The sequence below is a fragment of the Micromonospora sp. SCSIO 07396 genome (assembly GCF_053667945.1).
This window is the reverse complement of the sequence record NZ_CM132210.1, coordinates 6,555,677-6,669,988: the sequence shown is the minus strand read 5'-3', so window position 1 is coordinate 6,669,988 and position 114,312 is coordinate 6,555,677. Positions and strand designations below refer to the sequence as shown.

The window sequence follows — 114,312 nt, the reverse complement described above, 5'->3', positions numbered from 1 at the left end:
ACCACCCAACGTGGTCGCGGTACCGGTGGTCGAGATCAACCGAAAGTGGCTCGGACGCTGGGCGACTGCGGTCGCGAACGGCGGCGCCTGGGAACCGGTGGCCGTCGCCTATCTGGGCGGGGGCAGCAGAAACCGCCCCATTGAACCGTTGGCGGAGAATTCGCCACGGCGCCGGGTCGTTGATTTCCGCGCCGCCGCCTCCCCGGAGGCGTACCAGCTTGCCCGATGCCTTGCGACCACGACGCCTGCCTTGCCGGTGATGGGGTTGGTCCAGCGCGCAGTGTTCGGACAGACCGTACCGGCCCATATCGCCGAAGTGGTGCTCAGCGGACTACTACGCGCCGTGAAAGGACCGGCCGGCCGTTACGAATTCGTCGACGGCGTCCGGGAGCTGCTGCTCAACGCCGCCACCAGGTCGGAGGCCGCGACAACAATGAGCGTACTCGCCCGGGTCTCTTCCGCCATCGAACGTGACGTGGGGCTGGCCGCCCGCAGGTTTCGTGCGCTGGTCAGCGATGATCGGGCCGACACGGCCCAGGCTGCGAGCGGGCAACCGTTCGCCCTCATCAACCCGCAAGCGCTTCGCCGTCTCCTGCCCCAGCCGGCCGCACCACCCAGAACGCCGCCCCAGCTCGCAGCCAGTGATGTGCCCTCCCTACTGCAGCGGAAGGTCGCCGCCAAGGGCTCAGCGCAGCATACCCAAGACATCGAGCTGGAGATCTTCGCGCAGACCTCGACCTACTACGAGCTGCGGCTGTCCGTCGACGGCCAGCCGCCCCGCACCCGCAGCTTGGACCGGGCCGCGGTCGATGAGCTGATCGCGCTGGTACGGAGTGATTACAGTTCCGACGTCACCGCCCAGCGGGTGTACGGCGCGGCCCGGCTGGCCGAGCTGGGAAGCCGGCTAGCGGAGTTCCTCGACGGCGATGAGCGGTGGCTGACCCCGATCCTGGCCGGTCGCACCGGGGCGGTGCTGCGGATCACCGCCGAACAGCGACTGCGGCACCTGCCGTGGGAGTTGCTGGCCCGGCAGGGGGCGTTCTTGACGGTGGCCGGGCGGGCACCGCTGTTGCCGGTCCGGACGGTCGGCACCCACGCGGCGTTGACCGGCCCGGTCGCGCCGGGCAACCGGCCGTTGCGGGTGCTGTTCATGGCAGCTTCGCCCGAGGGTGTGGAGCCGGTGCTCAACTTCGAGGCCGAGGAGGCGGCGATCCTGGCCGCGACGCGACGTACCGGCACCGATCTGGTGGTGGAGGAGAGCGGCAGTCTGGAGGGGCTGCGGTTCCTCAGCCGTGACTACGGGCCCGGTTACTTTGACGTGCTGCATCTGAGCGGTCACGCCACCACCGCCGGCGGGCAGCCGGTCTTCCTCCTGGAGGACGAGTACGGCGCACCCACCCGGGCGACGGTCGACCAGCTCGCCGAGGCGATGCAGGGCCACTGGCCGAGGCTGGTGTTCGTCTCCGGTTGCCTGACCGCTGACGCCCCGGAGGGCGGGGTGTTCCCGTCGATGAGTGAGAGCCTGGTCGCCGCCGGTGCCCCTGCGGTGCTGGGCTGGGCGCTGCCGGTCGGGGACGTCTCCGCCACCGACTTCGCCGCCGCCCTCTACCGGGCCCTGGCCGACGGCGGGCCGTTGGACCGGGCCGTCGTCGAGGCCCGCCGCCACCTGTTCCACGACAAGAAGAGCAGCTACTGGCATCTGCTGCGGGTCTACGCCGACCGGTCCCCGCTGGCACCCCTGGTCACCCCGTTACACACCAAAGGTCGTAGGCGGTTGCAGGTGCGCGCCGCCGACCAGCAGTTCCTGGACCCGCAGACCCAACTGTCCCGGGTCGCGGCCCGCGCCGAGTTCGTCGGCCGGCGGCGGGTCATCCAGCGCTGCCTGCGTGCCCTGCGGCAACCCGCCGACACCCCCGGCGCGACGCAGGGCCTGCTGCTGGCCGGCATGGGCGGGCTCGGCAAGAGCAGCCTCGCCTCCCGGCTCCTGGAACGCATGCCCACCCACCAGCGCGCCGTCTGGTACGGCCGGGTCGACGCCATCAAGTTCCGCGAACTGATAGACAAGGTCCGCTTCGACGATGTCGACCAGAGGACCGAGGCCGCCAAACTCCTCGACAACGAGCAGCTCCCGCTTCCGATTCGGCTGCGGTACCTGCTCGACGTCGACGGGCCGCTCGGCGGGACGCCCTGCCTGTTCGTGTTCGACGACTTCAATACCGGCAACCTCGACACCCGCGACGACGGCAGCCGGGTCCTCGCCCCGGCGATGGCCGAGATCCTGCCCGCCCTGCTCGCCGCCATCCGCGACACCGGCAGCCCGAGCCGCGTCATCATCACCAGCCGCTACCGCTTCCCCACCCCGCCCGGCACCACCCTCACCGTCGAGGCACTGGACACCCTCACCCCCGTCGAACAGAGGAAGATCGCCAACCTGACCAACCTGCGCCCCGAATCCAGGATTGACCCCACCATCCGCAGCCGGGCGATCGAGGCGGCGGCCGGCAACCCCCGCCTGCTCGACTGGCTCAACCGGATCGTCAACGACGCCACCCTCGATGTCGACGGCCTGCTCGCCGCCATCGAGGGCGAAGCCGACAGGTTCCGCCGCGAGACGGTCCTGGCCGACAACCTGCTCGACTCCCAACCCCTCGAACTGCGCCGCATGCTCGCCCGGATCAACGTCGTCGAACTACCCGTACCCGCCGCCACCGTCCACGCCCTGCACCCGCACCCCGACGCCGCCCGGCACCTCCAGCGGGCCGTCGAACTCGGCCTCCTCGAAGAGGGCACCGACCCCGAGACCCGCGAGCCCCGCTACTACGTCTCCAACATCCTGCACCCCCTCGTCCGCCCCCTGCTCACCGACGACGACTACACCCAGGCATGCGCCGACGCCGCCCAGTCCCTCTACCAACTCTGGATCCTCAACCCCACCGGACAAAGGCTCCTTGCCCGATGGGTTGAGGTGCACCGGCTCGCTGTCGCCGGCCAGCAGGCAGAGATCGCGCGGGACATCGGTGGCCGGACATGCCGATTCTGGCTACGTACGTCGCGGTTCGCCACAGTCGAGGCTATGGCCACCGCGACCCTGACCCTCGGCCCGGACGCCGATGCCCTCTATCAGCGGGGTCTGGCCCGGTCGTCGACCGGTCGGCCCTGGCCGGCGCTGGAGGACTACCAACAGGCCCTGACCATGTACCAACAGGCCGGCGACCAGGGCAACGAAGCCGCCACCCTGACCAACATCGGCCGCGTGTACGACGGGCTGGGGGATCGGCAGCGGGCCCTCGACCACTACCACCAAGCCCTGCCCATCCGGCGGGAGGTCGGCGACCGGGCCGGCGAAGCGGCCACCCTCAACAACATCGGCCGCGTGTACGACGGTTTGGGGGATCGGCAGCGGGCCCTCGACCACTACCACCAAGCCTTGCCCATCCGGCGGGAGGTCGGCGACCGGGCCGGCGAAGCGGCCACCCTGACCAACATCGGCCGCGTGTACGACGGTTTGGGGGATCGGCAGCGGGCCCTCGACCACTACCACCAGGCCCTACCCATCCGGCGGGAGGTCGGCGACCGGGCCGGCGAAGCGGCCACCCTCAACAACATCGGCCGCGTGTACGACGGTTTGGGGGATCGGCAGCGGGCCCTCGACCACTACCACCAGGCCCTACCCATCCGGCGGGAGGTCGGCGACCGGGCCGGCGAAGCGGCCACCCTCAACAACATCGGCCGCGTGTACGACGGGCTGGGGGATCGGCAGCGGGCCCTCGACCACTACCACCAGGCCCTACCCATCCGGCGGGAGGTCGGCGACCGGGCCGGCGAAGCGGCCACCCTGACCAACATCGGCCGCGTGTACGACGGGCTGGGGGATCGGCAGCGGGCCCTCGACCACTACCACCAGGCCCTACCCATCCAGCGGGAGGTCGGCGACCGGGCCGGCGAAGCGGCCACCCTGACCAACATCGGCCGCGTGTACGACGGGCTGGGGGATCGGCAGCGGGCCCTCGACCACTACCACCAAGCCCTACCCATCCAGCGGGAGGTCGGCGACCGGGCCGGCGAAGCGGCCACCCTGACCAACATCGGCCGCGTGTACGACGGGCTGGGGGATCGGCAGCGGGCCCTCGACCACTACCACCAAGCCCTACCCATCCAGCGGGAGGTCGGCGACCGGGCCGGCGAAGCGGCCACCCTGACCAACATCGGCCGCGTGTACCACAGCCTGGGGGATCGACAGCGGGCCCTCGACCACTACCACCAAGCCCTACCCATCCAACGAGATGTCGGCGACCGGGCCGGCGAAGCCGTCACCCGGTACAACATCGCGATGGTCCACCGGGCGAACGGTGACCTCGACCAGGCGATCCGGGAACTCGAACACGTCGTCGACCTCGACCGACAGGTCGGTCACCCCGACCTTGAGGCCGACACCGCCCTCCTCGAAAAGGTACGCCAAGAACAAGCAAGGTCTCGAAACGCCACCTAACCATCGTCTTCCGGTTAGCCCAGGGCCCGTCAAACGACGACTTTGTCTCACATTCGGTGGCGAACGAAGGTAGTCGATATCGATCAAGATCATGTGTGCAAGATCGATGATCTTACGAAGACGGTAGACAAAGGCGTCGAGCCGCATCTCAGGTTCGTTGTGGTGCGGTCCTTCCCTTCTTGGATGTGTACACCCTCAATGCTGTACGAAGCGGGCAGAGTCCAGCACCAGCTGACCGGCCCGAATCAAGATCGCCGGAGCCTGTCTCTGGCGGTGCCGCTGCCCCACCATGCTGGTCGCGTTCGCACGGCTTCACCATGCTCCGCCGCCACGCCCGCCTCATCGCCGTTGTCGCGGCCGGCCCGGTCAACTGCGCCAGCGCCGACGGCCGGCTGCTCGGCGTCGTTCCTGAAACGGTCCCTCATCGCCGGCTCGACCGTCGGCCTGGTCCTGTCCTTGACCAAGGCGTGGTGCTACGCCCCGACCCCAGGACGGCGCGATGTCACGATCGCGGACGCCACTGCCTGCGGGCGGCCGCACTGCGCCGCCGGGCCGCGGCCTCGAGAGTTGCGGCACGGGGGTGGCATCCTGTGGATCGTGAGGCCCAAATGCTCCCTGTACGTGGACGTCGGTTACCTGCTCAGCGCCGCAGCGGTCCGGGTGACGGGGACGTCGCTGCGGAACGGGATTCAGGTCGACTACGAGTCACTGATCGACGCGCTCGTCCAGCAGGCCGAGGCACTGTCGGAGCTACCGATGTTGCGCGTGCACTGGTACGACTCCGCGAGAGACGGTGTACCCGACGGCTCGCAGCAGTTCATCGGTGAACTGCCCAACGTCAAGCTGCGGCTCGGCCGGTTCGGCGTCGACGGCCAGCAGAAGGGCGTCGACCTGCGCATCGGGCTCGACCTGGTGATGCACGCGCGCAACGCGGTTGCGGACGTCTTCGTCCTCGTCTCGGGAGACGATGACCTGACCGAGGCCGTGGAGGAGGCCCAGGTGCACGGGGTGCAGGTCATCCTGCTCGCCGTCCCCAACGGGCAGGACCGGCCCCATGGCATCAGCCGGCATCTGATCCGGGCGGCCGACGGGCTCAAGATCATATTTCCGGACGCCATCGACACCGCCGTGACGAAGGCGGAGATACCCTCGGCGGTGCCGTCACCGATGGCGGTGCCGCCGGGCGGGCACCCGCGCGCCAAGGCCCCGTTGACGGGCTTCACCGCGCAGGAAGGCTCACGAGCACCCCGCCTGTCGTCCGTGCCCGCGTCCAGCGGGGCCCTCGACATCAGGACGGACACGACGAATCACGAGGATCCCTCTGACCTTGCCGAACAGATCAGCTCGGTCGTCACCAACGTCCTGACGACCTTCCGCAGTTCCGCCACGCCGGAGGCCCTGGCGGAACTCACCGCCGGGAAACCATCGATCCCCCGCGACATCGACAAAGCCTTACTAACCGACCTGTCTGAACGGCTCGGTGAAGTCGATCTGAGTGAAGCCGCGCGACACCAGCTTCGGGCACGGTTCTGGGAGCAGTATGACCAGGCCTAACTTGATCTTTAACCTCATCGTCGGGGTCGAGGCTTGGCTGTTGTCGTGTTCTTTTGATGTGTTAGTGCTGGGTGGGGCCGTGACGATGTGGACGTCGTGGCCTGTGGTGGGTCGTTGGTTGCGTTGTCCGGCAGGGCGTCCGGGCCTGGTCGGGTGGATTTCGGTACTGCTGCGGGGCCAGGCGGTCTTCGTGCGTAGGTGCCGAAAGTCTCTGCGGACCCGGCTGGGCCGAGTCGGTATCAGGTTGTCCAGGTAGGGACTACGTCTCGGTGCCGCCTCGTTGGTCGAACCGCAGTTGTGGCACGTCGTACAGGTCAGGGTTCGGTAGGCGGCTCATCGTCGGGGAGTTGATCTCGATAATGAGCATCTCGGTCAGGAACTGGACCGTGGCGTCCAACAGGTGGCTGGTGTGGGCCGTTGCGCTGTGTTCTTTCAGTCCGACCGTGATGTGGATGTGGGGTGTGATCGTCTGGGTGGTCTCGTCCCAGGCGATGGTGCCGCCGCCGAGTGCCTCGACGTTGGTCAGGTCGACGTGGGACCAGACCGGGGCGTCGGGGTTGTCGAGCCGCTGGCAGGTGCCGACGATCTTCGCGGTGCTGAGGCCGGCGATGAAGACGGGGATGTAGCCCTGCTTGATGCCATGCGTTCGGCAGGTGTCGGCGAGGGCGGTGAAGAAGTCGTCGCCGTGGTCGAAGACGACGCCGATCATGCGGCCTGGGGCGAGTTCGTGACTACGCATTCGTGGTGCTCCTCTCCGAATGGCCATTGCTGTCGAGGGCGATGGGCCAGGGCCACGCGGTGAAGTCGGTGAGCCCGCCTGCGGTGGTTACCGCTGTCGCGATGTCCTGGGGCTTCGCTTCGGCGTTGATGAGGGCGCGGAGCAGGATGCGGGCTTTGTAGGGGTGTAGCCAGCCGGCGGGGATGAGGCCGCGTGCGATGAGGTCCTGCTCGGAGCCCGGGAAACCATAGGTGCGGGTGAGGGTCGGCCCGGCGGGGGTGCGGGAGGCGAGGACGACGGGGATTTGTTCCGCGAGGGTGGTGAGGGTGTCGACGAGGGATTCGGAAACGTGGCCGACGCCGAATCCGGCGACGACGAGGCCGTCGATGTGGATGCCGACGGCGCCGAGGAGGGCGGGGTCGTCATCGAAGGTGACCGTGTGCAGGCCGACGGTCGCCTGTCGGGCGGGGTTCGGCACGGGCACGGGCAGCCGGTGGGGCACCCGGTTCAGCATCCGCACGGCGTTCTCCAGGATGTAGCCGAGGGGTCCGGTGTCCGGTGAGCGGAAGGTGGCTGCGCTGGTGGAGTGGGTCTTGGTGACCCAGCGGGCGGCGTGGATCTCGTCGGCGAGGACGACGAGGCAGCCCTGACCTCGCACGTGCGGGGAGGTGGCGGTGTGGATGGCCGCGAGGATGTTAGCGGGCCCGTCGGCGCTGGCGAGGGTGGGGTTGCGCATCGCGCCGGTGACCACGAGGGGTTCGGGCCGGTCGTGGAGCAGGTCGAGCAGGTAGGCGGTCTCCTCGATCGTGTCGGTGCCCTGGGTGACCACGACGCCGGTCGCACCTGCGGCCAGCGCATCGGCTGCGGCGGCGGAGAGTTCGGTGACGTCAGCGAAGGTCAGGGAGGCGCCGGGACGACGCCGGAACTCCACCACCTCGATGTCGATCCCGGTCGCGGCAAGTCCGGGTATGGCGTCGACGAGTTGCTGGGCGGACAGGGTGGGGCTCACCGCGTCGCCGGGGCTGCTGGTCATGGCGATAGTGCCGCCAAGGCCGAACACCACCACGCGTGGCGCAGACTTTGTCGGGTTCGAGGACACCGGGATCCTTCCCAGGCATACGGCGGTGGTGGTGACGGGAGCCTATTACGGGAGGGAGCCGACGAAGCGGCACGCCCGATCAGCCCCGTCGAGGGACAGCAGGCGGCTGCGCGGCTCGGCTATCCCGGCCAGCCCGTAGTCACCGAGTTCGGCGCACCGGCTCCGCAGTGTGGTCCAGTCGAGGTCCAGATAGTCGGCGAGGGCATGCAGCCTTGAACCGGCCGTGTCAGCGGCGACCAGGGAATGAGCTCGTGCGTACCCGATGGCGTCGTGGTACTCGGCCAGCGCGGCGCGCTGGCCGGTGACATCGACGTGCCACACGCCATCGGCGCGGATCCACGTCGCGACAATCGCGCGCTGCCGGGTGAGAACGAGGCCGGGCAGCGCGCTGTACTCGGGTTCGTCGGTGACCGCGACGTCGATGCCGAAGGACTCCATCAACGCGACCGCCAGCAGCAGGAGAACCCGCTCTGACTGCGTCGTCGCGTCCACCGCCGCCCGCGGGACGCAGAACAGCCTCGTCGCCTGCTGCGAGCTGCTGTTGAACCGTGCCGCGGTCGCGGCCAGATAGCGCAGCTTATGCCCGAACAGCAGCCAGGTGCTGGCCTCCTCACCGGTCTGCTCACGGGTCCAGAAATGGGGCACCTCGGTCAGGTCGGCCGACTGGCGGTTGATGTGGTCGGCGCAGAACGCCGAGCCGAGCCACAGCCGTGACACGTCCTCCAGGTCCTGGACGATGTCGCCGCTGACGGCGGACCTGGTCAGACGGCTGTACTCCGCTGTGGCGGCTCGCGAGGCGTCGAGGCGAGCGTCGTCGAGCAGCAGCGACTGGTCCAGATTCGCCACGGCCCACAACACCGCAGCGGTGATCTCGTCCAGTTGGTAGGCGCGAGGGATGAGCAGGCGGACACCGTCGCCGATGCCGACCATGCGCTGGGACGCCTGGCGGGAGTCCAAGACGAACACCCCCTCGCCCTTGGCCGTGGACACTCGTCCGGCGACGAGTCGACGCTGCAGCGGCCACCGCCACTGCCGGCCGGCATCGGACCTGGGAATCGTGGCGACGATCCTCCCGTCATCGACCGCCGGATAGATCTCGACCGCCACAGGGGCGCTCGGGAAGTAGCGTCCACCGGGCGCGGCGAGAGTGTGATCCGCCCTGGCGCCATGGGCAGCCTGCCCGAGCATGGACACGATCGTCGATGCGAGATCGCCGCCGGAATGTGCAGTGGGGGCGGACCGTCGGCGAACCGACACAAGGCTCGGATTGGTCTCGTTCGACTCCAAGGCCCTCACCGCAGCAGAGCCCCACCGGGCGCGTAGTGCCGCTTCGGCCCGCTCGGACTGATAGCGCTCCTGCAGCCGGCGGTAGGCGTCGTAGCCGCCGAGGAGTCCGCCGTCGGCGCCGAGGAGCATGTCGCACTGCTGCCAGAAGACCCGGTCGACCACCTGCCGGCCGGCCTCCACATTCGCCACCGTGCTGCGGGTACTGCACACCCGCTGCGCGACATCTCTCTGCAAAAGGCCGCGCCCCTTGCGCAGCTCACGGAGCTTTCCGCCGAGGGCGTGCTTCGCATCCTGAAGCTGCTGCGGATCGATCATGAGAGTGGCCTCTTCACCGTGCACTGTTCGCGTACACGACTGCTCCGTCAACAGTGGTCGGCACGACCGGGACTGACACTAGCCCGGATGGGACTATTGTGCCGCCGGGTCAACGGAGTGTCGATCGCGGTATTCAGGAAAGCCGTTCGAGCACGACGGCGCCCAAGCTCGGCGTAGGGATCACCGACTGGCCAACGCTCGACTGCTGGCAGCAGCCGAGATCTTGTCGACGGGACAAGTAGAAGCTGGTCGACGTATGTCGAACACCCTCGACACGAACCTTCGACACCGCCTGGCATGTCAGGTCGGATGAGTTCAGCACTTCGAGCGATGCCGGCCAGGTATCAGGGAGCTGTACGGCGTCCAGTGGAGTCAACTCGCCGCCCGCTTGAGCGGCCCGAACCGTGCGCTCGGCTGTCCCGGCCCGATGCGCTCGACCTGCTCGCTCCGGCAGGGACGCGACCCTGGCGGTAAGGCATCAAGGGCAGAGCCTCCAGGTGAGGAGGGTCACATCTCGAATGAATTGTTTCGCACTAGTGCGCCAAGCTGGACTGAATCCAATGGACCCCTGTCAAGTAGGAGTAATTGCCCAAGTATTTCCAATTTATCCGGTGCGGCGCGACGCACTCTTTGTGCGACTCGCTGCGAGAGGTGGGGGCGAGAGTAGGTGGCATGGTGCACATGATGCTTAATCTGGCTCTCTTGGCTGATCCATAGCCGATGAACGACGTGTTTCGCTCAAGGTGGTCTAGGGCCAGCTCCTCGTAACCCACCTGAATGGTTGTCGTTGTGGTAAAGACAGCCATCCAAGGAGGATCTGTGAGCCGGCTCGCCGGATACCCGAACCACCCTCTGGTTCAGATTCAAGCAGTACTCGTAACGATCTATTATCGCGGGTTTAGGGGTTGGAAGGGTGAAATGGGACGGGGAGTTGTTTGCCCATGCGGCCAACATTCCCGTCAAGTACACCAAGACCCAATTAGGCCTCAGCGCTATGCAGATCAGCTACTGAGCTGGGCTGAATCCCGGCCGTGCCAACTCGGTATCATTAGGGGGCTGACGCAGAAATGGAGGGCAGAATCGTCTTACGAGTCATTCCGCGAAGGCGAGACGGGTGGCGACTTTCCGCAAGCGAACTGCACGACGAGGCGGCGCAATTTATGGACGAGATGCTCGCCGTCGAGGATCCGCCTAGATTCTCGGACCTCGCAACCTCCAGTGATGCTCAGCAGGGCACGATCGAGGTCGAGGCCTTCTTTGAAGCTGAGAAGGAAGGACCTGCAGTCGACTGGCTCGTAGACGCATTCGCTGCCGCCTCAAGCTCTATTGGTCGCCAGCGTGCAGACAACCAGCCAAGTATCGAATACCGTAAGCAGCTTTTGTATGTCGAGTATCTGCAGGGCGAGGGTTGACCGCCAGCTTTGCGTCTTTTTCGTTTCGCGACGGGAGGGCTTAGGTTCGCCACAATATGAGCTGGACAGAACCTCCCATCGCGACATCAAGGAAGTAAATCTTCAAACGGTGGCGCGGGCTGAAACCATGACCGGATGCGAGGAAGCCACCCGGCTTGGGCCACGGTTGGCTGACTTCGTGGCCGCAAGACTGTGACCTCGGATGTCGTGTCGGGAGGTGCGCACCAAACGGGTCGGGTTCTCACGTGCGGGGCCGTGGGCGTACGTACGGAGTGAAGACGGCTTCCGGGGCGGCGATGCAGATCGTGCGCTCCCAACGACCGGGATCGCGGATATCGAGCACAACGGGTCCGCGCACACGGACGCGGAGTTGTTGAAGGCGGTGGCGTGGCAGCGGATGGCCGCAGTGCCGGACGGTGAAGCGGCGGTGCAACTGTCCCTGCGGGTGCCCAGCATCCATGATTGGGAGCCAGCCCGAACTCGAACCGCCCATTCTGTACCGTCCCCACACCCAACGTCGATGCCTCAGCACCCCCTACCGCCACGACCCACGGCCACGTCACTGGCAAGCTGAGGCGGTAACAGCTCTATCCACTGCTCAGGTGCCAGCATTCCGTACTGGGGCTGGCCTACGGTTAGGCCCGTTACAAGGAATGACTCGCCGGACGGCTTCTCGCGTCGTCCGCATCCGGGAGCCGTCCAGTCTCGGTGGGTCATTCACGGATGACGGCTTCGGCGGCCTCCAGTGCGACGGCGAGTTCGGCCAACAAGGGTGCGGCTATACGGCCGGTGCCCAGGCCGCAGGCGGTGACCTGGTCGGTGAGTTGTTCGGCTTGTCGTTGGGTGAGGATGGCGTGGCATCCGGGGTGAGCGAGGACGTCGCGGGCGGCGTATCCATCGTCGCTGGCTCGTTCGATGAGGTCGGCGGCGATGGGTTGTGCGGCTGGCTGCGCGAAGCCGCCGAGCGCGTCGATGAGGCACATTCCGAGGCGGGTGTGGAACACGACGAGGCCTGGCGCTGTGGTGTCCAGCGTCTGGTAAGCGGCCACGGCGTGTTGTCGAGTGGTGCTCGCGGTGGGCGCTGGCTGGCACAGCGGGGTCAGGACTGCGGTGACGGCGTGTTCCCATGGTTCGCCTGGTGCGGTGTCGCGTAGGAGTTCCAGGGCGCGAGTGTGTTTGCCGGTGGTGGCGTGGGAGATGACGGCGATCTGCCGGCCGTCGAGCATGCGTCGACCGATGCCGTTGTGGTGGTGGAGCCGGCGGTAGGCGTCGTCCCATCGGCCGGCCGTGGCGAGAGCGTGTGCGCCGCTGGACAGCAGGACTGTCCAGAGCCACTGGCGGAGTTCGCGGTGTGCGGTGGGGTCTGGGGCGAGGCGTGCGGCGGGGATGAGGATGCCGTCGATGGTCGTGTCGGTGTGGGACGCGATGGCGCGGTGGAGGGTTTCGAGGAGTTTCCACGCTCCGGTGCCGTCGCTGGCGCGGGTGCGTAGCCGGGCGAGGTTGATGATGGGTTCGAGGCTGTGACTTGCTGTTCGGAAGTCGGGGGCGGGGTGGGCCAGCGCGGTGTGGGCGAGGCGTGTCGACCATTGGTGGGCCAGGTCGGGTCGTCCGCAGTCTGATGCGAGCAGCGCGGCGAGGTTGATCACGGCGGTCGCGGTGGCGGGGTCGTGGTCGCGGGTGGCGGCGGCAGCGCGGCGGGTCAGGTCGGCGACCCGTTTGGGCAGTGGGGTGCAGGCGGGTCGGGGCCGGGCGACGAGGGGGAATCTGCGGGCTTGTGCCCCGGTCGGGTCCATCAGTTAGCGGTTTCCTCCCTGGCTGTGGTGACCGTCGTCCCGTGGTGGTCGGTGGCTGGTGGGGTGGTGGGGTATGGGCCGAAGATGGCGGTGGCGGCGTTGGTGGCTAGGGCAGCCTGGGTGGTCGCGGGCAGGCCGATCCGGTTCATCGCGAAGATGACGTGGTGGGCGAGAACGTCGCGCAGCCCGCGGTGGAGGTCGCCGGTGCCGGCGAGGTGGGCCAGGTCGCGGCCGGCGGTGGTGAACGCGGCGGCCCAGATCGCCCCTGTCAGGTGTGGCCAGGCCGGGTGGGTGAGGCTGCTCGCGTCGGTGCTCATGAGCCGGCGCAGCGCTGCCTGGAGAGCCGGGGTCTTGTCTGGGCTGGGTGTGTCGGGTGGGGGGCGGTGGTGGGCGACCTTGGACCAGACGTCGCCTTGTTCGTACCAGTCGAGGCCGGCCGCGCGCAGCAGGGTGCTGGCGAGCAGGATCGAGATCTCACGGCGGCGACGGCTGGTGGTTTCTGTTGCGGTGGTGGCGAGGTAGCCGAGGAGGTGTCGGCTGTCGGCGTGCCACAGTCTGTGGGCGACCGCCATCGCGTGGTCACCGCCGAAGGCTTGGGTCTCGGGTTCGTAGACGACCTCGACCGCGCGGGTGATGTGCCCTTCCCGGATGAGGGCGTCGAGGCGGCTGAAGAGGTGCTTCCGCGCTGTGGTGGTCGCGTTGGTGGGGAGGTAGCGCAGCCGCCACTGGGGTGTCTTGCGGATGAAGAACCAGCCAGTGATGTGTCTGTCGGCTTCCGCTTGCATGAGCATGGGGGCGAGGTGGGTGACAGCGGTGTGCTCGGCTCGGTCCGGATCGGGCAGCTCGACGGTGATCTGAAGCCACGGCGACGGCATCATTGCGTTCCTTGAAGGGCCGGTGTGCGGGTCGGATGGTGTCAGGCGAGCAGGAGGACCGTGTCCCACCTGGACATGGGTGGGGTTCCGGTGCCGACGGCGTGCAGCGCGAGTGCGGCGCCGGTAGCGCCGTCCATGAGTTCCGGGTCGGTCGTCGGCTCGCCCAGTAGCTGGGCGGCGAGGTGGCTAGCCAGATTGGGTAGTTCAGCGGCCAGCGCGGGGCTGCGGGCGTCGATCGCCATGCGGAATGCGGCGTGGAGCAGGCCGGCTTTGCCATGGCATAGGCCGATCTCGGGGAGGAGGTCGGTTCGGTTCGGTTCGCGCAGCGCGGCCAGGATCCCGCGCTCGGCGACTGCCTGCCGGCGGGGATCGTCGAGAGCGACGCCGGCCAACTGTTGGGCCCGTGCGGTGCCGGCGATGCCGTAGCACCAGGAGGGCCGGGGATGGTGCGACGGTGCGGGGCGGCCGGTGTGGTCGAGGATGAGGTAGCCGGGCCACCAGGGGCCAAGATGGTCGTCTTGGCGCCACTGGTCGGTCCAGGAGCAGAGGTGGGCGAGAGCGTCGCGCAGGCCGGTGGTGGTCAGGTCTCGAAGGACGGCGAGGGCCAGTAGCGCGATGACGGCGTTGATGCCGTGGGCGACTCCCAGGTTCCCGTGCCCGTGCGGGTGGTCGGGGTCGGGTTCGCCGGACAGGCCGACCCGCATCCACCACGGTGGCAGTCCGGTGGTGTCGTGTTGGCCGGGTAGAGGGTGGGTGAGGCGGACCAGGTAGGCGAGCACGTCGCGGGTGACGGGGTGGCCGGGGTGGCGGTGCAGGTGGTAGACGCCGAGGCCGGTCAGGCCGTGGATCAGGTCGAACTCGCGCATCGGCAGCGGATCGCCTCGGTCGATGCGGGCATGAGCGGCGGCCAAGCGCGCTCGGGTGAGGGCGAGGACGGTGTCGTCGAGTGCGGCCAGCGCACGCCGGTAGCGGGATGCGCCGGTGGCGTGCAGGGCGAGGCCGAGTGCGGGTGCGCCGTGGAACAGGTTGGCGTTGCCTCCGGTACTTATCGGCTGGGAGGTGGCGAGTTTCAGCCAGGCGTGGGCGGCAACGTCGTCGCCGTGGCCGGTGCGGGCTCGTTCGATGTGCAGCAGGGCGATACCGACCGCGCCGCCCGCGAGGGACTGGGGCCTCGCCCGCCCCGCGAATGCGAGTGGGACGGCTTGTGGATCGGCCAATGCCTCGGCGATGGATGTTGACGCCGCGAGCGCGTGCGGGTGCGTAGGGCTCATGGTTCGTTCCGGGGTCGGGCGGTCCAGCTCAGCGCGGCGGCGCGGGCCAGGTGCAGGCAGGCCCGTTCGCTGTCCGGGTCGGGGCCGATCATGCGGGTGTGGTGTAGGTGCAGCAGGTCAGGCAGCACCCTGTCTGCGGCGGTCCCGGCACCGTGCATGGTGGCACGGTAGGTGGTCAACGCCTCGCGGCGCCGCTGCCAGGCAGCCCGCAGTTCGGTGCCGTCACCGAGTACGTCCAGGCCGGTCTGGTCGGGGTTGGCGAGCGTGATCGTGCGCTGGTACACGTCGCGGAGTGGGGCGGATCGCTGCGGGCGGGTGTGGTCGATCAGCCACCGCATGCCGGCGGTGGTGTCACCGATCAGGGCGGTCGTGAGGTGCAGCAGGCTCGCTGCGGTCACCGCACGAACATCGGATGCCCGTCCACGGTCGATGGCAGCCAACTGGGTGACGGCGGCTGCGGAGTCGGCGGCGAAGACCCCGGCGGCGGTGCCGGCGGTGGGACCGCCGAAGCGGCCGGTCTCCGGGTAGTCCGTGTCGATCTGCACGCGGGCGATCAGGCCGACGCGGCGCAGCCCGGCCGTCCACTCGGCGAGCGTGGCGAGGTTCGCGGAACCGGTCAACCTCAGCCGCAGGTGTGGATCCGGGTCTCCGTAGCGCAGAAACCACCACCATGTCTGTGGGTCGAGCTGGCGAAGCAGGGACGGAAGGTGGCGGGTGAGGATTCGTGTCTGCCGGTCGGGATGGCCGTACAGCTTGACGAAGAGGTGTTCACCGACGCCGGGGAGATGCCCGTGCTCGCGGACGTCGACCACGGGTGCGGTGGCGAGCGTATGTGGTGGTGGCGCCGGATCGACTGTGACGGCCAAGGGGACGACGATCTCGTGTGCGCGTCCGCCCATCCAGCCGGCCGTGTCAGACGGGGACGCGGCGCGCAATACGGCGGTCGGGGTACGGCGCAGGTGGTCGCGCAGCAGGGCCTGATGCGCCGGCTCGGCGAGATCCAGCCGGATGCGCTGGTCGCTGTCGCCGAGGTACACCTCCGGCGGGCAGCCGGTGGTGTCACGCCAGGATGCCAGTGCCCGGCTCCACTCCCACCAGCTCGCCGCGGGGGCGGGCAGGGCATTGGCTGGTAGGAGCCAGCGTGCCGGTGACAGGATGGTCCGCTGGTAGCGCAGGGCGGGCAGGAACGGCAGACCGCTCGCAGCGCCCCAGTCGAAGCCGTCACACGGTGCCGTGAAGGCAGTGGGGGCCTCGGTGAGGAACCGCACGATCGGCAGGGTGTAGTGCACCTGTTCGACCGCGTTGAGCACGATCGGCTCCACCACGCGCCGTCGGGAGACCGACACCAGGTAGATCCGGTCGGCGTCAGCGGTGACCGCGATATCGTCCAGCGCGATCCGGTCGGGCGCGTTGTCGTGGTATTCCCCAAGCGAGACCTGGTGCGGCATCACGTGGGGGGCGCGGGCCACGTCTTCGGTGACCGTGTAGAGGGCCGCCGCCGACACCTGGACTCGCAACCCGCCACGGGTCGCCTGCGGTAGCGCCGCGTACTCGCCGGTCATTCGCTTCCGGTCCGCAGGGTCGAGCAGGTCGAGAAACCGGCCGGTGACGGTGCCGGCGTTGCGGGACACGCCGACCACCTCCAGCTGAAACTCGCCCCGGTCGAGATCCCGGGCGGTACGGGCATGCACGGTCACGGTCAGCTCGGTGCTCGGCTGGACAGACACGACGGGTGCGCCGCCGGTGAGGTCGGCGATGGCGACGTCATCGAGCACGACCTCATGCTCGCGTCGCAGCGCCGCGTCCTGGGCGAGGGCCATCAGCTTCCGGTCCCGCGCGGTCAGGGCCGGCGGCGGCGCGGGGGAAGCGCCGCGGTAACCGGCGGGGTAACCCAGGCCGAGATCAGCGTCCACCGCGTCCCGAACCGGCACGACCGCTTGGGGTCCGTAACGCTCGAGGAAACGGCGGTGCCACGCCACCCACCCCCCACTACCGGCAGCGGCGAGACGCACCAACGCGCCGGCTGCGCTCGCCACCTCTACCGCTACCACCTCGGGAACACGCACGTCGGCGTCCAGCCGCAGGTCCATCGCGACCGGCGGCTCGTCGGCGGGGTGCAGACCCGTCATCGTCTCGGCCAGCCGCGCACCAGGCGTCGCGGTGTCCGACACGGCCCATTCGGAGAGGGTGCGCAGCACGGCGAGCGTCGCACGCGCCTGGGCGAGCGCGCTGTCGCCGGGGGTGCCGGCGTCGGCGTCGGCCACCGCCTGCTGAAGGCCGGCGGTGACGGCGGACAGCGGGTCGGTGCAGGTGGTTGGCGGCCGTAGCGCGGTCAGCAAGAACCGTTGCGACACCATCCGCGCGAGCAGCGAATGCACCACCCCGACGGGGGCGCCGTGGTCGGCGGCAAGCGCGACGGCCAGATCCCCCAGTCGAATCGGGTCCGCCGCCCCCGTCAGCGCCGCGAGCACCGGGCCCGTGGCGCGCACGTGCACCTGGGTGGGCCGTTCCCCGGGTTTCTGGTGGGTGCGGTGCTCGAGCACGATCTGCCCGTCGCGGCACGTCAGGAGGTTGTTGGCGCGGACCATCAGGTGCGGCCGAAGCACCGGATCGGCCTCCAGCCCGTCGACCAGTCCCGAAAGCCACGCCGCCCGTACCCGTGGCACCGCCCGGTGCCCGTCACCGAACCGGACGGCGGCGGTGGGGGCCAGACCCGCGGCGGCGACCCCGGCGAACAAGCCGTAGGGCGTCGCCCGCCCACGCATCCGCAACAGGTAACGCAGGACCGACATCACCACCCGCCGAGCCTCGCCCTCCCCGACCCGGCCGTCGCACACCGCGCGGACACGGTCGGCGAGCACGGGACTGGCCAGCTCCACCGCCTCCGCGAACCGCGGCGCCGCGAACACCTGCCCCAACCACCACCGCCACGACGCTGCGTCCTGCGCGCCGGTCAGGTCCGGCCACCAGCCGACCAGCCGGTCGGGAGGGCAGGGAGTCGCGCGCACCACCAGCGCGTCCAGGTGCCGGTACACACGTCCTCCCCTGCGAACGTGAGGCGCCCGGCCGCGCGGCGAACGCCACGCGACCAGGCACCCCGGATCTGCGTCTTACTTCGGGCAGCTGGTGCAGGCGGACTGGCAGGTCTTGCCGCACCCGTCGTTCGTCATGTAGATCAGCTTGTCGACGCCCTCGCCGGACTCGACGAAGCTGATGTCCAGCTCCCAGTCGTCCGGCCCGAACTCGTCCTTCTTCCCGTCCACCGCCACCGGCGACACGGACGGAGCGGTCCGCTCCTCGGTCATGATCGACACGACAGCCTCCTTCGAGGGGTTTGTGCTCCACCCGGCGTCCCGGCCGGGACGCCGGTAGCTGTCAACGCCAGGACACCGCGACGACGCCGTGGCGCTTCGGCACGTACCAGCCGTCCGGCACGCCCGCGCTGGTAGGCAGGTACTCGATCCGGGCGGCCCCGCGACGGCGGAAGTCCGCCGCCCAGCGGCGCAACAGCCCCACATACCGGTCAGCGACCGCCTCGGCCTGCGGGCCGTAGGCGTAGACACCGCTCTCCCACCCGCCGAGGTCCTCGTTCTCCCGTTTCGTGCGGTAGGCGAGACTGCCGCCCTCGACCACGACGGCCGTGCCGTAGGTCACCGCAGGGGTGAACACGCCCTGGTCCACCAGCTGCTGGCTCGCGTACAGGAAGGGCACGTGGGGTGCGCTGGTCACCACGAACAGCTCCAGCTCGTCGGGCATGTCGAACGCCGCCCCGGACCACCGCTCGATCCTCGGCGAGTGCACCGCCTTACGCAGCGCCGGCACGTCGAAGCCCGGATCCGGCCCGTCGATGCGCAGCGTCGCATCACCGTGGATCGGCACCAGCGTCTCGGAGTACGTGCCCTCGCCCTGCATCGGCACGAACCCTCCGAGGCAGTAGCTGTGACTGACCAGACGCCCTCTGGCCAGGTCGAAGGCGACGCAGCGGGACAGGCCGGCGAACCGCAACGGCACCACGATCCGGCCGTGCTCGGATAGCTGGGCGATCCAGGCCGGAGGGATGTCCCACGCGCCGACCGTGACGATGATCCGGTCGTACGGCGCCTGCTCCGGCACACCGTGTTCGGCGTCGGCGTGCACGACCCGCACCCGGTCCTCGTAGCCGGCGGCCTGCAGGCAGGCGCGGGCTCGCGCGACGATCTCCGGGTCGATGTCCACGGACGTCACCGCCCCCTGCGGGCCGACCAGCTCCGCGATCAGCGCCGCGTTGTACCCACCCGAGCCGATCTCCAGAACCCGCATCCCCGGCTCGATCTCGGCCTGCTCCAACATCACCGCCTGGATGTGCGCCGCAGACACCGAGCTGAGCGCCTTGCCGTCCGGACCGGTCTTCGTCACCAGCGGGGTGTTCGAGTCGTACACCATGTCCAGCGGCTCTCCTGGGGCGAACAGGTGGCGCGGCACGGCCGAGAACGCCGCAGCCACCGCCTGTGACCTGATCGTGTCCTCTCCCAACTCCGCCACCATCGCCGCCCGCAGCGCCACGGGATCCCGCACAACGCTCCCACTTGCGGTAGTCATGTCATCACTTCCTGGTTGTGTGGTTCGTTGCCGTCGCCGGCCGAAGCCGAATCAACCCTGCAGGCAGCTTCGCGAGAGGTTGCGGAGCGCGCAGCCGTCGCGCCGGCCACAGGGCGCGCGCTTCGCCGCCCCGAATACCGGTCCGGCATCCGTGATGCCAGGAACCAGTAGACGCGCCCGACCGCGTGTCGAACACCCTCGACACGAACCTTCGACGCGCGACCCGGCGGTCCCACCCCAGACGAGCAAACGGGAACTCATCGCACCCGCAGGCTCCGAACCCCGGTACTCCGACAGCTCAGTCCGACATGGAGGCCGGGCAGGGCGAAACGCGCCGCACTGTCGGCGCACATGGTGGATGTCCCGCGACCCGACCGCGCGGTGCGCTCCACCCATGAGCCGACACCACCGAGGCCGGGCATGATTGAAGGCTCCTACCGTCGCCGTTAAGGCGCCATGAACGCCCAGCGAACCGCTGATACGCGATGCGGCACCATCAGCCCGGGCACCGAGGGCAGGCAGTTGTGACTACGAAGCCCACCGTCGCCGCGCTGACGATCATCTCCACCGCTGCTGGTGAGGTGGTGTTCGTCCAGCAGCAGCGCGGCCCGTACGCAGGATGGCTGCTGCTGCCCGGCGGCAAGATCGAGTTCGGAGAGTCGGCGCAGGACGCGGCCCGCCGGGAGACGGTGGAGGAAGCCGGCTTCGAGGCGGGCGAGCTGACACTGACCGGGGTGTACGAGATTCGCGCCGAGAATGGTTCCTACCACTTCGTGATGTTCGCCTTCCATGCCGGCACCGCGGCCCAGGTGACGGCCGGCGGGCATCACGTGGACGGCGTGCTCCAGGCGGCGGTCGACGACGTGCAGCCGCATCCGACGGTGATGCAGATCCTCAACGACGCGGGTGTCGCCCGCTACCCCGCACGGGACATCGAGACAGGACTGCAACGGGACGGGATCCTGATGCACGGGCATCTGACCACAGCTACGGGCACGCCGACCTGACGGGCCCTGGCCCGACCGCCGCCCCCACTGACAGGTGTGAGACGGCCGGTCCGGGTGGACGGGATGAGCCGATGCCGGGCGGAACGGGAGGGCGTCCGATTGGGTCATCGCCTGGGCGTAACCCCCGATCCCCTGCCAGGCCCTCGCCGAGGGCGATACCTTGAGGCATATGAGCGACCAGGGCCTACAGGACACCGGAGTGGTGAAGACCTGGCACCTCGACGAAGGTTGGGGGAGTGTCGTTCTCGACCACGTCGACCTGACCGTATGGGTGCACTTCTCGCACATTGTCGCCGGACCGAACGAGTACCGCAGCCTCGAAGCGGGCCAGCGGGTGCGATGCCGCTACGAGGTTCCGGGCCAGGACGGCTACCCCGCCCGGGCGGTCGACGTCACCATCCTGTAGCACGGCCCTCAGGTGCCCGCGCAGCAACATGAGCGAACGCCGATGCCGCAGACGCCGGGCCTCGCTGCATCGAACGCGCCTCGATTCTTGCCCAGAGGTCGTTCAGTGCTGTGCAGGGTCTCGGAGCACAGCGAGGGCGCTCGCGAACGAGGCGGTCAGGCTGTCCAGGACCGCCTTCCCCTTACTCGCGGTGGCAAGGGATGGTGCGCCGATGACCCCGGTGTCGGTGTAGCCACGCATCCCGACAACGAGGAGGTCCGGACGCTCGTCGCGGTGACCGGCAGCCCACACGCCCACTCGGGCTACCCATGCCCGGCCCGAGGCGGCCCGGACCTGGTTCAGCGTTGCCTGATCGCACACTCCTCCGGTGGCGGAGGCATGGGATACCGCAGTTCGGCGCAGTACCGCAGCGAGCGGACGGGCGCCAGCCGCCATTCGTACCGGGCCGCCTTGTAGCCCACGGCGGTGGTGCGCCCACAGCACCGGAAGGGAGCGGAGCCGTTGCGTAGCAGGTGTTCCCTAACCGCCCCATCGATCTCTATCCGCACTTTGAGTTGGTAGTCGACCACTCCGTGTGGGAACGTCTCGCCGGTGTCGTACGAGGTCTTGAGTGGGACCGACAGTTCGATCGTCTGTCCGGCTGTGAGGACGTGAGGCCGGTCGAGGGCCTCGTCCTCGTTGCGTCGCGTGGCGGTGGGGGCCGGGGTATCGTCGCGGCAGGCCAACTCCGCGAACGGGCCGTCCTGCTCGGTGAGTTGCACCTTGGCGATAGGCACCACCGTCGCCGATACCCCGCTCACGTCGACGTTGCGCCGCGCGTGCATCGACAGGGTGTGAATGGGCTCGAAGCCTGTAGGAATGCCGCCGTTCTGCACGGCCCACTCCGCGAATCGGCGACAGTCTCTGATCTGCGGCGGCGGTCCCACCGCGGCCCGATCCCGGGAGATCAGGAAGGTCAATTCGGTGCCGTGCCTGGTGCCGGTGATCCGGGCGGACAGGTCGATGTCCGGGCCGGAGTCGACCGCGCCGGAGGGGATGACCGGGTGGGAGGGGACGACCGGACTCGATGGCAGGGGTGGCTCCGCTTCGCGTTCTCCGCTGTCCCGGGTCCCGAGCAGCCGGACCCCGCCGAAGGCCAACAACGCGGGCAGGATGAGGATGACGACGAGCAGGGCGGTCTGCCGGCAGCCGGTGCTCAAAATTTCCCGTCGGGTGGTCCGGCGCCGTCCGGAGTCCAGCCGTTGACGATGTGCACGTAGTACCGATCCTGATAGCGGGAGGCCAAGCCACTGCTGCGGAACGGCCGGCCATGGTCGTCGACCACTTGGACGCGTTTTTCGCCGTTCAGGTCGAGATCCAGTTCGATTATCCATTCGCAGTACGACCGGTCGGTATACGCCTGAACATCGATGGTCAGCGGTTCACCCGGCGCGAGGGTCAGCGCGCGGCGGTCCACGTAGGCCACTCCGAGCGTTTGGTCTTTTTCACTGATGACACGGGCGATGCTGTCCTGCTCGTCCAGGTTGAACCCGATCTCCAGTGGTGGTCCGTCGCCCTGGCTTCCCCGGTAGAGAAAGGTGCCAGACATCGGCGCGGAGCGCTTGAGCACTCGAGCGCGGATCTGCTTGACGAACACTGGACCGGTCCACTGGCCGACTGCGGAGATCCGGATCCGGGTGAGCAGTCGGGAGCGTCCACCCGCGTCACTCGGCCTCCCGGAGACGACCTCCGGGAAATCTTCCGGACCCTCGCGTTCGGGTGACCGCGGCACGGTGAGGAGTTCCTGCCGCTGGTCGATGGTCAGCGGCGCGGGCAGGACCCAGGCCGCCGGCTCGCTGGAGCGGCTGTAGTAGTAGGCGTTGACCGAGATCGGCGGCTTCCGCTGAGCGTCGGTCCGTTTGGCCTGCTCGACCGCGCGGTCGTCACGTACGGCCTGCTCTGAGGAGGTGATCCGGTTGGCGACTGCGCCGATTACCGTTCCGATGACCGCGCTGGCCGCCGCCCCACCTGCCGCCAGCAGCAGCTTCCGGCGTGTGGACCGGTCAGCCGCAGCATCCGGCTGACCGTCCGACGGCGGCTGCGGCGCGGCCGGCTGCTCCGTCTGCTGCCGCGCGGCCGGTGACTCCGTCTGGGGAACCGTCGGCTGATGCGGTACCGCCTGCTGCGGCTGCTGTGGCTCCGCCGGCCTGCGCTGGCCCTTCACCCGTTTGGGTCTGCGTGGTGGCACGCCTCTCCCCTCCACACGGCGACCGGACCGACACGTTACGCCATTGTGGACCGAGCCCGCGCGGCGGCGCGCCCGTCAGCGGGGCACACTGCCGAACGCGCTGGAGAGGAAGGCGCGGGAGCCGGCGATAGCATCCTCGATGATCTGGGCGTTGACGGGCTGCTGGAGACAGCTGTCGCTGTTAACAGAATCCCGCAGAGCACCTTGCTGTCGTCCAGGGGCTTCCGCCCGGGGTAGCGGTACCGGCGAGGCTGGCGGGGTGGCAGCAACGGTTCGACCTCGGCCCACAGGTCGTCCGAGACGATCCACGGCGGCTGCGCACCCCTCCTCACGTTCAGACAGAACGATCAACTAAGAAAATGGACCGTTCGTCATAATGTGGGAGCAGTGAAGCGTCAGGGTGCTTCGGACTTGAGGGGGCGGACGAGTGCGTTGAGGTGGGGGGCGTCCGTGGCGGGTTGTACGTCGCCGAGTTGCTGCCAGCCCCATCGGTGGTAGATCTGTCGGGCTGGGGCGGTGGGCTCGGCTAGAAGGATGGCGTAGCGTTCCGGCCGTTGGTCCAAGAGGTTGTCGAGTAGGGTGCGGCCGAGTCCATGGCCGCGCCAATCGGGGTGGACGACGAGTTCGATGACGGCGAACTTGGTCCCAGCGACTACCTCGGCGGGGGGTTGCGGTGTGCTGGTGCCACCCCACCACTTGCCCTCGCCGAACGGCAGACCGAAGGCGAAGCCCACCAGGACATGGCCCGTGTGGGCGGTGACGAGGGTGAATCCTGGCGTCTGCTTCTGGCGATCGGTGCGTTGCTGGAACCGGTCCCGGGTGAACAGGGGGCTGCCGTTGTAGGGCGGTTCGGCGTACACCGTCTCGTAGAGGTCGCTCATCTCGGCGATGAACCGGTCGACGTCAGCACCCTCCCAGCGGTGTAGCCGGATGCCGTCGTGTCCGGTCACCGGGGCACCGGTCCGCAGGCGGTGATCAGCTCGCGGAGGTCCGTGACCGCCGGTCGACGCTGTTCGCTGTGGGGTACCGCGTCCAGCGCCGCGCGTGCGAGGTGGACAACGAGGGTGGTTCGCCGGGATTCGGGTAGGGCAGTGATGGCCTGTCGTGCGTGGTTGGCGCCGTCGTCGAGGTGGCCGTCTCGGATCAGGCACATCGCGGAATGCAGGTGCACCTGCGCGCGGGCGGCTGGCGCCCAATCGGGTGTCGACGACAGCGCCTGTTCCTGCGCCCGCTGCGCGTCTAGGGAACGACCGAGGTGGCTGTGGACGTAGCTGGCGGTGTGCCACAGCCGCCGCTGCGGCCAGTGATAGATGTTCCCGGTGTCGGCGGTCACTTTGTCAGGCAGCTTGTCGAACACGTCGGTGAGCAGATCGATATAGCCTTGGGCGCCCGCTGCGTCACCGGCCAGGGCGCTGGCCTGGGCGCAAGCGCCGAGTGCTTCGGCCGTGCCCGGGTAAGCACGCCCACCGCTGATCGCCACCGCCTCACCGGCCCGATCCATCGCCGCCCGCGTCGAGCGGTGCTGGTACAGGGCGTGGACGGCGTCCTGGCTACGCACCCACACCCGCACAGCCGGGTCACCAGAGGCGTCGGCGGCCGCCCGGCTGGTACGCCACCACCTGCGCGCGGTCTGGAACTGACCCGTCTTGACCAGAGACATCGCCATGATCGCCGCCAGTCGCGCGCCCGCCCGCGACAGGTCCGCGCGGCGGCTATCCCGGCTTGCTTCGATCGTCTGCTGAAGATCCGCCAGGTCGGCGGCCAGATGGAGCATCAGCGACACCGGCGTCATGCTGTAGTAGCCGCGCCCGTACTCCTCGGCGACCTCTTCCCATTCCGCGACGTCGACATCAGCCGGCTCCTGCCCCGGCGCTTGTGACGCTAGCCCGGCGCGGATCGAATCCAGAGCCGGCCCCGCCACCCCTGCGGACAGAGCGATCAACGCGTGCTGCAGCACGATCCGACGTCGCATGTCGCCCTCCGTCCGCTCACCGCCCGTCGGCCCGCGAAGCTCCGCCAGCAGCGCCTCTCCATGATCCCGGAACCCCCGGGGTGAAGCCGTCTCGGCGAGAGTCGCAGGATCGAGCACCCCTGCCCATCGGGCCTGGCGGGCCGCCTCGGCCTTGTCCCGCCGGAACTGGACCTCAAGGGACCGGTAGTCGTCGTAACCGGAGATCAACTCACCGCCGGCCGCGAGCAGCGACTCACACTGCGCCCAGAAAACCCGGTCGACTACCTGACGACCGCACTCCACGTTCGCCACCGTGCTCCGCGTGCTGTGCACCCGCCGCGCCACATCATCCTGCGTCAACCCACGCGCCCGACGCCACCGCGCCAACGCACCACCCAGCGACCGTTTCACATCCCTGAGCTGCTGCGGATCCACGAGGAAAACCCCTCCAGCGACATCGAAGCATCGGCCACCACTGCCATAACCAACGGCAAACCGACACTAACTCACCGCAATACCACCGGACACCCCAGCCAAACAGACAGAGCACGCCGCGAAACCCCGCTATCCAGGAAGCCCGCAACCCACCACCCGCACAAGCGGACCGACCCGATCAACCATGATCAAACGCCTCCGGACCGGAGGGAACACCGCCGGACCGGGCCGGACGTGAGGGATGCTCGTCGCACGAGCACCCACCGAGCACCCAACCGACCACAAGGGACAGAAAAGCAAAGGGGCCTGACCGCCATTTCGGCAGGTCAGACCCCTCATGATCTTGTGCGCCCGAAGGGACTCGAACCCCTAACCTTCTGATCCGTAGTCAGATGCTCTATCCATTGAGCTACGGGCGCCCGGTGCTCGACCAGTCTACACAACCGGTTTTGCGCGGAGACTCCGGGATTCGAACCCGGGAGGGGCTTTAAGACCCCAACCGCATTAGCAGTGCGGCGCCATAGACCAGACTAGGCGAAGTCTCCTCGGTGACCCTGCGGACCACCGCGGACGAGGATACAGGCCCGCCCCCACCCGGGGCAAAGCGACTATCCCCACGGGCGGCAACCCCTGGTGGGGGCCGCGCCGGGGGCACCGCCAGCCCGCCCGGCGTGGAGTATTCCCGCGTGTGCGAGGTCACGTTCGCGGCTACGCTCCTTTTCCATGCAGGAGCAGCCGCCGAGCGACCCGCCCCGCCGCCCCGCCAGCGACCGGGCGCGTCGCCGCTCGCCGGAGGCCACCTTCACACCGCCACCCGCGCCGCCCCGGCAGCAGCAGCCCTCCGCCGAAGACTCGACGACCCGACCGAAACGCACCCGACCGACGAAGGCGGCACCGGCCGTGCTGTTCCAACCGCCTGCTGCCGAGTCGCCCGTACCACCACCGGCGGCTCCCGCCCGACCGCGCCGTGCGGCAGCGGAACCGACCGGCGCGGCGGACGACCCGCCGACGGCACCGACGCCGCCCCTCGCGGACGATGCAGCGGCACCCGACGCCGCCACCGCGACACCCGACGCCGCCGGCGCACCGGCACGCCCCACGACACCGGCCGTGCGACGCACCGCCCGCACCCGCACGGGCGGCGCGGCCGCCGGCAGCGCCATCGAAGCACCCCGGGGGCAACTGCCAGCGGATGAGGCCGCCGGCCCCGCCACCGCGAGCACACCCCCGGAACCAGCCACACCGGCAGAGCCGGGCGCAGAAGCGACAGAACCGGGCACACCGCCACGGAAACGGGCCGCGCGGAAGGCGACGCCGGCGGAGGCCACCCCGGCCACCACCGGCCGGCCCGCACCCCGCACGAGGGCGACCCCACCGAAGAAGGCGGCACCGCAACCCGCTTCCGAACCGACCACGGAACCCACCCCGCCCGCGAGGCGACGGGTGACCGCCCGGCAGCGTCCGCCCGCCGGGCCGGACCCCGTCGGCACCCCGACCACCGCCACCGGCGCCTCCGCCGTGCCGGCGACGGCGACGGCGACGGCGGACCCTGGCGGCGCGGCGACGGGGCGTCTGGAACTGGCGGTGATCCGGTCCCGGCTGCTGGCCCATCCGGGGTTCGCGCCGGAGTTGCTGGCCCTGGCGACAGTCGAGGGGATCGGACCGCAGGCCCGGGAGTGGGTGCGCGGGCTGCGCGCGGCGTACCCGGATGCCGACCCGGACGGGCTGGCCCGGCTGGCCACCCGGCGGTTCGTCAGGTGGGCCGGGGTGGGTGGGGCGACGGCGGCGGTGGCCGGGCTGTTCGCGCCGCTGGCCGAACTGGCGGCGGTGCTCTGGACGCAGTCGGCGCTGGTGCTGCACGTGGCGGCGGCGTACGGCCGGGACCCGGCCGACCCGGAGCGGGCGGTGGAGTTGCTGGTGCTGACCCGGGTGCACCCGGACGCGGACAGTGCCCGTGCCGCACTGGACGCGGCGCGGGCGGCGGACGGGCCCGGCGACGGGCCATGGCCGCGTGCGGCGGAGGCCGCGTGGCGGTTGGCGGCGCCGTTGGCCGCGCAGGCCGGCGGCTGGGCCGCGCTCCGGCTGGCGGCCCGGCTGCTGCCGGGGGCGGCGGTGCTGGCGACGGCGGCGGGTGACGCGGCGGCGACCGACCTGCTGGCCGCCCGCGCGGTGGCGAGCTACCGGCCCGCCCGGAGCGGCGGCTAGGCCGCCCGCCGAGCGGCGGCGAGCAGCAACGCAGCGGCGAGCAGCAACGCAGCGGCGGTCAGAGCCAGTCGAACCAGTCCTTCGGCAGTAGCGAGTAGCCGACGAAGGCGACCACGTCGAGCAGGGTGTGCGCCACGATCAGCGGCATCACCCGCCGGGTGCGCAGGTAGAACAGGCTGAACACCACGCCCATCACGGCGTTGCCGACGAACGCGCCGAAGCCCTGGTAGAGGTGGTAGGAGCCGCGCAGCAGCGCGCTGGTCGCGATGACCGCGCCGAGCCGCCACTGGAGTTGGCGCAGCCGGGTGACCAGGTAGCCGACCACGATCACCTCTTCCAGCACGGCGTTCTGCACGGCGGCGAGGACCAGCACCGGCACCGCCCACCACAACGGGGGCAGGCCGGCAGGGACCAGGGTGGCGTTGACGCCGAGCTGCGCCGCCGCCCAGAACAGGGCCAGGCCGGGCAGGCCGATCAGCGCGGCGAGCCCGGCGCCCCGGGCCAGGTCGGACCCGGGCCGTCGCAGGTCCACCCCGAGGGTCCGCGCCGGGTCGCCGGGGTCGCGCGCCAGCAGGTGTACGGCGAGCAGCACCGGCAGCAGCGCGAAGACGATGCCGAGCAGCTGGTACGTCAGGTCGAGCCAGGGGCGGGCGGACTGTGAGGTGTTGAGCGAGGCGGTCTGCTTCGACAGCGGCCCGTCGGCGGTCAGTTTCGCGGTCAGCGACACCACGGCGTAGACGGCCGACTGCCCGAGTGACAGCCCGAGGACCAGCAGGGTCTCGGTGCCGAGGACCCGCCTGGACGCCGGGCGGGTGTGCTGCTCAACGGTCACCGCACCACTCTGCCCGACGGGGTGGCCCGATCGCACCGGCCGGTGGGCCCAGATGAGCCGATCGCACATTCTGTGCGACCGGTGTATACGCTCCGTGGACATTCTATCGGGGCCCGATCCGCCGTCAGGAGGAGGACCGCCCCCCGTGGACAACTTCGCTCGGCTGCTGAAGGAGAGTTGGACCCTGGTCGAGGAGGACCGGGACCGGCTGAGCGGTCGCTTCTACGCCCGACTGTTCCTGCTCGATCCGGAGCTGCGCCGGCTGTTCCCGGCGGAGATGACCGGTCAGGGCGACCGGATCCTGGACGCGATCGTCACCGCCAGCCAGGTGATGGACGACCCGGAGAGCTTCGACGAGTACCTGCGCTCGTTGGGTCGGGACCACCGTAAGTACCACGTCGACGCCGCGCACTACGCGACGATGGGGGTGGCGCTGCTCGACGCGCTGCGTACCACCGCCGGTGACGGCTGGAACCTGGAGTACGACCAGGCGTGGCGGGACGCGTACGCGGCGATCACGGCGACGATGCTGGCCGGGGCGGAGTCGGACGAGAACCCGCCGTACTGGCACGCGGAGGTGCTCACCCACGAGCGGTACGGCAGCGACACCGCCGTGCTGACCGTCCGCGCCCTGCAGCACCCGCTGGTCTGGAAGGCCGGCCAGTACGTCAGCGTCGAGGTGCCCCGGCACCTGCCCCGGGTGTGGCGGACGTACTCGGTGGCGAACGCACCGAACGACGACAACGTGTTGGAGTTCCACGTCCGTACGCCGGTCGGCGCGGGCTGGGTCTCGGGGGCGTTGGTGCGCCGCACCAAGCCGGGTGACCTGCTGCGGGTGGCCGCCCCGATGGGGTCGATGACGGTGGACCGGGATTCCGGGCGGGACATCCTCTGCGTGGCCGGCGGGGTGGGCCTGGCGCCGGTGAAGGCGATGGTGGAGGAGTTGGCGGGCTGGAACCGGGCCCGCTGGGTGCACGTCTTCTACGGTGCCCGGCACGCCGACGAGTTGTACGGCCTGGCCGGTCTGGACGAGCTGGTCGCCGCGCACCCGTGGCTGTCGGTGACCCCGTCGTGCAGTGACGACCCGGACTTCGACGGTGAGCAGGGGGACGTCCCTGACGTGGTGGCCCGGTACGGCCCGTGGACGTCGCACGACTGTTACGTCTCCGGTTCCGCCGCGATGGTCCGGGCGACGTTGCGGGCGCTCGCCGAGGACGACGTCCCGCCGCAGCACATCCGGTACGACACGTTCGGCAACCTGTAGAGCTTTACTCCCCCCGCACCGGGGCGCGTGCCCCCGCCCCCTGGGGCACGCGCCCCGGTCCCCTCCGTGCCCGCCCGGACCGCGTCCGGGGCAGGGTTCAGACGTTGCTCTCGCGGTACTCCTCGACCGGGACCAGCGGCATGCCGGGGGCCATCCGGTCGGTCCAGGAGCGGCCGTCGAGGTGGTCGATCTCGTGGGCGACCAACCGGGCCATCCCGTACGCGAACGAGGTGATCATCCGGCTGCCGTCCGCGCGGGCGTGTTCGACGTCGATGCGTAGCGGGCGGGGCACCAGGCCACGGTGGTCGGCGGCGGCGAGGCAGCCTTCGTACTGTTCGACGGTTTCCGGGCTCTCGCCGACCACCCGGGGGTTGACCAGGACGACCGGTGGGGCGGACCGGTCGGCGGGGCGGACCACGGCGACCGCGACGTCCAGGCCGAGCTGCGGTGCGGCGAGGCCGGTGCCGGCGCTGAGCGGGTGCACCTCCTCGGCCCGGGTCAGCACGTCGGTGAGCCGGTCGGCCACCTCGCGGGCGGCGGCGGCCTCCCGGGGCAGGTGCAGCGGGCGGGCGGGTCGGCCGGGCGGGGTGGCGTCGGGGGGCAGCACGCCGAGGGCGCGCATCCGGTCGGCCGGGCGGGCCGGCACGGGGGGCGACTCGACGGCTTCCTGCCGGAACCGCCACTGGAGGCGGAACCGGGTGTTGAGCGGCGGGTCGTCGGTGGACCAGTCGAAGACGATCCGGTCGCCCCGGTCGTGGCGGCGGACCGGGGTGCGCAGCGGTCCCTCGTCGGCGGAGAGCGAGGTCTCCACCCCCCACACCCGGGGGTCGAGGGCCGCCGGGAGGTCCAGCCGTACGGCCAGGTGCCGGGTGGGCAGGCGGACGGCCCGCTGGAACCAGGGGCCCCACTTGACCCGGCCGACCCGGTAGGCGTACTCGACCTCGGCACGTTCGCCGGGGTGCAGCGGGAACCGCCCGTCGGCGTTCTCGAACAGCAGCCAGATCTCCTTGTACGCGTCCCGGTCGTGACGGACCCGCCAGTGCATCGGTTCGCGGGCGCCGTCGTCGTGGTGGACGGCCCGGAAGCGCAGCTCGGCGAAGGTGAGCGGGTGTTCGCGGTGGTGCCGGTTGGAGCGTCCGGGGTCGTCGGGCCACCTGTCGACGGCGACCCGGACGAGATACCGGGTGACCGGTTCGGTGCCGGCGTTGTGCAGCCGACGGCGGATCACGCACCGGTAGGTGCCGTCGACCAGGGTGAGGGTGGCGGTCTCCCGTTCGACGACGAGCCCGGTGCCCGGGGGGAGCCAGCGGCCGGGGGGTGCGGGTTCGCGGGGGCCGGGGGTGGCCCGGGTCTGGCGGAGCTGGTCGTACTCGCGGAACCGCTGCCAGATGACGCCGCCGGCGTCGAGGACGGCTTCGGCGCGGCGGGCGAAGTCCTCGGTGGGCCGGTGTCGTCGCCCCTCGACGTGACTCACGTACGACGGGTCGAAGCCCATCATCGTGGCGAGCTGTTTCTTGGTCAGCCCTCGCCCCGTCCGGTGCCGGGCGAGTTCCGCCGCGAACGAATCGGCGGCCCGCTCCAGGGGAGAGGTCGTCATCAGCTTCCTCACGCAGCGCAGCCGGGATGACAAGTCTTCACGTTCTTCCCGTCGCCCTGTAGCGAACTGGCACGTTGCCGACATATGCCTTGACATCGCCCGCGTTTTCCCCGCGTTCGGCCGGGTAGTAGCCGAACCGGGCCGATCCGCACCGACGGGACGGACATGGTGATCCCGGCCTCCCGATCCGCCTCCGCAGAGTCTTCCCTCGAAGCCCCGAGCATGGTTAGGCTAGCCTTATTAACCGCCACCACCCGTGGCGGGCCGAGCGGGACGGGAGGGGTACGGATGACGGCGGTGTTGCCCGGCCAGGATCTCGCCGGCCGACTCGCCCCGGTCACCGCCACCCTGCGCGCCATGTTCGGCACCGACGTGCTGCCCGGCCTCGCGCCCGGCCTGGTGGTCACCGACGAGATCGGCTGGAGCCCGGCCACCACACTCGTCGACGGCACCCGGATGCCCGAGTTCCTGCGCGCCGCCGCCCGCCGCTGGGGTGGCACCCCGCACGCCTGCGCCGCGCTGGCCTGGAAGTCCTACAGCTACTGGACGGCGCTGCCGGTGGTGCTCGGCTGGGCCTCGGCCCGCCGGGTGCCGCTGCTCGACCCGGCCGACGTGCTGATCCACTTCGAGGACCACCGGCAACTGCTCACCATGGGCCTGCACCGCTCGACGACCGTCGCGGTGCTGCCCGGTGACCCGCTCGCCCTCACCGGCCAGCCCGGCGTCCGGGTCGCCGCCGACGAGGCCGAACTGCTCGGCCTCCTGCGCGCCTCGCTGCTCGACGCCCACCTCGCCCCGATGGTCACCGCGATCCAGGCGGAGGTACGGGTGGGTGCGCGTACCCTGCTCGGCTCGGTGGCCTCGGGGATCGCGCACGGCATCCTGCGCGCGAGCGACGCCCTGCCCGGCCCGTCGGTGACCACCATCGACACCCTGCTCGGCACCCTCGGCCTGGCCGACCTGGTCGAGCTGGTGCCCGGCCGGGGCGGTGAGCCGACCGTGCAGCGGCGCACCTGCTGCCTGGCGTTCACCCTGCCCAGCCCGAAGGTCTGCCAGGGCTGCTGCGTCCGCACGGCCTGACCCGGGCTCACCCGGTGAGCGGCCGGACGTCCCACCGCCACACCCCGCCGGTCCGGACGGGGGTGATGCCGGTCAGCGCGGTCATCGCCCGGCGCAACGCGTCGGCGTGCCGGTGCGGGCCGAGGATCACCACGCCGGCCCGCCAGTAGCGCAGGTCGGTCACGGCGGACCGCCGGTCGGCGGCGGTGATCGGCCCGACGGTGCCGGTCCGCGCGATTTCGGCGAAGAAGTTGCTGGTCCGCCGGTAGGGGGCGGTGAACAGGGCGACGTCCGGTTCGGGCGACCACGGCCGGGTGTCGGGGGCCAGGAAGTAGCCCCGGGCCAGCGGCATCTCCAGCCCGGTCCGGGCCGACCAGCGCAACGGATCGGCGTAGGTGTTGTCGGGCAGCGGCAGGGTCACCACGCTGCGCCCTCCCGCCACGTACGGCCGCCACCCGCCGCCGGTGACGAACTGCGGCACCGGGTCGAGCCGGGTCGCCGGCAGCGGGGTCGGCAGCAGCGGCAGCAGGGCCATCAGCAGGACGGTCGTCGTGGCGAAGCGGATCTGTTGCCGGGCCCCCTGGTGCCGGCGGGCGAGATCCCGGGCCCGCTGGGCACCGAGGGCCAGCAGCACCCCGACGATCGGGGTGATCGCCAGCGACCAGCGGGTGGGCACCACGGAGTGCAGCAGCGGCAGGTCCTCCAGCAGCGCCCAGGGGGCGGGTACGCCGGTGTCGCGCCCGTTGAGCTGCACCTCCCGACCCAACGACAGGACGGCGAAGAGCAGACCGAGGACGGCCAGGCCGACCACCAAGGCGCTGCGCCGCAACCACCAGACCAGGGCGACGGTCAGGACGGCCAGCGGCCAGCCGAAGAAGGCGTTCTCCTCGGTGGGGTTGCGGGCCAGCGGGTCGGCGGACCGGGCGTCCCCGGCCAGCGACTCCCGCGACCAGCCGACGAACGCGCCGAGGTCGGTGCGGTACCCCCGGATCAGCCGGGACAGGCCGTGGTAGGAACCCGGCCCGAAGAGCTGCACGTACAGCGGGTAGGCGAGCAGCACGACGGACAGCAGCGCGGCCACGCCGAGCCCGGCGAGGAACGGGCGGATCGCCGCGCGCAGCGGCGGCCGGCCGATGGCGAGGGCACCGACCACCACGGCCAGGCCGATCGCGGTCATCAGCAGGATCTCCAGGTTGAGGAAGGCCTGCCAGACGATCAGCAGGCCGAGCAGGAGTCCGTTGCGCAGCCACCGGCCCGGCTCGGCCAGCCGCAGGGTGCGCCAGATGATGAGCGGCACCACGAACTGGGAGACGATGTTCGGGTGGGCGTTGGCGTGCGACACCATCGCCGGGGCGTACGCGCAGAAGGCCGCGCCGAGCCACGCCGGCCCCCGGGAGCGGGTGACCACCCGGGACAGGAAGAAGTACCAGGCGGTGCCGGTGGCCGCCATTCCCAGGGTGAGAAAAACAAGAAATGACCAGTGCGGCCCGAACAGGACAGTGACCGGGGTCATCGGGATTGAGACGGATAATACCGAGGTATTCGCCATCAGGTTGACGCCGTCGGGCACGTTCATCCGGTCCGAGGCGAACGGATAGCTCCATTCCGTGACCACCCGCGCGCCGTGCGCCATCATCCACTCGAACTGCGCCTGGTCCGACCGGTTGTCGCGTACCCCGGCCGCCGGGTCACGCCAGAGCCTGGCGGTCACCCAGAACGCCAGCATCAGGTAGCTGACCACGGCCAACGCGTCCCACCGCCACCCGGCGGCCGACGGACGGGCCGGCACCGACGGCCCGGCACGCGGTGAACGGCCTGCCGGGAGCACCCGCCGCCAGCGCCGCCGGACGACCCGTCGGGCCGGCGTCGACAAGGCGTCCCCGACGTCGGATCGACCGGTCCCGCGCTCCGATTCGGGAGTAGTCATAACAATTCAGAGCGTAGTTGGCCTATGGCCGTCACGTGACATGTTTCGGGTACTGCCGTACTATGTGCCGGGTTCGCCGACCGCCGATCACGTGCCCTCCCCCGACCACATTTCGGCCCTCACAGTGCCCTGTTTCCTCCGCCCCTGCTGCGGATGATTCACTCTGTCGGTCCAGGCGCGGGTCAGTCATATCGTGAGGAATCGACGCATGGTAGAAATCCTTGGGGATCAGCGCGTCCAGGCAGAGGTGCTGGAGGGTCTGGCCACCGCGGTCAACCACCGTCGGTGGTTCGTCGAGCTGGCGGTGCCCCACCTCGGTGACGACCCCATCGAAATCGGCAGCGGCCTGGGCGACTACGCCCTGGAATGGGCCAAACACGTTCCCCGCTTCACCGCCACCGAGGCCGACCCGGACCGGCTCGTCCTGCTCAAGGAGCGGCTGGTCGACGAGCCGACCATCGAGGTCCGCGAGATGCTGCTGCCGCACCCTGGCGGCGGCGACTACAGCGCGGCCGTGTCGTACAACGTGCTGGAGCACATCGAGGACCACGTGGGCGCGCTGCGCAGCATGCGCGACCTGGTCCGGCCCGGCGGGGCGGTGATCATCATCGTGCCGGCGTTCCAGTTCGCGATGGGCCCCGCCGACATCGCCACCGGCCACGTGCGCCGCTACACCAAGAAGACCCTCGGCGACGCGATGACCGCGGCCGGGCTGCGGGTCGAGACGATGCACTACGCCAACGCGCTCGGCCTGATCGGCTACTTCATGGCCACCAAGGTCTTCCGGCTGATGCCGAAGGAGGGCCCGATGGTCAAGGTGTACGACACCCTCGTCCTGCCCGCCACCAAGGCCGCCGAGCAGCTCGTCCGGCCCCCGTTCGGTCAGTCCGTCTTCGCCGTCGCCCGGGTGCCCGGCTGAGGGCCCCGCACGCCCGCCGGTCCCGCCCACGCGGGACCGGCGGACCACCGTTCACTCCTTGATCTGGTACGTCGGCCTGATGACCGCCCGCGCCAGGGTGTGGAACGCCAGGTTGAAGCCGACGTACGCGGGGCTGGCGTCCGGCCCGACGCCGAGCGTGTCGACGTCGACCGCGTGCACGGCGAAGACGTACCGGTGCGGGCGGTCGCCCGGCGGCGGGGCCGCGCCGCCGTAGCCGGTGTCGCCGTAGTCGTTGCGGACGCTGAACGCCCCGCCCAGGTCCGCCTCCCGCACGCCGGTCGGCAGGCTGGTCGTTGAGGCGGGCACGTCGACCAGCACCCAGTGCCAGAAGCCGCTGCCGGTCGGGGCGTCCGGGTCGAAGCAGGTCACCACGAAACTCTTCGTCTCGGCCGGGAAGCCCGACCAGGCCAGGTGCGGGGAGACGTTCTCGCCACCGGTGCTGCCGTGCGCGTACCGGGCCTCCATCGGCTCGCCGTTGTGCACGTCGTCGCTGGTCAGGTCGAACGACGGAACGGTCGGCAGCAGCTCGTACGGGTCCGGGGCGATCGGTCGTTCCAGGGTCATCGGGAAGGTCCTTCCGGTGTGCGCGTTTTCCTCTGCCCCTTCTTACCCCGCCGGGCCGGCACGACGAACCGGAAGCACCACGCAGCGTCGGGCCGCCAGAATGAGGGGACGCGGCGGACGACCGGGAGGGCACATGCAGGACACCGAACGTGAGGCGGAACTGTTGGAGGCGGAGCGCCGCCTCCAGGCCGCCCAGCGGGCCGGCGACGTGGCCGCGCTCGACGCCCTGCTCGACGACCGCCTGATCGCCGTCGGGCCGGACGGTCGTACCTTCGGCAAGTCCGACGACCTGGCCGCCCACCGCAGTGGCACCTCGGTGCTCGACGAGCTGGTGGAGGAGGAGTTGGAGCTGGTCGTGGCCGGCACGACCGGGGTGACGTTCTTCCGGGGACGGGTCAGCGGCACCTTCGAGGGTGCACCGTTCGCAGCGCGGTTGCGCTACACCCGCACCTGGGCCTACGACGACGGGTACGGCTGGCGCATCCTCGCCGCCCACCTCAGCCCCGCCCCCTGACCACCCAGTTGACCCAGCTGACGAATCCGGCTTGTGGGGAGCGCGCTACCGCCCTTTGCGTCGACTTTGGGGCTAGTCTGCTTTTGTCACTTCCCCCAAAGGAGCCGCAAAGGATGTTCCACGACGTACTACCGGATCTTGAGGCCATCCTCGCGGGAGCCGCAGCGGGAAAGCGGGAGAGCAGTGTTCTCGACTTCAAGGTGGCAAAGCCCAACCTCAAGGAGGCGTGGGTTGACCTGTCCGAGGCTGCCGTGTGCTTCGCGAACGCCTCGGGCGGGACGATCGTCGTCGGGGTCGCCGATACACCCGGCGGACGGCGAGCGTTCGTCGGATGCGAACTGGACGAGCAGACGCTACGTCAGCGCATCTATCACCTGACAACCCCGGGGCTGCTCGTCGAGATTGACGTCATCCACTTCGCCGACAGCCGCCTCCTGGCAATCCGGGTGCCTGAGGGGATTGAGGTCTACTCCACCGTTCGTGGGTACACCTACCACAGAGTCAACGACGAGTGCCTGCCCATGCGCCCCGCAGAGGTCACCCGTCTTTCCGAAGAACGCCGGGGGATCGACTGGTCCGCAGCCTCCAGCACCCGTCCCCTGGATGACGTGGACCCCTTGGCGCTCAGGCAGTGCAGGCGGCTTCTTACCAATTCCGTCGATTCCCGACGCCAATCTTATGCCCGACTGTCGGACCATGATCTACTGCGCGCGCTGAAGGCGGTGGGCGACGACGGTTATCTGACCCGCACCGGCGAACTTCTCCTATGCGCAGCGGCCTCGTCGGTTCCGCCGGATGGACTGGTGTACCAACACCGGAAAACCCAGTCCGGCGAACCTGACGCGATCATGCGTCTGGGCACTCCACTCGTTCTTGCCTTCGACGAGCTCCTCCAAGCCATCCGGGCCCGCCAAGGGATCACGCCTGTCACTCTGCCGGACGGGCAGCAGCTTCAGATTGAGGACTATCCGATGACGGCGGTCCGGGAAGCCGTCGCCAATGCGCTCATTCATGGCGACTGGCGCACCCGGCTGCCGGTGTCAATCGAGCATTCGACGCAATATCTGAAGGTGACGTCTCCGGGCCCACTGGTGGCCGGTATAACAGTCGACAACATCCTGACCAAGGGCTCGCGCGCCCGCCATCCCGCACTGGCTGCCGCTTTCCGGCTCTTGGGTTTGGCGGAAGAAGTTGGCCAGGGAGTCGACCGGATGTACCGAGAGATGATCCGTTCGGGGCGCGACACGCCGCTCATCACCGACGAAAACGATCAAGTCGTCGTCCTTTTCCGAGGACAGGCACCCAACACCCGGATCACCAAGTTCCTGGCCACCCTCCCTCCGGACGAACAGGAGGACACGGACGCCCTGTTGATCGTCCTCCTACTCTGCACCAAGCGCACCATCGGTGCGAAGCAACTCGCCCCGATCATCCAACGGTCGGAGACGGAGGCCCAAGCCGCCCTGCGACGGTTGTCGAACCATCCTTCGATGCTGTTAGAGCCAACCAGGGGAACAGCGAACCGCACCCAACCGACCTACCGGTTGACGGCCGACGCCCTCTCCCGTCTCGGAAATGCCGTGGCCTATCACGGGCGAAGCAGCGACGAGGTGGACCGAAAAGTGATCGAGCACATGCGGGACTACGGCGAGATCAACAACAGGACTGTGCAGCGCTTGTTCGACGTGGACGTCTATGCCGCCCGCGACATCCTCAAGGATCTGGTCGAGCGAGATCTGCTCACCCGGACATCAGAACAGACCCGCGGCGTTGCTGTTCGTTACGGTCCGGGATCGATGTTCCCGGCGACGACCAGGCGGGGCCCTTCCCCCAGGACCAGAAGGAGTGACACGGGGCGGTGAGTCTCGGTGGCACGGAACCGGGAGCCGCCCCCCCATGACTGGTATCTGAGCTGTTCAGGGCGTTTGTGCTGTCCAGGGAGCGGAGGGTGTGGGATTCGAACCCACGAAGACATCGCTGCCTTACCGGTTTTCAAGACCAGCGCCATCGGCCACTAGGCGAACCCTCCCGAACCGCCACCCGGGGGTGTGCGGCCCGTGCCTAGTCTGCCACGAACCGCGTCCGGACGAGCCGGCCCATCGCCGTCGGGCGCAGTCCGGCGTACCGGAAGAGGGTCCTTGATCCCTGCCATGACCAGCATGACCTCACCCGGACGGTCCACTGTGGCCGAATTTCCGGCCGTCGTGGGCGAGCGGTGGACCGCCCGGGACGACGGCCGGTGGATATTGCCGGCCGGACCTGCCCACATGGCGCTTGTCGACAGACGGGCGTGGTTCCCGGCCCGGATCGGGTAAGACTGGGCCATGCACGCGATCACGATCCCGGAACCCGGTGGACCCGACGCGCTCGTCTGGGCGGAGGTGCCCGACCCGGAGCCCGGCCCGGGTGAGGTGGTAGTCGAGGTGACCGCCAGCGCGGTGAACCGGGCCGACCTGCTCCAGCGGCAGGGGCAGTATCCGCCGCCGCCGGGCGTGCCCGCGTACCCCGGGTTGGAGTGTTCGGGGGTGATCGGCGCGCTCGGCGCGGGGGTGACCGGGTGGGCGGTGGGTCAGCCGGTGTGCGCGCTGCTGGCCGGCGGCGGGTACGCCGAGCGGGTGGCCGTGCCGGCCGGGCAACTGCTGCCGGTGCCGGCCGGTGTCGACCCGGTCGACGCCGCCGCGCTGCCCGAGGTGGCCTGCACGGTCTGGTCGAACCTGGTCCGGGTGGCCCACCTGGGCAGGGGCGAGACGCTGCTGGTGCACGGCGGCGGCAGCGGGATCGGCACGTTCGCGGTGCAGTTCGGCGCGGCGCTGGGCGCGACGGTGGTGGCGACCGCCCGGTCGACCAAGCACGACAGACTGCGGGAGTTGGGGGCCGCGCACACCGTCGACTACCGCGAGCAGGATTTCGTGGCGGAGGTCCGGCGGGTCACCGACGGGCGGGGTGCGGACGTCATCCTCGACATCATGGGCGCGTCCTATCTTGGCCGGAACGTGGCGGCGCTGGCCGACGGCGGCCGGCTGGTGGTGATCGGCATGCAGGGCGGCCGGAAGGCGGAGCTGGACCTGGGCGCACTGCTGGCGAAGCGGGCGTCGGTGACGGCGACCGCGCTGCGGTCCCGCCCGCTGGCCGACAAGGCGGAGATCGTGCGGGGTGTGCGGGAGCAGGTGTGGCCGCTGGTGGAGGCGGGCGCCATCCGGCCGATCGTGGACCGGCGGCTGCCGATGCGCGACGCCGCGCAGGCGCACCGGCTGGTCGAGTCGAGCGACCACGTGGGCAAGGTGCTGCTCACCACCGGGTGACGGCTCCGGCCGGGGCACGGGGTGCCCCGGTGAGCCTGCCGGACGACCAGGCGTCGGCAAGGGCGCAGGCCCCGGGGCCACTCAGGCCGGCGGGCGCGGGCCGTCGCGGCGGGGCAGCACCAGGCGGGCGCCGGGGCCCTCGCCGGCCAGCGTGTCACCCGGGTTGTAGAGGGTGCAGCGCTGCAACGACAGGCAGCCGCAGCCGATGCAGCCGTCCAGGTCGTCGCGGAGCTTGCCGAGCAGCTTGATCCGTTCGTCCAGCCGTTCCCGCCAGGTGCGGGACAGGGCGGCCCAGTCGTCGGGGCTGGGGGCGCGGGACGAGGGCAGCGAGTCCAGCGCCGCGCGGATCTCGTCGAGTGAGATGCCGACCTGCTGGGAGATCCGGATGAACGCCACCCGGCGCAGCTCGGTGCGGGCGTAGCGACGCTGGTTGCCGCCGGTGCGTTCGGCGTGGATCAGCCCGAGGCGTTCGTAGTAGCGCAGCGCCGACTGGGCCACCCCGCTACGCGCGGAGAGCTGACCGATGGTGAGCGATTCGTGCATCACTGCCCTTGAGTTGAAGTTAACTTCAAGTTGCACGCTAGCCACATGACCGCACCGACCGCAACCCACCTGCCGGGCCACGCCCTGCCCGCCCCCGTCGTCGCGCCGCTGGAACGCCTCCGCGCCGGACGCCACTACGACGCCAACGTGTACTCCACCGTCGACGTGCACTGGGTGCTCTACGACCGGGTGCTGCGGGTCACCCCGGCCACCGTCGACGACCCGGACCGGGACCGCTTCCTGCTCTCCAAGGGGCACGCCGTGGCCGGCTACTACGCCGTGCTCGCCGCCAAGGGGTTCATCCCCCTCGACTGGCTCGACGACGCGGGCGGACCCGACAGCCGCCTCGGCGGCCACCCCGACCGCACCCTGGTCCCCGGCGTCGAGATCGGCTCCGGCTCGCTCGGCCACGGCCTCGGACTGGGCGTGGGCACCGCGCTCGGCCTGCGCGCCCAGGGCCGCACCACCCCCCGGGTGTACGTCCTGCTCGGCGACGCCGAACTCGACGAGGGCTCCAACCACGAGGCGATCGCGTACGCCGGGGCGACCGGCCTGGCCGGGCTCACCGCGATCGTGGTCGACAACGCGTCGGCCAGTCACGGCTGGCCGGGTGGGGTGGCCAGCCGGTTCACCGTCAACGGCTGGACCGCCGCCACCGTCGACGGGCACGACCACGACGCCCTGCACGCCGCCCTCACCGGCCACGACGGCCACCGCCCGCACGTCGTCGTCGCCGTCGACGGACCGACCCCGGGGAGCGGGAAATGACCATGCGGGACACCTTCGTCGCCAGCGCCACCGGGTTCCTCGCCGACCCCCGGACCACGATCGTGCTGGCCGACATCTCCGCCGACGCCTTCACCGAGGCGGGCCGACGGTATCCGGACCGGGTGGTCAACGTGGGCATCCGGGAACAGTTGATGATCGGGGTGGCCGGTGGGCTCGCCCTGACCGGGCAGCGCCCGATCGTGCACAGCTACGCCCCGTTCCTCGTCGAGCGGGCGTACGAGCAGATCAAGCTGGACCTCGACCACCAGGGGGTCGGCGCGGTGCTGGTCAGCATCGGCGCGTCGTACGACCGGGCGGAGGCCGGCCGGACCCACCTCGCCCCGGCCGACGTCGCCCTGATCGACACCCTCGACGGCTGGACGGTGCACGTGCCCGGCCACCCCGACGAGGTACCCGAGCTGCTGCACGACGCGGTCTGCGGGCAGCACTCGACCTACCTGCGGCTGTCCCTGCGCAGCAACGCGCGGGCGTACCCGAAGGCGGGTGGGTTGCAGGTGGTACGCGACGCCGGAGCCGGCGCGGCGCTGCTGGTGGCGGTCGGTCCGGTGCTCGACGCCGCGCTCGCGGCGGTGGCCGGCCTGCCGGTGACGGTGGCCTACACGCACCGGCCCCGGCCGTTCGACGTGACCGGGCTGCGGGCGCTGGCCGGCGGTGAGGTGGTCGTGGTGGAGCCCTACCTGGCCGGCACCTCGACGCGGGTGGTGGCCGAGGCGCTGGCCGACCGACCGCACCGGCTGCTCAGCCTCGGCGTGGGTCGGGCGGAACTGCGGCGCTACGGCACCGCCGGGGACCACGACCGGTGGCACGGCCTCGACCCGGCCGGACTACGCCGGGCGGTCGGCAGGTTCCTGACCCGGGCGGGATGACCGGGGGCGAACCGGGAGGACGGGTCAGCGGGGCGTGCGGTCGGGCCGGCGGCGGGTCCGCTCCCGGCCGAGGATCCAGATCGCCTCGACCCCGTCCTTCCAGGTGATCTTCTTGCCCTCCTCGCGCCCGCGCGCCCGGTAGCTGATCGGCACCTCGTACGGGCGGATGCGCCGGCGCAGCAACTTGCCGGTCACCTCCGCCTCCATCCCGAAGCCCCGGGACCGGACGCCCAGCGACCGGTACAGCTCGACAGGCATCAGCTTGAAACAGGTCTCCAGGTCGCCGATGTAGGAGTTGAACAGCACGTTCGCCGCCATCGTGACGCCCTTGTTGCCCATCACGTACCAGAAGCTGTAGGCGCTGTGGCTGCCGAAGGTGCGGTTGCCGTAGACCACGGTGGCCCGCCCGTCGAGCACCGGGGCGAGCAGCCGGGGGATGTCCTGCGGGTCGTACTCCAGGTCGGCGTCGAGGATGACCATGTACTCACCCTCGGCGCTGTCCACGGCCGTCTTGATCGCCGCGCCCTTGCCCGCGTTGCGGGGGTGGGTGATCACCCGCAGCCGCGAGTCGTCCGCCCGGCCGAGGATCTCCCCGGTGCCGTCCCGGCTGCCGTCGTCCACCACGACCAGCTCGATCTCGCAGGGATAATCGACCGCCAATGCCTGCTTGAGGGCATCCGCGATGCGTTCTTCCTCGTTGTAGACCGGCATGAGGATCGAGAGCTTCACGGGAATCTCCACGGTGGCGACAGTAAGTCGGGCCTAGCCTAGCCTGGCAGGTCAGCCGCGCGAGGGTCGCCACCACAGCGGCTGGTGCCCGTCATCGGACCGGCCGGCACCCGGTCACTGCGCGGAATGGTGTTTACTTCCGCCCATGTCGGCAGCCGGCTGGATGCTCGTGGCGGCCCCCGTCGCCGCGCTCGTGTCACTCACCGCCCTCCTGCGCCCCCGGGCCGCCGGGGTGGTCGCCCCGCACCGCCTCGGCCTGGTCCGGGCCGCCCTGCTGACCGGTGTCTTCGCCGTGCTGACCGTGGAGGTGCTGGGCGCCCTCGACGCGCTCACCCTGCCCGCCTTCGCCCTGGCCTGGGTGCTCTTCGTCGCGGGGGTCGCGGTGGCGGTCGGCCGGCGACGCGACCCCGCCGCGACCCCGGCCGCCGTCGCGGGCAGCCGGCGGGCGGTGCTGGTCGGCGCGGCCGTCGGCGGCCCTGCGGCGGACCGGCGGACCGGCAGCGCGACGTCCGGGCCGCAGCCGCCTGCCGATGCCGTGGCACCCCCGACCACCGTCCGGGGCGGCGTCGCGGCGTTGCTTTCCGGCTGGGCGGACCGGCTGACCCACCTCCGGCGTACGGCGACCCGGGGCGAACGGCTGCTCGCCGGCACGGTGCTCGCCGTGGTGCTGACCGAACTGGTGGTGGCGCTGCTGGCCGAGCCGAACAACTTCGACTCGCAGACGTACCACCTGCCGAAGGTGGAGCACTGGGTGGCCCAGGGCAGCCTGGAGTTCTGGCCCACCGCCATCCACCGGCAGGTGACCATCCCGCCCGGCGCGGAGTACCTGCTGCTGCATCTGCGCCTGTTCACCGGCGGGGACGCCCTGCACAACCTGGTGCAGTGGGCCGCCGGCCTCGGTTGCCTGCTCGTGGCCACCCGGATCACCGCCCAGCTCGGCGGGGGCCGGCGGGCCCAACTGCTCACCGCGTTCCTGCTAGCCACCACGCCGATGGTGGCCCTCCAGGCGACCAGCACCCAGACCGACCTGGTCGCCGCCGCCTGGGCCGCCTGCGCCGCCACCCTGGTGCTGGACGGCCTGCGCCGCCGGGCCGGGCTGACCGACGCGCTGGCGCTCGGCGCGGCCACCGGCCTGACCGCACTGACCAAGACCAGCGGGCTGATCGCCGTCGGGCCGCTGCTGCTGCTCTGGGGCCTGGCCCAGCTCCGGCTGGCCGTCCGCCCCGACGGGGTCACCGCCGACCCGGCCGGCCGGGCGCTCGGTCGGTCCAGGTCGGACCCGACGGACCGGCCGGGACCGAGCGGGGCCCGGCAGGTGGCCCGGACGGTGGGCGGCTCGCTGCTGGTGGTGCTGGTCGCGGCGACGGTGGTGGGGCCGTTCCTGGCCCGGGAGACGGCCGAGTTCGGTCACCCGCTGGGGCCGCCCCGGTTGCGGGAGTCCATCCCGATGGAACGGCACGACCCGGCCGCCGTGCTGGTCAACGCGCTGCGGATCGGGCACACCGCGTTCGACACCCCGTTGGCTCCGCTGCGTGCCGGCACCGCCGAGGCGATCATGGACGGCTCCCGGGCGGTCGGCGTCGACCCGCAGGACCGGGCCATCACGTTCGGCCGGGAGGTCTTTCCGGTGCCCTCCTGGTATCCCGACGAGGACCGGGTGGCCTTCCCGCTGGCCGGGGCGCTGGCGCTGGTCGGGGCGGTCGTCGCGCTGGCCCGCCCGCGCCGGCTCGTCCCCGGCCGGTCGGGTGCCCTGCGGGCGTACGCGGGGGTGGTGGTGGGCGCGGTGGTCCTACACACCGCGATGATCAAGTGGCAGCCGTGGGGGAACCGGCTGCTCCTGTACGCGCTGGTGCTGGCCGTACCCCTGGCGGGGCTCTGGGTCGACGCGGTGCTGCGGCGGCGGGCCGGGACGGGCCGCCGGTCGGTGGCCGCCGGGCTGGCGGTGACCGTGCTTGCCACCTCCGCGCTGGCCGGCGTGCTGGCCCTGTCCTACGGCTTCCCGCGCCGGCTGGTCGGCGCGGGTTCGGTCGTCACCACCGGCGAGTGGGACACCCGGTTCCTACGCCGCCCGCAGTGGGCCGACGAGTTCCGCTGGGCCGCCTCGGCGGTACGGGCCAGCGACGCCCGACGGATCGGCCTGGTGCAGCAGAACGACAACTGGGAGTACCCCTGGTGGTTGCTGCTGCGCGCCGACGACGGTCGGTCGCCCGACCTGGTGGCGTTGCAGTCGGTGCTGCCGGACCGGCCACCGGCCGACCCCACGTCGGTCGACGCGATCGTCTGCACCGGCCCCCGCACCCAGTGCGCCCGACTCGTTCCGGCCGGCTGGACGATCGAGTACCGCGACCACGTCGGCTACGCGTTGCCCCCGGCCCGCTGAGCCACCGGGAACACACGTCGGGGCCGGCGTGGTGGTCCACGCCGACCCCGACCGGTCCCCCACGGGTCACTTCTGCTTGATCGGCACCACGATCAGCCGGGCGACGCTGGCGTCCCCGTCCTTGGCCCCGGCCACGTTGACCTTGGTGCCCACCTTCACGTCGCTGGCCTTGACGGTGGTCCGGCGCTCGACCACCCGCAGCTGGTCGCCCAGCTTCCAGGTCAGGGTGAAGCCGTCGGTGGACTTCACCGTCGCCGAGTCCCCGTCGATCGCGGTCACCTCGCCGCGCTGCACGACGACGGTCTTCGTACCGTCCTTGGTCTGCACCACCGCTTCACCGTGCAGGCCGTTGCGGCCCAGCTGCACCCGGGCCTGCCGGCGCTGCCGCAGCTCCTTCAACCGTTCGCCACGCTTGCCCTTCTCCCCGGCCTGCGGGGACGGGGTGGCGGACGCGGCGGGCTCGGCGGGCTCGGCGAGCAGATCCAACTCGGCCGGGTCGAGGCCCCACGCGGCCAGCGCCAACCCCTCGACGCCCAGGGCGGCGGCCACGTCGACCGTGGCGGCCTTCGTACCGTCCTGCGCGACCTGGGCCGACCCGCAGCCGGCGACGCCGAACGTGAGCGCCGCGAGCAGCGAGGTGGCGGTGACGGCGATTCCCCGATAAGCCATGACTGTCCTCTCGTCCGTGATGCCACCAGCCTGGCGGAACGGGATGGGCGCGGGGTCAGGCCGATGTTCGGGTCAGGTAAGGACTTGCGGGTAGCCGGACGGTGAACGCCGCGCCCCCCTCGGCGGCGTGTCCGGCGACGATCTCCCCGCCGAGTCGGCGGACCAGCCCGGCGGCCAACGCCAGCCCCAACCCGCTGCCCACCTTGCGGAGCCCCCGGTAACGCTGGTGCAGCGCCCCGCGTTCGAAGGCCACCGCCAGGTCGTCGTCGGTGAAACCGGGTCCGCCGTCGCGGACCTCCACCAGCCCACCGGCGGTCGGCCCGGCACCGGCCGGCCGGACCGCGAGCACCACCGGCGCCCCCGGCGGTACGACCCGCAGCGCGTTCTCCAGCAGCCCGTCCACCACCTGCCGGATCCGTCCCGGATCGGTGTACGCGGGCACCGCCGTGCCCGGCGTCTCCAGCCGGAACGGCACCCCGACCGCCGCACACCGCTCCGACCAGGTGCGTTCGGCGTCGGCGGCCAGCCGGGTGAGGTCCACCGGCACCGGTTCCAGCGGGAAGTCCACCGCCTCCAGCCGGGCCAGCGCCAACAGGTCGGCGACCAGCCGGTCCAGGTGCTGCGCCTCGGCGAGCATGGTCCGGCCCGTCGCGGTCGCCTCGTCCGCGCCGATCACCCCGTCGGCGAGCGCCTCCGCCCACCCCCGGATCGCGGTCAACGGGGTCCGCAGCTCGTGCGAGACGGAGAGCAGGAACTCCCGCTGCCGGCCCTCGCTGGTGGCCAGCGCGGCGGCCAGCCCGTTCAACGCGTACGCCAGGTCGGCGACCTCGTCGGGCGGTTCGACGGGCACCCGGACGGCCCGGTCACCGGCGCGCAGCCGGGCGGCGGCGGTGGCGGCGTGCCGGATCGGCCGGGCCAGTCGACGGGCCAGCAGCAGCCCGGCCGCCGCCCCGGCGGTGAGCCCGGCCAGCAGCGGCAGCCACAGGGCGCGCAGCACCTGCCGCCACGGTCCCTGCGGGGTGGCCCGGGTCAGCACCACCCCCTCCCCGCCGGGCAGCGCCCGCCCCTCGACGAGGGTCCGTTGGCCGTTGACGAACCGTCGGCCGGAGACGTCCCGGCCGGCGGAGACCCGGTTCACCACCTGCCGGGGCAGGCCGGGGCGGTCGGCCAGCCCGCCCTGGACGACGTACACCTCGATCTGCTGGTCCTTGAGCTGGCGGATCAGCCGGTCGCCGGCCGCGTCGCGCTGGCGGCTGGGCCGCACCTTCAGCACGTCGGCGGCGAGCCGGGCCTGCGCGGCAAGCGCCTCCTGGTCGCGGCGCTCCACCCCGCGTACCGCCAGGGGAACCGCGACCAGGGCGGTGACCAGCACCGACACCAGCGCCACCGCACAGGTGACCAGCACCGCGCGGGCGGTCAGCGTGTGCAGGGACCGGCGGCGGCGCGGGGTGGTGCCCCGGCGGGGGGCGGAGGGTTCAGCCATCGGCGGCGTACCCGACGCCCCGGTGGGTGCGGATCACGCTGGCCGCGCCGAGCTTCGCCCGGACCTGGGCGACGTGCACGTCGACGGTACGGGTGCCGGCGTGCGCCGCGTACCCCCAGACCCCGGCCAGCAGTTCCTCCCGGGTGAAGACCCGGCCGGGGCGGGCCATCAGGTGGGCGAGCAGGTCGAACTCGGTGGAGGTGAGCTGGACCGGGGTGCCGGCCGCGAGCACCGTGCGCCGGGCCGGGTCGAGGGTGACCGGGCCGACGGTGCGGGGCCGGTCCGCGCCGTCGGGGGCGCCGACGGTCCGCCGTAGCACCGCCCGGACCCGGGCCACCAGTTCGCGCGGGCTGAACGGTTTGGTCACGTAGTCGTCGGCGCCCAACTCCAGGCCGACGATCCGGTCGACCTCGTCGTCGCGGGCGGTGAGGAAGATCACCGGGGTCCAGTCGCCGGACTCACGCAGCCGCCGGCAGATCTCGGTGCCGGCCAGGCCCGGCAGGGTGATGTCGAGGACGCAGGCCACCGGGCGCAGCCGGCGGGCGGCGGACAGCCCGGCCGTGCCGTCCCGTTCCAGGTGTACGCCGAACCCGTCCCGGTCCAGGTAGAGCCGGACCAGGTCGGCGATGGCCGGCTCGTCCTCCACGACGAGGACGAGCCCACGCGGCGGTGTGGCATCGACGGTCACCGGCCCATGATGACCGACAGGGGCTCGGGCGCAACGGAGGGCCGTGTTCGGGTCAGGTAAGGAACCGGTCAGCGGGGCGGCAGCGCGTGTGGTGACGCGACGGGCGGTCAGCGGGCCGGCAGCGGGCGCAGCAGCGGGGCCGGCGCGACGGTCGGTGCGTCACCGATGGTGGCGACGACCCGTTCCTCGGGTCGGCGCAGCCGGGTCCGGAACGCGTGGTGCAGCAGCGTGTCGAGCTGCCACACCTGCTTCGGGTGCTGGGTACGGATCACGAACCGTTCGCGTACCCCGTCGATCGCGGTGGCGGCCAGCTCGACGGCCTGGGCGCGCGGGTCGGGGCTCCAGGTGACGTTGCTCAGCTCCCGCAGTTCGGTGTTGAGGTGCAGGCGCAACCGGTGCAGTACCCGGGTCTGCCGGGTCACCACCAGCCGACGGTGGGTGAGCAGCAGGAGATAGTCGCCGTCGACCGGGCGGTCGGGACGGGCACACCGGGCGACCAGGATGGTGGCGTCCCCCGACCCGACGCACTGGCGGAAGACCGGCATGTGCCGGCTCACCGTCTGGACCGCCAGCCCGGTCTCGGCGGCGGCCGGGAGGAAGGTGCGCGAGAAGACGTCCATACCTGGCCAACGAGCCGTGACCCGGGGTGATGTGGGTCACTGTCGACTTTTGGAACTTCCACTCCTGCGGGTCGCACCGCCGGTGCGTCTTTCCGCGCCGACGACCCGCCCCGGGACGTCACACGGGCATCGGCGCGAACAGTTCACCAAGCCAACCCGGCACCGCGTCGGCGTACTCGGCGCGACCCGGGTCGGTGGTGGCCAGCGCCCGCCGCCAGGACAGCGCCCGGCTCACCGTGGTCACCCGGACGGCCAACCCGGCGGCCTCCCGCAGGGCCGCCCGGTCGTGCCGGTCGGTCCACGCCTCCAGGTAGGCGTCCCGCAGCCGCAGCAGCACCGGGTCCCCCTCGGGCAGCGAGTAGGTGTGCGCCACCGACCGCAGGGTCACCAGCAGGGTGCCGAACGGGTACGCCACGGAGGCGTCCCCCCAGTCGAAGAAGCGGTAACCGTCGGCGGCGAACACGTTCCCGTCGTGCAGGTCGTCGTGCTGCACGCTGGCCGGGATGCCGGTGTCGGCGAGCCGCCCGCAGTCCTCGGCGAAACGCGGCTGGTACGCCCGAAGCCGCTCGTAGGTCGCCGCGTCCAGCCCCCCGTCGTCGCTCCCGTCGCCGTCGCCGGTGGTGGCCTCCGGGCGGGCGTCGGGGTCGCCGGGTCCGGGGTCGAGGAGCAGGGCGGCGCGGTCGTCGAGCAGCCCGGCGAGCAGGGCCGGCAGGGCCGCCGGCCGGTGGTCGGGCACGCCGAGTGCGACGAGGTCGTCGGCCAGGGGAGACACCGTCCGTTGCAGGTCGGCGTAGGCGGCCAGCACGTCGGCCCACCGGGTCGGGTCGGGTTCGGCCAGGTCACGCAGGGACGGGCCGCCGTGGGGCAGCAGTGACCAGCCCCGCGCCGGGTCCACGGCCACCGGGTCGAGCACCAGGCCGGGGGCGAGCCGGGGCAGTTCGGCCAGCAGCACCGCCTCGTACGCCGTGCCGGGGTTGTTCGCCTTGAACCAGTACGGCCCGGCGTCGGTGGGCACCTGCCAGACCAGCGACCAGGGGCGCTGCCGGGCCTCGACCGGGCCGGTGACCCGCCGGCCGTGCCGGTCGAGCTGCCCGGTCACCCAGTCCAGCGCGGTGGCCCGCCACTGCGGGTCGGCCCAGCCGGGGGCCACGGAGACGATCGTCACGCCGCGCAGAGTAGGCCACCCACCCACCCCGGCACCCGCCATTTTCGGTCGGACGGAATCGCGAGGGAGCCGAGGTGGCGGCAGCGGAGCCACCCGGACACCGCCACATCGGCCCCGTTACGGGGGATCGGCGGACGGCGTCAGAGGAGTTCGAGAATGGTGGCGTTGGCCATGCCGCCGCCCTCGCACATGGTCTGCAGGCCGTACCGGAGGTCGTTGTCCCGCATGTGCTGGAGCATCGTCGTCATGATCCGGGCACCGGACGCGCCGAGCGGGTGCCCCAGCGCGATCGCCCCGCCGCGCGGGTTCAACCGCTCCGGGTCGGCCTCGGTCTCGGCGAGCCAGGCCAGCGGCACCGGGGCGAACGCCTCGTTCACCTCGTACACGCCGATCTCCTCGATGCCCAGGCCGGCGCGGCGCAGCGCCTTCGCGGTGGCCGGGATGGGGGCGGTGAGCATGGCGACCGGGTCGTCGGCGGCGACCACGGCGGTGTGCACCCGGGCCAGCGGGCGCAGGCCGTGGCGGCTGGCCCACTCGCTGGTGGTGACGGCGAGCGCGGCGGCCCCGTCGGAGATCTGCGACGCGGACCCGGCGGTCACCACCCCGTCGGCGCGGAACGGGGTCTTCAGCTCGCCGAGCGCGGCGAGCGAGGTGTCCCGACGGATGCCCTCGTCGGCGGTGAACGAACGGCCGTCACTCAACGGCACCGGGGCAAGCTCCGGGTCGAACGCCCCGGCGTCCTGCGCGGCGGCGGCCTTCTCGTGGCTGGCCAGGGCGAACTCGTCGAGCTGGCTGCGGGAGAAGCGCCACCGGGCGGCGATCAGCTCGGCGCCGACCCCCTGGTTGAACGGGAGCGGCTGGTCGTCGGCGAAGCCCTCGACCCCCCGGTAGCGGGCCCGGATGCGGTCGCTGAACGGCATGCCGTCGCCGACGCTGGACCCCATCGGCACCCGGGTCATCGACTCGACGCCACCGGCCACCACCAGGTCGGCCTGACCGGAGACCACCGTCGCGGCGGCGAAGTGCAGGGCCTGCTGGCTGGAACCGCACTGCCGGTCGAGGGTGGTGCCGGGCACCGACTCGGGCCAGCCGGCGGCGAGCACGGCGTTGCGGGCGACGTTCCACGACTGCTCGCCGACCTGGGACACGCAGCCCCAGACCACGTCGTCGACCTGGCCGGGATCGATGCCGGTGCGGTCGGCGAGGGCGCGCAGCACGTGCGCCGACAGGTCGACCGGGTGCACCTCGGCCAGGCCGCCCTTGCGTCGCCCGACCGGGGTACGCACCGCACCGACGATGACTGCGTCACTCATGACTACTCCCCGGTAACTTCGGCTGTGTCGATACTACGTCCCCGGACGCCGGTCCGCCGCCCGCGTCGCCGGGGCCGGCCTGGCGCGGCTGGCATGCTGGGACGGTGCATCCACCAACGTCTCCGGCCCGTCAGTGGCGGGTCCCCCCGACGGTCCCGGCGGTGAAGCTGGCCGGCGCGGTCGGGCTGGTCGCCCTCGGACTACTGCTCGCCGACGGCGACCCGGTCCGGCTGGCGCTGGCCGTCGCCGCCGCCGTGGGTATCACCGCCTGGGCGGTACGCGACCTGCTCGCCCCGGTCCGGCTCGCGGTCGACGCCGACGGGATCACCGTCGCGCGGGGGTACGCCGGCCGGCGGCACCTGCCGTGGGAGGCGGTGGAGGCGGTCACCGTGGACCGACGGACCCGGTTCGGGCTGACCGGCGAGACGTTGGAGATCGACGCTGGCGAGACCCTGCACCTGCTCGGCCGGGCCGACCTGGGCGCGCCCCCGGCCGAGGTGGCCGAGGCGGTCCGGGCCGCCCGTCCCTAAGGTGGCGCACGGCCCCGCCCCGGTACCGCTCAGCCGAGCAGCATCACCGTGCGGACGATCACCAGTCCGAGCAGCGCGAGCAGGATGACCCCCGCACCGACCGCCTGGAACACCGAGCGCCGCATCCGGGGGGCGTACGCCAACACGAGCGCCATCAGCGCCCCGACGATCAGCCCGCCGACGTGGCCCGGGATGGAGATGCCCGGCACGGTGAACGTGAAGATCAGGTTGATCACCAGGATCGGCAGGATCGCCGAGGTGTCCCGGCCGAGCCGGCGCATCAGCACGAAGACCGCCGCGAACAGCCCGAAGATCGCCGTCGAGGCACCCGCCGACGCGGTGTTGGGGCTGCTGAACAGGTAGGCCGCGACGTTGCCGCCGAGCCCGGCCATCAGATAGAGGCCGAGGAACCGCAGCGGCCCGAGCAGCGCCTCCAGCTCCCGCCCCAGCACCCAGAGCGCCCACATGTTGAGCAGCAGGTGCACCACGCCGTAGTGCAGGAACATCGCGGTGACCAGCCGGTACCACTCGCCGGAGGCGACCCCGTGGGCCTCGCCGAACGGCACGTACGAGGCGTAGCTGAGCACCGAACCCCACTGGGTCAGCGGGGTGCCGCCGCCGAGCAGGCCGCCGAAGCCGGAACCACCGATCAGCGAGTCCCCGCCCCGGTCACTGAGCACCGAGACGATCATCACCAGCACGTTCAGCGCGATCAGGGTGCGGGTGACCAGGCCGCGACGGCCGGCGGCACCGCCACCGAAGGCGGTACGCGCCGGCCGTACGCTGCGGCGTCCCTCGTTCACGCACTCCGGGCACTGGTGGCCGACGGGAGCGTCCCGCATGCAGTCCGGACAGATCGGCCGGTCGCAGCGGGAGCACCTGAGGTACGTCTCCCGGTCGGAGTGGCGGTAGCAGACCGGGGTGGTCGGCACCGACCCACCGGTGGCGTCGCCGGCCGGCCCGGAGCGTTCAGTCATGCGTGCAAAGGTACCTCGCAGCCGCGGTCAGGCCCCGGTGCGCTCGATCTCGACCCGCTCGATCACCACGTCCTGCAACGGCCGGTCGCTCGGGCCGGTGGGGGTGTTGGCGATCGAGTCCACCACCTTCGCCGACTGCTCGTCGGCCACCTGGCCGAAGATGGTGTGCCGGTTGTTCAGGTGCGGGGTCGCCCCGACGGTGATGAAGAACTGCGAGCCGTTGGTGCCCGGCCCGGCGTTCGCCATCGCCAGCAGGTACGGCCGGTCGAAGCGCAGTTCCGGGTGGAACTCGTCGGCGAACGTGTAACCCGGGCCACCCCGGCCGGTGCCGGTCGGGTCGCCCATCTGGATCATGAAGCCGCTGATCACCCGGTGCGAGATGGTGCCGTCGTAGTACGGCCCGTTGCCCGGCTTACCGGTGCGGGGATCGGTGTATTCCTTCTTGCCCTCGGCCAGCTCCACGAAGTTACGAACCGTCTTCGGAGCGTGATTGCCGAAGAGTTCCAGCCGGATCGGGCCAGCGTTGGTGTGCAAGGTGGCGTAGACAGCCTCGGCCACGGGTACTCCTCACTCGTTGGTCAGTTCCATGCGGATCCTCCCATGTGCCCCATCTGGCAGTGCGGAGGCATCCGTTGGTGGAGGATGACGAAGGAACAACTCCCAGGAGGTGGGACCGTGTTTGGAATCGGGCGGCGCAAGACCCAGGGGCAGCTGGCAAAGGTGGAGCTGCACCAGGGCATCGGTCACCTGAGGCAGGCCGCCACGCACGCGGCGAAGGGCGCCGGCGCCACGGTCGGACCGCGGGTCCAGTCGGCCCGTAGTGCCGTCGCACCGACCGCCGTCGCGGTGCGGGACCGGGCCTCCAGCGGCCTGGCGACGACGGCCGCGGCACTCGCCCCGGTGGCCCTGGCGGTGCGCCACGCCCAGGCCGAGGCCGCCGGCAAGGCGGTGGCCGGCAAGAAGGCCGCCGCAGCCAAGCAGGCCAGGGTGACCAAGAAGATCAAGGCGAAGAGCCCGAAGGCCCGCAAGCAGAAGCGGACCTCGCGCGGCATGATGGCCGGCCTGCTGGTCGCCGGCACGGTGGCCGGGGTGGCCGGCGCGATGGCCCTGCGTCGCCGCCGCGAGCAGCAGGAGTGGGCCGAGTACGACCCGACCCGCAGCATCGGCACCGCCCCCGTCCCGTCGGCCACCTCCGGTTCGGCGGCCACCGGCGTCTCCACCGGTCCGGCCGCCACCGGCGTCTCCACCGCCCCGGCCGCCGCCGGCGTCGACGCCCCCCGCGACGACGTCGACATCCTGGTGGTGGAGACCCCGTCGGCGGGCGGCACCACGCCCACCGGTTCGGCCACCCCGGCCACCGGCGTCGGCAGTTCCGCGGTGGCGTCCGGCACCCCGGCCGGCAAGCCGGTGATCCACCCCAACGACAAGGTCCCCTCGGTCGCCGAGGGCGCCACCGACGTCTCCGGCCGGCCGGCCGACGACCTCGGCAAGGCGCTCGACGCCGCTCGGAACCAGGCGCAGTCCGGCACCCGGCGCTGATCCCCCGCACCACGTCGGCGGCGCGGCGACGACCCCACAGGTCGTCCCGCGCCGCAGCCGACTTCCGGCGGGTCGCGGGCCGCGCCGCCCGCAGCCCCCGGCACGGTACGGCCCGGCACCGTCATCCAGCCTGCCCAGGGCGGCGACCCCCACAAGAACGTAAGGATTTTTCAGGGTTCCCCCCGACCGTTACGGGCCCACCCGGCGGGCGTCCGGCTCCTACAGTGCTCGTTATGTCGCCGACCACCGATCCGGAGCGTCCGGCTCCGGAGCCGAGCGGTGCCCCCTCGACGGGGCGCTCGGACCAGTCCGCCCAGCGCCCGGCCGGGCGTGAGCGGGCGCTGTCCCGGCGGCGGGTGCTCTCCGGCACCGCCGCCGCCCTGGCCGGCGCCGGGGTGGCGCTGACCGGCGAGTTCGGGTACGCGGAGGCGACCGCCGACAGCAAGCTGCCCGTCTACGGCGGGTACGCCGCCACCGTGCACGCCGACCGGCGCACCCCGCCCCGGTCGTCCCGGGTCGACGTGGTGTGGAGCGTGGACACCACCCGCCGGCTGATCGCGCTCACCTTCGACGACGGCCCGGCGCCCAACTGGACCCCACGGGTGCTGTCGATCCTCGCGCAGACCGACACCCCGGCCACCTTCTTCATGGTCGGCCGCCGGGCCCGCGAGTACGGTCGGCTGGTGGCGCACCGGCTCGACGGTCACGAGATCGGTAACCACACCTGGGCCCACCAGGATCTGGCGAAGATGACCTACGAGCAGGCGTGCACGGCGATCAGCCGGGCGCACAACGAGCTGACCCGGCTCTGGGGCCGGGAGCCCACCCTGCTCCGCCCGCCGTACGGGCACCTCGCCGGCAGCACCCTGCTCGCCGCCAACGACCTCGGCTACCAGGTGGTCCTGTGGAACCGGCAGATGCTCGAATCCCGGTTCACCCAGAATCCGGACGGCCTGGTCGACTACGTCGTCGACTCCTGTGAGCCGGGCACCATCCTGCTCGCCCACGACACCGGGCCGGTGGACCGGCTGGTCGCGATCCGGGGGTTGGCCGCGATGATCAGCGGGCTGCGGCGGCGGGGCTTCGAGTTCGTCACCGTCTCGCAGCTGATGGCGGCGGCCACCCCGGTGCCCGCCCCGGCCCACTGACCGGGGGTCGGTCAGAGCCAGCCGTTGCGGCGGAACCACCGGTAGAGCGCCAGTGAGATGGTGAGCATCAACGCGAGCACCCCCGGGTAGCCGTACGTCCATTTCAGTTCGGGCATGTTCTCGAAGTTCATGCCGTAGACACCGGCGAACGCGGTCCACACCGCCGCGATGGCCGCCCAGGCGGCGATCTTGCGCATGTCGTTGTTCTGGTCGACGGTGACCTGCGCCAGCCGGGCCTGGAGGATCGAGTTGAGCAGGTCGTCGTAGGAGTTGACCTGTTCGACGGTGCGGCTGAGGTGGTCCTGCACGTCGCGGAAGTACCGTCGTACCTCCTGCGGCACCTCGCGGTTGACCTGGGCGGTCAGCGTCAGCAGCGGCCGTTGCAGCGGGATCACCGCCCGCTTGAACTCCACCAGTTCCCGCTTCATCTGGTAGATCCGCTGGATCCGGCCGCTGCTCTGCCGGTCGAAGACGTCGGCCTCCAGCACGTCGAGGTCGTCCTCCAACTGGTCGGCCACCTCCAGGTAGAGGTCCACCACCCGGTCGGTGATCGCGTACGCCACCGCCCACGGGCCGTGCCGCAGCAGGTCCCGCTTGGCCTCCAGGTCGGCCCGGACCGGCGACAGCCGGCAGGCGTCCCCGTGCCGGACGCTGATCAGGAAGTTCGGCCCGATGAACAGCATCACCTGGCCGGTCTCCACCACCTCGGAGGTCTCGGTCAGCTCGCTGTGCTCGCAGTACCTGGCGGTACGCAGCACCAGGAAGCTGACGTCGCCGAAGCGCTCCAGCTTGGGCCGCTGCTGGGCCTTCACCGCGTCCTCGACGGCCAGTTCGTGCAGGCCGTACGTCTCGGCGATGGCGGTCATCTCGGCCAGTTCCGGTTCGTGCAGGCCGAGCCAGACGAACCCGTCGCGCTCGTCGCGGGCGGCGGCCAGCGCCTCGGCGTACTGCCACTGGCCGGGGCGGCGTTCGCCGTCGACGTAGAGGCCGCAGTCGACCACCCCGCTGCGTCCCGGGCCGGTGGGCGTGGGGGTACGGGGGGAGCCGTCGGCATTGAGGATGCGGGACATCGCGCGCACCGGGGACACCCAGGCGCGGGGGTTCAGCACCCGACCGCCGTGGAGTGTCGCCGACCGTTCCCGTGCCGCCCGGTCCGTCATGGCGTTCCCCCTCCCGGGTGTCCTGCTGCGGCTTGCAGGCTACGCCGCCGCCGTGGATGGCGGGTGTGGGCGCCGGGCGGGTCGGGCCGCATTCAGGGGGGTGAGGGGGCGACCCGACCCACCCGGCACCGTTGGGGGCGGGGGTAATGCTGCCGCGTCGCCCACCCGTCCGGCGGGAACGACCGGGTCACCGGCCGAACGTGAGTGACGCTCGCAGCATTGTGGGTCGCCGGGCCGGCCAAGGGGAGCCCTCAACCGGCCCACGTCGTGCTTTTGTCAGAAACCCGACAGATATTTCAGCCGCGTACGGCCGCCACCGCGTCCGCCAACCGGCGAACACCCTCGTCGATCCGGTCCGCCGTCACCGCGGAGAAGGCCAGCCGCAACGCGTGCCGCCCGCCGTCGACCATGAAGTCGCTGCCCTTGACCACCGCGACGCCCCGCTCGGCGGCGGCCGGGGCCAACCGGTCCACGTCCACGTCCTCGGGGAACTCCACCCAGAGGAAGTAGCCGCCGTCCGGCTCGACGAAGGTCACCTCCGGCAGGTGCCGACGCAGCGACTCGGCCAGCACCCCCGCCCGCTCACCCAGCGCCGACGACACCGTGGCGATCGACCGCTGGATGTCGCCCGAGACGCAGAACTGGTGCACGATCGACTGCGCCACCATGCCCGGCGAGATGTAGAGGCTGGTCGCCTTCTTGGCGATGTCGGCGATCAGGCTCGCCGGCCCGACCAGGTAACCGACCCGGACCCCGGGGCAGACGGTCTTGGTGAAGCTCGACGCGTGCACCACCACCCCCCGGGTGTCCATCGACAGCATCGACGGCAGCGGCTCGCCCCGGAACCGGATGTCGGCGTAGGGGTCGTCCTCGAAGATGGTGAAGCCGTACTCGGCGGCGAGGTCGAGCAGCTCACGGCGCTTGTCCAGGGAGAGGGTCACGCCGGCCGGGTTCTGGTAGTTCGGGATCACGTGGGCCAGCCGGGGGCGTACCCCGGACTCCAGCAGCTTGCGCAGCTCGGCGGTGTCCAGGCCGTCCGGCTCGATGCCCACGCCGTGGATCTCGCCGCCCATCCGTTGCAGGTTGAGCAGCGTCCGGTCGTACGTCGGACGCTCCACCACCACGGCGTCCCCGCGCCGGACCAGGTGGTCGAAGAGGAACGCGTCGGCCTGCAACGAGCCGTTGGTGACCAGCACCTGATCCGCCTCGACGCCGTGCTTCTCGGCGATCCACTTCCGCAAGGGCGGGTAACCCACGGAGGTGCCGTAGGCGGTGACCCCGGCGGGGTCGGCGTCGAAGGCACGGACGGCGGCGGCCTTGAGCCCCTCGACATCCACGATGTCCAGCGAGGGCGCGCCACGGGCGAACGAGATCAGCTGCTCGGCGGTCATGCGCACGAGCCTAGGGCCTGTCCGGGCCGCTCCGGCCGGCATACACGCCAAGTTCAACATGCGGGCACGCCGTACGGGGCGGGACGGGCCGAACCGGTCGACTCCGGTGCAGGTCGGGACGGGACCGGGCATCGGCACGGCCCGCCCCCGCTCGCTACTGTCGAAGCGTGCCCACCGAGCCCCTCCGCAACGCCGGCGCGTTGATCACGGACGATGGCGTCGAGCTGGCACCGCACCGCTTCGCCGGGCTGGTCGCCCCGGCGGTCGAGCGGGCGTTCGTGGCCGGGATGCTCGCCGGCCGCGACGGCGGCGGCGCCGAACTGAGCCAACGGTACGGCGGGCCCGCCGCCACCGGCTTCCTGGTGGAGTTCCGCACCCGGCTCGCCGCACCGGGCGGCACCGTCGACCGGGCCGGCTTCGCCGCCGTCAACCGCTACCGCGACCCCCGCCGCCTGCCAGCGGGCGCTGGACAAACAGGTCGCCCACGGCACGATCGCCCGCCGGCCGGACGGCGGGATCACCGCCACCGAACGCGGCGTCGACTTCCTCACCGAGCTGTACCAGGTGCACGCCGAGGTGACCGAGGAACTGTGGGCCGGGCACGACGACCGGGTACGCCGGCTCGTCGAGGCGTACGGGCGGGTGGTGGCGTACGCGGTGCTGCTGGCCGGGGAGCCGGACGCCGGGCCGGGGCCCGCGTTCGCGGCGGTCGCCCCGCCGTACGAGCCGGACGGCACCCCGCCGGGCGTGCTGCTGCTCAACCGGATCGGCGCGCTGCGGTACCACCGGGCCGACGCGTACGCGCAGGCGTGGACCGCCGCCGGGCACACCGCCGCCAGCGTCGGCGAGCTGCCGGACGGGCCGGAGCGGCGGGCCATCGAGTTGGAGACCGACCGTCGGGCGGCCGGCCCGTACGCCACGCTGACCGCCGACGAGCGGCTGGGCGTGCTCGCCGACCTGGCCGCCCTGCCCGGCTGAACCCCGGCCGGCCCGGGTGAACTCCCGGTTGACGGCGGCCGGCCGGTCACCCGGGGCTATCCTCCACGGTGACCTGGAGTCGTACGAGGGAGGCCCCGCATGATCGGGATGGTGCTCGCGGCCGGTGCGGGACGCCGACTGCGCCCGTACACCGACACCCTGCCCAAGGCGTTGGTGCCGGTGGACGGTGAGACCACCATCCTGGACATCGCGCTGCGCAACCTGGCCGAGGTGGGGCTCACCGAGATCGTGATCGTGGTCGGCTACGCCGCCGACGCGGTCGTGCAGCGGCAGGCGGCGCTGGAGGAGAAGTACGGCGTCACCCTCACCCTGGTGCACAACGACAGGGCCGAGGAGTGGAACAACGCCTACTCGCTGTGGCTGGCCCGGGAGCACTTCGCCCGGGGCGTGCTGCTGGTCAACGGCGACACCGTGCACCCGGTGAGCGTGGAGAAGACCCTGCTGGCCGAGCGCGGGCCGGGCATCCTGCTCGCCGTGGACACCCTCAAGGCGCTGGCCGACGAGGAGATGAAGACCACCTTCGACGCCGCCGGCCAGCTCACCCGGATCACCAAGCTGATGGACCCGGGCGAGGCGTACGGCGAGTACATCGGCGCGACGCTGATCGAGCCGCAGGTGGCCGGGGCGCTCGCCGACGCGCTGGAGGCGACCTGGCGGCGGGACCCGAACCTCTACTACGAGGACGGCTACCAGGAGTTCGCCGACCGGGGTGGCGAGGTGCGGGCCGCGCCGATCGGGGACGTCTCCTGGGTCGAGGTCGACAACCACGACGACCTGACCCGGGCGCGGGAGATCGCGTGCCGCTACTAGCCCGTACCATCCTGACCCCGCTGCACATCGATGTGCGGCGCGGTGCGGTCGCCGACCTGGCCACGATCCTCGCCGACGGGCGGATCTCCGCCGGGGGTGACGTGGCGGTGGTGGTCGGCCCCGGTCAGGGCGGGCAGATCGCCGACCTGCTGCGGCCGTCGCTGCGTTCGGCGGACGTGTTCACCGTGGCCGGCGGCACCCTCGACGCCGCCGACGAGTTGGGCGGCAAGCTCCGCGAACGCTCGTACGACGCGGTGGTCGGCATCGGCGGCGGCAAGACCATCGACGTGGCAAAGTACGCCGCCACCCGGCGCGGACTGCCAATGGTGACGATGGCGACCAGCCTCGCCAACGACGGCATCGCCTCCCCGGTGGCCAGCCTGATCACCGGCGGACTCAAGGGCTCCTACGGGGTGCACATCCCGATCGCGGTGATCGTCGACCTGGACTTCGTGGCCGCCGGCCCCGACCAGCACAACCGGGCCGGCATCGGCGACGTGGTCAGCAACATCAGCGCCCTGGCCGACTGGGAACTGGCCCGCCAGGTACGCGGCGAACCGGTCGACGGCCTGGCCGCGTCGCTGGCCCGGATGGGCGCTGAGGCGGTGCTCGCGCACACCGGCGACATGACCGACGACGCGTTCGTCACGGTGCTGGCCGAGGCGCTGATCTCCAGCGGCCTGGCGATGGCGGTCTGCGGCAGCAGCCGGCCGGCCAGCGGCGGCTGCCACGAGATCATGCACGCCGTCGACGCCCTCTTCCCCGGCACCTCGTCGCACGGCGAGCTGGCCGGGCTCGGTGCGCTGTTCTGCACGTTCCTGCGCGGCGACCAGCGGCGCTTCGTCGAGATGGCGGCCTGCCTGGGCCGGCACCGGCTGCCCCGGCACCCGGCCGACGTGGGCCTCACCGACGACCAGTTCGTCGAGGCGGTGCAGTTCGCCCCGGCCACCCGCCCCGACCGGTACACCATCCTGGAGCACCTGGCCATGTCGGTTACCGAGACGCGGGAGCGGCTGGCAGACTACGCCGGTGCACTCCGCGACCACAGTGGCTGAACCCCGTCCCACCGTCGCCGACTTCCACCGGGTCAACCGGGGCGGCGGCCTGTTCAGCGAATCGGTCAGCCAGTGGCTGGGTGCCGTCTTCGCCCTGGTCGCCCAGCGCCTCGGACTGCGCCCGACCGCGCTGACCATCACCAACCTGGTGCTCGGCCTGGCCGCCTCGGTGACCGTGGTGGCGCTCGCCGACCGGGTCGCCGCCGGCACCGTACCGGCCTGGCTGGTCGGGCTGGTCGCGCTGGTCGGCTGGCAGGTGGCGTACGCCCTGGACTGCGCCGACGGGCAGCTCGCCCGGGTGACCGGTCAGGGCAGCGCGGCCGGTGCCCGGGTCGACGTGCTCTGCGACGTGGCCGCCCAGATCGCCCTGGTCGCCGCCCTGTCGGCCACCGCCGTGGCGCAGCGCCCCTCCACGCCGACCTGGCTGGTGGCGACCTTCGCCGGCACCTGGATGGTCAACCTGGTGACCTCGGTGATGCAGTCCGGCCCCAACGCCGCCAGCATGGTCACCTCCACCTCCCTGCCGGTACGCCTGGTCAAACTGGTCCGCGACTACGGTGCGGTGATCTTCGTGGCGGGGTTGGTGCTGATGCTCGTGCCGGCGCTGGTGTTCTGGGTGGTCGTGGCGTTCACCATCGTCAACGGCGGCTTCCTGCTGGCCAGCATCGCCTTCTCGGCCCGCGCCTCGCTGTAGGGACCAGCACTCGCGCGGGCCGCGTCGGCCCCGCCCAGCTTGATCGACTCGACTGGGTCGATACAGCGGTATCAAGCGCGCCCGATACCGCTACATCGCCCCCAATGGAGTCAGGCTGGTCCCAAGTAGCCGCTGCAGGTGATCTCTGAGCATCAGAGTCTTGGCGTCCGGAGCGGAGATCCTTTGATCCACTCGGAGGAGACGTGAGAACGGCGCACCAGCACGCGACCGGCGGTGGCGACTCGCCCTGGTGCCGCTCGCCACCGTAGGGGTGGTCGCCGCCGGCCTGGTCGTGACCCAGCGGCGCCCAGGCCACCACCTGGCCCACCGCCAAGAGCACCCAGTCGATCAGCGGCACCCGCGGCTTTGGTCTGGTGCGCTACAAGGCCGGCGCCGCGACCATAAGAACGTGATCATCGGTTCGCCGGCCGCTGATGGCATCCCACTGCAAGGGCAGCTGCACGCTGGTCAACGTGTGGTGGTAGGACGTCGGCGAGGACGCTGCGACGTTCAAGGGCGGCACACAGGCAACAGCTCCGGTGCCGAACCGGTCAAGACCGGCAGCGGCCCCGACGGCACGTACTGCAAGTACACGTCGTCGAACATCGTCCACAGGTAGGGCAGGGAATCCAGTTCCGCCCACCGGTGAGGCGGGCCCGCGCACGTTCCCGAGAGGGCCTGCGCGGGCCATCGCCGTCGACGGCACGATGCCAAACCGTCGCAGGGACCAAGCCGACAGGGTCGCGCGACAGCATGTCCCTGTCGGCTTGTGATCCACACATCACAGATTTGCCTCGCGCGTCCAATCTCGATTCAGTGTCTAGCAGACACGCACACCATCGATGATGTCGTTGTATGACAAGCCGCCAAGGCCAATGTTGCTGTTCCAGTCGATCGCTTCACTCGAAAAGAGCTTGACGAAGCTGCTGCCATTCCAGTTGGAGAAGGTGCTGACGGTCCCGCTCGTCTGATTGTTGACATAGCCCGTGATCCGGTCGTTCCACTTTCCACCCGTCGGATAGTTGAACGTCGCCAGATCCCTGAACCCGCAGGTGTAGAAGCTGATGCTGTACCCGAGGAAACCTTGATCCGCAAACAGGCACAGGTACTGATAGTTACATCCGTAATGGGGTGGCTCGGCAGTTGCGCCGCGCTGGGCCGGTGTCTTGATCCAGCTTTCGGACGGAGCAGAGGGTGCAGGTCGTTGGCGGGCTGGGGCATCGAGGGCCGCCTTGACAGCAGCCTTTGACAACACTCTCTTGTTTCGCGGCTGGCTCGCCGGCATGGTGATCTCGACACCAGGAGCAATCCGAAGAGTGTCTTCACTCACCACTACCGAGCCCGGATAGAGCTCCATTAGTGACCCGAGGGCCACCGACACTTCGGAGGCGGAGGCCACGGTAGCGCCACCCGCGTGAGCGGGCACACCGTTGACGCTGATTGCAGCGGCAGCAGATGCCGCCAGCAGGACACGAACCAGTCTTCTTGATTTCGCCATTGATTCCTCTCCGTCCAGGGTAATTAGGAATTAAGGCGAGGGCATGCCAGCCCGCGGACCGCCATTTTCTGCCAGCGCAAACATTCCCCGTCGACCCTTACGCTAGCAGCGGAATTGCCGCGGATCCGCCCACAATGCTCCAACAATTAAAGACTGCTTTTACTTTTTGACATCTATCACTTAGGGTTAATCTTTACGTGAGGGCCGGGCAGGTCACGGCCCATCCACTCGAAACTCAGGTAACACTACGTCAGTGTAACGAATCGATAACGATAGTGTAGGCGGGCCGAAAAGGGCGAACGCGTTGACCCTCTGCTGCATAGACAGGGCGGCCACGGAACACAGGAGGCGGATTTGAAGCAGGTGATCAATACGGAAGGCCACGTTCACGGCACCCCGGCTACAGCGGAACGCACCGACTCCGAGGTCATCAAGGAGTCGATGCTGGACCCCAGCCACTTCGGTGTGCTATATGAGCGACATGCCAGGGTGTTGCACGGCTATGCCTATCGAAGACTCGGACGGGAGGCAGCAGAGGACGTCGTCGCGGAGACCTTCTTGAAGGCGTTCCGCGCCAGACAGACGTACGACCTCAGACACAGCGATGCTCGGCCGTGGTTCTTCGCCATAGCGATCAACGAGATCGCCCGCCACCACCGTGTGGAGAAGGCCAGGTATCGCACCCTCCTCCGCTCCATCCATCAAGATCAGGAACGTACGGAGAGTATTGCCAATCAGGTGGCTGATGCGGTATCAGCTCGGACGCTACGGAAGCCGCTGATCGAGGCGCTCACGAAGCTCTCTCGTCGCGACCGGGACGTGCTGCTCATGGTCGCGTGGGCCGGTCTGAACTACGAGGAAGTAGCCAGGGCGCTTCAGGTACCGCCCGGCACAGTTCGATCGCGGCTGCATCGCGCCCGTCAGAAGATCCGCAAGTATCTGCCCGACGACATCGCCCTGGAGCTGACGTGAAGGATCTAGAACTGATCAAGCAGCTGGGAGAGGACCTCGCCCCGGGCCAGGGTGAGCCACTTGCTCCATTTTCCCCAGCCACCCTCTGCGACCCACCTCGTAGGCGACCGTTGAAGATATGGCACGCCGGAGTCGCAACGCTTGCGGTAGCAGGAGTTACTGCGGCGCTGGCGGTCGTATGGCCGAGTCCGCCACGAATATCGCCTGGCCAGACGGCGGCCAACGGGGCCACTACCATCCTCGACAAGGCCGCCGCCGTCAGCAGCCAATCCACTCTTCTTCCCCTCCAGGCCAGCGAGTACATCTTTACCGAGACGGTCAGCAGTTACCCGAGCCAAGTTGAGCAGCCTGACGGCTCCTTCAAGGTCGTCAGAAATAGCCCGGTCGTGACCCAGATCTGGCTCCCGGTGGACCCAGCGAAGAGCGGCCAGCAACGACAGCGCCCCGAAGAGGGCGGCAGCGAGTGGGGGCCTTGGCTTCCGGTCGCCCCATGTCCGGAGGCGCAAAAGCCGGCCGTACCAGGAGGTGCAGCCGCACCCTGCACAAGGGGCGTCTTACCAATTGATTTCCCTACTGACCCCTCTGCGGTGCTGGCCTGGCTCATCGGGGATCGCCCAGGTGGTTCACCTAGCCCGGAGCCCTCGATTCCCAACCCGATCAGTGGGCAGGACGGCTTAGCGTTCGAAACAGCAAGGTCGCTTCTCATGACAGGGACTTACCTACAGCCAGAACAGCGCAGCGTAATCTTCAAGGCTCTGGCAAAGCTCCCGGGTGTCGGCACGGTAAACGACGTCCAGGATGGTTCAGGTCGGCGAGGAATCGGTATCTCCGCAGGTGGTTTCGAAGCGCTGGTATTCGACTCCACCTCATTTACTTTCCTGGGAACCACCAGCTCGGCCATAATTAAACAAGCCCCGACCACAGAGGCCGGCAAAGTCCCAGCCTGAACGGTCATCGCCGAGGCGGGCCGCGCACTCCGATGCAGGCGTGCGCGGCGAGCCGCCGACTTCGGCCACGACATCGGTGTGCCGACGATGTGACGACCGGCCCACACCGCCAGAGTGGCGAGAGCAGCATTGGCACCCCGTCGATCAACGCTCCGATGCCGAATGGCGCTCACCTTGATCCACTCGGTTTGGGACGGAGTAGGGGTATCGACCCCGCCGGGATACCGCTACTCCGGCGCACGGGTCCTCGGCCTCGACCCAGTTCAGCCAGGACGCATACGTCGGCAGGAAGACCAGGTCGACCTGGTTGGCGAAGCACCAGGCGCGGACTTGACGGTGCTTGCACGGGGAGAAGTTGTCCAGGATCAGGTAGAAGTGTTGGTCGGGCCAGCGGTGGCGCAGGGTCTTGAGGAAGCTGAGGAAATCGCACCACCGTTTGCGGTCGCGGATGCGGTAATGCAGGCGGTCCGGTAGCGAGGTCAAGGGCGGCGATCATGTGCCGTACGCCCTGGTCACGCTGGTAGGTGGCGCGTAGTCGCACCGGATGTCCGACGCCTCGCCATGCGTGGCCGGGGCGGGGTTGGAGGTTGAGTGGCCCGAACCCATCGACGCAGAGCACCCTGCCGTCGGCTGGTGGGTGGTCGTAGAGGTCGAGGATGCGGCGCATCTTCGAGGTGAAGTCGGGGTCGTTGCTGGCCTTCCACGTCTTGGGTGCAGTTGGACTACGCGGTGACCTATGACGAGGGCTCCTCCGGCGAGCTGCGCGCCACGATCATTCAGGCCGTGGGGAACCGCATCGCCTACGGGTCCGTTCGGCAGTACCGCACCTGGACCTGCACCGGGCAGACGCAGCCGCTGTCGGCGCTGATCCCGGCCAATGTCGCCGGTGTCCCGTTGCGCACCGGCGAAGCCCTGCTGTACGCCTGGATCTCCGCCTGCCCCGGCGCGAACTAATATGCCATCGCCGGACAGGTGGTGCGGATCATCCACTGACACCGCTGCCGTCACGGTCCTGGGAGCGGTCCGGATCTTGGGTCCTCCGCGCGTTCTCGGCGGAGTTGTTGGAGGACGCGGGTGTCGGCTTCGAGGTCGGGGTGGCCGACCTGCCGGTCGAGGTCGACGACGCGTTCGAGTTCGCGGATCGCCTGGTCGAGGTCACCGTCCGCCCGGTGGACCATCGCGATGTTATACCGGGTAACGGCTTCGCCGGCTCGGTCGCCGACCTCCCGCCGGATGGGCAGGGCCTGCTGGTAGTGGTCCAGGCCCCGCTGCCGATCCCCCAGGCTGTCGTACACGAGGCCGATGTTGTTGAGGGTGGTGGCTTCGCCGGCCCGGTCGCCGACCTCCCGGGTGATGGGTAGGGCCTGGTGGTAGTGGTCCAAGGCCCGCCGCCGATCCCCCAGGCTGTCGTACACGCTGCCGATGTTGTTGAGGGTGGCGGCTTCGTTGCCCCGGTGGCCGGCCTGCCGGTACATGGTCAGGGCCTGGTGGTAGTCCTCCAGCGCCGGCTGCGGCCGACCGGTCGCACGCCGGGCCCAACCCCGGTCGTAGAAGGAACCGGCGTCCGGGCCGAGGGTCAGGGTCGCGGTGGCCATGGCTTCGACGTCGGCGAACCGCGAGGTACGCAGCCACACACGGCATACCCGGTCACCGACGTCCCGGGCGATAGCGGGCTGCCACCCGGCGACTGCGAGCCGATGCACCTCGACCCAACAGGCGAGGACCTTCGGGTCAGTGGCCATCGGCGGGGGTGGGGTCGAGGACCCAGATTTGATAGAGGGACTTGGCGGCGTCGGCGCAGGCCTGGATGTGCTCCTCATCGGTGAGCAGGGGGCGGACGAGGGGGTGCAGGAGGTTGGAAACGAAGTAGCGGGGCTCGCGGCTCTCCGGGTCGGTGCCCTCTTCGAGCAGGCCGAGTTCGACGGCCCGCCGCAGGTGCCGGGCGGCGTCGGGGTGCGGGTGCAGGGCGTGGACGGTGGCGGCGGGGATCGGTAGTTCGACGACGTTGATCCTCGCGAGCATCCGGCGCAGTTCGAGGGGTTGGGAGTCAAGCAGGTTGTCGGCCAGGACGGTTTCCCGGCGGAACCGGTCGGCTTCGTTCTCGATGGCGGTGAGCAGGCCGTCGACGTCGAGGGTGGCATCGTCGACGATCCGGTCGAGCCAGTCGAGCAGGCGGGGGTTGCCGGCTGCGGCCTCGATCGCCCGGATCCGGATGGTGGGGTTGATGATGGATTCGGGGCGCAGGTTGGTCAGGTTGGCGATCTTCTTGGTCTGCTCGACCGGGGTGAGGGTTTCCAGCGCCTCGACGGCGATGGTGGTGCCAACCGGGGTGGGGAAGCGGTAGCGGCTGGTGATGATGACGCGGCTCGGGCTGCCGGTGTCGCGGATGGCGGCCAGCAGGGCGGGCAGGATCTCGGCCATCGCCGGGGCGAGGACCCGGCTGCCGTCGTCGCGGGTGTCGAGGTTGCCGGTTTCGAAGTCGTCGAACACGAACAGGCAGGGCGTGTCGCCGAGCGGCCCGTCGACGTCGAGCAGGTGCCGTAGCCGGATCGACAGGGGAACCTGCTCGTTGTCGAGCAGTGCGGCGGCCTCGATGCTCTGGTCGAGGCTGTCGAAGCGGATCTTGCTGGTCAGCTCGCGGAACTTGATGGCGTCGACCCGGCCGTACCAGACGGCACGCTGGTGGGTGGGCATGCGTTCCAGGAGCCGGGAGGCGAGGCTGCTCTTGCCGAGCCCGCCCATGCCGGCCAGCAGCAGGCCCTGCGCCGCGCCGGGGGTGTCGGCGGGTTGCCACAGAACGCGCAGGCAGCGCTGGATGACCCGCCGCCGGCCGACGAACTCGGCGCGGGACGCGACCCGGGACAGTTGGGTCTGCGGGTCCAGGAACTGCTGGTCGGCGGCGCGCACCTGCAACCGCTTACGGCCCTTGGTGTGCAGCGGGGTGACCAGGGGTGCCAGCGGGGACCGGTCGGCGTAGATCCGGAGCAGATGCCAGTAGCTGCTCTTGCGCTCGTGGAACAGGTGACGGCGGGCCGCGACGACGGCCCGGTCCAACGACCCGCCGTCGGCCAGGGCCTGGTAGAGCGCGGCGGCGAAGTCGGTGGCGGAGACGTCCCCGACCGGCAGCGCCCAGCCCAGCACCGCAGGGGCACCGGCGGCGACCAGGCTCTCACTCATCGACGGGAACACGCCGCCGTCGGGGGCGTCGGCGGTCAGGCAGCCGGACACGAACACCAGCCTCGGCCAGTGGCCCTGCATCGCCTCGGCGAGCTGGTCGGCCGTCGCCCGGGTGAGCCTGCCGTACTCGTCCTCCAGGAGGAAGAACGGCTGTCCGCCGGCGGTGGTGGCGTGTCCGCTCAGGTGCAGCACGTCGAAGTGGCCGGGCCCGTAGTCACGGTTGAGGAACCGCAGCCCCTCCAGACTGCCGCTCTCCTCGACCACCAGATCGGTGCCGGTACGTCGGGTCGCGGCCAGGATCGCCGCCTCCTCGGCCTCGAAGTTGAGCACCGGCTCCACACCCTCGGGCGAGGCCGCCATGAACAGCACCCGCAACGGCCGGTTACCCGGCGCAACCTGGCCGGTCAACGCCGCGTGGGTGCCGACCGTCCGGACCGGCAACAGCGGTGCCCGCCCGGCCACCGTCAAGAACGCCCCCTGCCGGGCCAGCAACTCCCACGGCAGGTGCCGCAGTCGCTGTTCGGCGGTGATCCGCAGCACCGCCCCGGTGCGACCGGCCAGGATCGGGGTCAGCCACCGCTCATCGCCGTCGAGGAACTCCGCTAGCCGGGTTCCCAGCTCGGCCAGCCGGGCCGCGCCGTACACCTTGTAGGCGGTGGCGTCGGTGCTGTAGTCACGGCGTACCAGGGTAAGCAGCTCGTCGACCGCGGCGCGGTCCAGACCGCGGACCCGAAGTGGCTGGCCCTCGGCGGACAGCCGCAGCTCGTAGTGATGGGAGGTCTGCTCGAAGACCTCCAGGTCGAAGGTGCTCATCTGCCCATCCCCGTCGTGGTGGTCAGTTCAGTGCGCCGGGTAGTCGACGGTGGACCTTGGGTGGCCACTGTACGTTTCCCTCACGTCCCGCAACTGCTATGTGGACCCGCCTCGGGTGACGGCTTTCCGACTCACCGGCCGTGTCCGGGCGGGTAGAACGTTCACTGCCTCTTGCCGGGTGGTGTCACGGTCCGGTGGTGACCGGGCCGGCAACAGGGAGCATCAGGAGGAGCGCTGTGGCATCGGAGAGCCGGGATCGGGAAACGCCCGTCTCCGTTGCAACGGCCACCGTTACCCGCCTGGTGGAGGTGCACCGGCTCGCGGTCGCCGGGCGGCAGCCGCAGATCGCCCGGGACGTCGGTGACCGGGTGAGTCGGGTGTGGCTGCCCACCTCGCGGTTCACCGACGTCGAGGCCCTCGCCACCGCCACCCTGACCCTGGGACCGGATGCCGGCTCCTTCTATGACCGGGGATGGGCGCGGTCGGCGACCGGTCGGCCCGGGCCGGCGCTGGAGGACTACCGGCAGGCCCTGACCATGTACCGGCAGGCCGGCCACCGGGGTAACGAAGCCGCCACCCTCAGCAAAACCGGTCACCTGTATTTCGACGTGGGGGACCGGCAGCGGGCCATCGACTACTACCACCAGGCCCTCCCCCTCCAACGGGAGGTCGGCGACCGGGCCGGCGAAGCCACCACTCTCAACAGCATCGGCGCCGTCTACAGCAGTCTGGGAGACCCGCACCGGGCCCTCAACTACTACCGCCCGGCCCTCACCATCCGGCGGGAGGTCGGCGACCGGGCCGGCGAAGCCACCACCCTCACCGACATCGGCTCCATCTACAACAACCTGGGGGACCCGCACCGGGCCATCGAGCACTACCGGCAGGCCCTACCCCTGCAACGGGAGGTCGGCGACCGGGCCAGCGAAGCCACCACCCTCAACAACATCGGCACGGCGTACGAAAGGCTGGGGGACCGGCAGCGGGCCATCGACCACTACCACCAGGCCCTCACCATCCAACGGGACGTCGGCAGCCGGGCCGGTGAGGCCGCCGTCCTCAACAACATCGGCGACGCGTACGTCAGGTCGGGAGATCTTCAACGAGCACTCGACCAGTTCCACCGGGCCCTTCGCATCATCCGGGAAGTCGGCAACCGGGCCGGCGAGGCCGCCATCCTCAACAACATCGGCGCGGCTTACCACACGCTGGGGGACCGGCAGCGGGCCCTCGACCATCACCGCCAGGCCCTCCCCATCCGGCGCGAGGTCGGCGACCGGGTCGGTGAAGCCACCACCCGGTACCACATCGCCCGGCTCCACCGGGCGGACGGCGACCTCGACCAGGCGATCCGGGAACTTGAACGCGTCGTCGACCTCGACCGGCAGATGGGTCACTCCAACCTCGAAGCCGACAGCGCTCTCCTGCGGCAGCTCCGCCAGCAACGCGCGGAAGGCCCGTAGGGGCGATGCCCTCCCGCAGCGGGCCGCACGACGGGCGTCGCGCGTCGCCCGGCTGTGGCGGTCGGGCGGGTCCGCCGGGTGACCGGGTCTCAGCCGCCGTAGAAGCTGGCCGGGTCGACGTCGGCCAGCGCAACCCAGTCCGGGTCCAGCGGCGGGGCGAGCGCGGCGGGCGACATCCGCAACTCGACGGCGAGTGCCGGCCGCTCGTCGACCAGCTGGGACAACGCATAGATCGTGGCCAGGACGTGCAGGCAGGGGCGGCGGCGACTCCGGCAGTCGCACTCGGACACCAGTTCGTCGAGCCCGACGCCGACGCTGATGCCGTGCCGGCGGAAGTCGCCGTCGAGACTGTCCGGCAGGTCGCCGGGGGCCAGCCCGCGGTTGTCCCCCAGCGCCGTGGCGATCAGGCGGGTCGCCTCGTCCCGGGTCTCGACGGGCCAGGGCGGCAGCACCAGGCGGACCCGGTTGCCGACGCCCGACACCCGTACGTCGGCCTCCAGGTGGCCGCCGTCGGCCGACAGGGTGACCGCGTGGTTGCGGGCGAGGCTGCGCGCTTTCGGCAGCAGGGCGTTGGGGCCGACGGCGGCCGTCGAGGCGACCGTACGCACCCAGGAGCGGCCCCAGGGGGTCGCGCCGAACTCGGCGGGGATCAACGGGAGCCTCCCGGGTCGAGGTCGAGCACCGCGTGCAGTTCGTCGTCGGACAGCCGGGACAGGGCCGCCTCGGCGTCGCCGGAGACGATCTCGGCGAGCCCTCGCTTGCTGTCGTGCAGCCGGGCGATGTGGTCCTCGATGGTGCCGCCGGTGACCAGGGTGTAGACGTTCAGGGTGCGCTGTTGGCCGATCCGGTGCGCCCGGTCGGTCGCCTGTTCCTCGACGGCGGGGTTCCACCAGCGGTCGTAGTGCATGACGTGGCTGGCCCGGGTGAGGTTCAGGCCGAAGCCGGCCGCCCGCAGACTGAGCAGGAGCACGGCGGGAGCGTCGTCGTCCTCCTGGAACGCCCGGACGAGTTCGTCGCGCCGGGCGGCGGGGAGGCCACCGTGCAGGAACGGGACCGGGCCCACTCCCAGGCTGTCCGTCAGGTGGTCGGCGAGCAGGCCGCCCATGGCCCGGTACTGGGTGAACACGAGCGCGCGGTCGTTGTCCTCGACGATCTCGGTGAGCATCTCGGTCGCCCGGTCGAACTTGCCGGAGCGCCCCGGCCGGGCGGGACCGTCCCGGAGGAACTGGGCGGGGTGGTTGCAGATCTGCTTGAGCGAGGTCAGCAGGGCCAAAACCCGTCCGCTGCGTTCGATGCCGACGCCCAGGCCGGCGGCGAACGCCCGGTCCACCGCCTCCCGGTAGAGCCGGGCCTGCTCGTCGGTGAGGGTGCAGATCGTCGTCGAATACTGCTTGGCTGGCAGTTCGGTCGCCACCTCGGCCTTCGTACGGCGCAGCAGGTGCGGCCGGACGATGGTGCCGAGGGCGGTGGCGGCGGTGACGGAGCGGCGCTGCTCGATCGGCGTCACGAACCGCTGCCGGAACCGGGCGCGGGTGCCCAGCAGGCCGGGGTTGGTCACGTGCAGCAGGGACCAGAGTTCGTCCAGCCGGTTCTCCACGGGCGTGCCGGTCATGGCGATCCGGGAGCGGGCGGACAGGCGGGCCGCCGCCCGGCTGGCCAACGCCTCCGGGTTCTTGATCTGCTGCGCCTCGTCGAGGACGACCACGTCCCAGTCGGTGGCCGTCAACGGTTCGTCACGGCGCAGCACCGGATAGCTGGTGATCACCACCGTTCCCGGCCGGTAGGTGTCGGGCAGCCGACGGTCCGCACCGTGGTAGCTGACCGTCGGCACGGCCGGGGCGAAGCGGGCGATCTCCCTGCGCCAGTTGCCGACCAGGGACGTCGGGCAGACCACCAGGTGCGGTTCGGGCGAGCGGCGGGTGGCGAGCAGGCAGATGGCCTGGAGGGTCTTGCCCAGGCCCATCTCGTCGGCGAGCACGCCGCCGTGCCCGAGCCCGGGTCGGGCGGCGAGCCAGGCCACCCCGTCGATCTGGTACGGCCGCAGGGTCGCCCGGATGTCGGTGCCGCGCAGGGCGTCCCGGGTGGTCACCGCCTGGCGGAACCGGGTCAGCAGGGCGGACGCGGCGGTGATGGCGGTGCCGTCGTCGTTGACCACGGCATGGGCCGCCACCGGCATCCGGGTGCCCAGCGTGGCGTAGCCCTCGGCGTCACCCGGCGACAGGCCGGCCGCGTCCCGCCAGGCCCGGACGGACTCGCCGACCGTCGCGCCCGGGTCGAGCGTACGCAGGGCCGGCAGCGCCTCGTCCAGCTCCGCGAGCTGCACCGCGACACTGGTCACGGCGATCCGGCCGGCCACCGGCAGGGCCAGCCGGCAGACGCCGGAGCGGCCTTCGGGCAGGCCGTGGGCACGGATCGCCCCGGTCAGCGGCGTGACGCCCCACCAGGCGATCGCGTTCTCGGCGGGGACGAAGGTGGCCTGGAGTGTGCCGGGCAGGTCGGTCATCGTCCAGCCCCTCGTCGGGGTCGGTCGGGGCGTCGGTTCGGCGAGCAACGGGGCAAGACCCACTCCTAGGTCGGGGAGGGTGCAATGATGAGTGCGGGACGCAACAGTTGCGCCGCGCAACGATAGGAGGAATTATGCCCCACGCGCCGGCTCCGCGATGACCACGCGGGAAACGGGTCAGGCAGACCGGGCCGGCACCGACCCGCTCGCCGAGGAGGTCGTCCGCCGGCTGCCGGACTGGATCACCCACCTGATCCAGATCAACAGCCTGGTCGCGAGCCGGATGGGCGTGGTGGTGAGCGACTTCCACTGCCTGCACGCGTTGCAGCAGCACGGCCCGACCACGGCCGGGGTGCTCGCCCGGCAGGTCGGCATCACCCCCGGATCGGCCTCCCGGATGATCGACCGGCTCGCCGACGCCGGCTGCGTCCGCCGCACACCCGACCCGAACGACCGGCGGCGCGTCCTCATCGAGCCGACCCGCGAGGGGCTCGACCGGATCGACGCCTACTACGCGGGCCTGACCGCGCGGACCTTCCAGGACCTGGCCGCCTTCGACGACGAGGAGCTACGCACGCTGCTGCGGTTCATCGAGGTCTTCCAGGTCAGCGCGGCGGCAGAGGTCGAACGGCTACGCTCCGCCACCCCCTGACCGCCCCGCGCCCACCCCCTCGGATCTGCCGGGTGATCAAGAGGTTTGCGTCAACTTTGATCTTCCCGATGACGTAAACCTCTTGATCACCGGGGTGTAGGGCGAGAGTTCCGGGCGATTTGGCGGGAAGGAGGTCGGGGGTGGTGTCGGGGGGTGGTGTCGGGGGCGCCGTTGAGTTTGGTGTCCACCTTGGTCGACTTCGTTTGGGGCAAAGTTGGGGTATCGACCGCACCGGAATACCGCTACTTCTTTCCACGGGTTTTGCGCCTGCCTGGCTGTCGGGACGAGGGCCGGGGCAGGTCACTGCCGCAGGCGCGTCCCGGGGTCGCCCGGCGAACCCGGCTCAGGTGACGGCTTTCCGACTCACTGGCCGTGCCCCGGCCACCGGGGTAAGAACGATGATGACCGTGTCACCACCCCACGCGGATGACGCCATGGTCCGCCCCTCGGCAACCGTGGCGTCGACCACCGGAGGCAGCAGGAGGAGCGGAGTGGGAGCGGGCATCGCGGACCGGGAACCGGCAGGACCACGCCCTGCCACTCCCCCGGCGACGACCACGCTCGCCCGACACGTGGAGGTGCACCGGCTCGCGGTCGCCGGTCGGCAGCCGCGGATCGCCCGGGATGTCGGTCACCGGGTGGGTCAGGTGTGGTTGGGTACCTCGCGCTTCGCCGCCGTCGAGGCTATGGCCACCGCGACCCTGACCCTCGGCCCGGACGCCAGCTCCTTCTACGACCGTGGTTGGGCGCGGTCGTCGACCGGTCGACCCCGGACGGCGCTGGAGGACTACCGGCAGGCCCTGACTATGTACCAGCAGGCCAGCGACCGGGGCAACGAAGCCGCCACCCTCCACAACATCGGCAGCGTGTACAACAACCTGGGGCATCGGCAACGGGCCCTGGACCACTACCACCAAGCCCTCCCCATCACCCGAGAGGTCGGCAACCGAGCCGGCGAAGCCACCACCCTCCACAACATCGGCCACGTGCACAACAACCTGGGGCATCGACAGCGGGCCCTGGACCACTACCACCAAGCCCTCCCCATCACCCGAGAGGTCGGCAACCGAGCCGGCGAAGCCACCACCCTCCACAACATCGGCCACGTGCACAACAACCTGGGGCATCGACAGCGGGCCCTGGACCACTACCACCAAGCCCTCCCCATCCGCCGGGAAGTCGGCGACCGAGCCGGCGAAGCCACCACCCTCCACAACATCGGCCACGTGCACAACAACCTGGGGCATCGACAGCGGGCCCTGGACCACTACCACCAAGCCCTCCCCATCCGCCGGGAAGTCGGCGACCGAGCCGGCGAAGCCACCACCCTCCACAACATCGGCCACGTGCACAACAACCTGGGGCATCGACAGCGGGCCCTGGACCACTACCACCAAGCCCTACCCATCCGCCGGGAAGTCGGCGACCGAGCCGGCGAAGCCACCACCCTCCACAACATCGGCCACGTGCACAACAACCTGGGGCATCGACAGCGGGCCCTGGACCACTACCACCAAGCCCTACCCATCCGCCGGGAAGTCGGCGACCGGGCCGGCGAAGCCGTCACCCGGTACAACATCGCGATGGTCCACCGGGCGGACGGTGACCTCGACCAGGCGATCCGCGAACTCGAACAGGTCGTCGACCTCGACCGGCAGGTCGACCACCCCGACCTCGAAGCCGACACCCGCGTCCTCGAACAACTACGCCAGGAACGCGCGAAGCGCCGGTAATCAAGAGCCTGGCTACGAAATGCTCGCTGTCGGCGAGCGCCGGGCACCAGCCAAGGGTGGCCATGACGTCGGGGGTGGGCCAGATGCGCTACGGGCTGCCCTCGATCTCGGACAGCGATGGTTCCGGTGCCTACCAGCCCACCGTCGAGCCTCAACGAGGTGAGAAAGCAGCCCGCCCCGGTTTCCCCGACGGGGGCCGGGGCCAAGTCACTGCCGCAGTCGGTATGACGGGCGGCGTCAGTTGTGCTTGAGGGAGTCGACGAAGGTACGCCAGCCCTGGGCATCGAAGGCGAGGGTGGGGCCGGACTTGTCCTTGCTGTCCCGGACGGCCACCCCGTTGCGGAGGTCGGCCACCTCGACGCACTGACCGTTGGCGTCGCTCCGGCTGCTCTTGCGCCACACCGCGCCGGTGAGGTCCGGGTTCGACATGTCAGCCTCTACTTCATCTCGCCTGCTATCCGCCAGATCGAACATCGTCTACAGGGTAGGGTCAGCGCCCTTCATCCGCCGGTAGGCCCGTTCTTCGTCACCTGCACGTAGGTCTGGCATCGCAGATCCGCCTCCTCGCCAGCATTTGCCCCTGGTGATCAAGAGGTTTGCGTCACCCGCCACCGATGATCAAGAGGTTTGCGTCAACTTTGATCTCCTAGATGACGCAAACCTCTTGATCACGGTGGAAGGTCGGGTTCGGGCACTGGGGGTTCGCGGTGGTTTAGGGGGTTTGTGTTCTTGGTCTTTGTGACCTGCGTTGGTCGACTCGGTTGGGGCGAAGTTGGGTATCGACTGCACCGGGATACCGCTACTTCGGCCCACGGGTTTGGGCCGCTTCAGATGTCGGGCGGCGGGGGTTCGTCCGCGCCTCGGGCCTTCCATGGCTGGTGGTCGGTGATCCAGGCTTCCACGTCGTGCACCAGCCAGACCGATCCGCCGGCCAACCGGTCGAAGGGCTCGGGGAAGTCGGGCCGGCTGGTGAGCTGGACGATGCGGACGCGCGACACGCCCAGTCGCTGTTGAAGCTCGGCACTGCCGTAGAGCTTCCTCCGCCAGGCCACTACCGGGCCTCGACGTGGCAGGAGAGCAGGGTGCCCCGGCCGCCGAGACGGGGGCCGGGGCGTGTCACTGCCGCAGTCGGTACGAGCGGCGGCGTCAGTTGCTCTTGAGGGAGTCGACGAAGGTGCGCCAGCCCTGGGCATCGAAGGCGAGCGTGGTGCCGGACTTGTCCTTGCTGTCCCGTACGGCCACCCCGTTGCGGAGGTTGGCCACCTCGACGCACTGGCCGTTACTCTGACTCCTGCTGCTCTTGCGCCACTTCGGCTCCACGACCGGCCTCCCTCTCTACGCCAGGCTCCTGGCTACCTCGGCGATCATCTGACGAGACTTTGTCGAGCTGAGCGCCGAGCTGTGCAGGTGTGTATAGGCCAGGGTAACTCGACGCATGTCCTCCTCACGCTCCAGATACACGTCACCGCCGAAGCTCTCGACGTAGGCGACCGGAGTATGGACGTCCTGCGGGAACTCCAGGATGGCGACCGAGCCAAGCATTCCCGGGTGGGCACCCTCGACATAGGGAAGTACCTGGATGTCGATGTTGTCGCGCTCGCTCATCTCCACCAGGTGCAGGAGTTGCTCCCGCAACACCTCCCGTCCGCCGACCTCGCGGTGGAGTGCACTTTCGTCGATGATCGTCCAGAGGTTGAGCAACGGCTCCTCGGTAAGACAGACCTGCCGCGCCATCCGCACCTGGAGTCGCTTCTCCCGTTCGGCTACCGCCTCGGTCATCCGTTGCTGATCGAAAATCGCTCGGGCGTATCGCTCGGTCTGGAGTAGGCCCGGCACGGCCGCCAACTCGAAGTTTCGTATCGCCGTCGCTGCGGACTCCAGCCCGATGTACATGCTGTACGGGTTCGGGAGTTGTCCAAACTTCGCCCACCAACCGCGCTCTTTGCCTTGACGCTGAAGATCGAGAGCGGCCTGTCGCGTCCGTTCGTCGCTGACGCCGTAGTGGGTCAGCATCACGAGCACATCGGCCCGGCTGACGCCAACATCGCCCGACTCGATCTTGTAGATCTTCGATTCCGAGCAGCCCAGCTCCGTCGCGATCTCCCTATGCGAGACGCCAACCGCCTCGCGGAGCCGATGCAGCTCCCGACCGAGTTGCCACCGTGCGATCGTCGGGCCGCTTGCCCTCGCCACGTCTACCTCCAGGATCGTGAACACAGCCAGTGTTCTCCTTTCCACCTCCGAGATCAAGAACCACGGAGCGAACTCAGAACGTCTACCAAGAATCTTCCATGGAAGTCTAGACTTCTCGAATCAACTTTGTCACTCTCAGTGCAGAAGTCCTTACACCTCGGGAGGTCCCATGGCTCGGCATGCGAAGCACCTGACGCGCTCCGGTTTGCTGGCGAAGTGCTGGCCGTTCCGACGGCGGGTGAACCCGCTGGACCGCCTCCGGCCGGCGACGAACCACGCTGAACGCGTCGCGGCGTACCGGGTGACAGGGGTGGCGCGGGTGCCCGACCTGCCGGAACGGCCGCTGCTGACCCTGGCCGGGGAATACCGGGCGGGGTGCTGGTCGTGACGGCGCGGCGCGGGCCCGACCACGACGACCGGGGCGAGCAGATCCAGGCGGCGGAACGCGAGGCGGCCCGGCAACGGATACTCGCCCAGGCCGAGGCGGAGCGGATACCGGCCGAGGAGACCACCCGGGCGGTACCGGACCGGCGGTGGCGTCGTGGACAGCAGTGAACTGCTGCCGGTCGGCCGGCGGGTGGCGTACTGGCGGGGGCGGCGGCAACTGTCGCAGCAGGTGTTCGCCGACCGGCTCGGCCGGTCGAAATCCTGGGTGGACAAGATCGAGCGGGGTGTCCGGTCGCTGGACAAGGTGTCGACGTTGCGGGACATCGCCGCCGTGCTGCGGATCGACACCGCCGTGCTGCTCGGCCGGGACGCCCGACCCGCCACGACGACCGCCCGGATCGAGGGGGTGGAGCGGATCCGGGCGGCCCTGTCGACGTACGAGATGGCGCTCGGGCGACCGGCGACCCGCCCGGCGGTGCCGGCCGGCCGGGTGGTGCGGGACGTCGGGCACGCCTGGGTGCAGTTCCAGTACGCCAGGTACCCGCAGGTGGTCGACGTGCTGCCGGGCCTGCTGACCGGTGTGCAGCGGATCTCCGCCGACGATCACGAGTCGAACCGACCGCTACTGGTGGAGGTGTACCGGCTCACCGCCTCCCTGCTGGTGAAGCTCGGCGAGGCCGACCTGGGCTGGCTGGCCGCCGACCGGGCGATGGCCACCGGGGCCGGCGATCCCCTGCTGGTGGCCGCCGCCACGGTGCAACTCTGCCACGTGTTCCGTGCCTCGGGGCGGGCCCGCGCGGCGGTGTCGGCGTCGCTCGCCGCCGCGTACCGGATCGCCCTGTCCGGCCCCGACGACGGTGGCCCCGGCGAGTTGTCGTTGTGCGGGGCGCTGCTGGTGCAGGCCGCGCTGGGGGCGGCCCGGCGGGGCGACGACCGCGCCACCACCGGCCTGCTCGACGAGGCCGCCGGGATGGCCGCGCAGGTCGGCGACGGCCACGACCACCACCGGACGGCGTTCGGGCCGACGGCGGTGGACCTCGCCCGTACCGCCGCCGCCCTCGACCTGGGCCAGGCCGGCGAGGCGGTGGCCTGGCACGAGCGGGCGACCCGGCGGGACGCCTGGCGGTGGCTGCCGCTGGAACACCGGGCGGCGCACCTGATCGACGCGGCCAACGCCGGCCGGGTGCTGGCCGACGCCGAGCGGATGGCCCCGGCCGAGGTACGCCACCGGCCCGCCGTTCGGGAGGTGCTCGCCCGGGTGGCCCGCACCCCGCAGGCCCCGGCCACGATCGTCACGCTCGCCGCCGCCCTCGGGGTGACCTGACCATGACCGCGCCGCACCTGTCGCTGGCGCAGATCCGCAACCGGCTGGTCCTCACCGCCCGCGCGCACCGCGCCGACCCCGACGGCCGCTGCCGGCTCTGCCGGGTCGCGGACTGCCGGGTGTCGACCGCCGCCCACAACGTCATCCAGGCTGCCGCCGCTGTCCGCACCGCCGAGGAGAGCGCCAAGAGACACATGTGCTGAAGAGCGATATGACTGTCCGGCATAAATATGCCAGCCAGTCATATCGCTTCGAGTAGTTATGCCCACCAGCCGCGACACGCCCGACCGCCCTTCCAGGCCACCAGGCCACCAGGCGCAGGAGCAGAGCGGCAGGCGTCTGGTGCCGGAAAGGGATCCTGTCGGGGTCACTTCCACCGAGATCCCGCCAGGTCTGCCGCTGGCGGCGACCGGTCAGTGGGGGCGGGTGAGGGAGGCGTAGATGGCGAGGTGGCGCTTCAGGACCACGTCCGGGTGGAACGTCTGCTCGTACCGCAGCCGGGCCGGGGCGGAGAGCAGCGCGGCACCGGCCCGCGCGACCGGGAGCGCGGCGGCCAACGCGGCCGGGTCCGGCGGGACCACCCAGCCGGCGGTGCCGCCGAGCAGGCCGGCCGGGACCGCCGGCGGACCGGCCGGCGGCGGGGCGTGACCGGCGACCGCCGAGGCGACAGCCGCCGGGCCGGTGCCGGCGGGCTCGTGCGGGACGTCCGCGCCGACCAGGTACGGGATGCCGCCGAGCGCGGTGCCGAGCACCGGCCGGCCACTGGCCAACGCCTCGATGATCACGGTGGGCAGCACGTCGTGCCACATCGAGGCGGCGATCACCACGGCGCTCGCCTCCACGGCGGCGCGTACCCCGGCCCGGTCGAGCTGGCCCAGGTAGACGACGTCGGCACGCTCGGCGGCGGCGGCCTCGACCAGCGGACGCAGCTCGCCGTCACCGGCCACCCGCAGCGTGCCGAGGCTGCCCACCGGGTGCCGCCGCCAGGCGTCCAACAGCAGGTCGACGCCCTTCTCCGGGGTCAGCCGGGCCAGATAGAGGAAGCCCTCGCCGAGCGGGGTGGGTGCGCCCGGGTCGGGTACCGCGTTCGGCTTGACCACGATCCGCTCGGCCGGGATGCCGTAGTCGGTCAGGTGATCGGCGATGGCCGAGGTGAGCGCGATGAACCGGTCCACCGAACGCCAGGTGCCCCGGTGCACGGCCAGGGTGGCCGCCATCAACGCGCTCTGCGCCCGCGAGTCCCGGTAGCAGCGGTGCACGATCGACGGCACCGCCAGCGCCCGGCCCTTGCAGTCCTGGCAGATGACGCCGTCGCGGAAGTAGATCCCCGACGAGCAGACCTGCCGGTAGTTGTGCACCGTCTGCACCACCGGCACGCCATGTTTGTGCGCGGTCCGCACCACCCAGGGCGAGAGCAGGGGGTACGGGTTGTGCAGGTGCAGCACGTCCGGCCGGTGCTCGGTGAGCAGCCGGGACAGCTCCTGCTGGGCACGCGGGGCGTAGATCGGTGAGATCGGCAGCAGCGCCTTGGCCGACTTCGGCATCGACGGGATCTCGTCGGAGCTGCGGATGAACGGCAGCACCTCCACCCCGGCTGCGGTGAGCTGCCCGATCTCCGAGTCGACCATCGTGTTCTCACCCGACGGCTGGGCTTCCCGGTACCGGTTGTGCGCCACCACGATTCTCACGGGAAAGAAGGCTACCGTTGGCTCGTGCCCGAACTACCGGAGGTGGAGGCGCTCGCGGGGTACCTGCGCGAGCGTGCCGTGGGGCGACGCGTCGACCGGGTCGAGGTCGCCGCGATCAGCGCCCTGAAGACGTACGACCCGGCGCCCACGGCGGTGTCGGGCCGGGCGGTGGCCGACGCCCGGCGGCACGGCAAGTTCCTCGACGTGATCTTCGATGGTGACCTGCACCTGGTGGTGCACCTGGCCCGCGCCGGCTGGCTGCACTACCGGGAGGCGTTCCCCTCCACCACCCCGCTACGCCCCGGCAAGGGCCCGATCGCCCTACGGGTACGCCTCGACGACGGCTCCGGGTTCGACCTCACCGAGGCGGGCACCCAGAAGAAGCTCGCCGCCTACCTGGTGACCGCCCCGGCGCAGGTCCCCGGGGTCGCCAAGCTCGGGCCGGACGCGCTCGACGCCGACCTGGCCACCTTCACCGAACGGCTGCGCAGCCGACGGGGGCAGGTCAAGGGGGTGCTGACCGACCAGGCGGTGCTCGCCGGGGTCGGCAACGCGTACTCCGACGAGATCCTGCACGCGGCGAAGCTGTCCCCGTTCGCGATCACCGACCGGCTCACCGACGACCAGCTCGCCACCCTGCACGCCGCGACCCGGACGGTGCTGGGCGACGCGGTACGCCGCTCGGCCGGGCACCGGGCGGCGGAGCTGAAGGGCGAGAAGCGGTCCGGGCTGAAGGTGCACGCCCGCACCGGGCTGCCCTGCCCGGTCTGTGGCGACACCGTCCGGGAGGTCTCGTTCGCCGACTCCAGCCTCCAGTACTGCCCGACCTGCCAGACCGGGGGCAAACCGCTCGCTGACCGTCGGTTGTCCCGTCTCGTACGGTGAGTCACACCGCGCCATTGTTACGGAGAGGTATCGTCCCTGGCGCGCGGAACGTCCCCGTCCGCGCTCTACCCCGGTGGCCGTCCATCGGTATAGTGGCTCGGTCCCCGGCTTCGAAAACTGACGTGAAGTCGGCCGGTTCCCCGTTGGCGACCCCAGACGCAAAGCCCCCCGGCTCCGCGTTTGACCCGCTGCCAGCGTGGGAGACTGGAACGGTGGGCGACCCGGGCCCCTCACGGCGAGTGAGCGGCGCGAGTCATGCGGGAGGACATGGGTTGAGGTGACGACAAGCCTCCAGCGCCCGGTAACCAACACAGGCCGGAGCAAACTCGTGCGGCACGTCGACAGCTTCGAGATCCAGCCGCCGACACCGCCGTCACACAACGGGGTGCCCCGGTCGGCCTGGGCCCGCGCCCGACGTCGGGTGTCCCGCTGGCACCGCCCGTACACGGCGGCGCTGCTGCTGCTCGACTTCGCCGCCGTGGTGCTGGCCGACTGGATCGCCCAGGAGGCGTTCGGTCAGGCACGGGCCGGCTTCTACAACGCGCAGGCGGACCCGACCTGGTTCTACACGGTGGTCTTCCTGCTGGTGCCGCTCGGCTGGCTGGTGGCGCTCTGGGGCAACCGGGCCTACGACAGGCGTTACCTCGGCCTCGGGCCGGAGGAGTACAAGCGGGTCATCCGGGGTGGTGTCGCGGTCACCGCGACCGTGTCGTTCGTCGCCTTCGCCACCAAGACCGACCTCTCGCGTTACACGGTGGGTTTCGCCCTGGCCGGGGCGTTGGTGCTGGTGCTCCTCTTCCGGATCACCGCGCGGTTCGTGCTGCACCGCATCCGGGGGCGGGCCGGGCACGCCGGGCACCGGATGGTGCTGGTGGGCACCCTGCCGGAGTGCCTGGAGGTCTACACGGCGGTCACCCGCAACCCGAGCGCCGGCCTGGTGCCGGTGGCCATCCACATCACCGACGGGTACGCCGCCGCCCGGGGCATCCAGACCCCCGTCCCGGTGTACGCCGGCCGGGACGTACTGGCCCTGGTGCGGGAGGTCGGCGGGGACACCATCGCGGTCTGCGGCTCGGCCAGCGCCGAACCGGGTGAGCTGCGCCGGCTGGCCTGGCAACTGGAGGGCTCCGGCGTCGACCTGGTGGTCGCCCCGCAGCTCACCGACATCGCCGGCCCCCGGGTGCACATCCGCCCGATCGAGGGTTTGCCGCTGCTGCACGTGGAGGAGCCGACCCTGTCCGGGCCGGCGCTGCTGGCCAAGAACCTGATGGACCGGATCGCCGCCGGGCTGGGCCTGCTGCTGCTCGTCCCGGTCTTCCTCGCCATCGGGCTGGCCATCCGGCTGTCCGACCCCGGGCCGGTCTTCTTCCGCCAGCCCCGGGTGGGCCACGAGGGGCGGACCTTCCGGGTGTGGAAGTTCCGCACCATGTACGTCAACGCCGAAGAACGGCTGGCCGGCCTGGTCGACCAGAACGAGACCGACGGCATGCTGTTCAAGATGAAGCAGGACCCCCGGGTGTTCCCAGTGGGCCGCTTCCTGCGGGCCTCCTCGCTGGACGAGCTGCCCCAGCTGATCAACGTGCTGTGGGGGGAGATGTCGCTGGTGGGGCCGCGTCCGCTGCCCGCCGACGACGGCGACTTCCTCGGCGACGTGCGGCGGCGGCTGCTGGTCCGGCCGGGGATGACCGGGCTGTGGCAGGTGTCCGGCCGTTCCGACCTGTCCTGGGACGAGGCGGTCCGGCTCGACCTCTACTACGTCGACAACTGGTCGCTGGCGTACGACCTGAGCATCCTGTGGCGCACGGTCGGTGTGGTGCTGGCCCGCAAGGGCGCGTACTGAACCCCTTGGCGTGGCGGGCCGGACAGGCCAGGATCGCGGGGTGGGTGGCAACCTCTCCGCCGTGGTCGGCGTCGTCTCGCTGGTGACCGCGCTCGCCGCCGCGCTCTGGGCGGCGCTGCGGCTACGCGGTCGACGGGGCATCGCCACCGCCACCCAGCGGGCCACCTACGAGGTGCTGCACACCGCCGGGCTGGCCGCCGAGCCGCTGCGTACCGGGCTGCACCCGGCGGGCGCGGCGAAGGCCGTACGCCATCTGCGGGCCCTGGTGGGGGCGGCCGGGCTGGCGTTGACGGACGCCGACACGCTGCTCGCCCTCGACGGGCGCGGCGGACACCACGGCGGGCAACTGCTCGCGGCGGCCCGGCGGGTGGCCGAGACCGGCCGGTCGACGGTGCTGGGCGAGTCGGAGCTGCACTGCGACCGGGTGGACTGCCTGGTCCGGGGGGCGGTGGTGGCACCGCTGTCGGCCGACGGCCGGGTGGTCGGTGCGCTCGTCGCGATCGCCGACGGGCCGCCCGCGCCGGGCCTGGTGCAGGCCACCCTGGAGACCGCGCACTGGGCCGGCAACCAACTCTCGCTGGCCGAGCTGGACTCGTCCCGGGCGCGGCTGGCCCGCGCCGAGATCCGGGCGTTGCGGGCGCAGATCAGCCCGCACTTCATCTACAACGCGTTGACCGCGATCGGGTCGTTCGTGCGCACCGACCCGGAGCGGGCCCGGGAGCTGATCCTGGAGTTCGCCGAGTTCACCAGGTACTCCTTCCGGGCGCACGGGGAGTTCACCACCCTCGCCGAGGAGTTGCGTTCCATCGATCGCTACCTGACCATCGAACGGGCCCGGTTCGGTGACCGGTTGCAGGTGCGGTTGCAGGTCGCCCCGGAGGTGCTGCCGGTGACCCTGCCGTTCCTGTGCCTGCAACCGCTTGTGGAGAACGCGGTACGACACGGGTTGTCGCGCAAGCCCGGTACCGGCATGGTGAGCATCGAGGCCCGGGACGCGGGTGCCGAGTGTCACATCACTGTGGAGGACGACGGAGTGGGGATGGACCCGGCCACGCTGACCGCGGGGATCGCCGAGCTGAGCAGGGCCGGCAGCGACCCGACCGACGACCCGGGCCAGCACGTCGGCCTCTCCAACGTCGACGAGCGGCTCCGCTCGGTGTTCGGCGACGGGTTCGGCCTGGTCGTCGAGACGGGCCCCGGTTCGGGTACGAAGGTGAGCCTGCGGATCCCGAAGTTCCACCCCGGCGTACGGGCCGGCGCGTGAACGAGCGGACCGGCGCGGTGAACGCCTCCGGGTTCCTGCGGGTGCTGGCCGTCGACGACGAGCCACCGGCGCTCGATGAGTTGGCGTACCACCTGCGGGCCGATCCCCGGGTGGCCCGGCTGCACACGGCCGGGGACGCCACCGAGGCGCTGCGGGTGCTGCGGGACACCGACGTCGACGTGGTCTTCCTCGACATCCGGATGCCCGGCCTGGACGGCATGGAACTGGCCCGGGTGCTGCGCCGGTTCGCCAGGCCGCCCGCGATCGTCTTCGTCACCGCGTACGACGACGGGGCGGTCGACGCGTTCGACCTGGGGGCCACCGACTACGTCCGCAAGCCGGTACGCGCCGAACGGCTGTCCGAGTCGCTGCGCCGGGTGATGGGCTCCCGGGTGGTGCCGTCGCACCCGGCGGCGTTGGCCCGCGCCGAGGAGGACCCGACGATCCCGGTGGAGCTGGCCGGGACGACCCGGATGCTGCCCCGCTCGGCGGTGCGCTGGGTCGAGGCGCAGGGCGACTACGCCCGGCTGCACACCGCCGACGGGTCGCACCTGGTGCGGGTGTCGCTGGCCACCCTCGCCGAACGCTGGGCGGACGCGGGTTTCGTCCGCATCCACCGGTCGTACCTGGTGCAGTTGCGGCTGATCGCGGAGCTGCGCCTGGTCAACTCGGGGTACGTGGTGCTGATCGACGCCGCCGAGTTGCCGGTGAGTCGCCGGCACACCCGGGAGCTGAAGGACAAGCTGGTCCGCGCCGCCAAACAGGACTGGAACCGCTGAGCCGGGTGCGCGCTGCCGGCGCGCTGGCCGTCATGATCGTCGCAATGTCGGCGATGTTGCGGTGACCGGGTGCCCGGATGCCGCAACATCGGCCCCCTGGCGCGGGAAGGGTGAAGGGCGCCCCGGCCGAGGCCGGGACGCCCTTCGTCGTTGGTGACGGTCAGCGTGGGGAGGGGGCGCCCACGCCGGAGTCGATCACCTTGAGCCTGCCGCCGGGGGACGTGGCCCGGCCCGTGGGTGGTGCGGCCGTACCCGGGTAGACCCAGAGCGTGCCGACCACGTCGGCGACCACATGGGTGTTACCCGAGTGGTTGTAGACGTTGAAGCCCTGGGTCGGACCGAGGATGCCCAGCACCGCGTTGGAGACGGTCTGCCCGGCGGCCGGGTTGAGGTTGCTCGCCGTGGGCCGGGTCATCGCCGAGTCGGCCGGCCACACCGTGAGCACGGTGTTGCTGGTCGGGGTGACCGCGGTGACGTTCATCGCGAGCACCTGCGTGCTGGGGGTCAGCATGCTCGCCGGTGCGGTGACCTTGCCGACCGCGGTCGGCCCGAGGACGCTCGGCAGGCCCTGGCCGATCCGGCTGTCCGCGATCCGGGTCGGCGACATCGGGGTGAACCGCAGGCCGTCCGGGACGGTGCCGTCGTCGATCACACCCACCACGTCGACCACCAGGTGGGTGGTCTGCGAGGTGTAGATCGAGAACTCCGGGGCCCGCCGTCCGCCGCACTCGGTGCACTCGACCGTCTCCACGATGGCGAGGTTCGGCACCACCTTGCCGGCCGGATAGTTGACCGTGGACGCGCTCGGCACGTCACCCTGCCCGTTCCAGGCCGTCAGGTAGCCGGCCTTGCGGGGCGAGACGGCGGTGATGTTGACGACCAGCGCCTTGACGTGGGTGTTGAGGTCACCGAAGCTGAGCCAACTCCACATGATGTAGTCGGCCTTCAGGGGACCGCCCTCCTCCCGGGTGTCGTAGAGGCGGTACGGCTTGATCCACTGGTACTGGCCGCCCTGCCCCCGGCTGGAGAGCGAGTTGTTCCCCGCCCAGACGCCCGCCACGTCGACCACGACGTCCGTGGAACCGGCGTGGTTGTAGACCGACACCTTGCCGCCGGAGCCCACCTTGACGGTGACGCTGTTCGAGCCGAGCCACGACTTCGCAAAGTTGATCGAGGAGGCGGTCGGACGGCTCTGACCGGCGGGGTAGAGGGTCAGGAAGCTCCCCGCCGTCGGGCCGACGACAGTCACGTTCAGCACGACGGAGCCGACACCGCTGCTCGGCACCCCACCCCGCCCGGTGACCTGGAGGTCGACCTTCTTACCCGGGCCGATCTTGGCCTTGGCCGCGCCCAACCCGGACCGGGTGTCCATCAGCCGCTTCGGTGCCAGTGGGTAGTAGCTGCCGGTGACGCCCCGGAAGCCCTCCACGGCCAACTGCACCCGGCGGGTGCCGGAGGCGCTGTCGTCGGCGAGCAGCAGGCTCGCCTGCTGCACCCCCTCCCTGGTCGGGTTGGCCGCGACCGAGACCGTGCAGGTCTGGCCCGGAGCCAACGTCCGGCCGGTGCAGTTCGAGCCGAGCAGCGCGAACGCCTCGGGCGTCGGGCCGCCGAGGCTGGCCGCCCCGAAGGTGATCGGGGCGCTGCCGACGGCCCGGAAGGTCACCGTCCTGGCCGCGCTGGGCACCGCCAGCTCCTGGTAGTTGAAGCTCACCGGGTTGGGCTCGCCGTGCGCGACCACGTAGTCCACCGACGAGTTCCAGCGCAGCTCGCCGCTGACCGTGCCGGTGTAGTAGAGGCTGTCCCGGCAGCTGTACTCGTAGGCAGCGGCGAAGGCGTCGACCAGACCGGTGTCGCCGTCCCGCTCGACCTGCCGGACCTTGATCCACCCGGTGACGTGGCCGCAGCCGCGCCCGTCCGAGGCCAGGTCCATGGCGGCGGTGCCGCCGTCGCCCTGCCAGGTCGCCTGGTAGGTCTGACCGGCGGTCCACTGCTCGCCGGCCGGCGGCTGGATGGTGAGCCGCACGTAGGAGCCGGCCCGGTTGGTCTCGAAGGCCAGCCGGTCGTTGCTCTGTGGGACCACGGAGACGGTGGAGTTGTCACGGTCGAAGACGTCGGAGCGGTAGATCGGATAGCCGCCGGTCTGGTCACCGACGTCGACGGTGAGGACCGTGTACGGCGCGGTGGGCGCGGCCAGCGCCACCCCCGGCAGTACGGCCAGCACACAGGTCCCGGCAATGCTCATGCCGAGTAGGGCGCGAAAAATGCGCATGCATTACCCCGTGAAGAAGGAAGAGTGATTGTGGACCACACACTATGGGCGGTGATCACGAGCGGCAAGGCCATATCGATGGAAGCATTCACCGCCGGAAAACGCGGGAGCGCCCCGACCGGGTGGGTCGGGGCGCTCCGGGTGACGGCCGATGGTCAGCCGTCGTGGCGACTGTCGGTCAGCGCCGGTTCGCGGCCGGGACCGCGCTCGGCTTGGCCTTGCCGCCCTTGAGCGACGTGGCCGACTTGGCCGTGGACGCCGGCGGGTAGTAGAACGTGCCCACCACGTCGGCGACCAGGTGCGTGCTGCCGGACAGGTTGTTGACGTTGAACGCGTAGTTCGGGCCGATGACACCGAGCACGCCGTTGGAGACGACCTGGCCCGCGTACGGGTTCAGGTTGCTGGTGGCGGGCTTGCCGATGCCGTCGAAGTCGGCCGGCCAGGTGGTGATGACCGTGTTGTTGGTCGGGGTGACGGCGGTGACGTTCATCGCCAGCACCTCGGTGTCGGGCGTGACCAGCGCCTCCGGGGCGGTCACCTTGCGGGTGCCGTTGGCCGGGATGGCGCCGGAGATGCCCAGGTTGGAGCGGCTGTCCACGATCCGGGTCGGGCTCAGCGGGGCGAACCGCATGCCGTACGAGGACTCGCCGTCGTCGACCACGCCGACCAGGTCGACCAGGACGTGCGCCGACTGCGAGGTGTAGATGCTGAACTTCGGCGCACCAGCGGTGCACCAGTTGTACTGCTCGGTGCCGGTGCACGGGGTGGTCTGCACGAAGGTCAGGTTCGGCACGTTCTTGCCGGCGAGGTAGTTCACCGTCGAGGCGGCCGGGCGGGCGCCACTGCCGGACCACGCGGTGAGGAAGCCGGACTTGGCCGGCGACACCGCGGTGACGTTGAAGACGAACGACTTGACGTGCGGGTTGTAGTCGGGGCCGAAGTTGAGCGAGTATTCCAGCACCTGACCGGCCGGGGGCTTGCCCTCCGGGTCCTCCCGGCTGTCCCACATGCGCTCCGGCAGGTACCACTCGTACTGGCCGCCGGCGCGGTTGGTGAGGCTGTTGTCGCCCGCGTAGAAGCCGACCACGTCGACGATCACGTCGGTCGAGCCGCTGTTGTTGTAGACCGAGACCTTGCCACCGGAGCCGAGCTTCACGGTGACGTTGTTGGAGCCCAGCCAGCCCTTGGCGAAGTTCACCGAGGAGGCGGTGGGGCGGGACTCGCCCGTCGGGTAGGCGGTGAGGAAGCTGGCGGCGCTGGGACCGGTGACGGTCACGTTCAGCACGACCGCGCCGACGCCGCTGGCCGGTACGCCACCACGGCCGGCGACCTGGAGGTCGACCTTCTTGCCGGCGCCGATCTTGCCGACCGGGGCGCCGGTGCCGTCGCGGGTGTCCAGCAGCCGGGCCGGGGAGACCGGGTAGTAGGCGCCGGTCACGTCGTCGAGGGCCGCCGCCTTCTGCAGCGGCGCGGAGACGGGAGCCGCGGAGGCCGTACCCGGCACCACGGCGAGTGCACATGCTCCGGCGAGACCGACGCCGAGGAGAGTGCGAATTTTGCGCATAGAGACCCCGTGTTCGATGAGAAAGGGATTGGCTGCCCCAGCGTAGGGGCCTGGGTCAATGCCGGCAAGGCCGTTACAGATGATCTCCTGGTGACGTTCCGGTGAGGACGAATCAGACTTAACGCTACGGTGGTCGCCGGGTCGCCCACCGTCGTCCACAGGCCGGTCCGCCTTGTCCACAGGTTGTCCACACCCCCGGTGGACGACACTTGACATTCGGGTGGGGCCGACGAGACTGCCCGGGTGACCGCCGACCACGACCCCGAACCGCCACCGGTGGACCCGGGGCCGCCGGCCCCCCGGTCGACCGGGCGGGTACGGATCGTGCTGGCCGGTGTCTCCCGCCGGGACACCCGGGCCGCCCACACCCGCACCGAGCTGACCCAGCAGACCCGGGTCGGTGAGGCGCTGGTCCGGGGCCTGGTCCGGGCACAGCTCACCCTCGCCCTGCGGCTGAGCCTGCTGGTGCTGGTCGGGTTGGGCGGGCTGCCCTGGCTGTTCGCCATCGCGCCCCCGGTCGGCCGGGTCACCGTGCTCGGCGTCAACCTGCCCTGGCTGCTGCTCGGGGTGGTCTCGTTCCCCTTCCTCATCGTCGTCGGCTGGGCGTACGTGTGGCTCGCCGAACGCAACGAACAGGACTTCGTCGACCTCGTCCAACGACCGGAACGCTGAGATGGGCAACGGGTACGTCGTACCGGCGATCGTCGCGGTCACCCTGATCACCGTCGGCATCGGCTTCTACGGACTGCGCCTGGCCCGCACCACCTCCGACTTCCTGGTGGCGTCCCGGACGGTCAGTCCGACCTGGAACGCCGCCGCGATCGGCGGGGAGTACCTGTCGGCGGCGAGTTTCCTCGGCATCGCCGGACTCATCCTCAAGTACGGCGTCGACGTGCTCTGGTACCCGGTCGGTTTCGCCGCCGGCTACCTGGCGCTCCTGCTGTTCGTCGCCGCGCCGCTGCGCCGGTCCGGGGCGTTCACCCTGCCCGACTTCTGCGAGCTGCGGCTCGGTTCCCGCCGGCTGCGTACCCTGGCCACCGTCTTCGTCATCTTCATCGGCTGGCTCTACCTGGTGCCGCAGTTGCAGGGCGCCGGACTGACCCTGGCCACGGTCGCCGGCTCGCCGTACCCGGTGGGGGCGTTGCTGGTCGCGGCGGTGGTCACCGCCAACGTGGCGTTGGGCGGGATGCGGGCGATCACCTTCGTGCAGGCTTTTCAATACTGGCTGAAGTTGACGGCGCTCGCCGTACCCGCGATCTTCCTGGCCCTGCAGTGGCAGGCCGACGCCCGCCCGGCGGTGACCCCGCCCGACGGACCGGCGTTCCGCACCGCCACCACCGTCGTGGTCGAGCACCGCGCGGCCCTCACCTTCCCCGACGGCACCATCCGTGAGGTACGCCCTGGCGACGAGCTGAGCTTCGCCGCCGGGGACCCGGTGCCCGAGGTGTCCGGGGTCGCCAACGGGGCCACCGACTGGCTGCTGCCCAGCGCCGCCGGGGACGACGACCGGGGTCTGTTCGCCACCTACTCGCTGATCCTGGCGACCTTCCTCGGCACCATGGGACTACCGCACGTACTGGTGCGCTTCTACACCAACCCCGACGGCGCGTCGGCCCGGCGGACCACCCTGGTGGTGCTGGCCATGGTCGGCGTCTTCTATCTGCTGCCCACGCTGTACGGCGTGCTCGGCCGGATCTACACCCCGCAACTGCTGGTCAGCGGGCAGACCGACGCGGTGGTGGTGCTGCTGCCCGAAGCGGCGCTCGGCGACGGCGTCACCGGGCGGCTGCTTTCCGCCCTGGTCGCCGCCGGGGCGTTCGCCGCCTTCCTGTCCACCTCGTCCGGGCTGCTCACCAGCGTCGCCGGGGTGATCTCCACCGATGTCCTGGGGCACGGCTCGGTACGCGGCTTCCGGCTGGCCACGGTGATCGCCGGCGGGGTGCCGGCGGTGCTCGCGCTCAACGTCTCCGGGCTGGACGTCTCCCAGGTGGTCGGGCTGGCCTTCGCGGTCGCCGCGTCCAGCTTCTGCCCGCTGCTGGTGCTCGGCATCTGGTGGCGCGGGCTGACCGACCTCGGCGCGGCGGCCGGGGTGCTGGTCGGCGGGGGCGCGGCGATCGGCGCGGTGCTGGTCACCGTGCTCGGGCCGCCGCTGACCGGATGGCCGGCCACCCTCACCACCCAACCGGCCGCGTGGACGGTGCCGCTCGCCTTCACCGTGATGATCGCCGTGTCGATGGCGACCCGCCGCCGCACCCCGGTCGACGTCGGGGTCACCATGCTCCGCCTACACGCCCCCGAGTCGCTCCGTTCCTGACCGTTCGTCCCGATCGGCCCTCGTCTTCCCCGGAGCCACCCTGCGCGGTCGTCCGCCTGCGGGATGAGCCGGGATCGTCCCCTGGCGGGAGCGGCTCCTCGCCCGGTCCGGATACGGTCGGAGCATGACTGGTGAACACCCTGCGCTGGCACTTCGTGGTCTCGCCAAGCAGTTCGACGGCAAGGTGGCGGTCGCCGGGGTGGACCTGGCCGTCCCCGCCGGCTCGTTCTACGGCCTGCTCGGCCCCAACGGCGCCGGCAAGACCACCACGCTGTCGATGGCCGTCGGGCTGCTGCGGCCCGACCACGGCAACGCGTGGGTGCTCGGGCACGACGTCTGGGGCGACCCGGTCGGGGCGAAACGGCTGCTCGGCGTCATGCCCGACGGGGTGCGGCTGTTCGACCGGCTCAGCGGCGCGGAGCTGCTGGCGTACCACGGTCTGCTGCGCGGCATGGACCCGGCGGTGGTCGACCAGCGGGCGGCGGAGCTGCTCGACGTGCTGGCCCTCACCGACGCCGGCCGGACCCTGGTGGTCGACTACTCCGCCGGTATGAAGAAGAAGATCGGCCTGGCCTGTGCGTTGCTGCACGGCCCCCGGCTGCTGGTGCTCGACGAGCCGTTCGAGGCGGTCGACCCGGTGTCGGCGGCGCTGATCCGCGACATTCTGCACCGGTACGTGGTCGGCGGCGGGACCGTCGTCTTCTCCAGCCACGTGATGGAGGTCGTCGAGCGGCTCTGCTCGCACGTGGCGATCCTCGCCGAGGGCACCATCAAGCGGGTCGGCACCCTCGCCGAGGTACGCGGCGACCGGTCCCTGGAGGACGTCTTCGTCGAGGTCGTCGGCGGCCGGACGGCGACCGGTGAGGAGCTGGCGTGGCTGTCCCGGTGAGCACACCCGCCGAGCGGGTCCGCCCGGTCTCCCCGCGCCACTTCGTCCGGCTCAAGCTGCGGGTGATGGGCAACAACTTCCGGGGCCAGGGCTGGCGGATCGCCCTGTTCGTGACCGGCGTGCTGGTCGGGCTCTGGTTTGCGGCCGGCGGCTTCCTGATGTTCGCCGCGCCCGGCTTCGCCGACGAACCCCGGTACGCGGTGATGGCGGCGGCGTTCGGCGGCGGGGTGCTGGTGCTCGGCTGGCTGCTGCTGCCGCTCGTCTTCTTCGGTGTCGACGAGACCCTCGACCCGGCCCGGTTCGCCCTGCTGCCGCTGTCCCGCCGCACCCTGGTCACCGGGCTGTTCGCGGCGGCCCTGGTCAGCGTCCCGGTGTTCGCGGTGCTGGTCGCGGTCACCGGGCTGGTGGTCAGCGCCGGGCTGCTCGGCGGCCCGGTCGCCGGGGTCGTCGCCGCCGTCGGTGTGGTCGCCGGGGTGCTGCTCTGCGTCGCCGCCAGCCGCGCGGTGACCAGCGCGTTCGCCACCATGCTGCGGTCCCGCCGGGTGCGCGACCTGGCCGCCGTGCTACTCGCCGTGGTCGCCGCACTGCTCGGCCCGTTGCAGCTCGTGGTGCTGGCCGCAGTCCGCACCGCCGACTGGGACCGGCTGGTCGGGGTGGCCCGGATCGTCGGCTGGACCCCGTTCGGCGCGCCCTGGACGATCGGCCTGGACGTGGCCGAGGGCCGGGCCTGGGCGGTACCGGTCAAGCTGCTGATCACCGCGGTGACCATCGGGGTGCTGCTGCTCTGGTGGTCCCGGTCGCTGGAGTCGGCGATGGTCGGCGCGGCGAGCGCCGCCCCGGCCAAGGCCCGCCAGGCACCGACCGGCGGCGCGGTCGCCCAACTCTTCCCCCGGGCGGTCGGCTGGGCCCGCCGGGACCGGTTCGGCGCGTTGGTGGCCCGCGAGTGCCGCTACTGGTGGCGGGACGCCCGACGACGGGCCAACCTGATCACCATCGCGGTGGTCGGGATCTTCGTCCCGGTGATGGTCAACCTCGGTGGCGCCGGGTTCGCCGTCGGCGAGGAGGGTTTCGAGGCCACCGGGGACCCGTCGCCGGTGCTGCTCAGCATCTCGATGCTCTTCGTCGGCGTGCTCGCCTCGGTGACCCTGGCCAACCAGTTCGGCTTCGACGGCAGCGCCTACGCGGCCAACGTCGTGGCCGGGGTGCCGGGTCGGCTGGAGCTACGCGCCCGGATGACCGCCTTCTCCGTGTACGTGCTGCCGATGCTCGGCGTCGTCTCCCTGGTCATCAGCGGGGTGCTCGGCCGGCCGGAATGGTTCGGGGTGGCGGCGGGCGCGCTGCTCGCCGCGTACGGGGTGGGGTTGGCGATCAACGGGTTCATCTCGGTGCTCGGGGCGTACTCGCTGCCGGAGACGAGCAACCCGTTCGCGATGAACGGCGGTTCCGGGGTCGCCAAGAGCATGCTCACCCTGCTGTCCATGGTCGGCTCGGCGGCTGCCGCCGTACCGATGGTGGTGGCCGCCGGGCTGCTCGGCGACGTCTGGCTCTGGCTGGCCCTGCCGGTCGGCGCGGCGTACGGGGTGGGGGCGGCGCTGCTCGGGGCGTACCTGGCCGGGGACGTGCTGGACCGCCGGATGCCGGAGCTGCTGTCGACCGTCACCCCCCGCCGCTGATGCCCGTCGTCGAGGCGGTCACCACCGTCGCGGTCCCGCCGGAGGTGGCGTTCGCGGTGTCGCAGACCGTCGCGCCGGTGCGCTACCGGTGGGACCCGTTCGTCCGCGAGCAGCACTTCGTCGACGGGGCCACCCGCCCCGGCAAGGGGGTGCGTACCTTCACCCGGTCCCGGCACGGCCTGACGATGGTCAGCGAGTACGTCTCCTTCGCCCCACCGACGAACGTGGGGATGAAGATGGTGCGCGGCCCGTGGTTCTTCGAGATGTTCGCCGGTGGCTGGCGGTTCGCCCCGGCACCCGAGCCGGGGCACACGGTCGCCACCTGGCGGTACAGCTTCCGCTGCCGGCCGGCCTTCCTGCGGCCGGTCGCCGACCGGATCGGCGTCTGGCTGCTCACCCGGGACATCCGTCGCCGGATCGCCGGCTACGCGGCCGGCTGCGCCGACCCGCAGGTGCTGGCCGCCGCCCGCGCCACCCTGTCCGTCGAGACGGACGGCACGCCCCGGGCGACGGACCTCACCCCTCGGGGTGCTGACCCCGCCCCTCGGGATGCAGCGGTCGACGACGCGGGACCACCCTCCGGTAGCTGATCCGCCAGCCCGTCGCCGGCCGCCGCGCACCGTCCGTCCCTGCCGGGGGCTGTACCTCGACCCGACGGACCACGTCCTCGTAGACCACGGTGCCCACCGGGCCGTCGACCGGCACGCCGAGCCCCTTCGAACGGACCCGGACGGTGCCGTCGGCGTCCTCGCTGACCACGACGTTGGTCACGTGGTGGCCGAGCGGGTTGCCGTCGCCCAGGGCCCGCGCCGCCTCGGCGAACGCCGCGTACCCCCGCAGGACGCCGAACCCGTAGGCGGTCACGTCGTAGGCGAAGTCGTCGGTGAACAGCTCGGACAACCGGTCGAACGCCCCGTCGTCCATCAGGTGGCCGTGCAGCGCGACGAGTTCGTGGATCGCCAGCCGGTCATCGGCGCTCAGCGGCACGCCCGTCGTCCCTTCAGCCCGGCGGCGGTTCCCGCCGAGGTGACGAACGAACGCCAGGTGTCGGGGGTGAAGTGGAGCGTCGGGCCACAGCGGTCCTTGCTGTCCCGGACCAGCACCACCCCGGGCAGATTGTCCGCCACCTCGACACAGTTACCGGAGTCGTCGGAACGCGACGAGGTCCGCCAGCATGGCTCGTCAGAGGTCATGGGGTCACCTTCAGCTTGTTGACCAGATCGAGCGAGGCCCGCTCGGCCAGCGCCTCACCCAACAGACTCTCCCACTTGCGCAGCATCAGTCGAATCCATTCCGGATGGTCCGCGATCTGCCCCCGGGCGGTGTTGTCCAGACACAGGACCTGCTCGCTCCCAGGCAGTTCTGCCAGCACGAACCCGCCGCCCAGCGAGACGTGTGCGCCGGCATCGAGCGGCAGCACATGGAGCCGCACATGGGGCAGCTCAGCAGCCTCCAGCAGCCGTCCCAACTGCCGATCCATCACCGCCGGCCCACCGATCGACCGCCGCAGTGCGCTCTCGTCGATGACGAAGACACACTCGGGTGGGTCGTCCTGGCCCAGTACCGCCTGTCGGCTCATCCGGAGCGCGAGCAGTTCCTCCACCCGCTCGTCCCGCTGGAGCCCGCCGGCCGAGAAGACGGCTCGGGCGTAGTCCTCGGTCTGGAGCAGCCCGGGTACCAGACACGGCTCGAAGTTACGCAGCCGGACCGCTTGGACCTCGTAACTCTGCCAGGGCAGAAACCATGACGGTGCCCGCTCCCCCTCGTGGTCGGTGAGGAGGCCGGCGAGGAGGCCGCCGGTGCCGAGGGCTTCGTCGGCCGCGACGGCGAACTCCATTGTCGGCCGGCGGCGACCGGTCTCGATCGCGGCGATCAACGACGGGCTCCACTTGACCAGGCCGGCCAGGCCCTCCTGGGACACTCCGGCACCGGCCCTGGCCGCCTTCAACGCCCGGACCCACATCTCGAAGTCCATCACTCACCCATCTGGTAAGTACGCGAACGCGCTCCGTAGTAACCGCTGGCATCCTCCCCTGCCCCGGCTGCCGAGTCCAGGGTGGAGGGCACGCGGCCCGGTCGGTGGAGGGAGCGTCCCGGCGACCGGTCCTGCGCGGGTCGCCCCGGTCAACTCCGGCCGGGGCGACCCCCACCCCGCGAAGGAGGCTTCAGTGCCGCATCCGCGTCGCCGGCCCACCCGGGCGAGATCATCGACCCCGTTCGGCACCGCTTACCGCTCGCGGCACCGCACCGGCCACCGGCACTCACACTCCCCGCCCGAGGTGGCCCGGATCTTGGCGGAGAACGGCCCGCAGGGAGGCCGGAACTCTCCGAGATCCTTCCTGGCGTACCCGGGATGTCGGCACGGTGGGGGGTGGAGCAGGTGGTGAGAAGGTTCGTGCCGCACGTGGCGATGCGACCGTTGTGGCGCTGCCGGGCCTGTGGCGCGCCCTGGCCCTGCCAGCCGGCCCGGCTCACGTTGCTGGTCGAGTACCGGGGCCAGCGGACCGCCCTGCTGTTCTACCTGGGTGCGCTGATGGTGGAGGCCGGCGACCACCTCGGCCAGCTCAACGGCCACGCCCAGCCGGCCGACCTGCACGAACGCTTCCTCGGCTGGGCACGCGCCCGCTCGGCGGGGAGCTCCGATGATCGTCTACGGCTGAGCGGCACCGAACCGGCGTGTCGTGATCACCCGGGCGTAGACGATCATGAAGACGCGGCCGTCGCTCGCCCCGACCGGGCAACGCGGGACGGGGCGGGGGCCACAATGTTTCACGTGAATCCAAACCCCGGTGCCGAGATCCACCACACCGACCCGTTCGCGGTGCCGACCGGGCAACGCTCGCCGGCCCGTCGGCTGCGGGGACGGCTCGCCGCGCCGGTGACGCTCTGGACCGCTCCCGGCCCGGCCGGGCTGACCGTGTCGTCCACCCTGGTCGCCGAGGGTGAGCCGGACCGGCTGCTCGGCCTGGTCGACCCCGAGGCCGACCTGTGGCCGGCGATCGAGGAGGCCGGCCGGTTCGCGGTGGCCCCGCTCGGGCCGTCCCACCGGCAGCTCGCCGACCGGTTCGCCGGGCTCTTCCCCTCGCCGGGTGGGCTGTTCGCCACCGACGCGTGGACCGACACGCCCTACGGGCCGGTGCCCGCCGACGCCGGGAGCTGGGCCGGCTGCCGCCTGGACACCGCCCGGGAGTACGGCTGGGCCCTCCTCGTCGAGGCGACCATCGAGACGGTCGAGATCGTCACCGACACCCCGCCCCTCCTGCACCATCGGGGCCGGTACCACCAGCTTCCCTGACCCGAGCCGCCCGGGTGGAGGGGGTGGCGTCGCCATGTCGCCGACACAGCGGTGTCACGGGCGGCCGGATACCGCTGCATCGACCCCCGGGAGTGGATCACGGCCGGCCAGGGCGGGCGGGGCGGGAGCGGGCCGGAGCGGGCCGGTGAGCGGGGTGACGTAGGTCACTGGGCGCAGGTGGGGGACCGTTCGGCGCAGGGGACTGCCGGGATCGATCTGCACCTTTTCTCGCAGGCAGGCCGCTCTCTACGGTGCGCGAAACTCCCGATGCCTGTGAAGGTGGTGATCCACAGATGTCCACGGACACACCCACGCCCGCCCCGGCCGACTCGACGGCGGAGCGTTATCTGGCCGTACAACGGTCGGACGAGTTCGTCGGGTTGCGCCGCGCGCTGCGCAGCTTCGTCTTCCCGATGACCGTCGCGTTCTTCCTGTGGTACGCGCTCTACGTGATCCTCTCCGCCTACGCGCGGGACTTCATGGGCACGAAGCTGTTCGGCAGCAACATCAACGTGGCGTTGATCTTCGGTCTGCTCCAGTTCGTCTCGACGTTCCTGATCGCCTGGCTCTACTCGCGGTACGCCGACCGCAAGCTCGATCCGACCGCCGACCGCATCCGCGCCGAGATCGGGGAGGTGACCCATGAATCCGGTCCTCGCGGTTGAGGCGGGTGGCGGCACCGCCCGCAACCTGACCATCACCCTGTTCCTGGTGTTCGTGGCGGTGACCCTGGCGATCACGATCTGGGCCAGCCGGCAGACCAAGACGGCCACCGACTTCTATGCCGGCGGCCGGTCCTTCTCCGGTTTCCAGAACGGCATGGCGATCGGCGGCGACTACATGTCGGCCGCGTCGTTCCTCGGCATCGCCGGCATCATCGCCCTGTACGGCTACGACGGTTTCCTCTACTCGATCGGCTTCCTGGTCGCCTGGCTGGTGGCGTTGCTGCTGGTCGCGGAGCTGCTGCGCAACTCGGGCCGGTACACGATGGCCGACGTGCTGGCGTTCCGGATGCGCCAGCGGCCGGTGCGTACCGCCGCGGCGGTCTCCACCATCACCGTGTCGATCTTCTACCTGCTGGCCCAGATGGTCGGCGCGGGCGCCCTGGTCGCGCTGCTGCTGGGGATCAAGCCGGGCACGACCTTCCTGGGCATGGACGCCGACACCGCCAAGGTCGCCACCATCATCATGGTCGGCGCCCTGATGATCATCTACGTGACCGTGGGTGGCATGAAGGGCACCACGTACGTCCAGATCGTCAAGGCGTTCCTGCTGATGACCGGCGCGCTGGTGATGACCGTGCTGGTGCTGGCGAAGTACAACTTCAACCTGTCGGCGCTGCTCGGTGACGCCGCCGCGACGTCGGGCAAGGGCAGCGCGTTCCTCGAACCCGGGCTTCGCTACGGCGTCGAGGTTGCCGGCAACTCGACCCAGACCTTCTACAACAAGATGGACCTGCTGTCGCTGGGCATCGCCCTGGTGCTCGGCACCGCCGGCCTGCCGCACATCCTGATCCGCTTCTACACGGTGCCGACCGCCAAGGCGGCCCGCAAGAGCGTGCTCTGGGCGATCGGCATCATCGGCACCTTCTACCTGTTGACGCTGGCCCTGGGCTTCGGTGCGGCGGCGCTGGTCGGCGGCAAGGAGATCGTCGCGCAGGACAAGGCCGGCAACACCGCCGCGCCGCAGCTCGCCGAGGAGTTGGGCAGGTCCTTCCTCGGCGGCGACCTGGGCGGGGCGACCCTGTTGGCGATCATCGCGGCGGTCGCGTTCGCCACCATCCTGGCGGTGGTCGCCGGCCTGACCCTGGCCTCGTCGTCCAGCCTGGCGCACGACTTCTACGCCAACGTGATCAAGAAGGGGCAGACCTCCGAACGTCAGGAGGTCCGGGTGGCCCGGATCTCGGCCCTGGTCATCGGCGCGGTCTCGATCGCCCTGTCGATCTACGCGCAGAGCCTCAACGTGGCCTTCCTGGTGGCGTTGGCGTTCGCGGTGGCCGCCTCGGGCAACCTGCCGGCGATCCTCTACAGCCTGTTCTGGAAGCGGTTCAACACCTCGGGCGCGGTCTGGGCCATCTACGGCGGCCTGGTCTCCGCAGTGTTCCTGGTGTTCTTCTCGCCTGTCGTCTCCGGCGCACCCACCTCGATGTTCCCGGACCACGACTGGCAGTGGTTCCCGCTGTCGAACCCGGGTCTGCTGTCCATCCCGTTCGGGTTCCTCTGCGGCTGGATCGGCACGGTGATCTCCAAGGAGCACGACGAGGACAAGTACGCCGAGTTGGAGGTGCGTGCCCTCACCGGCGCGGGCGCGCACTGAACGACCGGCACCGGGCCCCCGACGCGAGCGGTCGCGTCGGGGGCCCACCCGTCGGTCACCCCGCACGCGACACCCACCGGGCGGGGACGGGCAGGCTACGGGCGCGCCGTGGCCTCGGGTCGACCGGGCCCCGGGCGGTGGGGAGAAGTAGGCTGGCCGCCATGAAGGTTGCCCAGCGGTTCGGAAACGGTCACCGCGTCCTGGTCTCCGGCGGTGCCGGGTTCGTGCCGTCGCACCTGGTGGACGCCCTGATCGCACGCGGGTGCACGGTGGTCGCGCTGGACAACTTCGTCACCGGCTCCAAGGACAATGTCGCGCACCTGGCCGAGCAGCCCCGGTTCACCCTGGTCGAGGCGGACATCTCCGACGGGCTGCCCACCCACCACCCGGCCCTGGCGCAGCGGTTCGACGCGATCCTGCACATGGCGTCCCCGGCCAGCCCGACCGACTTCGCGAAGCTGCCGGTGGAGATCCTCCGGGTCGGTTCGGTGGGCACCCTGCACCTGCTCGACCGCGCGGTCGCCGACGACGCCCGGTTCCTGATGGCCTCCACCTCCGAGGCGTACGGGGACCCGAAGGAACACCCGCAGCGGGAGACGTACTGGGGCAACGTCAACCCGATCGGGGTGCGCAGCGTCTACGACGAGGCGAAGCGCTTCTCCGAGGCGGCCACCATGGGCTACCACCGCAGCCGGGGGCTGGACGCGGCGATCGTGCGGATCTTCAACACGTACGGCCCGCGGATGCGTCCGGACGACGGCCGGGCGATCCCCACCTTCATCTCCCAGGCGTTGCGGGGCGAGCCGATCACGGTGCACGGCACGGGCGAGCAGACCCGCTCGATCTGTTTCGTCGACGATCTGGTGCGCGGCATCCTGCTGCTGCTCGACTCGACGCAGACCGGCCCGATCAACTGCGGCACCGAACACGAACTCACCATGCGGCAACTCGCTGAGATGATCGTGTCACTCTCCGGCAGCACGTCACAGGTGACCTACGTCACTCGAAGCGCGGACGATCCGGAGATGCGCCGTCCCGACCTGACCCTCGCCCGGGACCTGCTCGGATATCAGCCGGAGGTCTCGCCCGAAGAGGGCCTGCGACGCACCATCGACCATTTCCGCGACCGGCTAGGGTAGCTCCCCCGCGCCACGCGGGGCTGTCGACGGGCTTCACATTCGGCGAACGCTCGACCTGCCTACGTACGCTGAAACGCATGTCAGCGACCTCGTCAGCCGGCGCCTCGCTCCCTTACCTGCACCGCAGCGCGGGCCGGGCCTCGGTGCCCGGTGCCGACCGGGGCTCCACCGGGCCCGCCCGGCAGTCCGACGCGCAGTGGTACCCGTCGTACCAGGAGAACCAGCCCCGGTCGGGCGGACCGGGCGGCCCCGGCACACCCTCGGGGCCGGGCGGGCCGGGGAACTACGGCCGGCGCGGGCCGCGCCCGCGCTGGGGGCGGATCGCCCTGGTGGCCGGTGTGACGGTGCTGGTGGTGGCGCTGCTCGGCGGGATCGGGGCCTGGTTCTACACCCGCAACCTCAACGAGGACCTGGCCCGCACCGACCCGTTCTCGGAGATCACCGGCGGCCGGCCGGCGAAGGCGGTCGACGGGGCGCTCAACATCCTGCTCGTCGGAACGGACTCGCGGGACCCGGACGCGGCTGTCGACAAGCCGGGCGAGTGGCGGGCGGACACGCTGATCGTCATGCACATCCCGGCCGACCACCAGGAGGCCTACCTGGTCTCCATCCCGCGTGACCTGTACGTGCCGATCCCCGAGAGCGCGGGCGCGGCGTGCGACTCCGGTCAGCGTGCCAAGATCAACGCGGCGTTCGCCTTCGGTGGCCTGCCGCTGGCGGTCCGCACCGTGGAGTGCTTCACCGACGTCCGGATCGACAACGTGATGGCGATCGACTTCGGTGGCTTCAAGGAGGTCACCGACGCGCTCGGCGGGGTCGACCTGAAGGTGGACCAGAGCATCACCTCGATCCACAAGCCGTACCGGAAGTTCACCAAGGGCACCATGCACATGGACGGCGCGACGGCGCTGGACTGGATCCGCCAGCGCAAGCAGTTCCCCCAGGGCGACTTCGCCCGGATGCGCCACCAGCAGGAGTTCCTGCGGGCGCTGATGGACAAGGCGGCGAGCACGGGCACGCTGACCAACCCCAAGAAGCTGAACGCGTTCCTCCAGTCGGTGACCGACGCGGTGACCGTCGACAACGACTTCTCCCTCGGCGACATGGCGATCCAGTTCCGCAACCTGCGCGGGGAGAACCTGACGTTCCTGACCAGCCCGAACCTCGGCAGCGACACCATCAACGGCGAGTCGGTGGTGGTCTCCGACCGGGAGAAGGCGCTCGCGATGTTCAAGGCGATGTCGGCCGACACGATGGCGGACTGGGTGGCGGCCGACAAGAAGGCCGCCGCCGGCAACTGACGGGGCGGGGGCGGGCCGGCGCGGTCCGCCCCCATGTGTCAGGCAGATTTCGACGGACGTCATCAGAGGTCGTTTCCGGACCGCTTGATCATCGGACGCCAACGGCCGTCCGGTCGCATCGATTCGCCCGAACGGATGAATCATGGGGCTAAAGGTCAGGTTGTCTGGGATTTGTGCGTGTGACGACCTCGCCTTGCCGGGAAGCGGTACGTAAAGTGGTCCCGCCCCCCGATCACGCGAGCTGGAGCACGCATGCCGGTTCAGACCAGCCCCCGCCCATCGTCGCTGAGCGCCGACCCCTACCGGGCGTCGGCCGCCGTCCCGTCATCCGGCGGTCGCGGCGGTCGGCCCTCCGGTACGGCCCGCAAGCGCACCCGGCGCAAGGACCCGCTGTGGGCCCGGCTGACCGTGGTCTTCGGCGCGGTGCTGATGCTGACCAGCGGTGTCGCGATCGTCGGCAGCAAGGCGCTGATCAGTCAGGCCACCGGCAACATCGCCCAGCGCAACCTGCTCGGCGGGGCGGGCAAGACCGAGGCCGAGGGCGGCGCCAACCTGGACGGCCCGATCGACATGCTGCTGCTCGGCGTGGACGCCCGGGAGCGCTGGGCCGCCGACGACGTCCGCTCGGACAGCATCATCGTGCTGCACATCCCGGCCAGCCACGACCAGGCGTACCTGGTCTCGATCCCCCGGGACACCGAGGCGCAGATCCCGGCGTTCAAGAAGAGCGGCTTCAAGGGCGGGACCGACAAGATCAACGCGGCGTTCCAGGCCGGTGCGCGCAACGGCGGCGGCTGGGAGGGCGGCGCGCAGCTGATGGCCCAGACCATCAAGAACATGACCGGGGTCAGCTTCGACGGCGCCGCGATCATCAACTTCGGCGGCTTCAAGAACGTCATCGACACCCTCGGCACGGTGCGCATCTGCGTCAGCCACGAGGTGAAGTCGCACCACATGATGATCGTGGACGGCAAGCAGATGTGGAACGCGGACGCCAAGAAGACCGGCCGGCCGATGACCCCGGTGGTCTACAAGAAGGGCTGCCGGGAGATGAACGGCCTCCAGGCGCTCGACTACTCGCGGCAGCGCTACGGCCTGCCCAACAGCGACTACGACCGCCAGCAGAACCAGCAGCAGCTGATCAAGGCGATGGCCCGCAAGGCCACCGACAAGGGCATGCTGACCAACCCGGTCAAGGTCAACCAGCTGATCAAGGCGGCCGGCAAGGCGTTCATCCTGGACACCGGGGGCGTGCCGGTGGCCGACCTGGTGTTCACCATGCGCGGGGTGACCGCCAACGAGTTGACCATGCTGCGGACCAACGGCGGCACGTTCAACGGCAACGCCAACAACCGTGAGGCGCTCAGCCAGCAGACCCTGGACATGTTCCAGGCGATCAAGGAAGACAAGCTGGGCGAGTTCGTCTACGCCAACCCGAGCGTGCTGTCCACCCGCAAGTGACCGGCCGGTAGTCACGGCGAACCGGCCCGGGAGCCGGTCACCCGACCGTAGCCTGACGTGAGAGATATTCACGTTGCGGCCACGGGGAGGACGTCACGGCCAGGTCAGCGCGATCCGACCGGGGGCGGGGCACACCGCCGCCCGTCCGACGCCGGACACGCTGGCCACGGGTCCTGCTCGGCGTCGGCCTAACCCTGGTGCTGCTCGCCGGGCTCGCCGTGGTCGGGGTACGACTGCTCACCCACCGCTACGACCGCACGGTCAGTAAGGAACAACTGCTCGCCCCCGACGCCCGGCAGGCCCGCACCGAACTGGAAGCCGGGCTGAACTACCTGATCGTCGGCTCCGACCAACGCCCCGGCGCATCCGGGCCGGACCAGCGGTCGGACACCATCCTGATCGTGCACGTGCCACCCGACCTGCGGCAGGCGTACCTGATTTCCGTCCCCCGGGACCTGCTGGTCACCATCCCCCCGGACGGCGTCGGCTACGCCGGGGGCCAGGACAAGATCAACGCAGCGTACGAGCACGGCGGCGGAGGCGAGGGCGGCACCCGCCTGCTCTCGGCCACCCTGAACCAGCTCACCGGCATCCGCTTCGACGGGGCGGCCCTGGTCGACTTCGACGGCTTCCGACGCGTCATCGACCTGCTCGGCGGCATCCGGATGTGCGTCGACACCGAGGTCCGCTCGATCCACACCGGCGTCCTCTTCCCGGTCGGCTGCCAGCAGATGGACGGCGCACGGGCGCTGGACTACGCCCGGCAGCGCTACGACCTGCCCAACGGCGACTACGACAGGCAGCGGCACCAGCAACAGATGCTGCGGGCGATGATGGACCGCGCCGGCGAGACCCACCTGCGTACCGACCCGGTGCAACTCGATCGGGTGCTGCGGGCGGTCGGCAGCGCACTCACCGTCGACACCAACGGCGTACCCCTGGACGAACTGCTGTTCGCCCTGCGGTCGCTGCCCGCCGACGCGCTACGTGGGGTGCAGCTCCCGTCCTACCCGCAGACCATCGACGGCATCTCGTACGTGGTGCTCGACAACGGCGGCGGCGGACTCTTCGACGCCGTCCGCACCGACCGGCTGCCCGAGTGGTCACGGGCCAACCCGCGCTGGGTCAACCGGCTCTGACCGTCCCACCGTCGACAGGCCGCCACGCCGAGCGCCGACGTGCCGCCGACGGCACCGAGGATCTAGGCTTTCGACCGTGTTCGGATCCCAGGTTCCCAGTGTCCCCGTGACCGCGATCGACGACGAAACCTACCTGCTCGACGTCCGCGAGGACGACGAGTGGGCGGCGGGCCACGCGCCCGGCGCGCATCACGTACCGATGATGGAACTGCCGGCCCGGCTCGCCGAGGTGCCCACCGACCGCGACGTCGCGGTCATCTGCCGCTCCGGCGGGCGCTCCGCCCAGGTCGTCGGCTACCTGCTCGGCAACGGCTGGGAGCAGGTCCGCAACGCCGACGGCGGGATGCGGCAGTGGGCGGCCGTCGGCAGGCCGGTCGTCACCGGGGACGGGCAGCCCGGCCAGGTCATCTGAGCAGCGGAGGATGGCTGATCCACTGGTCTTCGCGCACCGGGGCGCGTCGGCCGACCTGCCCGAGCACACCCTGGCGGCCTACCTGCGGGCCCTCGACGAGGGCGCCGACGGGCTGGAGTGCGACGTCCGGCTGACCCGCGACGGGCACCTGGTCTGCGTACACGACAGGCGGTTGAACCGGACCAGCAACGGTCACGGCCTGGTCAGCGCCCGCACCCTGGCCGAGCTGGAGACCCTGGACTTCGGCTCCTGGCATCCCGGCTGCGCGCCGGACGACGGCGGCGTGGCACCTGACGACAGCCGTACCCGGCTGCTCACCCTGGACCGGCTGTTGACCGCCGTCCGCGACGCCGGCCGCCCGGTCCGGCTGCTGGTGGAGACCAAACACCCGTCCCGCTACCGGGGGGACGTCGAGCGCCGGCTGGTGACCCTGCTGCGCCGGCACGGGCTGGCCGAGCCGGGCCCGGACGATCCGGTCCAGGTCACCGTGATGTCGTTCTCCCCGCTGGCGGTCCGCCGGGTCCGCGAACTGGCCCCGGCGTTGCCGACCGTGCTGCTGCTGGAGGTGCTGCCGCGCTGGCTGCGGCTCGGCCGGTTGCCGTTCGGGGCGCGGATCGCCGGGCCGGGCATCGGCCTGGTCCGGGCCCGCCCGGGGCTGGTGCCCGCGCTGCGCGCCGCCGGCCACCCGGTGTACGTCTGGACGGTCAACGAGCCCACCGACCTGGAGCTGGTCCTCGACGCGGGGGTGGACGGGGTGATCACCGACCGGCCCGCGCACACCCTGGCCCGGCTGGGCCGGTGACGCCCGGGGCACACCGGCCCCCGGCCGACGCCGGGGGTTCGGGTCGGCACCGGCTGCCCGAGCCCGGTGACCTGCGGGGGGTGCCCGAACCGCCCGGTACGGGGCAGACTCGGGGCATGCCGGAACGCCCCGACCTCGCCGCCCTCATCACCGACCACGGCGCGGTGATCGAGATGATCAACTCTGGTGAGGCCGGACTGCCGGTGCTCACCTCGCTGCTCCGGGCGGCCCGCCCCACGCTCGGCGCGGCCTGCGTGGCCTTCGTCGAGTTCGCCCCGACCGGTGGCCGGGTGATCGCCGCCAGCGGCTGCGCCGAGTGGACCATCGGCCGTCCGCTGCCCGCCTCCGACCCGGCCACCGTCTGCCTGCTCACCGGGCCCCGGGTCCGCCAGGCCCGGCTGGACCATCTCGACGGTCCGCTCGCCGCGGAACTGGTCGGCAACGGCCTGCGCCGCATGATCGTCGCCCGCGCCGAACTCAACGGGCTCACCGTCGGCACCCTGCACGCCCTCTACACCGACGACGACGAGACCGAGGACCGCGTCCAGCACGCCACCCTCGGCTACCTCGCCTCCTGCATCGCCCACATGTACGGCGACCAGAGCGGCCTGCCGGTGCACGGCGACGGCCCGGTCGTCGCGGCGCTGGCCGACGGTCTGGCCGTGGTCGACCGGGACGGTCGGGTCCGGCTGTGGAACCCGGCCGCCACCGAGGTCACCGGGCGCAGCGCCGGGGACGCGATGAACCGGCCGCTGCCGTTCCCGCTCCCCCCGGCCGGCCAGCTGCTCGACCACCAGCTCCCGGACGGGCGGTGGCTGCGGATCACCGCCGGTGAGCTGGTCGGACCGGGCACGCTGCGGGTGATCACCTTCCGCGACATCACCGACCAGCGACGCCGGGAGTCCGACCGCGACCTCTTCGTCGCGGTGACCAGCCACGAGCTGCGTACCCCGGTCACCGTCATCAAGGGGTACGCCGACACCCTCACCGACCACTGGGAGTCGCTGACCGACCACGACCGGCGGCAGGCGGCCCGGGTGATCGGTCAACGGGCCAACGAACTCGCCCGGCTGGTCGACCGGCTGCTCACCTCGGCCACCGACGGACGCTCCGACGACGAGCCGGCCGTCCCGTTCGACCTCGGTGAGGCGCTGCGCGCGGCGGTCCTGGACCTCCCCGGCGACCTGCGTCGACGCCTGTTCCTGCACGTGCCGGCCGACCTGCCCAAGGCCCTCGGGGACCGGCGCAGCCTGACCACCGTGCTGACCGAGCTGTGCACCAACGCGGGCAAGTGGGCACCGGCGGACTCCCCGATCGAGGTGTTCGCCTCGGCCGACGGGCAGACCGTGTCGTTCCGGGTGACCGACCGGGGGGTGGGCATCCGGCCGGAACACGTCGAACGCGCCTTCGACCGGTTCTGGCAGGGCGAGTCCGGCGACCGGCGGGCCTATCCGGGTGCCGGACTCGGCCTCTATCTCGTCCGCCGGATCGTTGAACAGCAGAATGGATGGGTATCCCTACGTCCACGTGACGGTGGCGGTACCGTCGCAGAGGTGCGGCTCCCCCGCGGGTGAGCCGCCAGGTGGGCCGGACGACCCACCGCGGGCACGGGCCGAGAAGGAGCCGGAGTGTCGACGGGACGAGTCGAGCGTTCGTGGTGTGTGGTGGTCCCCCACCACCCCACCGGCGCGCGGCTGGCCCGGCACCGGCTCGCCGACGAACTGGCCGACCTGGTGCCCCCGCCGCTCCTCGCCGATCTGGTGGCCGTCCTGGCCGAACTGGTCGGCAACGCGGTCCGGCACGCCGACCCGCTGCCCGGCGGGGTGGTCCGGGTCGCCTGGCGGCTGCGTCCGACCCGGACCGGGCCGGGTGTCTCCGTCCGGGTGACCGACGGCGGCGCCGGGGCCGGCCCCCGGATGCGGGCCGCCGGCACGGACGCCGTCGACGGACGGGGCCTGCACATCGTGGCCGGCCTGGCCAGCCGCTGGGGGGTCGACCGGGACGGCCTGGGGCAGAGCGTCTGGGCCGAGTTCGACCCCGCCGACTGCCGGCCGGACCTGGTCGCCGCCGGCTGAGCGGGGCGGGTCCTTCCCCCACCGCCGCCCGTCGGGCTCTAGGCTGTCTCGCCGTGAGCAAGCGTCGAAAGAACCAGCGCGCCGAGGCCGCTCCCCGCCGGGAGAAGATCCGGGACGTCTTCGTCCCCCGTCCGTTCGAGGGGCTGGTGGACGAGCCGGAGTGGATCGCCCTGCGCGAACTCGTACCGGCCGCCTCGGCACCGCTGCGGCTCACCCCCGACCTGGTCGAGGAGCACGGCGACCGCCCGGTCACCCTGGCGACGGTGCTGCCGATGGCCGCCCCGGCGATGACCAAGCCGGACGGCCGGGTGTTCATCGGCCTCCAGCGGCACCAGCAGTCCGGCGACGTCTCCCGGGACCTGGCCGACGCGCTGCTGTGCGCGTTGCGTACCGAGCCGGGCGGGGCGGTGACGGTGCCGCCGCTGCCGGGCCCCGGCCCGCGCCTGCAGGACATCCTGGTGGACGGCCCGCTGGAGATCACGATGCACGACGGGTTCGAGTTCTGGCTCGACCCCGGCGCGGCCGACGACCCGACCGTGCAGGCGTCCCTGGAGCGGGCGAACGCGGCGATCTACCCGACCGTGAAGCTGGCCGCCGCACGGGCCGCCTACTGGTGCCAGGTGCCGGAGAAGGCGCACGTGCGCTGGGTGCTCGGCGACGACGAGGACGCCGCGCTGGACGCGCTCTCCCGGCTCTCCGCCGCCGGTGCGCTCACCCTCGGCGAGGGCACGAAGTTCGCCGGCATGTTCCGGGCGCACGGCCGGCTGGCACCCGTGTGGGACCTGCCGGAGGACGTCCCGGCCGCCAAGTGGGAGGAGCCGGTGGCCGCGTTCGCCGAGCGGTACGCCGACGCGCTGGCCGAGAAGGAGCCGTTGGACGCCGCCGGCCGCCGGGCCCGTCAGGGCCTGCTCGGCCGCCAGCTCACCCTCCGCTAGCTAGCCCCTGCCGTCTCGGCCCGCCGGGCGGGCCGGTGCGCCGGCTCCGTCGGTTCGGGCCGCCCGGGTGGGACGGTTCAGCCGGCCGCCGGGTGCAGCGGCTCGCGGACCAGCGGGCAGGACATGCAGCGGGGGCCGCCCCGGCCGGAGCCCAGCTCCGAACCGGCGATCGGGATGACCTCGATGCCGGCGCGCTCCAGCTGGGCGTTGGTCTCCACGTTGCGTTCGTAGCCGACGCAGAGCCGGGGGGCCAGGGCGAGGGTGTTGTTGCCGTCGTCCCACTGCTCGCGTTCGGCGGTCACCGGGTCCAGGCCGGTGTCGATCACCCGGAGCTGGTCGAGGTCCATCGCGTCGGCCGCCGCGCGCAGGAACGGCGCGGGGCCGTCCACCCGGGGCTCGCCGTCCGGCCCGGCGATCACCGTGTACGCCGACAGCGTGCTGGCCACGTTGGGGTACATCAGCACCGCGTCGACGTCGACCATGGTGCACACGGTGTCGAGGTGCATGGTGGCCCGTTCCTGGGCGATCGGCACCACCAGCATGGTGTGTGCCAGGCCGGCGGCGAAGACCTGCCGGGCCAGCCGTTCGGCGCCGGCCGGGGTGGTCCGCTCGCCCACCCCGACGGCGAGCACGCCGGGGGCGAGCAGCAGCACGTCGCCGCCTTCGAGGTGTTCCAGGCCGGGGTGGTAGACGGTCCGGGTGCCGACGAAGCGGGGATGGTGCCGGTAGATCGCGTCGGTCAGCGTGGTCTCCCGGCGGCGGGCCGGCATGGCGAGGCTGGTGACCCCGACCCGGTCGCCGATCCACAGTGACGAGTCGCGGGTGAAGAGCAGGTTGGGCAGCGGGTCGATGACGAAGTCGTGCCGGTCCATCATGGTCCAGACCAGACCGCCGGGGCGTTCGGCGCTGATCCGTACCTCCTCGTGGGCGAGGCCGGCGATGAGCACGTCGGCGAGCCCGGCGGGGTCGAGGTAGGCGAGGTGGTCGGCCACCCGGCGGCGCAGGGTGTCGCCGAGCCGGGGCGACGCGAGCACCTGCTCGGTGAGTTCGGCGCGGGCCTCGGCGACGGCGAGCGTCTCGGCGAGCAGGGTGGCGAGGTAGAGCACCTCCACGCCGCGTCCGCGCAGCTCGGCGGCGAAGGCGTCGTGCTCCTCCTGGGCCCGGCCGACCCATGGGATAGCGTCGAAGAGCAACGAGTCGTTGTTGCGGGGGGTGAGGCGGGCCAGTTCCGGACCCGGTCGGTGCAACAGCACCGTGCCGAGTCGACCGACCTCGCTGTCCACGTAGTGGGTCACCCCCGCAGCGTAGGGCAGTGATGAACGATGTTCAGCGGAAGAACTGCGGATGAATATGGCATTCATCCGCACTCATTCCGGCGTTCCAACTTGCCGAACCCCCACAGTGGCGACGTAGGGTAGTGAGAACATAACTTTCGAGGGACCTTTTGCCGGAGGTCGCGATGACTGTCTTTCCCGCTCGTCGAGCCGTACCCACCCGGGCACTGCCGCCCGTGGCGGTGCCGCACCCCCGTCCCGACGGGTCCGCGGCTCTCGATCCGGCCCGTCCGACCCCACTGGAGTGGGCACGTCGACGCCGGGCCGAGCGGGGCGCCCGCCGGCTGGAGGCCGCCGGGGCGCGGGCGCTCGGTCAGCTCGACCACCTGGGTCCCGCCTGGCACGTCATCGAGTGGCCGCGCACCGACGTCTCCGACGTCCTGCGCGACCACGGGCAGGACGAGCGCGCCGGGTTCCTCGCCATCGGCCCCAGCGGGCTCTTCGCGGTCAGCATCGCCGACCACGGCCGGGCCCGGGTGCTGGTCGCCGGGGACGTGGTGCAGATCAACGGCAAGCGCCCGCCGTACGTGGCCGAGGCCCGGCGGGACGCCAAGCGGGCCAGCAAGGCGCTCAGCCAGGCGGTCGGGCTGCCGATCCCGGTGACGCCGGTGCTGACCTTCGTCGGCTCCGGCGTCATCAGCGTCTACGGCCTGCCGAAGGACTGCATGATGGCGACCCACCGGGAGCTCGACCGGCTCCTCGTCGCCGGAGGCAACCGGATCAGCCCGGCCACCGCCGAGAAGCTGTCCCGGGTCGCCCAGGCCCCGCAGACCTGGCACAACGGCACGTACCGTCCCACCGGCGACTACCGGTGGTACGACGAGGGCCGAACGGCCGCTGACAAGCCGGCGGGTCGCCGGTAACGTCACCGGCGACGCCCCGCGGTGCCGGTCCCCCCGACATGCCGGTCCGCGCCGTCGCCGGCCGCCCGCCAGGGCACTTGATCCCTCCACCGGCGGCCGGTGGCTCCCGCGCGGTCGGCGACCGTCACGAAGACCGGCTAGCGTGGACAGACCGTCGGTGTACCTAGGAGGCGCGGTGGCCCACGTCGAACTCTCGCTCCCGGACGTGTTCGTGCCGCCGGCGCGGACGCCGACAGGGCCGGGGTGCGACAACGTCGGGAAGTGGTCGGCGAGCGTCTCGCACGCCGAGGAACCCTGCCTCCTGATCGACGCCGACACCCTGGTGGTCGCCATCTCCGCCGCCGGCTGTGAACTGCTCTGCCTCGGTGCCCCCGAGGACGTGGTCGGCCTGCCGCTGCTCGAAGGCGGCCTGCGGCTGCTCGACTTCACCGCCGCCCGGCACGAGCTGCCCGAGCAGGAGACCGACAAGATCCCCCCGCTGCTCGCCCTGCACTCCGGTCGGCTCGCCCGGGGTCTGCTGCGGGTGCAGCCCGCCGGCGACGCCAGCACCTACGCCACCGTCGACGCCGTCTCCACCCCGATGCTCACCGGCGGCTCGGTCACCGGTTCACTCACCTTCTTCTCCCCGATCTGACCCGGCACCGCCCGCGCCGGTCCGCCCCGCGCCGGGCGGCGGCGTCGGGCGCGAGCGTCGGGCGTCGCGCCGGCCTTCACCGGGCGGACGGTTTTTCCTACGATGGGTTCACCCCACCGGCCACACGACCTGCCCCCTCCCACGGTCCGTGACGGCCGGCCCCCGTCGCGACGCCCCGCGCCCGAATCCCCCGAGGACCGGCCCGTGCCGCCTGACCCCGCCCACCGCCGCCCCCCGTACCGGCGGCCGGTCGCCGCCCGGCTCGCCGTGGCCCTGCTCGCCGTGTCGCCGTTCACCGGCTGCGCCGCCCCGCCCGACCGGGAGCTGCCGGCCCCGGTCGCCCCACCCACGCCGGTGGTGACCCTGCCGCCGACGACGTCGCCCCCAGTGCTGCCGGTGACCCCCACCCTGCCGCCGACGTCGACGCTGCCGAGCCCCACCGTCGCGGCGGTCGCGATGGCCTGCGCCGGCCGCCCGTCGGCCGACCGGGTGATCGGCTTGCTCCGGGGCGACGTGCTGCCCCGCGACGTGTCGGTACGGGCCGTCGACGGCCCGCTGTGCGCCGACGGCTGGCAGTACACCGTGCTGTCCGTCAGCGGGCACGAGGAACTCCAGGCGGTCAGCCGGGGGGAACCGGATGCGCTGCGGCTGGTCACCGCCGGCACCGACGTCTGCTCGATCGAGGTGAAGGCCGTCGCGCCGCCCGCCATCCGGACGTTGGCCTGCGACAGCGGGACCGGGCTGCCACCGGGTGCGTAGGCTGGGCGGCATGCCCGGAACACCGCCGACCCGCTACGTCTACCTCGGCCCCGAGGGCACCTTCGCCGAGCAGGCGTTGCGCACCGTCCCGGCCGCCGAACGCGGCAGTCGTACGCCCGCCCGCAGCGTCGGCGAGGCGCTGGAGAGCGTACGGGCCGGTGAGGCGGACGCGGCGCTGGTGCCGATGGAGAACTCGATCGGCGGCGCGGTCGGGGTGACCCTGGACGAGCTGGCCGAGGGGGACCCGCTGGTGATCACCCGGGAGGTGATCCTGCCGGTGGAGTTCGTGCTCGCTGCGCGCCCCGGCACCGACCCCGCCGGAGTGCGCAGCGTGGCCGCCCATCCGCAGGCGTCCACCCAGTGCCGTAACTGGCTGCGCGCGCACCTGCCCGACGCCACGGTGATCGACGTGCTGTCCAACGGCGCGGCGGCGGCCGGCGCGGCCACCGGCGAGTACGACGCGGCGATCTGCGCCCCGATCGGGGCGGCCCGGCACCGACTGGCCCTGCTCGCCGACAAGATCGCCGACCATCCGGACGCGGTGACCCGGTTCGCCCTGCTGTCCCGCCCCGGCCCGCCCCCGCCGCCCACCGGCGACGACCTCACCTCGCTGGCCGTCTACATCGCGCACGACCGGGTGGGCGCGCTGCTGTCGGTGCTGATGGAACTGGCCGTGCGGGGGGTCAACCTGACCCGGATCGAGTCCCGTCCCACCGGCGAGGCGCTGGGCCGGTACGTCTTCTTCCTCGACTGCACCGGTCACGTCGCGGACGTCCGGCTCGGTGAGGCGTTGCAGGGGCTGCGGCGGGTCTGCGCCGAGGTGCGGTTCCTCGGGTCGTACCCCAGGCACCGGTGGGCCGACGCGGCGGGTGACCGGCCGGTCCCCGCGCCGGCCGGCCTCTCGGACACCGACTACACCGACGCGGCGACCTGGCTGGCCCGGCTGCGGGCCGGCGAACTGAGCTGACCCCACGCGGCCCGGGTCCCGGCGGCGGCACGGGTGCGGGCCGCACCGGTCCGGCCGTGCAGACGAACGTGGGGCGGTCCCGACCGGAACCGCCCCACGTCGCGGAAGGTCAGCTGAGCAGGCCGCCGAGCAGTCCCTGTTGCTGCTGCTGGCCGCCGCTGCCCTGGACCGGCGGCTCCTCCGACGGCTGGACCACGACGAAGCCCTGCCCGGCGAAGCTCATGGTGAACGCCTCACCGGTGCTGCGGCCGAGCAGGGTGCCCAGGCCGAGCTGCTCGGCCCGGTGGTAGCCGGTCTGGAGGTTGGCCGACCAGCACACCGCCGCCTGCGGGTCGACGTAGGTGGGCGCGTCGACGTTGAGCACGACCGGGGTGCCCTTGGTGGTGATGGCGATCCGGCCGTAGCCGCTGAACACGCAGTTGAACAGGCCGGACGAGGCCATCCCCGCGCCGCCGACCATCTTGATGTCGTACGACAGGGTGGAGTCGAAGGCCAGCACGCTGGACCCGTTGATCGACAGCGCGTCGCCCGGCTCCAGGTCGATGATGTGCACGTCCTTGGCCAGCTCGGCCAGGAACACGTCGCCGTGGCCGCTGAGCTTCATCAGCGGCACGCCCTCGCCGGTGAGCCGCTGCTTGATGAACTTGCCGATGCCGCCCGAGCCCAACGCCTGGAACTGCACCTGCCCCTGGTAGGCGACCATCGACCCGACCCGGGCCATCGCCTCGCCGTTGAGTTCGATCTTCAACATCTTGGAGTTCTGCAGCCGCATGCCGGGCTGGGCGGACTCCTTCTCCAGGTTCTCCGCGGAGAACAGCGCGCTGCGCATTGGGTCTTCCTCCTGATTGGGGGTGTGCTCACCACACGGTAGGCAGCCCCCGCAA

At 71.1% G+C, this 114,312-nt stretch carries 104 protein-coding genes, 3 tRNA genes and 1 pseudogene (1 of these 108 running past the window's edge); 58 read left to right on the top strand and 50 right to left on the bottom strand.

Going from position 1 to position 114,312, the window contains the following annotated elements; all coding sequences use genetic code 11:
• The 3 genes and pseudogenes from ACWCHM_RS29525 to ACWCHM_RS29515 form a co-directional block, all read left to right on the top strand.
• Positions 1-469, top strand: a pseudogene (locus ACWCHM_RS29525) (SAV_2336 N-terminal domain-related protein) (its annotated part extends 956 nt beyond the left edge of the window); the annotation flags it as partial.
• Positions 470-646: 177 nt separating this feature from the next.
• The gene (locus tag ACWCHM_RS29520; protein WP_454223210.1) at positions 647-4,489 is read left to right on the top strand and encodes a tetratricopeptide repeat protein; all 3,843 of its coding nucleotides are present in this window, start codon (positions 647-649) and stop codon (positions 4,487-4,489) included.
• 621 nt (positions 4,490-5,110) lie between these two features.
• The gene (locus tag ACWCHM_RS29515; protein ID WP_454220651.1) at positions 5,111-6,043 is read left to right on the top strand and encodes an NYN domain-containing protein; all 933 of its coding nucleotides are present in this window, start codon (positions 5,111-5,113) and stop codon (positions 6,041-6,043) included.
• 259 nt (positions 6,044-6,302) lie between these two features.
• Here the strand turns inward: ACWCHM_RS29515 and ACWCHM_RS29510 are convergent, their stop codons facing one another.
• From ACWCHM_RS29510 to ACWCHM_RS29500, 3 genes are read right to left on the bottom strand one after another with little or no spacing between them, the layout of a single operon-like run.
• Positions 6,303-6,782 (bottom strand): PPC domain-containing DNA-binding protein, encoded by a 480-nt coding sequence (locus ACWCHM_RS29510; protein WP_454220650.1) that lies wholly within the window; start codon positions 6,780-6,782, stop codon positions 6,303-6,305.
• Complete coding sequence (locus tag ACWCHM_RS29505; protein WP_454220648.1) at positions 6,775-7,860, bottom strand: asparaginase; 1,086 nt, start codon at positions 7,858-7,860, stop codon at positions 6,775-6,777. Before ACWCHM_RS29505 ends, ACWCHM_RS29510 begins: the two co-directional genes overlap by 8 nt.
• Positions 7,861-7,905: 45 nt before the next feature.
• Positions 7,906-9,462, bottom strand: coding sequence for a helix-turn-helix transcriptional regulator (locus tag ACWCHM_RS29500; protein ID WP_454220647.1), 1,557 nt, complete (start codon positions 9,460-9,462; stop codon positions 7,906-7,908).
• A gap of 1,160 nt (positions 9,463-10,622) precedes the next feature.
• Between ACWCHM_RS29500 and ACWCHM_RS29495 the strand changes: the two genes are divergently transcribed.
• On the top strand, positions 10,623-10,874 hold the full coding sequence (locus tag ACWCHM_RS29495) for a hypothetical protein (RefSeq protein ID WP_454220645.1): 252 nt from the start codon (positions 10,623-10,625) through the stop codon (positions 10,872-10,874).
• A gap of 713 nt (positions 10,875-11,587) precedes the next feature.
• On the opposite strand, the gene ACWCHM_RS29490 is transcribed toward ACWCHM_RS29495, so the two are convergent.
• The 6 genes from ACWCHM_RS29490 to fxlM form a co-directional block, all read right to left on the bottom strand.
• Positions 11,588-12,667, bottom strand: a complete 1,080-nt coding sequence (locus ACWCHM_RS29490; RefSeq protein ID WP_454220644.1) for a hypothetical protein — start codon at positions 12,665-12,667, stop codon at positions 11,588-11,590.
• On the bottom strand, positions 12,667-13,542 hold the full coding sequence (locus tag ACWCHM_RS29485; RefSeq protein WP_454220642.1) for a thiopeptide-type bacteriocin biosynthesis protein: 876 nt from the start codon (positions 13,540-13,542) through the stop codon (positions 12,667-12,669). The genes ACWCHM_RS29490 and ACWCHM_RS29485 overlap by 1 nt, the downstream gene beginning before the upstream one ends.
• Positions 13,543-13,583: 41 nt before the next feature.
• Complete coding sequence (locus tag ACWCHM_RS29480; protein WP_454220641.1) at positions 13,584-14,813, bottom strand: lanthionine synthetase C family protein; 1,230 nt, start codon at positions 14,811-14,813, stop codon at positions 13,584-13,586.
• A complete protein-coding gene (locus ACWCHM_RS29475; protein ID WP_454220639.1) occupies positions 14,810-17,848 on the bottom strand; it encodes a lantibiotic dehydratase in 3,039 nt (1,012 codons plus the stop codon). The genes ACWCHM_RS29480 and ACWCHM_RS29475 overlap by 4 nt, the downstream gene beginning before the upstream one ends.
• Before the next feature lie 75 nt (positions 17,849-17,923).
• Entirely contained in the window at positions 17,924-18,118 is a 195-nt protein-coding gene (locus ACWCHM_RS29470) for an FxLD family lanthipeptide (RefSeq protein WP_454223209.1), read from the bottom strand.
• Between the two features lie 70 nt (positions 18,119-18,188).
• Positions 18,189-19,367, bottom strand: a complete 1,179-nt coding sequence (gene fxlM, locus ACWCHM_RS29465; RefSeq protein WP_454220638.1) for a methyltransferase, FxLD system — start codon at positions 19,365-19,367, stop codon at positions 18,189-18,191.
• Positions 19,368-19,915: 548 nt separating this feature from the next.
• On the opposite strand from fxlM, the gene ACWCHM_RS29460 reads away from it, so the two are divergent.
• Complete coding sequence (locus tag ACWCHM_RS29460) at positions 19,916-20,398, top strand: NUDIX hydrolase (protein ID WP_454220636.1); 483 nt, start codon at positions 19,916-19,918, stop codon at positions 20,396-20,398.
• A 169-nt stretch (positions 20,399-20,567) separates the two neighbouring features.
• Positions 20,568-20,804, top strand: coding sequence for a cold shock domain-containing protein (locus ACWCHM_RS29455; protein ID WP_454220635.1), 237 nt, complete (start codon positions 20,568-20,570; stop codon positions 20,802-20,804).
• A gap of 338 nt (positions 20,805-21,142) precedes the next feature.
• On the opposite strand, the gene ACWCHM_RS29450 is transcribed toward ACWCHM_RS29455, so the two are convergent.
• The 6 genes from ACWCHM_RS29450 to ACWCHM_RS29425 form a co-directional block, all read right to left on the bottom strand.
• The gene (locus ACWCHM_RS29450) at positions 21,143-22,003 is read right to left on the bottom strand and encodes a hypothetical protein (RefSeq protein WP_454220634.1); all 861 of its coding nucleotides are present in this window, start codon (positions 22,001-22,003) and stop codon (positions 21,143-21,145) included.
• Positions 22,000-23,007, bottom strand: a complete 1,008-nt coding sequence (locus ACWCHM_RS29445) for a hypothetical protein (RefSeq protein ID WP_454220633.1) — start codon at positions 23,005-23,007, stop codon at positions 22,000-22,002. Before ACWCHM_RS29445 ends, ACWCHM_RS29450 begins: the two co-directional genes overlap by 4 nt.
• Before the next feature lie 419 nt (positions 23,008-23,426).
• Positions 23,427-23,981, bottom strand: coding sequence for a GNAT family N-acetyltransferase (locus ACWCHM_RS29440; RefSeq protein ID WP_454220631.1), 555 nt, complete (start codon positions 23,979-23,981; stop codon positions 23,427-23,429).
• Positions 23,978-25,417, bottom strand: a complete 1,440-nt coding sequence (locus ACWCHM_RS29435; RefSeq protein WP_454220629.1) for a helix-turn-helix domain-containing protein — start codon at positions 25,415-25,417, stop codon at positions 23,978-23,980. The genes ACWCHM_RS29440 and ACWCHM_RS29435 overlap by 4 nt, the downstream gene beginning before the upstream one ends.
• Before the next feature lie 346 nt (positions 25,418-25,763).
• A tRNA-Arg gene (locus tag ACWCHM_RS29430) sits at positions 25,764-25,836 on the bottom strand.
• A gap of 35 nt (positions 25,837-25,871) precedes the next feature.
• Positions 25,872-25,962, bottom strand: a tRNA-Ser gene (locus tag ACWCHM_RS29425).
• Positions 25,963-26,860: 898 nt separating this feature from the next.
• Here ACWCHM_RS29425 and ACWCHM_RS29420 point away from each other — a divergent pair.
• On the top strand, positions 26,861-27,622 hold the full coding sequence (locus tag ACWCHM_RS29420) for a hypothetical protein (protein ID WP_454220628.1): 762 nt from the start codon (positions 26,861-26,863) through the stop codon (positions 27,620-27,622).
• Positions 27,623-27,680: 58 nt separating this feature from the next.
• Here the strand turns inward: ACWCHM_RS29420 and ACWCHM_RS29415 are convergent, their stop codons facing one another.
• Entirely contained in the window at positions 27,681-28,454 is a 774-nt protein-coding gene (locus ACWCHM_RS29415; RefSeq protein WP_281901823.1) for a CPBP family intramembrane glutamic endopeptidase, read from the bottom strand.
• A 145-nt stretch (positions 28,455-28,599) separates the two neighbouring features.
• Here ACWCHM_RS29415 and ACWCHM_RS29410 point away from each other — a divergent pair, with 145 nt between their 5' ends.
• Positions 28,600-29,718, top strand: a complete 1,119-nt coding sequence (locus tag ACWCHM_RS29410) for a globin domain-containing protein (protein ID WP_454220626.1) — start codon at positions 28,600-28,602, stop codon at positions 29,716-29,718.
• Positions 29,719-29,815: 97 nt separating this feature from the next.
• On the opposite strand, the gene ACWCHM_RS29405 is transcribed toward ACWCHM_RS29410, so the two are convergent.
• Positions 29,816-31,315: a peptide deformylase gene (locus ACWCHM_RS29405; RefSeq protein ID WP_281901819.1), complete on the bottom strand. Its 1,500-nt coding sequence runs from the start codon at positions 31,313-31,315 to the stop codon at positions 29,816-29,818.
• A gap of 300 nt (positions 31,316-31,615) precedes the next feature.
• Between ACWCHM_RS29405 and ACWCHM_RS29400 the strand changes: the two genes are divergently transcribed.
• The gene (locus tag ACWCHM_RS29400; RefSeq protein ID WP_204958908.1) at positions 31,616-32,395 is read left to right on the top strand and encodes a hypothetical protein; all 780 of its coding nucleotides are present in this window, start codon (positions 31,616-31,618) and stop codon (positions 32,393-32,395) included.
• 7 nt (positions 32,396-32,402) lie between these two features.
• On the opposite strand, the gene ACWCHM_RS29395 is transcribed toward ACWCHM_RS29400, so the two are convergent.
• The gene (locus tag ACWCHM_RS29395; protein ID WP_454223208.1) at positions 32,403-34,100 is read right to left on the bottom strand and encodes a hypothetical protein; all 1,698 of its coding nucleotides are present in this window, start codon (positions 34,098-34,100) and stop codon (positions 32,403-32,405) included.
• A 409-nt stretch (positions 34,101-34,509) separates the two neighbouring features.
• On the opposite strand from ACWCHM_RS29395, the gene ACWCHM_RS29390 reads away from it, so the two are divergent.
• On the top strand, positions 34,510-35,220 hold the full coding sequence (locus ACWCHM_RS29390; RefSeq protein WP_204958253.1) for a class I SAM-dependent methyltransferase: 711 nt from the start codon (positions 34,510-34,512) through the stop codon (positions 35,218-35,220).
• 51 nt (positions 35,221-35,271) lie between these two features.
• Here the strand turns inward: ACWCHM_RS29390 and ACWCHM_RS29385 are convergent, their stop codons facing one another.
• Positions 35,272-35,805 carry a YbhB/YbcL family Raf kinase inhibitor-like protein gene (locus tag ACWCHM_RS29385; protein ID WP_204958254.1) on the bottom strand — a complete coding sequence of 178 codons (534 nt, stop codon included), beginning with the start codon at positions 35,803-35,805 and terminating at the stop codon, positions 35,272-35,274.
• Between the two features lie 133 nt (positions 35,806-35,938).
• Between ACWCHM_RS29385 and ACWCHM_RS29380 the strand changes: the two genes are divergently transcribed.
• Together ACWCHM_RS29380 and ACWCHM_RS29375 are read left to right on the top strand one after the other, a co-directional pair.
• On the top strand, positions 35,939-36,319 hold the full coding sequence (locus tag ACWCHM_RS29380) for a nuclear transport factor 2 family protein (RefSeq protein WP_281901816.1): 381 nt from the start codon (positions 35,939-35,941) through the stop codon (positions 36,317-36,319).
• Positions 36,320-36,432: 113 nt separating this feature from the next.
• On the top strand, positions 36,433-38,181 hold the full coding sequence (locus ACWCHM_RS29375) for an RNA-binding domain-containing protein (protein WP_454220624.1): 1,749 nt from the start codon (positions 36,433-36,435) through the stop codon (positions 38,179-38,181).
• Positions 38,182-38,261: 80 nt separating this feature from the next.
• On the opposite strand, the gene ACWCHM_RS29370 is transcribed toward ACWCHM_RS29375, so the two are convergent.
• Positions 38,262-38,348: transfer RNA gene (locus ACWCHM_RS29370), tRNA-Ser, on the bottom strand.
• A gap of 295 nt (positions 38,349-38,643) precedes the next feature.
• Between ACWCHM_RS29370 and ACWCHM_RS29365 the strand changes: the two genes are divergently transcribed.
• A complete protein-coding gene (locus tag ACWCHM_RS29365) occupies positions 38,644-39,621 on the top strand; it encodes an NAD(P)H-quinone oxidoreductase (protein ID WP_454220623.1) in 978 nt (325 codons plus the stop codon).
• 81 nt (positions 39,622-39,702) lie between these two features.
• Here ACWCHM_RS29365 and soxR read toward each other — a convergent pair whose 3' ends face one another.
• Complete coding sequence (soxR, locus tag ACWCHM_RS29360; RefSeq protein ID WP_145923118.1) at positions 39,703-40,164, bottom strand: redox-sensitive transcriptional activator SoxR; 462 nt, start codon at positions 40,162-40,164, stop codon at positions 39,703-39,705.
• Positions 40,165-40,209: 45 nt separating this feature from the next.
• On the opposite strand from soxR, the gene ACWCHM_RS29355 reads away from it, so the two are divergent.
• Positions 40,210-40,932, top strand: a complete 723-nt coding sequence (locus ACWCHM_RS29355) for a transketolase (protein ID WP_454220622.1) — start codon at positions 40,210-40,212, stop codon at positions 40,930-40,932.
• Between the two features lie 2 nt (positions 40,933-40,934).
• A complete protein-coding gene (locus tag ACWCHM_RS29350) occupies positions 40,935-41,819 on the top strand; it encodes a transketolase family protein (protein ID WP_454223206.1) in 885 nt (294 codons plus the stop codon).
• A 24-nt stretch (positions 41,820-41,843) separates the two neighbouring features.
• Here the strand turns inward: ACWCHM_RS29350 and ACWCHM_RS29345 are convergent, their stop codons facing one another.
• On the bottom strand, positions 41,844-42,548 hold the full coding sequence (locus ACWCHM_RS29345) for a glycosyltransferase family 2 protein (protein WP_204958912.1): 705 nt from the start codon (positions 42,546-42,548) through the stop codon (positions 41,844-41,846).
• A gap of 145 nt (positions 42,549-42,693) precedes the next feature.
• Here ACWCHM_RS29345 and ACWCHM_RS29340 point away from each other — a divergent pair, with 145 nt between their 5' ends.
• Entirely contained in the window at positions 42,694-44,928 is a 2,235-nt protein-coding gene (locus ACWCHM_RS29340; RefSeq protein ID WP_454220621.1) for a phospholipid carrier-dependent glycosyltransferase, read from the top strand.
• A gap of 66 nt (positions 44,929-44,994) precedes the next feature.
• Here the strand turns inward: ACWCHM_RS29340 and ACWCHM_RS29335 are convergent, their stop codons facing one another.
• The 6 genes from ACWCHM_RS29335 to ACWCHM_RS29310 all read right to left on the bottom strand — a co-directional run bounded on the left by ACWCHM_RS29335 (position 44,995) and on the right by ACWCHM_RS29310 (position 50,866).
• Complete coding sequence (locus tag ACWCHM_RS29335; protein WP_454220620.1) at positions 44,995-45,597, bottom strand: hypothetical protein; 603 nt, start codon at positions 45,595-45,597, stop codon at positions 44,995-44,997.
• Positions 45,598-45,652: 55 nt separating this feature from the next.
• Positions 45,653-47,080: a sensor histidine kinase gene (locus tag ACWCHM_RS29330; protein WP_204958261.1), complete on the bottom strand. Its 1,428-nt coding sequence runs from the start codon at positions 47,078-47,080 to the stop codon at positions 45,653-45,655.
• Positions 47,073-47,768, bottom strand: coding sequence for a response regulator transcription factor (locus ACWCHM_RS29325; RefSeq protein WP_204958262.1), 696 nt, complete (start codon positions 47,766-47,768; stop codon positions 47,073-47,075). The genes ACWCHM_RS29330 and ACWCHM_RS29325 overlap by 8 nt, the downstream gene beginning before the upstream one ends.
• Positions 47,769-47,875: 107 nt before the next feature.
• On the bottom strand, positions 47,876-48,388 hold the full coding sequence (locus ACWCHM_RS29320) for a hypothetical protein (protein WP_204958263.1): 513 nt from the start codon (positions 48,386-48,388) through the stop codon (positions 47,876-47,878).
• Positions 48,389-48,506: 118 nt separating this feature from the next.
• The gene (locus ACWCHM_RS29315) at positions 48,507-49,553 is read right to left on the bottom strand and encodes a phosphotransferase (protein ID WP_281901805.1); all 1,047 of its coding nucleotides are present in this window, start codon (positions 49,551-49,553) and stop codon (positions 48,507-48,509) included.
• A 140-nt stretch (positions 49,554-49,693) separates the two neighbouring features.
• A complete protein-coding gene (locus ACWCHM_RS29310; RefSeq protein ID WP_204958265.1) occupies positions 49,694-50,866 on the bottom strand; it encodes a thiolase family protein in 1,173 nt (390 codons plus the stop codon).
• A gap of 104 nt (positions 50,867-50,970) precedes the next feature.
• Here ACWCHM_RS29310 and ACWCHM_RS29305 point away from each other — a divergent pair, with 104 nt between their 5' ends.
• Positions 50,971-51,396, top strand: a complete 426-nt coding sequence (locus tag ACWCHM_RS29305) for a PH domain-containing protein (RefSeq protein ID WP_454220616.1) — start codon at positions 50,971-50,973, stop codon at positions 51,394-51,396.
• 29 nt (positions 51,397-51,425) lie between these two features.
• On the opposite strand, the gene ACWCHM_RS29300 is transcribed toward ACWCHM_RS29305, so the two are convergent.
• Together ACWCHM_RS29300 and ACWCHM_RS29295 are read right to left on the bottom strand one after the other, a co-directional pair.
• Entirely contained in the window at positions 51,426-52,373 is a 948-nt protein-coding gene (locus tag ACWCHM_RS29300; RefSeq protein WP_454220614.1) for a rhomboid family intramembrane serine protease, read from the bottom strand.
• 27 nt (positions 52,374-52,400) lie between these two features.
• On the bottom strand, positions 52,401-52,931 hold the full coding sequence (locus tag ACWCHM_RS29295; RefSeq protein WP_204958268.1) for a peptidylprolyl isomerase: 531 nt from the start codon (positions 52,929-52,931) through the stop codon (positions 52,401-52,403).
• A gap of 84 nt (positions 52,932-53,015) precedes the next feature.
• Here ACWCHM_RS29295 and ACWCHM_RS29290 point away from each other — a divergent pair, with 84 nt between their 5' ends.
• Both ACWCHM_RS29290 and ACWCHM_RS29285 read left to right on the top strand, forming a co-directional pair.
• The gene (locus ACWCHM_RS29290; protein WP_281901797.1) at positions 53,016-53,912 is read left to right on the top strand and encodes a hypothetical protein; all 897 of its coding nucleotides are present in this window, start codon (positions 53,016-53,018) and stop codon (positions 53,910-53,912) included.
• Positions 53,913-54,145: 233 nt separating this feature from the next.
• Positions 54,146-55,060: a polysaccharide deacetylase family protein gene (locus ACWCHM_RS29285; protein ID WP_454220612.1), complete on the top strand. Its 915-nt coding sequence runs from the start codon at positions 54,146-54,148 to the stop codon at positions 55,058-55,060.
• Between the two features lie 11 nt (positions 55,061-55,071).
• On the opposite strand, the gene corA is transcribed toward ACWCHM_RS29285, so the two are convergent.
• Both corA and ACWCHM_RS29275 read right to left on the bottom strand, forming a co-directional pair.
• The gene (gene corA, locus ACWCHM_RS29280) at positions 55,072-56,220 is read right to left on the bottom strand and encodes a magnesium/cobalt transporter CorA (protein ID WP_204958271.1); all 1,149 of its coding nucleotides are present in this window, start codon (positions 56,218-56,220) and stop codon (positions 55,072-55,074) included.
• Between the two features lie 296 nt (positions 56,221-56,516).
• Positions 56,517-57,611, bottom strand: a complete 1,095-nt coding sequence (locus ACWCHM_RS29275; protein WP_204958272.1) for an aminotransferase-like domain-containing protein — start codon at positions 57,609-57,611, stop codon at positions 56,517-56,519.
• Positions 57,612-58,175: 564 nt separating this feature from the next.
• On the opposite strand from ACWCHM_RS29275, the gene ACWCHM_RS29270 reads away from it, so the two are divergent.
• From ACWCHM_RS29270 to ACWCHM_RS29255, 4 genes are all read left to right on the top strand, one after another.
• Positions 58,176-58,589, top strand: coding sequence for a hypothetical protein (locus ACWCHM_RS29270; RefSeq protein ID WP_454220609.1), 414 nt, complete (start codon positions 58,176-58,178; stop codon positions 58,587-58,589).
• Between the two features lie 99 nt (positions 58,590-58,688).
• Positions 58,689-59,420, top strand: a complete 732-nt coding sequence (locus ACWCHM_RS29265) for a phosphocholine cytidylyltransferase family protein (protein ID WP_204958273.1) — start codon at positions 58,689-58,691, stop codon at positions 59,418-59,420.
• The gene (locus tag ACWCHM_RS29260; protein ID WP_204958274.1) at positions 59,408-60,475 is read left to right on the top strand and encodes an iron-containing alcohol dehydrogenase family protein; all 1,068 of its coding nucleotides are present in this window, start codon (positions 59,408-59,410) and stop codon (positions 60,473-60,475) included. Before ACWCHM_RS29265 ends, ACWCHM_RS29260 begins: the two co-directional genes overlap by 13 nt.
• The gene (locus tag ACWCHM_RS29255) at positions 60,450-61,169 is read left to right on the top strand and encodes a CDP-alcohol phosphatidyltransferase family protein (protein WP_421489810.1); all 720 of its coding nucleotides are present in this window, start codon (positions 60,450-60,452) and stop codon (positions 61,167-61,169) included. Before ACWCHM_RS29260 ends, ACWCHM_RS29255 begins: the two co-directional genes overlap by 26 nt.
• Before the next feature lie 820 nt (positions 61,170-61,989).
• Here ACWCHM_RS29255 and ACWCHM_RS29250 read toward each other — a convergent pair.
• A complete protein-coding gene (locus ACWCHM_RS29250) occupies positions 61,990-62,667 on the bottom strand; it encodes a hypothetical protein (protein WP_421489809.1) in 678 nt (225 codons plus the stop codon).
• A gap of 363 nt (positions 62,668-63,030) precedes the next feature.
• Between ACWCHM_RS29250 and ACWCHM_RS29245 the strand changes: the two genes are divergently transcribed.
• Both ACWCHM_RS29245 and ACWCHM_RS29240 read left to right on the top strand, forming a co-directional pair.
• Positions 63,031-63,639 (top strand): RNA polymerase sigma factor, encoded by a 609-nt coding sequence (locus ACWCHM_RS29245; RefSeq protein WP_421490496.1) that lies wholly within the window; start codon positions 63,031-63,033, stop codon positions 63,637-63,639.
• Positions 63,636-64,586 (top strand): CU044_5270 family protein, encoded by a 951-nt coding sequence (locus ACWCHM_RS29240; RefSeq protein WP_421489808.1) that lies wholly within the window; start codon positions 63,636-63,638, stop codon positions 64,584-64,586. Before ACWCHM_RS29245 ends, ACWCHM_RS29240 begins: the two co-directional genes overlap by 4 nt.
• A 144-nt stretch (positions 64,587-64,730) precedes the next feature.
• Here the strand turns inward: ACWCHM_RS29240 and ACWCHM_RS29235 are convergent, their stop codons facing one another.
• Entirely contained in the window at positions 64,731-65,069 is a 339-nt protein-coding gene (locus ACWCHM_RS29235; RefSeq protein ID WP_421489807.1) for a transposase, read from the bottom strand.
• A gap of 228 nt (positions 65,070-65,297) precedes the next feature.
• Here ACWCHM_RS29235 and ACWCHM_RS29230 point away from each other — a divergent pair, with 228 nt between their 5' ends.
• On the top strand, positions 65,298-65,540 hold the full coding sequence (locus ACWCHM_RS29230) for a hypothetical protein (protein ID WP_421489806.1): 243 nt from the start codon (positions 65,298-65,300) through the stop codon (positions 65,538-65,540).
• A 50-nt stretch (positions 65,541-65,590) separates the two neighbouring features.
• Here the strand turns inward: ACWCHM_RS29230 and ACWCHM_RS29225 are convergent, their stop codons facing one another.
• Both ACWCHM_RS29225 and ACWCHM_RS29220 read right to left on the bottom strand, forming a co-directional pair.
• The gene (locus tag ACWCHM_RS29225; protein ID WP_454220606.1) at positions 65,591-66,220 is read right to left on the bottom strand and encodes a tetratricopeptide repeat protein; all 630 of its coding nucleotides are present in this window, start codon (positions 66,218-66,220) and stop codon (positions 65,591-65,593) included.
• A gap of 97 nt (positions 66,221-66,317) precedes the next feature.
• Positions 66,318-68,576 (bottom strand): CHAT domain-containing protein, encoded by a 2,259-nt coding sequence (locus ACWCHM_RS29220; protein WP_454220604.1) that lies wholly within the window; start codon positions 68,574-68,576, stop codon positions 66,318-66,320.
• Positions 68,577-68,878: 302 nt separating this feature from the next.
• Between ACWCHM_RS29220 and ACWCHM_RS29215 the strand changes: the two genes are divergently transcribed.
• Positions 68,879-70,039 carry a tetratricopeptide repeat protein gene (locus tag ACWCHM_RS29215; RefSeq protein ID WP_454220602.1) on the top strand — a complete coding sequence of 387 codons (1,161 nt, stop codon included), beginning with the start codon at positions 68,879-68,881 and terminating at the stop codon, positions 70,037-70,039.
• An 89-nt stretch (positions 70,040-70,128) separates the two neighbouring features.
• Here ACWCHM_RS29215 and ACWCHM_RS29210 read toward each other — a convergent pair whose 3' ends face one another.
• Together ACWCHM_RS29210 and ACWCHM_RS29205 are read right to left on the bottom strand one after the other, a co-directional pair.
• The gene (locus ACWCHM_RS29210) at positions 70,129-70,692 is read right to left on the bottom strand and encodes an SWIM zinc finger family protein (protein WP_454220600.1); all 564 of its coding nucleotides are present in this window, start codon (positions 70,690-70,692) and stop codon (positions 70,129-70,131) included.
• Positions 70,689-72,542: a DEAD/DEAH box helicase gene (locus ACWCHM_RS29205; protein WP_454220598.1), complete on the bottom strand. Its 1,854-nt coding sequence runs from the start codon at positions 72,540-72,542 to the stop codon at positions 70,689-70,691. The genes ACWCHM_RS29210 and ACWCHM_RS29205 overlap by 4 nt, the downstream gene beginning before the upstream one ends.
• 157 nt (positions 72,543-72,699) lie before the next feature.
• Between ACWCHM_RS29205 and ACWCHM_RS29200 the strand changes: the two genes are divergently transcribed.
• Together ACWCHM_RS29200 and ACWCHM_RS29195 are read left to right on the top strand one after the other, a co-directional pair.
• Complete coding sequence (locus tag ACWCHM_RS29200) at positions 72,700-73,194, top strand: MarR family winged helix-turn-helix transcriptional regulator (protein WP_454220596.1); 495 nt, start codon at positions 72,700-72,702, stop codon at positions 73,192-73,194.
• A 647-nt stretch (positions 73,195-73,841) separates the two neighbouring features.
• Entirely contained in the window at positions 73,842-74,927 is a 1,086-nt protein-coding gene (locus tag ACWCHM_RS29195; RefSeq protein ID WP_454220595.1) for a tetratricopeptide repeat protein, read from the top strand.
• A gap of 237 nt (positions 74,928-75,164) precedes the next feature.
• Here the strand turns inward: ACWCHM_RS29195 and ACWCHM_RS29190 are convergent, their stop codons facing one another.
• The 4 genes from ACWCHM_RS29190 to ACWCHM_RS29175 form a co-directional block, all read right to left on the bottom strand.
• Positions 75,165-75,356, bottom strand: coding sequence for a DUF397 domain-containing protein (locus tag ACWCHM_RS29190; RefSeq protein WP_454220593.1), 192 nt, complete (start codon positions 75,354-75,356; stop codon positions 75,165-75,167).
• A 398-nt stretch (positions 75,357-75,754) separates the two neighbouring features.
• Positions 75,755-75,925, bottom strand: a complete 171-nt coding sequence (locus ACWCHM_RS29185) for a DNA-binding protein (protein ID WP_454220591.1) — start codon at positions 75,923-75,925, stop codon at positions 75,755-75,757.
• Between the two features lie 148 nt (positions 75,926-76,073).
• Entirely contained in the window at positions 76,074-76,247 is a 174-nt protein-coding gene (locus ACWCHM_RS29180; RefSeq protein WP_454220590.1) for a DUF397 domain-containing protein, read from the bottom strand.
• Between the two features lie 15 nt (positions 76,248-76,262).
• Entirely contained in the window at positions 76,263-77,144 is an 882-nt protein-coding gene (locus ACWCHM_RS29175) for a helix-turn-helix domain-containing protein (RefSeq protein WP_454220588.1), read from the bottom strand.
• Positions 77,145-77,289: 145 nt separating this feature from the next.
• Here ACWCHM_RS29175 and ACWCHM_RS29170 point away from each other — a divergent pair, with 145 nt between their 5' ends.
• The 4 genes from ACWCHM_RS29170 to ACWCHM_RS29155 are packed head-to-tail and all read left to right on the top strand — an operon-like array spanning position 77,290 to position 79,034.
• A complete protein-coding gene (locus ACWCHM_RS29170) occupies positions 77,290-77,508 on the top strand; it encodes a hypothetical protein (RefSeq protein WP_454220587.1) in 219 nt (72 codons plus the stop codon).
• Positions 77,505-77,675: a hypothetical protein gene (locus tag ACWCHM_RS29165; RefSeq protein WP_219465289.1), complete on the top strand. Its 171-nt coding sequence runs from the start codon at positions 77,505-77,507 to the stop codon at positions 77,673-77,675. The genes ACWCHM_RS29170 and ACWCHM_RS29165 overlap by 4 nt, the downstream gene beginning before the upstream one ends.
• A complete protein-coding gene (locus ACWCHM_RS29160; protein WP_454220586.1) occupies positions 77,662-78,831 on the top strand; it encodes a helix-turn-helix domain-containing protein in 1,170 nt (389 codons plus the stop codon). Before ACWCHM_RS29165 ends, ACWCHM_RS29160 begins: the two co-directional genes overlap by 14 nt.
• 2 nt (positions 78,832-78,833) lie before the next feature.
• On the top strand, positions 78,834-79,034 hold the full coding sequence (locus tag ACWCHM_RS29155) for a hypothetical protein (RefSeq protein ID WP_454220585.1): 201 nt from the start codon (positions 78,834-78,836) through the stop codon (positions 79,032-79,034).
• A 210-nt stretch (positions 79,035-79,244) separates the two neighbouring features.
• On the opposite strand, the gene ACWCHM_RS29150 is transcribed toward ACWCHM_RS29155, so the two are convergent.
• Positions 79,245-80,519, bottom strand: a complete 1,275-nt coding sequence (locus tag ACWCHM_RS29150; protein ID WP_454220584.1) for a glycosyltransferase — start codon at positions 80,517-80,519, stop codon at positions 79,245-79,247.
• Between the two features lie 24 nt (positions 80,520-80,543).
• On the opposite strand from ACWCHM_RS29150, the gene ACWCHM_RS29145 reads away from it, so the two are divergent.
• From ACWCHM_RS29145 to ACWCHM_RS29130, 4 genes are all read left to right on the top strand, one after another.
• On the top strand, positions 80,544-81,404 hold the full coding sequence (locus tag ACWCHM_RS29145; RefSeq protein ID WP_454220583.1) for an Fpg/Nei family DNA glycosylase: 861 nt from the start codon (positions 80,544-80,546) through the stop codon (positions 81,402-81,404).
• A 328-nt stretch (positions 81,405-81,732) separates the two neighbouring features.
• Positions 81,733-83,244: a sugar transferase gene (locus ACWCHM_RS29140; protein ID WP_204958286.1), complete on the top strand. Its 1,512-nt coding sequence runs from the start codon at positions 81,733-81,735 to the stop codon at positions 83,242-83,244.
• Between the two features lie 40 nt (positions 83,245-83,284).
• The gene (locus ACWCHM_RS29135; RefSeq protein WP_454220582.1) at positions 83,285-84,508 is read left to right on the top strand and encodes a sensor histidine kinase; all 1,224 of its coding nucleotides are present in this window, start codon (positions 83,285-83,287) and stop codon (positions 84,506-84,508) included.
• A 17-nt stretch (positions 84,509-84,525) separates the two neighbouring features.
• Complete coding sequence (locus tag ACWCHM_RS29130) at positions 84,526-85,287, top strand: LytR/AlgR family response regulator transcription factor (protein ID WP_281903321.1); 762 nt, start codon at positions 84,526-84,528, stop codon at positions 85,285-85,287.
• 160 nt (positions 85,288-85,447) lie between these two features.
• On the opposite strand, the gene ACWCHM_RS29125 is transcribed toward ACWCHM_RS29130, so the two are convergent.
• Entirely contained in the window at positions 85,448-87,529 is a 2,082-nt protein-coding gene (locus ACWCHM_RS29125; RefSeq protein WP_454220581.1) for a choice-of-anchor D domain-containing protein, read from the bottom strand.
• A gap of 205 nt (positions 87,530-87,734) precedes the next feature.
• The gene (locus ACWCHM_RS29120; protein ID WP_421489790.1) at positions 87,735-89,120 is read right to left on the bottom strand and encodes a hypothetical protein; all 1,386 of its coding nucleotides are present in this window, start codon (positions 89,118-89,120) and stop codon (positions 87,735-87,737) included.
• Positions 89,121-89,396: 276 nt separating this feature from the next.
• Between ACWCHM_RS29120 and ACWCHM_RS29115 the strand changes: the two genes are divergently transcribed.
• The 5 genes from ACWCHM_RS29115 to ACWCHM_RS29095 all read left to right on the top strand — a co-directional run bounded on the left by ACWCHM_RS29115 (position 89,397) and on the right by ACWCHM_RS29095 (position 94,586).
• The gene (locus ACWCHM_RS29115; RefSeq protein ID WP_204958915.1) at positions 89,397-89,792 is read left to right on the top strand and encodes a hypothetical protein; all 396 of its coding nucleotides are present in this window, start codon (positions 89,397-89,399) and stop codon (positions 89,790-89,792) included.
• A 1-nt stretch (position 89,793) separates the two neighbouring features.
• Entirely contained in the window at positions 89,794-91,434 is a 1,641-nt protein-coding gene (locus tag ACWCHM_RS29110) for a sodium/solute symporter (protein ID WP_204958290.1), read from the top strand.
• 124 nt (positions 91,435-91,558) lie between these two features.
• Positions 91,559-92,323 (top strand): ABC transporter ATP-binding protein, encoded by a 765-nt coding sequence (locus ACWCHM_RS29105; protein ID WP_281901760.1) that lies wholly within the window; start codon positions 91,559-91,561, stop codon positions 92,321-92,323.
• A complete protein-coding gene (locus tag ACWCHM_RS29100) occupies positions 92,308-93,996 on the top strand; it encodes an ABC transporter permease (protein ID WP_281901758.1) in 1,689 nt (562 codons plus the stop codon). The genes ACWCHM_RS29105 and ACWCHM_RS29100 overlap by 16 nt, the downstream gene beginning before the upstream one ends.
• Positions 93,996-94,586, top strand: a complete 591-nt coding sequence (locus tag ACWCHM_RS29095; RefSeq protein WP_239485258.1) for an SRPBCC family protein — start codon at positions 93,996-93,998, stop codon at positions 94,584-94,586. Before ACWCHM_RS29100 ends, ACWCHM_RS29095 begins: the two co-directional genes overlap by 1 nt.
• Here ACWCHM_RS29095 and ACWCHM_RS29090 read toward each other — a convergent pair.
• From ACWCHM_RS29090 to ACWCHM_RS29080, 3 genes are read right to left on the bottom strand one after another with little or no spacing between them, the layout of a single operon-like run.
• The gene (locus ACWCHM_RS29090; protein ID WP_454220580.1) at positions 94,513-94,983 is read right to left on the bottom strand and encodes a nuclear transport factor 2 family protein; all 471 of its coding nucleotides are present in this window, start codon (positions 94,981-94,983) and stop codon (positions 94,513-94,515) included. The two genes, ACWCHM_RS29095 and ACWCHM_RS29090, sit on opposite strands and share 74 nt — an antisense overlap.
• Complete coding sequence (locus ACWCHM_RS29085) at positions 94,974-95,189, bottom strand: DUF397 domain-containing protein (protein WP_454220579.1); 216 nt, start codon at positions 95,187-95,189, stop codon at positions 94,974-94,976. Before ACWCHM_RS29085 ends, ACWCHM_RS29090 begins: the two co-directional genes overlap by 10 nt.
• On the bottom strand, positions 95,186-95,971 hold the full coding sequence (locus tag ACWCHM_RS29080; RefSeq protein ID WP_454220578.1) for a helix-turn-helix domain-containing protein: 786 nt from the start codon (positions 95,969-95,971) through the stop codon (positions 95,186-95,188). The genes ACWCHM_RS29085 and ACWCHM_RS29080 overlap by 4 nt, the downstream gene beginning before the upstream one ends.
• Before the next feature lie 435 nt (positions 95,972-96,406).
• Between ACWCHM_RS29080 and ACWCHM_RS29075 the strand changes: the two genes are divergently transcribed.
• The 12 genes from ACWCHM_RS29075 to ACWCHM_RS29020 all read left to right on the top strand — a co-directional run bounded on the left by ACWCHM_RS29075 (position 96,407) and on the right by ACWCHM_RS29020 (position 108,871).
• Positions 96,407-97,291 (top strand): flavin reductase family protein, encoded by an 885-nt coding sequence (locus ACWCHM_RS29075; RefSeq protein ID WP_454223203.1) that lies wholly within the window; start codon positions 96,407-96,409, stop codon positions 97,289-97,291.
• Between the two features lie 293 nt (positions 97,292-97,584).
• A complete protein-coding gene (locus ACWCHM_RS29070; RefSeq protein ID WP_281901746.1) occupies positions 97,585-97,956 on the top strand; it encodes a DUF485 domain-containing protein in 372 nt (123 codons plus the stop codon).
• Positions 97,934-99,607: a solute symporter family protein gene (locus tag ACWCHM_RS29065; RefSeq protein WP_204958297.1), complete on the top strand. Its 1,674-nt coding sequence runs from the start codon at positions 97,934-97,936 to the stop codon at positions 99,605-99,607. Before ACWCHM_RS29070 ends, ACWCHM_RS29065 begins: the two co-directional genes overlap by 23 nt.
• A 161-nt stretch (positions 99,608-99,768) precedes the next feature.
• Positions 99,769-100,746 (top strand): GDP-mannose 4,6-dehydratase, encoded by a 978-nt coding sequence (locus ACWCHM_RS29060; RefSeq protein ID WP_204958298.1) that lies wholly within the window; start codon positions 99,769-99,771, stop codon positions 100,744-100,746.
• Between the two features lie 77 nt (positions 100,747-100,823).
• Complete coding sequence (locus ACWCHM_RS29055; protein ID WP_204958299.1) at positions 100,824-102,047, top strand: LCP family protein; 1,224 nt, start codon at positions 100,824-100,826, stop codon at positions 102,045-102,047.
• A gap of 252 nt (positions 102,048-102,299) precedes the next feature.
• Positions 102,300-103,508 (top strand): LCP family protein, encoded by a 1,209-nt coding sequence (locus ACWCHM_RS29050; RefSeq protein WP_204958300.1) that lies wholly within the window; start codon positions 102,300-102,302, stop codon positions 103,506-103,508.
• A 197-nt stretch (positions 103,509-103,705) separates the two neighbouring features.
• Positions 103,706-104,647 (top strand): LCP family protein, encoded by a 942-nt coding sequence (locus ACWCHM_RS29045; RefSeq protein WP_204958301.1) that lies wholly within the window; start codon positions 103,706-103,708, stop codon positions 104,645-104,647.
• 76 nt (positions 104,648-104,723) lie between these two features.
• Positions 104,724-105,059 (top strand): rhodanese-like domain-containing protein, encoded by a 336-nt coding sequence (locus ACWCHM_RS29040; RefSeq protein WP_204958302.1) that lies wholly within the window; start codon positions 104,724-104,726, stop codon positions 105,057-105,059.
• 10 nt (positions 105,060-105,069) lie between these two features.
• Positions 105,070-105,861, top strand: coding sequence for a glycerophosphodiester phosphodiesterase (locus tag ACWCHM_RS29035; protein ID WP_454220577.1), 792 nt, complete (start codon positions 105,070-105,072; stop codon positions 105,859-105,861).
• Between the two features lie 116 nt (positions 105,862-105,977).
• On the top strand, positions 105,978-107,435 hold the full coding sequence (locus tag ACWCHM_RS29030) for a sensor histidine kinase (RefSeq protein WP_204958304.1): 1,458 nt from the start codon (positions 105,978-105,980) through the stop codon (positions 107,433-107,435).
• A gap of 54 nt (positions 107,436-107,489) precedes the next feature.
• Complete coding sequence (locus ACWCHM_RS29025; RefSeq protein WP_372445963.1) at positions 107,490-107,936, top strand: ATP-binding protein; 447 nt, start codon at positions 107,490-107,492, stop codon at positions 107,934-107,936.
• A 53-nt stretch (positions 107,937-107,989) separates the two neighbouring features.
• Positions 107,990-108,871, top strand: a complete 882-nt coding sequence (locus ACWCHM_RS29020) for a DUF5926 family protein (protein ID WP_204958305.1) — start codon at positions 107,990-107,992, stop codon at positions 108,869-108,871.
• A 77-nt stretch (positions 108,872-108,948) separates the two neighbouring features.
• Here the strand turns inward: ACWCHM_RS29020 and ACWCHM_RS29015 are convergent, their stop codons facing one another.
• Positions 108,949-110,166 carry an arginine deiminase gene (locus tag ACWCHM_RS29015; RefSeq protein WP_204958306.1) on the bottom strand — a complete coding sequence of 406 codons (1,218 nt, stop codon included), beginning with the start codon at positions 110,164-110,166 and terminating at the stop codon, positions 108,949-108,951.
• 164 nt (positions 110,167-110,330) lie between these two features.
• Between ACWCHM_RS29015 and ACWCHM_RS29010 the strand changes: the two genes are divergently transcribed.
• The 4 genes from ACWCHM_RS29010 (at position 110,331) to pheA (ending at position 113,428) form a co-directional block, all read left to right on the top strand.
• Positions 110,331-111,068, top strand: coding sequence for a hypothetical protein (locus ACWCHM_RS29010; protein ID WP_204958307.1), 738 nt, complete (start codon positions 110,331-110,333; stop codon positions 111,066-111,068).
• Positions 111,069-111,243: 175 nt separating this feature from the next.
• Entirely contained in the window at positions 111,244-111,702 is a 459-nt protein-coding gene (locus tag ACWCHM_RS29005) for a PAS domain-containing protein (protein WP_204958308.1), read from the top strand.
• A 204-nt stretch (positions 111,703-111,906) separates the two neighbouring features.
• Positions 111,907-112,461: a hypothetical protein gene (locus tag ACWCHM_RS29000; protein WP_372445964.1), complete on the top strand. Its 555-nt coding sequence runs from the start codon at positions 111,907-111,909 to the stop codon at positions 112,459-112,461.
• A 10-nt stretch (positions 112,462-112,471) separates the two neighbouring features.
• On the top strand, positions 112,472-113,428 hold the full coding sequence (gene pheA, locus ACWCHM_RS28995; RefSeq protein WP_454220575.1) for a prephenate dehydratase: 957 nt from the start codon (positions 112,472-112,474) through the stop codon (positions 113,426-113,428).
• A gap of 109 nt (positions 113,429-113,537) precedes the next feature.
• Here pheA and ACWCHM_RS28990 read toward each other — a convergent pair whose 3' ends face one another.
• A complete protein-coding gene (locus ACWCHM_RS28990; protein WP_088643597.1) occupies positions 113,538-114,257 on the bottom strand; it encodes an AIM24 family protein in 720 nt (239 codons plus the stop codon).
• Between the last annotated feature and the right edge of the window lie 55 nt (positions 114,258-114,312).

What these genes read in the sequence shown, in the direction of transcription:
- ACWCHM_RS29510 (WP_454220650.1), bottom strand. Translation starts at nt 6,782, where the DNA reads ATGCGTAGTCACGAACTCGCCCCAGGCCGCATGATCGGCGTCGTCTTC.
- ACWCHM_RS29500 (WP_454220647.1), bottom strand. Translation starts at nt 9,462, where the DNA reads ATGATCGATCCGCAGCAGCTTCAGGATGCGAAGCACGCCCTCGGCGGA.
- ACWCHM_RS29495 (WP_454220645.1), top strand. Translation starts at nt 10,623, where the DNA reads ATGGACGAGATGCTCGCCGTCGAGGATCCGCCTAGATTCTCGGACCTC.
- ACWCHM_RS29490 (WP_454220644.1), bottom strand. Translation starts at nt 12,667, where the DNA reads ATGGACCCGACCGGGGCACAAGCCCGCAGATTCCCCCTCGTCGCCCGG.
- ACWCHM_RS29485 (WP_454220642.1), bottom strand. Translation starts at nt 13,542, where the DNA reads ATGCCGTCGCCGTGGCTTCAGATCACCGTCGAGCTGCCCGATCCGGAC.
- ACWCHM_RS29480 (WP_454220641.1), bottom strand. Translation starts at nt 14,813, where the DNA reads ATGAGCCCTACGCACCCGCACGCGCTCGCGGCGTCAACATCCATCGCC.
- ACWCHM_RS29470 (WP_454223209.1), bottom strand. Translation starts at nt 18,118, where the DNA reads ATGACCGAGGAGCGGACCGCTCCGTCCGTGTCGCCGGTGGCGGTGGAC.
- ACWCHM_RS29455 (WP_454220635.1), top strand. Translation starts at nt 20,568, where the DNA reads ATGAGCGACCAGGGCCTACAGGACACCGGAGTGGTGAAGACCTGGCAC.
- ACWCHM_RS29405 (WP_281901819.1), bottom strand. Translation starts at nt 31,315, where the DNA reads ATGACGACCTCTCCCCTGGAGCGGGCCGCCGATTCGTTCGCGGCGGAA.
- ACWCHM_RS29395 (WP_454223208.1), bottom strand. Translation starts at nt 34,100, where the DNA reads ATGCTGGCGTTCTGGGTGACCGCCAGGCTCTGGCGTGACCCGGCGGCC.
- ACWCHM_RS29390 (WP_204958253.1), top strand. Translation starts at nt 34,510, where the DNA reads ATGGTAGAAATCCTTGGGGATCAGCGCGTCCAGGCAGAGGTGCTGGAG.
- ACWCHM_RS29385 (WP_204958254.1), bottom strand. Translation starts at nt 35,805, where the DNA reads ATGACCCTGGAACGACCGATCGCCCCGGACCCGTACGAGCTGCTGCCG.
- ACWCHM_RS29380 (WP_281901816.1), top strand. Translation starts at nt 35,939, where the DNA reads ATGCAGGACACCGAACGTGAGGCGGAACTGTTGGAGGCGGAGCGCCGC.
- ACWCHM_RS29375 (WP_454220624.1), top strand. Translation starts at nt 36,433, where the DNA reads ATGTTCCACGACGTACTACCGGATCTTGAGGCCATCCTCGCGGGAGCC.
- ACWCHM_RS29365 (WP_454220623.1), top strand. Translation starts at nt 38,644, where the DNA reads ATGCACGCGATCACGATCCCGGAACCCGGTGGACCCGACGCGCTCGTC.
- soxR (WP_145923118.1), bottom strand. Translation starts at nt 40,164, where the DNA reads ATGCACGAATCGCTCACCATCGGTCAGCTCTCCGCGCGTAGCGGGGTG.
- ACWCHM_RS29355 (WP_454220622.1), top strand. Translation starts at nt 40,210, where the DNA reads ATGACCGCACCGACCGCAACCCACCTGCCGGGCCACGCCCTGCCCGCC.
- ACWCHM_RS29350 (WP_454223206.1), top strand. Translation starts at nt 40,935, where the DNA reads ATGCGGGACACCTTCGTCGCCAGCGCCACCGGGTTCCTCGCCGACCCC.
- ACWCHM_RS29340 (WP_454220621.1), top strand. Translation starts at nt 42,694, where the DNA reads ATGTCGGCAGCCGGCTGGATGCTCGTGGCGGCCCCCGTCGCCGCGCTC.
- ACWCHM_RS29335 (WP_454220620.1), bottom strand. Translation starts at nt 45,597, where the DNA reads ATGGCTTATCGGGGAATCGCCGTCACCGCCACCTCGCTGCTCGCGGCG.
- ACWCHM_RS29330 (WP_204958261.1), bottom strand. Translation starts at nt 47,080, where the DNA reads ATGGCTGAACCCTCCGCCCCCCGCCGGGGCACCACCCCGCGCCGCCGC.
- ACWCHM_RS29320 (WP_204958263.1), bottom strand. Translation starts at nt 48,388, where the DNA reads ATGGACGTCTTCTCGCGCACCTTCCTCCCGGCCGCCGCCGAGACCGGG.
- ACWCHM_RS29310 (WP_204958265.1), bottom strand. Translation starts at nt 50,866, where the DNA reads ATGAGTGACGCAGTCATCGTCGGTGCGGTGCGTACCCCGGTCGGGCGA.
- ACWCHM_RS29300 (WP_454220614.1), bottom strand. Translation starts at nt 52,373, where the DNA reads ATGACTGAACGCTCCGGGCCGGCCGGCGACGCCACCGGTGGGTCGGTG.
- ACWCHM_RS29290 (WP_281901797.1), top strand. Translation starts at nt 53,016, where the DNA reads ATGACGAAGGAACAACTCCCAGGAGGTGGGACCGTGTTTGGAATCGGG.
- ACWCHM_RS29285 (WP_454220612.1), top strand. Translation starts at nt 54,146, where the DNA reads ATGTCGCCGACCACCGATCCGGAGCGTCCGGCTCCGGAGCCGAGCGGT.
- corA (WP_204958271.1), bottom strand. Translation starts at nt 56,220, where the DNA reads ATGACGGACCGGGCGGCACGGGAACGGTCGGCGACACTCCACGGCGGT.
- ACWCHM_RS29275 (WP_204958272.1), bottom strand. Translation starts at nt 57,611, where the DNA reads ATGACCGCCGAGCAGCTGATCTCGTTCGCCCGTGGCGCGCCCTCGCTG.
- ACWCHM_RS29265 (WP_204958273.1), top strand. Translation starts at nt 58,689, where the DNA reads ATGATCGGGATGGTGCTCGCGGCCGGTGCGGGACGCCGACTGCGCCCG.
- ACWCHM_RS29250 (WP_421489809.1), bottom strand. Translation starts at nt 62,667, where the DNA reads ATGGCGAAATCAAGAAGACTGGTTCGTGTCCTGCTGGCGGCATCTGCT.
- ACWCHM_RS29220 (WP_454220604.1), bottom strand. Translation starts at nt 68,576, where the DNA reads ATGAGCACCTTCGACCTGGAGGTCTTCGAGCAGACCTCCCATCACTAC.
- ACWCHM_RS29205 (WP_454220598.1), bottom strand. Translation starts at nt 72,542, where the DNA reads ATGACCGACCTGCCCGGCACACTCCAGGCCACCTTCGTCCCCGCCGAG.
- ACWCHM_RS29200 (WP_454220596.1), top strand. Translation starts at nt 72,700, where the DNA reads ATGACCACGCGGGAAACGGGTCAGGCAGACCGGGCCGGCACCGACCCG.
- ACWCHM_RS29190 (WP_454220593.1), bottom strand. Translation starts at nt 75,356, where the DNA reads ATGTCGAACCCGGACCTCACCGGCGCGGTGTGGCGCAAGAGCAGCCGG.
- ACWCHM_RS29170 (WP_454220587.1), top strand. Translation starts at nt 77,290, where the DNA reads ATGGCTCGGCATGCGAAGCACCTGACGCGCTCCGGTTTGCTGGCGAAG.
- ACWCHM_RS29155 (WP_454220585.1), top strand. Translation starts at nt 78,834, where the DNA reads ATGACCGCGCCGCACCTGTCGCTGGCGCAGATCCGCAACCGGCTGGTC.
- ACWCHM_RS29125 (WP_454220581.1), bottom strand. Translation starts at nt 87,529, where the DNA reads ATGAGCATTGCCGGGACCTGTGTGCTGGCCGTACTGCCGGGGGTGGCG.
- ACWCHM_RS29120 (WP_421489790.1), bottom strand. Translation starts at nt 89,120, where the DNA reads ATGCGCAAAATTCGCACTCTCCTCGGCGTCGGTCTCGCCGGAGCATGT.
- ACWCHM_RS29110 (WP_204958290.1), top strand. Translation starts at nt 89,794, where the DNA reads ATGGGCAACGGGTACGTCGTACCGGCGATCGTCGCGGTCACCCTGATC.
- ACWCHM_RS29105 (WP_281901760.1), top strand. Translation starts at nt 91,559, where the DNA reads ATGACTGGTGAACACCCTGCGCTGGCACTTCGTGGTCTCGCCAAGCAG.
- ACWCHM_RS29095 (WP_239485258.1), top strand. Translation starts at nt 93,996, where the DNA reads ATGCCCGTCGTCGAGGCGGTCACCACCGTCGCGGTCCCGCCGGAGGTG.
- ACWCHM_RS29085 (WP_454220579.1), bottom strand. Translation starts at nt 95,189, where the DNA reads ATGACCTCTGACGAGCCATGCTGGCGGACCTCGTCGCGTTCCGACGAC.
- ACWCHM_RS29080 (WP_454220578.1), bottom strand. Translation starts at nt 95,971, where the DNA reads ATGGACTTCGAGATGTGGGTCCGGGCGTTGAAGGCGGCCAGGGCCGGT.
- ACWCHM_RS29075 (WP_454223203.1), top strand. Translation starts at nt 96,407, where the DNA reads ATGCGACCGTTGTGGCGCTGCCGGGCCTGTGGCGCGCCCTGGCCCTGC.
- ACWCHM_RS29070 (WP_281901746.1), top strand. Translation starts at nt 97,585, where the DNA reads ATGTCCACGGACACACCCACGCCCGCCCCGGCCGACTCGACGGCGGAG.
- ACWCHM_RS29065 (WP_204958297.1), top strand. Translation starts at nt 97,934, where the DNA reads ATGAATCCGGTCCTCGCGGTTGAGGCGGGTGGCGGCACCGCCCGCAAC.
- ACWCHM_RS29060 (WP_204958298.1), top strand. Translation starts at nt 99,769, where the DNA reads ATGAAGGTTGCCCAGCGGTTCGGAAACGGTCACCGCGTCCTGGTCTCC.
- ACWCHM_RS29055 (WP_204958299.1), top strand. Translation starts at nt 100,824, where the DNA reads ATGTCAGCGACCTCGTCAGCCGGCGCCTCGCTCCCTTACCTGCACCGC.
- ACWCHM_RS29050 (WP_204958300.1), top strand. Translation starts at nt 102,300, where the DNA reads ATGCCGGTTCAGACCAGCCCCCGCCCATCGTCGCTGAGCGCCGACCCC.
- ACWCHM_RS29035 (WP_454220577.1), top strand. Translation starts at nt 105,070, where the DNA reads ATGGCTGATCCACTGGTCTTCGCGCACCGGGGCGCGTCGGCCGACCTG.
- ACWCHM_RS29030 (WP_204958304.1), top strand. Translation starts at nt 105,978, where the DNA reads ATGCCGGAACGCCCCGACCTCGCCGCCCTCATCACCGACCACGGCGCG.
- ACWCHM_RS29010 (WP_204958307.1), top strand. Translation starts at nt 110,331, where the DNA reads ATGACTGTCTTTCCCGCTCGTCGAGCCGTACCCACCCGGGCACTGCCG.
- pheA (WP_454220575.1), top strand. Translation starts at nt 112,472, where the DNA reads ATGCCCGGAACACCGCCGACCCGCTACGTCTACCTCGGCCCCGAGGGC.
- ACWCHM_RS28990 (WP_088643597.1), bottom strand. Translation starts at nt 114,257, where the DNA reads ATGCGCAGCGCGCTGTTCTCCGCGGAGAACCTGGAGAAGGAGTCCGCC.